This window comes from Actinomyces johnsonii, from assembly GCF_006546835.1.
Lineage (GTDB): Bacteria > Actinomycetota > Actinomycetes > Actinomycetales > Actinomycetaceae > Actinomyces > Actinomyces johnsonii.
In genome coordinates this window covers 115,344-230,686 of record NZ_VICB01000003.1, presented here as the reverse complement: position 1 = coordinate 230,686, position 115,343 = coordinate 115,344, and the positions used below count along the sequence as shown (strand labels likewise).

Genomic DNA, 115,343 nt, shown 5'->3' with positions numbered 1-115,343 from the left:
GCCGATGAAGCCGGCGCCGCGACGGGCCATCTCGTCGACGACGGGCTGGGCGACTTCGCGCACCACCTGCTCGGTCAGGTCGGCCGGCGCCCAGGGTAGGGGCGAGTAGGCGCCCATACCGCCGGTGTTGGGGCCGGCATCGTCGTTGAGGAGCCGCTTGAAGTCCTGAGCGGGCGCCAGGGGGCGGACGGTGGCGCCGTCGCACACGCAGAACAGGGAGGCCTCGGGGCCGTCGAGGTAATCCTCGACGACGACGCGGCCGCCGCCGCGACTCAGGCAGGCGCGGCCGTGGGCCAGGGCGACGGGGCGCTCGTCGGTGACGACGACACCCTTGCCGGCGGCCAGGCCGTCCTCCTTGACGACGTAGGGGCTGCCGAAGCGGTCCAGGGCGGCGTTCAGCTCGGCCTCGGTGGTACACACGGCGGCCTCGGCGGTGGGGACGCCGGCGGCGGCCATAACTTCCTTGGCGAAGGCCTTCGAACCCTCCAGGCGGGCGGCCTCGGCGCTGGGGCCGAAGCAGGGGATCCCGGCGTCGCGCACAGCATCGGCAACACCCGCCACCAGCGGTGCCTCGGGACCGACGACGACGAGGTCAGCCCTCATCTGCGTAGCGAGGGCGACGACCTCGTCGGGCACGCAGGGGTCGATGTTGAGGTTCGTGGCGATGGCCGCCGTCCCGGGGTTGCCGGGGGCGACGACGAGCTCGGTGGTCTGCGGGTCACGGGCGAGGGCACGGGCCAGGGCGTGCTCACGCGCGCCGGAGCCGAGGAGCAGAATCTTCACGGCCTCAGCCTAGATGATGAAGGCCATAACCACGCCCGGAACTGCGTGGGCTGTGCGTCCGGCGGGGCATATATGACCGGCCGAATCCTCCAGCCGCTGCACGGGGCTCGGCGGCAGGTGCTTCCCATGGGGAGAGCGACCCTGACGAATCCGCGATATGGCGCCCTATGCTGGGGTGAGCCGGTCGGCAAGGCAACTGACGGAGGAGAGACGTGAACAGCACCAGGAACCCTGAGGCGGAGCTGGCCGATCGCGTGGCCGCCTTGATGGGCGCCGCCCTGACTGAGGCGGACGTGCACCGGTTCCTGCTCGACGCCGCCGACATCCTGGGAACTGAATCCTTCGCCGTCTACGGCCCGGAGCTTTTCTTCCGCTGGGCACGCGGAGACCGTTATGTCGAGATCACGTCGGGTCCCTCGTCCTCGGATAAAGGCCACTCGCTGTACGTCAAGTCTTTCGACCGCGAACGGGCCATTGATATCGACGAGTATCTGACTTTCGAGAACTGCGAGCTCTGCGAGTTCCCCTATGTGTGGACAGCGGAGCTCGGAAGGACCGGGTTCAACGCCTTTGGACCCGGCACTCATTACGCGGTCACCTGGGAGATGTTCGACCAGACCATCGCAGTCATCCTCCACGCCCTGCCCGACAACCTGGCACTCATACCGCCGCAGTGGCGCCGCCCCCTCACCCTCCGCTGGGACATGGGCGCCACGGGCCTGGGACTCGTCTCCTTCACCGGCACGGCCGAGGGCCTCACGGTCACCGTCGAGTCCACCGGGGAGCAGGTCCTCATCCCCCGCGCGCTTCTGGGAAATCAGGTGAAGATGGGCGACGTCGTCGCCGGCCTCGCCGGAGGTCTGCCCCTGGCGGACATCCGCTTCGCGGGCTCCGAGGGCTTCGGCGACGCTAATCATCAAGAGCTTTATGTCGCTACCCCCAACGGGAACGAGTCCGGTTGGGACAAGGACGTCGTCGAGTCCCTCATCCAGGAGCACAAGGAGAACGACTCCCGACCAGCGATGACCATGGAGGACCTCCGGCAGCTGGCCGCCACCCCCGCCGCCACATCCGCCTCGGCGGACGCCACCGATGAAGACCCCGAGCAGTCTCAGCCGCACTGGACGACTGTGCCGATGAAGATCGGCCTGTCCATCCCCCAGATCCTCTCCGTCGTCGAGCAGGTCATCACGGGTGCCCCTATGGAGGATGTTCTGACGCGGCTTGGCGGACAGCCAGAATCACGGTGGGGTAAGACAGCTCTGAGAGGAAACGGTTGGCTCGCGGAACCGTCCTCGAAGGGTGTCAGCTGGGAGATCGAGGTGATTACCAGGCCGGAGGGGGATGAGGGGAAACTGTTGTGCTTCGATGAGCACCATCTGGCCGACTACGCCTGGCGAATCGCCCAGGCCCTGGAACAGCGCTACGGCTCTCCGTACGGAATGCTCACCGACAACGACGGCTGCTTTTCCCGCTTGTTCCGGGTTGGAAACCATGGCATCGAGGTGGGCACCAGTTTCCCCGCCGTGACGGTCGAGACCGGCTCCTTCGACAAGCTTGCCGAATTCTGGTGATGATGAAGCGGAACCGATACCCCATGCCTATCCAGCGGACACCCCATGGGGAGAGCGACCCTGACGAATGCGCGTGATGGCGCTCTATGGTGGGGTGAGCCGTTCGGCGAAGCAGCAGACGGAGGAGAGACGTGAACAGCACCGCGAACCCTGAGGTGGAGATGGCCGATCGCGTGGCCGCCTTGATGGGCGCCACCCTGACCGAGGCGGACGTGCACCGCTTCCTGCTCGACGCCGCCGACACCCTGGGAACCGAATCCTTCGCCGTCTACGGCCCGGACCTCTTCTTCCGCTGGCGGCTCGGGGAACGGGTCGTCGAGATCAAACCGGACTACGACTCTCGGACTGGCGAGTACTCCTTGCAGGTGCGGTCCTTCGACCGTCGCTCCCCGGTCTACGAGGATGAGTATCTGACCTTTGAGTATGGTGGACTCGACGAGTATCCCTACCTATGGACGGTCGGGCTCGGGAGACTTCCGTGGGGCGAGTGGGGTCCCAGCGAGTCCGTCATCGACACCTGGGACATGTTCGACCAGACCATGGCGGTCATTCTCCGTACTCTGCCCGACAACCTGGCCCTCATGCCGCCGCAGTGGCGCCATCCCCTCACCCTCCGCTGGGACATGGGCGCCGCGGGCCTGGGGCTCGTCTCCTTCACCGGCACGGCCGAGGGACTCACGGTCACCGTCGAGGCCACCGGGGAGGAGGTCCTCATCCCCCGCAATCTCCTCGGCAGCGAGCGAAGCCAGATCAGTATGCGCGACGTTGTCCCCGGCCTCGCCGGAGGTCTGCCCCTGGCGGACATCCGCTTCGCCGGCTCCGAGGGCTTCGACAGTGTCTGTGTCACCTCACCTGGTGGCGACGAGCCCGGTTGGGACAGCAACGACGTCGAGTCCCTCCCCCAGGATCGTGGCGAGGACTCACCCCGGCCGGACATGACGATGGATGACCTCCGTCGGCTTGTCACCATAGCCCCAGCCGTCGAACCCGCTGGGCCCGGGATGGACCAAGAGATCCTGCCGATACGGATCGGCCTGTCCATTCCCGAGGTTCTCCACGTCGTCGGTCAGATCGTCACCGGCGCCGATGGCCATGCCACCTTCAGGCGCCTCGGCGGGCAGCCGAGGGTGCGGTGGGGTGAGCCGGTTCTGAGAGGAGATGACTGGCTCGCGAGACGTTCGCATACCGGTGATGGCTGGATGATCGACGTGGCCATGCGCCCAGAGGACAAGTCTCAGTGCTTTGATAAACGCCAGGTCGCGGATTACGCCTGGCGAATCGCCCAGGCCCTTGAACAGCGCTACAGCTCTCCGTACGGAACGCACACTGACAACAACGGTTACCTCTCCCGACTGTTCCAGGTCGGGGACCACGGGGTCACCGTGAGGGGCGGGCTCAGTGCGGTGATGGTCGAGATCGACACCTTTGAGTCACTCGCCTCGAACGATTGGTGAGGCAATCCCGTGAACCCCGAGGTGGAGGTGGCCGACCGCGTGGCCTCGCTCCTGGGCGCCACCCTGACTGAGGCGGACGTGCACCGCTTCCTGCTCGACGCCGCCGACATCCTGGGAACCGAATCCTTCGCCGTCTACGGCCCGGACCTCTTCTTCCGCTGGCGGGTCGGGGAGCGGGTCGTTGAGATCGAACCGGACTACAATTCCCGGACCGGCGAATTGTCCTTGCGCGTGAACTCCTTCAACCCCGACTACCCCATTGATATCGACGAGTATCGGGATTTCAAGTGGGGCGAGGCCGAGGACTATCCGTACTTATGGACGGTGGAACTTGGAAGGACCCCGTTCAATGACTGGGGCCCCGGAGAGGCCGACATCATCAACTGGGAGATGTTCGAGGAGACCACGGCCAAGACTCTCGGCGGACTTCCCGACAACCTGGCTCTCATGCCGCCGCAGTGGCGCCGCCCCTTCACTCTCCGCTGGGACATGGGCGCCGCGGGCTTGGGGCTCGTCTCCTTCACAGGGACGGTCGATGGCCTCATCGTCACCGTCGAGGCCACCGGGGAGGAGGTCCTCATCCCCCGCAATCTCCTCGGCAGCGAACGAAGCCAGATCAGTATGCGCGACGTCGTCGCCGGCCTGGCCGGTGGGCGTCCCCTCAGTGATATTCGCTTCGCCGGTTCCGAGGGTTTCGGGGACGACGGCGTCATCGCCGCCAGCCCCAGCGGAGACGAGGACGACATAGAAAAGGATGAGATCGAGTTCCTTCTCAAGGATCGGGGAGGCAATGAGCCCGGGCCTGCGATGACGATGGATGAGCTTCGCAGGCTTGCCGCCTCCACCCCCGCACCCAACGGTCTCACTCGACCTGCGGTGGACTGGCAGGTCGTACCGATGCGGATCGGCCTGTCCATCCCCCAGATCCTCTCCGTCGTCGAGCAGGTCCTCGACGGCGCCGCCATCAAGAGCGTCCTCAAACGGCTCGGCGGCCACCCGAGCATCCGGGCGTGTTGCCCCATTCTGCGCGGAGACGGCTGGCTCGCGGAACGTTCGCTCTTCACGCGCATCTGGAGTATCGAGGTGGTGACCGAACCCAAAGGGAAGTCGAGAAGATTCGATGACCGCCACGTGGCCGACTACACCTGGCGAGTCGCCCAGGCCCTGGAGCAGCGCTATGGGTTCCCCTACGGAATACGCACTACTAACGACGGGTTCCTCATGCGCCTGTTCCAGATCGGGGACCACGGAGTCAAGGTGACCAGCGGATTCAGCATGGTTGAGGTGGAAATCGACTCCTTCCAGACACTGCTGGAGGACTCATACGGACGCAACTGAGTCACCCGTGCCTTCCGACCCCAGTGCGCGGAGCGATGCTCCGGTAGACTCAAGCCGGTTCCGGGGTGCGAAGTCCCTGGAGGGCGATGCGTCAGGAGGCCCCGATGGGAGTCGACCAGGCCCCTGGGACGACGGCGGTCGATACAGGAGACGGCACGGCGGCCGGCGTTGTTCCCAACACGGAGATCAACGCGGTGACGATCCGCCGACTCGGGGCCGTCTATCTCCCGTCGACCGCCGGCGGGCCGGCGCCGTCGCACTCCGCCCCTCCGCAAGGCGAGCCCACCGCTCCACCGCCGAGCGCCGATCCGGGCATCGAAACCGCCCTGACCACCCTGCGCGCTCTGGGCTACCGGCTCTCCACCCTGGTACGGGATGCTCTCACTGCGACCCGTGGAAATGTGCCCCCAGTCCCTTGCCCGCCCCACGACTCCAGGAAGCCTGACCCGGAAAGACCCAACCGCAGCTGCCCAACACGCGGTGAGTTGTTACACCCCATGCCATGGGAGTCGAAGACCGTCAGAATGGCACTGACCTCCACATAGCTTACTCACTGGCAATCTCAGCTTCACAAGGTGCATCGAATGTCATCATCTCGTTGATAAAGTCACGCAGCTTTATGGTTTTCCCATCCAAAACCGAGTCTTCAGGAACAATCAGATCAGCGACAGCAAAATAATTCTCAATATCCACCTCCCTCAACGGCCGAATCATTCTTTTAGATAACTTACGCTGTGCAACTGTTACGCCATGAAGAACCAAGATCCACAGTGAAAACTCCCGATGTCCACGCAGCGTCCTCCATACAAGTAGTTCTAGAATGACGTTAACACCAATGGTCGACAAAGAGGCTAGCCACCAATTTTGAATCATCATATAATAACCAAACACCTGAAGAGGCATGCCGATTATACAAAATATACTGACATATAATATCGTAAACCGCCATTCGGTTCGATCTAATTTTAACCCAGGCACTCTAACCCACCACACCGATTGGCACACAGCCGACACGATGGCGAACCACAATGAGGCTTCACCAAACAGAATAAACATCAGCGAAAGCCACTCAAACCTCGCGGGAAGAATTGTGTAGTGAAGGCTAAGCGATAACCAAAGCGACACACAAGGCATCCCCGAGACAAAGACAACGAAAATAAAGGACAACCAGAACCAGCCTTTCTCCCCCACTTCAACCCACTTTACCCGAAGCTTTCGATCGAGGACATTGTATCGCGGAGAGACGCCGTGAAAATATCTCCATTTTGCCACCCTTCGAAGTGTCAGAAGATCCTTTGCATAAGAACTAATGGCGGTACCGTCTCCAATCTTCATTAACGCCGGAAGACTTGCCGAAAATAGGTAGATCGTCATTAAAAATAACGTCGATAGCATATTCATTACACCCTGCTTCCGAAGCAAGGCATCTATCCAGAACAACATGACAGCAACTCCGCAAATATATGCATTCAAAAACAAAATAATCCATGCAGACATCTCTCTGTTCACAGTATCGACAACATCTTGGAGCCACTCACCATGAAGTACCGAACTTTTTGGTCGAGCTCGCGCACTCCATGTCATTCCGGCAATCGTCAGACCCACTGGGACAGCTGCCAAGACAATCGCTATGACGAGTCCACGAAATTCACCATTTTCGCCTCCAAACCCCCAGTATTTCAATCTACCCACTAATGACAAATATGCCTCCCCCTTCCCTCTCGGCTTAATGACAACCCACCACGCGGCGACAACGACCGTCAGGACCACCAGGCACGACAGTAGAAACACACTTTGGATCGCATTCAGCCGGCGCTTCAGTGCAAAGCCTTTCGACTCCAATCCGCGAAGCGATCCCATCCTTGCATTGCGATGAGCCACAATTCACTCCTCTCCTTAATCGACACCACAAGTTGTATCACAGTTCGAAGTCAACAACTTACTTATCGTAAGCGGGAGCGCTTGATCAACTTCAGTAGATGATTGCATTAACCTGACATACAATACGAATCTTCACTGGCAATCCACTTGCACCGCCACATACCCGCAAAGCTTGATCAATTCTGCCAGAAAACCGTTGACGTCGATCGATCACAGAACCGAATAACTCACATTCTTACGTACATCAGCACAATAAAGACTATGAGAATCCGCTATTCTCAGACATCTTCCGGGGCGAACGGGTGCCAGACGGCGATCTGCCAGGAGGCCCCGGTAGGAGTCGATCAGTCCCCTGGAACGACGGCCAATGTTGCCCCCACTGATGAGACCACCGAGGAGCAGTCCATTTCTCGCCGACCACGGCCGGCCAAGGCCGTCGCATCCGCTCCGCCGAGCTCCTGCGCCAGGTCACCCCGGGGCGCACCGAGCAGGACTTCGGCTCCCACCCGTGGGACTACTTCTCCTCCCCCGGAGCGGAGACCCTGCCGTGGCGGGTCGTTGCCATCAAGGCGGACACGGGCACCAAGACAACGCTCATCCCCTCCACCCGTCGCCCCGGCCCCGCCGACGCCGCGGTGGTTCGCACCGTCGAGGAGGCCCTGCGCCAGCGGGCACACCTGAGACGGATCACCGTTGATCAGCGGCTCTACAAGGGCTACACGGTGCCGCTGGGACTACGTTCGGCCTCACCGGGCCTGCGCACGGCGGGGCGTGGAACCCGGCTGCCTCTGCCCGAGGGCGAGACGATCCGCTTCTTCCTGCACTGGCGCGACCTGGCCGTGGGCGTGGGCGAGCACCAGGTGGCGAACCTGGATCACAGCAGCAACCGGGCCCTGACGCATCTGCTCGACCTGCTGGAGGGTCGGCGCATGCCGCTGGCGCACCTGCTGGGGCTCTTGGCCGACGACGTGGTCGAGGACCCCGATAAGGCCCAGCTGGTCTTCGGCGAAGGCAGGATCCTGCCGTGGCAGACCGAGCGGCTCCTAGCGCTGCTGGACCCCGAGAGAGTCACGGCGGACGCGGTCTCCGAAGCGGACGGGGGCGCCGAGGACCGGCAGGCGGGGTAACACTGGGCAGTGTCCAGCCATGAGGGTGCTTCCTTCCGCATTTTCACAGCATCCAGCGCTCTCGCTCTCCGGACACGGCCGGGCGGGGTCATCAGTGACCCCGTCCGGCCGCTGTGTGCGGGTCAGAAGGTGGTGAGCAGGAAGCGCGCCCCGTACGGATCAGCAACCTCCACCATGCGCCCGAACGTGAAGTCGATGGGCTCGACGACGATGGTTCCCCCGAGCTCGCGCACCCGCTGAGCGGCGGCGTCTGCGTCCTTAACCCCGAAGTAGATGCGCCAGCGTGAGGGGGCCTCCTCACCTCCGAAATAGCCTGCCCGGCCCACACCGCTCACAGATCTGCCCCCGACGACGCTCGTGTAGAAGGACTGCTCCTGGTCGTCGATGGTCAGCCGGCGGGTGGGCCACCCGGCGGCCTCCCGGTAGAAGCGCTCGGCCAGTTCCAGGTCGCTGGCCAGGACGTCGAACCACACCGGCATCCCGGCCTGGTAGGGGTAGGGTCCCTCGAAATCCTCATCTTCCAGGAGCCCGATGACGTTACCGTCGGGATCGGAGGCGAGGGCGTAGGCCATGGTCTCAGTGACGCGAGTGGGTTCCACAACGATACTCCCTCCGGTCCTCTCCGCGGCTCCAGCGGCGGTGCGGACGTCGTCGACCATGAAGCTCACCCGCCAGCCTGAACCACCGGGGGCCTGGGCGGCAGATTCGAAGGAGCCGATGAGCCGGCCGCCGTGATGCACCTCGGTGGTCAGCGGTTCGTCCGGCTCACTGCGGGTGATCTCCCAGCCGAGGAGGTCCCGGTAGAACGCGGCCGAGGCGTCGATGTCCGGTGTGTACAGCTCGATCCAGCAGGGAAAGCCGGCAAGGCGCTTGGCAGGCACAGGCAGGGCATTGGCGGTGAGGTCGGTCATCAGTGGCTCCTTACTCCAGCTGCATGTCGAGGGACGTCATAACGCTCCACGACGGTAGACCGGTCGGCGCACCGCTAACGACTCCGATCCTGCTCTCTTGAGCGGTGCCCCTTTCAGGCCGACTCAGACGACCATCAGACCACCATCGCCGCCAGGGCCACAAGGACCGCAGGATCCCAGGGGAGGGCGGCGCGCACCGGCAGGGTGACGGGGCCAGCGACGGGAACCTCGGGGACGCGCAGTCGCGCGACGAGCGGGCTCGCGGGGGCCAGGTGCTCGTAGACGCTGGCACCGTCGGGAAGAACGGTGACGAGGATCCAGGGAGCGTCCGGGACCACGGGCAGCTCCACCTCGTCAATACCACGACGCAGTGTCCCGGTGGCCGGCAGCCCGCTGGGGACGGGGCGGGGAAAGGTGCCGACCCACTGGTAGGGGGCAGGTCCGAGCGCACGACGCATCTTCTCCGGAACTTCCGGGCGTACGCGGATCCTCCCCGCCGCCGGTACCAGGAGGCTTACGGCCGGCAGGGTTTGCTCGGCGATCCGGTCGGCGATGCGACGCAGGGCGCCGGGCGGGGTTCCGACGTCGCGCAGGAAGCGCCGGCTGAAGGTACCCACCGAGGTGTAGCCGACCTCGTGACAGGTCTCGGCCACGCCCATCCGGTGGGCGACGAGGAGGTGCTTGGCCTTGTGCAGTCGCCAGGCAGCCAGGTAGTCCATGGGCGAGGTTCCGACGGCGGCCGTGAAGACCCGGGTGAGGTGGGAGGGGCTGTAGGCGAGGTGCGCCGAGAGGTCTCCGATGGTGACACGATCGCGAAAATGGGTGCGCAGGTACCGAGTGGCTCGCAGCGCCAGGTCGGCGACGGCCTCGTCGATCATCTGACCCATCTGTGCGCCGTCGGCCGCTGGAGCCACGTGGGAGGAGCCTGGCGACATGAACCCATCAGGTGAGTACTCGCGCATGACGCCACGTTACACAGCGGTGACCTCCGAAACGACGAAGAGATAGAACCCCACCCACTCGTGGCGGAGGAGCTGGGACTCTGACATCGAAGATTCCACTGGCTAATACGCCGACACAGGCCACTTCCGCGGGAAGCCTGACTTCCTACACTGTCATCGCAACCGACGCACTCCCCAGGAACGGGTCGATGCCGATTCCCCAGAATCAGTCCCCGTGTCAGCCTCAGTACCAGACGGCGTCCTCGTACGGGTACCCCTCGCTCGCGTTCCGCACGCACCGAGTTGGTCCAGGACATCATGCCCACTCGGCGTCGACGAACGCCCGGCGTTCCGGTTCAAGCGGACTGATCTCGCCGCGGGATCATCAAACCGATGCTCTTTTCGAGTATCTCGCGTTCTTGTTGCATGCCCTCATCCTGCACGGCGATATACCGGCCGCTCTCTCGGGTGACTCCATGGGCGACACCCCAGAGCCAGATCGCCTCGCACCTGGCGACCAGCTGTTCCTGCCTCCGACGAAAGTTCCCCCATGTGACACCGGCACCGTCCAGTGCGATCTGCCTCCCGTTGGCATGCACGACAAAGATCCTGTCCCCGACGACGAACAGGTCGGAGCGGGACTCCGGCCAGGCGCAGGTCCTCCTCCCGGCACGAATTCCTCGGTCATCCACGACTACTCGCTGGAAGCATCCATAGATCTTGTATATGGGGTAGGCCATTAATACGGGAGCAAGAACAAGAAACAGTATCGCGTAGAGTCGATCCGAGTCACTCACCGAGGTTGTTTCATAGAATAGCTGCTGAACGCTAATGAGGATGAACAGTACCCCCAATCCAATAAGGAAGAGTCCACCGTTGCAGAGATGTTCTTTGATTCTGCGCCAGACCGGGGTGCAGAACATAAGACGACTCTTTCTCATCATCTTGTCGGCCCCATGATTCTGACGAGCCTCCACCAGCCGAGGATCCTCGTGAACCGACTCAGAGTCAGAGACGATCCAGCCGTGTCGTCGGACATAATTCAACAAGGCCCGGAGAGCAGCAGAGCCCCTGTTGCTGGAATCATCCAGCGTCATGCCGAGAACACAACCTGGAAGCCTGATGAGATCGTCACGATCACCATTCACGAGTACGATCCGAGTTCGATCGATTCCTCCTTCGGATCCAGGCGCAGTCATATCAAGCGTCGAAAGCGTGAACCTTGAGAGCACTGACGTCCAAGGACGTCGCTCAGTGAACAGAAGACGCCGCATCTCAACACCGGACTCGCTCAGAACAGATCTACGTCGCGTAACATTTATCCCCCAGATCGTCGGAATGCTGAGCATCATAAGAACATACATGTCATCGGAGCGATAGAAGCCGCTCATCAGCGAGCCCAGCAACTGCGCCCCCGTTGACGCCATCCAGGCGACTCCCACGACGGCCGCCGCCATCGCGACGTACCGAACGGGCACTGAGCGCCTCAGTATCAGGCGTCCATCTGAGGTCTCAGTCGCCCACCCCCGCAGCGACTTGTTCCTGGCTGGGCGCCTGCTTCCGGAACCTCCAGAGGTGTTCCCGGCGCCACCAGAACGGCTCGTAAAAGATATCATCACACGTCACCCTCTCCCAGGAAATGCAATCAACCATTGAATGCGGCCGATGATCTCAATCCTGCACGTATCTCAAACACTTCTCTGTCTCGTTGCATGTCTTCGTCCCGAAGGCGGATATATCGGTCATGCTCTTCTGCGACACCATGAGTCACTCCCCAAAGCCATATGGATTCACACTGAGCTATCGCCCTCTCCTGCCGTTTTTTAAAACCACCGGCCCCCAAGCCCGTCGCAGGCAGGGGAACGGGCGAACCATCGCGCCCCGCTAAGAAGACTCGATCACCTGCGACATACAAGTCAGAGCGGGACTCCGGCCACGGAATAACCCGCCCCTTGACTTGAATCCCCGCCCGGCGAACCAACGTCCTCCGAAAGCAGGACACTATTCCCACCAATAGAATCACCGCGGGAATAGCACCAAGGATGAGTAGAGTCACTCCGAGCATTACAAGCCAAACATCGCGAGCGTCATCCCTGAGCACATCCTGCGCTCCCGCGAGGGGGAGCGCAGCCATGAAGAACATGATTACGCCCCAACTGCACATCATTTCCTTCAGCTTCCGCACAGCGGGAGCACAGTAGGTCAACTCCTTTCGATTCGCGATCGCCGTCCTATCTATCTCTCCACGAGCCCGTACCATCTCAGGATCCGCCTGAAGATTACCGAGATCGGAGACCACCCAGCCCTTCTCCTCGGCGAATGACCAAATCCGCTCAATCATGTATTCGCCTTCCACCCAGGATACGCTTCCCGGTAGTCTGATAAGATCGTCCAGCGCCCCATTGATCAACATCAATCGATTTCGGTAGATAAGCATTCCATACGGACAGTACCTACCGATTTCGATAGTGGAGAAGGTTATTTTCGATCGAGTTGCGGGCCAGGGGCGCAACTCCGCGAAGAGCAGTCCCCGCATCTCAATGCCCGATTCGCTAAGAACAGTTCGGCGCCGCAATGTGTTCACCGCCCACGCGAGCGCCCCTACAGTAAGGCAGAGAAGGAAGTGAGTATCTTCCGGCGAAAGAGAATCGCTCAGGCGCATTTTAAGAAGAAACAGCCAGACAGTAGAGATGATTATCACTGCCACTGCAGCCAGTCTCACTAATAGCGACCTACGCAGGATCAGCCTGCAGTCGCCCTCATGAATACACTTGAGAGTAGCCCAACCTCTAAAGGGGTTCTTGAGGCGTACAAAGGAACCGTCTGGGGTATAGCGACCAATACCATCTTCGCCTAGAATGCCGCGGACATTACTTACGTAGAAGTTTTCTCGACGTTCCACTCTCACCACCTCCGCATGGCGCACCGTGGTTCGATGCAGCACCATAGATGCCCCACCCAACCGCCGTATTATTTCCACTATATTCCTTTACGTCACAGGAATCTGCCCGTCACGATGGGCACCACTCACCACCTCGGCGCGACAGAGAGACGGGGGCTCCCACCGGCGAACCGGTGGGAGCCCCCGTCAGAGTCCTTCGCAGGGAAGGCTCTCAGCCGTGATCAGGCATTCTTGGCCTTGGCGATGCGCTCACGGAACTTGGCGAGCTGCTCCTTGATGGCCTCGGGGAGCTTGTCGCCGAACTGCTTGTAGTACTCCTCGGTGTCGTCCATTTCGGCGGACCAGGCCTCGGGGTCGATGTCGTACATCTTGGCCCACTCCTCCTCGCCCAGGTCGAGGCCCTCGAGGTTGAACTCCTCGAACTTGGGGTAGCGGCCGGTGACGCCGTCGATCGCCCCGGCCTCGCCGGAGGCGCGGCGCACGATCCAGTCGAGCACGCGGGAGTTCTCGCCGTAGCCGGGCCAGATGAACTTGCCGTTCTCGTCCTTGCGGAACCAGTTGACCTGGTAGACCTTGGGGAACTTGTCGCCCAGCTGCTCCTGCATCTCCAGCCAGTGCGTCCAGTAGTCGGCCATGTGGTAGCCGCAGAAGGGCAGCATGGCCATCGGGTCGTGGCGCAGGGAGCCGACCTTGGCGTCCAGGGCGGCGGCGGTGACCTCGGAGGCCACGGCCGAGCCGATGAACACGCCGTGGGCGTTCTCGTACTGCTCGGCGACCAGCGGCACGTTGGTGGCGCGGCGACCGCCGAAGAGGATGGCGTCGATGGCCACGCCCTCGGGAGCCTCCCAGTCGGGGCAGATGATCGGGCACTGCGAGGCCGGAGTGGTGAAGCGGCTGTTGGGGTGGGCGGCCTTCTTGCCCTCGGCGGCATCGGCCGGGGTGAAGTCGTTGCCCTGCCAGTCGATGAGGTGCTCCGGCATCGGGGCGTCGATGCCCTCCCACCACACGTCGCCGTCGTCGGTCAGAGCGACGTTGGTGAAGATGGTGTTGGCCTTCATGGTGTCCATGGCCATGGGGTTGGTGTCGTAGGAGGTGCCGGGGGCGACGCCGAAGAAGCCGGCCTCGGGGTTGATGGCGCGCAGGCGGCCGTCGGGGCCGGGGCGCATCCAGGCGATGTCGTCGCCGACGGTCTCGACCTTGTAGCCCGGGATGGTGGGCTGGAGCATGGCAAGGTTGGTCTTGCCGCAGGCGCTCGGGAAGGCGGCGGTGACGTGGTACTGCTTGCCGGTCTTCTCGTTGGTCAGGCGCAGGATGAGCATGTGCTCGGCCATCCAGCCGTCGCGGCGGGCCATGGTCGAGGCGATGCGCAGCGCGTAGCACTTCTTGCCCAGCAGGGCGTTGCCGCCGTAGCCGGAGCCGAAGGACCAGATCTCATTGGTCTCCGGGAAGTGGGTGATGTACTTCTCGTCGTTGCAGGGCCAGGTGGTGTCCTTCTCGTGCTCGGCCAGCGGCGCGCCGACGGAGTGCACGGCCGGGACCCAGGGGCGGCCCTCGGCGATGAGGTCCATGGCGGCCGAGCCCATGCGGGTCATGATCCGCATGTTGACCACCACGTAGGGGGAGTCGGTCAGCTCGATGCCGAGCTGGGAGATGGGGCCGCCCAGGGGACCCATGGAGAAGGGGATGACGTAGAGGGTCCGGCCGCGCATGGCGCCGTCGAACTTCTCGTTGAGGATCTTCTTCATCTCGACCGGGTCGTACCAGTTGTTGGTCGGGCCGGCGTCCTCCTCCTTCTCGGAGCAGATGAAGGTCCTGGACTCCACACGGGCGACGTCGCTGGGCAGGGAGCGCGCGAGGAAGGAGTTGGGGCGCTTGTCGGGGTTGAGGCGGGTGAACACGCCGGACTCGACCATCTCGGTGGTCAGACGGTCCCACTCCTCCTGTGAACCATCCGTGAAGTAGACGTTCTCGGGCTTGGCCAGCTCGGCGATACGCGTGACGAATTCGATGACATTCTCAGGGGCGTTGGCCGGTGCGGCGGCGCGGACGTCCTTCTCAGACACAGTCATGCGAGTCCCTTCCTTGGGTATGTTGATCCGGTGAGCACGCCGTTGCCGACCCGCTCAGTCGAGGGCAATACTCCCCCACCCGGCGCCCGAGGTCACATCGCCGAAGGTCCCAGCCCGGCCTCTCCACCCGGTCACAACGCCATGCGATCGGCCACATTTGGGAGGATGACGGCTTTTACAGCGTTTGAAACGGCATGGTTCCGCCCTCAGTGAAGGTCCAGTACGAACGTGTAGCGTTCCCGCATGCCCGTCGCACCCGCCCCGACGTCCCGTCCCCCGTGCTCCGCCGCACGTCCCCGACTCGGCCCGCTAGTGCGCCCGGTCCTGATCGCCTCCTCATGCCTGGTGCTGAGCGCCTGCACCGCCCACATGGACATGACCATCAGCTCTCGGGGCAGCTACGACGTCGTCCTGGAGATGCGGGATACGACCGGCACCGTCTTCCCCCGGGGCAAGCCCCCCGACTGCTCGACCTACTCCGATCCGACCACCCTGGGGGTACCTGCGGGGACCACGGTCAAGGCCGAACCGATCACCGGCGACGACGGACTCGGCTGCCAGGTGAATATCAGCGGGGTGAAGGTCCCACAGGCCTCGACGGCAGAGCCGAACACCATCGTCGTGCGCGACGGCGACGTCTACAGGGTGACGATCCGCCCCCTTTCCTCCGACCCCTCGCAGGACTCCGGCCAGGCCGGCGGGGCGACGGGGGCGCCACCGGAGCCCTCAGCCGCCCCGTCAGACGACCAGGGCGAGCCCCAGTCGGGCAGCACGTCCTTCAAAGGGATAGTCGATACCAAGGTCTCAATCACCTTCCCCGGTGCGGTAACGCAGTCCGGCGGGGGCAAGGTCTCGGGCACGACGGTCACCTGGGACGACCCCGACACCGTGGCCAAGGGCGTCAGTGCCTCGGGCTACGCCCAGGACTCCCGGGGCGTGTCCTGGTGGAATCGCTCCGGCGTCTGGCTGACCGCGGGCCTGGTCGCGCTCGGCGGGGTCCTGGCGGTGGCTGTCCTGCGACGGCGCGCAGCAGGACGCATGTCGCGCCGACGACGCACGCGAAAGAAGTAACTATTGACAGGCGGGTGCTCCCATGCAGGAACAGCACCGATTTAGACTCGACGCATGAATGATGCCTCTCGCAACGTCCCACGGCCGGTGGCCTGGGCGGCACTAACCGCTCTCGCCCTGATCCTGGCCGGATGCGGAGTCCACTACGACTTCGTCATCCATGACAACGAGACCGCCGACATGACCTACATCATGTGGGACACCTCCAGCTTGCAGCTCATCACCAAAGAGAAGTGCAACGAGAAGGAGCTGGGGAAGTCGAGCCCGCTGCCCGACGGCGTCGAGGCGACTTATACCTACACGTCCCACAACGGTGACCCGGCATGTCAGGTCACCGCCAAGTCAGTCCCGGTCAACAAGCTCAAAACCGACACGTGGACGATCAAGCACAAGGACGGGCGGTACATCTTCGATCTGTCCCCCGGCTCCCTGAGCAAACTCGGCTCGAAGAATCCCCAGCTCTCCTCCCAGGACATCGGGGGCAGCACCAAGGTCTCCGTATCCGTGACCTTTCCCGGCGAGGTGACGAAGTCCAATGGGAGGAATGACGGCAACAAGGTCACCTGGGACAATGCCCTGGAGAGCTCCGAGGGCCTCCATGCCGAAGGCGAGGACGGGAAGTTTCAGCTGCGATGGTGGATGATCGCCGCGGCGGGCGGCGTCGTGCTCCTCATCGTCGCAGGCGTCATGCTCTACCTCTTCAGGGTTCGTCACGCCCAGCAGCGGGACCCCATCCCCCTGTACGGCGAAGCCCCGCAGGACGCCGGAGCCGCCGGCGCCGCTCCCCCAGATGTCTACATCAACGGCCCGTACCAGTCTCCTCTCCCAGGTGCCCAGCAGCCGATGCCGGGGCCAACCCAGCCCTATCCCGTCGCCGATTATCAGGCCGGCTACTCCCCGTACGTCGAGCCGGGCCCGGGCGCCGGTGTCTTCCCACCTCAAAACGCAGGCTATTCAGCCGGACCCGGCATCTACAGTGCCCCGGAGGGCTCCAGCGTCTACAGTGCCCCGGAGGGCCCTAGTGTCTACAGTGCCCCGGAGGGCCCTAGCGTCTACAGTGCCCCGGAGGGCAACGGGTTCTACTCCCCCAGCCCGGGGTACACGCAGGTTCCCCAGCAGCAGGTTCCCCAGCAAGAGGGACAGGGACATGGTCACGCGGACTTCCGGCCGCCGCAGGAGCGCACCGGGGGTGAGAGCGAACAGTACTTCCCGCCCTACCAGGGCGGATAGCCGCTTGAGCTGCCGCGAGCCGGCCCTCGGGCGGTCCGCCCCCCCCCCAGCGACGGTCCAGAACGGGGAACCGTCCCCATCAAATTCTGGTTACAACTAGGCGCAGAAACCGCTACTGTGAGGTCATGACACTTGCCGCCACTCGCCGCATCCCTGCGCCCCTATCTGTGTTGACTGCCCTTGTCGTCCTCACCCTGTCCACCACCCTCGCCCTGGTCGGTGCGCCCGGACACGCTGCCTCTCCGGCTGACGGCTCCTTCTCTCTCGAGATCACGGCGGATGTCGTGATCAAGTCCGATGACACGTATTCCATCAAGATGGTCGTGACAGACTCCACAGGTCTCGACATTTTCAACAAGGAGACCTGCAAAGCCGAGACCTTCGGCGGAGCTGATGTCGGCAAGGTCGACACCAAAGCCGACTTCAAGGAGGAGGGAGACAAGGCTATCTGCACCGTTGAAGGCTCCGGTCCTATCAAGGACAGCGACGGGCAGATCAAGCACGAGGGCAAGGAGTACGTCGTCAAGCTCGGCAACGAGGAGAGCTCCTCCAGCGCGAGCCAGCTGGACGTCACCCAGACCATCACCTTCCCCGGCAAGGTCACCGAGGGCGACGGCGGCAAGGTCGAAGGCAACAAAGTCACCTTCACCGACCTCGACTCCCACACGGTCAGGGGTGGAGACGGCTCGACTCCCGTGTGGGTCTGGATCCTCATCGCCGTGGGCGCGCTCGTGGTGATCGGTGGAGGCGTCGCCGCCTTCTTCATCACCCGCGGCAAGAACAACAAGGGCCAGCCTTCCCCCTACGGCCCAGTGCCTACCCAGGGATACGACCCCAACCCCGCTTTCCAGGCTCAGCCCGGCCAGCCCTACGGCGGCCAGCCCGGACAGCAGCAGGCGGGCTACGGCGCTCCTCAGGCTCAGCCCGGCCAGCCCTACGGCGGCCAGCCCGGACAGCCCTACTGACCCGCCCTCTACTCTTTCTTTCACCGCCAGGTCTTGTGGCCCCGGATTCGCAGGATCCGGGGCCACAATGCAATTTCTTGCGCAGGCGCTCCGGTACAAATTCTCCACTGGCTTCGAGCCTTATCGGTCAGAACCACTGACAGCAGGGACAGATCGACATATTTCCATCCACACAGCTTTAAGGTGGCACATGCGCTATCCAGCCCTCAGGCACATTTCAGCAGTCGGCCTCATTGCCATTCTCTGGCTCATCATCTCCCTTCTCTTGGCGACAGTGGCGCCAGCGAGTGCCGCCGCGCCTTTAGCGAGTTCTGACGAAGAGACAGTCAGTATTGAGATCAGCATCAAGTCGGATGACGATGTGACAACAACCTTCTTGGCGACCGCACCGTCCGATGATGAACAGAGTCTCAAAGAGTTCTGCGTCGAAGAGAACTTTTCAAAGAACAAGGCAAAACCCAAGGTTACCTTCTCCTCCGAGGACGGAACTCCAACCTGCAAAGCGGTCCTCAACACATCGATCTCCGGCAATAACTACGTGAGCCATGATGGAGATGAGTACGTCGTCGACACCAGCAACGCATCCGAGACCGACAAGAAGAAGAACAGTTCGGTGACGCTGTCAGTCATCTTCCCCGGAAAAGTCACAGACGCCGGCGGAGGAACGATCGAGGGAGAGAAGCAGAATAAGGTCTCCTTCAATGATTTTTATGACAACAAGACCCGCGGAAAGGACACCGCCGAGGCCACATCCAGCTCACGATCCGCCTCGTCCACCGGAGTAATGATCATCATCGTTTTCATCATTATTGCGATGGCGGTGGGAGGAGCGATCGCCCTCATCAGCAACTCCAACAAGAAGAACCGGGAGCGGAGGTACCTGGCGGCTCTGGGGCAGCAGTCATTCAATGCCCCGACGGGAGCACCGGCATACCAGTCTCTTGCCCAAGCCCCACAGGCCTCTCCCGTGCCGGGCGCCCCGGCCCACCCGCAGGCCTACCCCCCACAGGCTCCTCAGCAGGCTGGCTTCCCCCCATCGGCGACGCCGGTCGGACAGGCCGGATACCCGGGCGCCCCGTCATACCACCAACAGCCTCCCGGCTCGGCTCCTCCCGGGGCGGGCGGACCCTACCAGTCACCGAACCACTACAACTACGGGAATCACTGACTTTCAGCTCGCGCACCCATGAGCTCCCGCACGCGTTCCAGCCCCCGCTCATCGGCGAGCTCATCACGCAGCTCGGGATGACTCGAGTAGAAATCGATGATCCGCTGCAGCTGGACATAGGTCAGCGGAAGGGTCCCCAAGCGGGCCCGTACCCGCCCCGCCGGTTCGATCTCGATCAGGACCGTTCCGCCCGAGTCGATGCCTACGACCCGCGGCCGGTCCATCCACCAGAACGGCGACTCTCGGCTTGTGCCCGCTGCGGTACGGATACGTTCCGGGTCGAGGATGATTTCAGTGCTGCGGCGAGGTCGTGGCGCCGTCAGCCCGAGGAAACCGGCCGTGACGAGGAGGACCATCGCGATGAGGAGCGACAAGACAATGCCCGCTCGATCGGTACGATCGCCGACCGCCAGGAGCCCCATCGACGCCAGGCTCCCAAGTGCCATGAGCGCCGCTTCCACGCGGAGAGCCAGGGGAACGAACCACGTGCTTCTCAGGCGGATTCCCTCAGGACTCCATGTCCACCGCCGACCGGCAACCGTTCGGCATCGGCGTGCTCCGGCGAGCGCAACGGCGTGGATGAGGAGCACCAGGCAGACAACAGCGCCCAAGAGGAATGCCCCGACCTGCTGGCTGCTGGTGCCGTAGGCCGAGCCCACGAGGACGATGACGGCCCATATCAGGAAGCGCCAGGGGGCACGGCGCACCTTGCGATCCGCCTCCTGGCACGACTGCGGCTCGGAGGAGGTTCGCCCTTCGTCCTGTCGTCCGTCTTCTGCTGGGTCATGCGAGGCCGCCGTCTGCGGGTATGCAGGAGCGGTTCCGTTCCCGACCGGAACAGGCGCGGGCGCGGCTCCACTCGTGGCGGGGGCAAGCAGCTCCATCGTCTCAGGTACCACAGGCCGAGGCCTCGCCGCACCGGGCGGCGCCGTCACGTACGGCGAGCCGCCATACGGGGAGTCCTGGTACGCCACTCCCGCGTACGGTGAGACTGGATACGACGGCGTGGCGGCCGGTCGAGCAGCTCTTTGAGCCGCAGCATCGTCGGACGCCGTCCTCTCAGCGGCCGGGGCTGGTGTGGACATGAGCGCCCGAACCCGTTGCAGGCCCTGGTCGGAGGCGAGTTCCCCTCGCAGATCGGCGTGAGCGGCATAGAACGCGAGGACGGCTTGAAGCTGTACGTGACCGATGGGCAGGACGAAGATGGGAAGAAGCACCGGGCCTCCCGCACCGCCCGTGATCATGACGTGCGGACGCAATCGGTGGACGATGCTCGCCTCAAGATTCGGCTGCGCCGTCCACGGGATGCAGGCACGCTTTCGACCACCTGTCCAGATCCATGCTGCCTCAGGGGTCAGAATGATCTCCGGTGCTCTCCTGCCCTCAGTGGGGACGGTGGCGAGAGTCAGCACCGACCCGAGTAGCACGAAGACCGCCAGTGTAAGCGTCCAGGCGCCGTTGATGTCAGCCGCACCCGAGGAGAGCTGCATCCACATGGCCGCGAGCGCTCCCGCCGACGCCACGACGGCAGGCATGTAGTCGCCCAGGCCGAGGTCGCGAGAGGGCCCGAACTGGATGAATCCAGGCCCCTGACGCCAGTAGTCGGCCGACCGTTGCACCCGGCGGCTCATCGAGAGCCTGCTTGCCCCGTACAGGGCGGCACTCACGGCGCCCACGACGAGCATCGTCCCCAGCGGCGCCTTCGAGGTCGCGAGGCGCGAGACACCAATGGCTAGGGCAATGGCGCTGAGCACCAGCACCAAGTATCCCTCGACGGCCCGTCCGCGGTCGGCACGCTCCCGAAAGCCGCCTCCGCCGACTGCGCCGTCCGACGCCGTCGGGTAACCGCTACTGCTCACGGTCCTCTGGCGATGTCAGCCTATGAGGGAGTGACGCGAGATCGTGGCCTCGCGGCCCGGCCCGACACCGATCGCGGAGATGCGGCAGCGGGCCAGCTCCTCGATGCGCAGCACGTAGTCCTGGGCCGCCTGGGGCAGGTCGGCGAAGCGGCGCACCTTGCTGATGTCCTCACTCCAGCCGGGCAGCTCCTCGTAGACGGGGACGGCGTGGTGGAAGTCGGACTGGGTAAGCGGCATCTCCTGGGTGACGGTGCCGTCGATGTCGTAGGCGACGCACACGGGGATGGTCTCGTGCCCGGTGAGGACGTCGAGCTTGGTCATAACCAGGTCGGTGAGCCCGTTGACGCGGGCCGCGTAGCGGGTGACGACGGCGTCGTGCCAGCCGCAGCGGCGCGGCCGACCGGTGGTGACGCCGTACTCGCGGCCCTCGGAGCGCAGGCGCTCGCCCACGTCGTCGTGCAGCTCGGTGGGGAAGGGGCCCTCCCCCACGCGGGTGGTGTAGGCCTTGACGACGCCGACGACCGAGTCGATCCGGGTGGGGCCCACCCCGGTGCCGGTGCAGGCACCGCCGGCGGTGGGGTTGGAGGAGGTGACGAAGGGGTAGGTGCCGTGGTCGATGTCGAGCATCGTGGCCTGGCCGGCCTCGAACAGGACGGTCTTGCCCTGGTCGAGGGCGCTGTTGAGGACCAGGGAGCAGTCGACGACCATGGGGCGGACCCGCTCGGCGTAGGAGAGCAGCTCGTCGGCGACGGCGTCGGCGTCGATGGCGGCCCGGTTGAAGACCTTCAGGAAGAGGCTGTTCTTCTGGTCCAAGGCGGAGCGGACCTTTTGACGCAGGATCGACTCGTCGAAGAGGTCCTGGACGCGGATGCCCACGCGGTTCATCTTGTCCGCGTAAGTGGGACCGATCCCGCGGCCGGTGGTGCCCAGCTGGCGCGAGCCGAGGAAGCGCTCGGTGGTGCGGTCCAGGATCCGGTTGTAGGAGGGAATGATGTGGGCATTGGCGCTGATGAGGAGGCTGGAGGCATCCTTACCACGGGAGGCGATCTCGGCGATCTCGCTGAAGAGGACCTCCAGATCGACGACGACGCCGTTGCCGATGATGGGGGTCACCCCGGGGGTCAGCACGCCGGCCGGCAGGAGGTGGAAGGCAAATTTCTCCCCGTCGATGACCACCGTGTGGCCGGCGTTGTTCCCGCCGTTGAACTTGACGACGTAGTCGACGTCCTGACCGAGCTGGTCAGTCGCCTTGCCCTTTCCCTCGTCCCCCCACTGGGTCCCGACGACGACAACGGCTGGCATGGCTGCTCCCTGGCTTCGGCGACGGCGTGCCGGCGGGCACGCCACCCTTTAGCCTACCGGAGCCGGGCGTGCCACATCACGCCGCAACCGTCTCCCGGCCGTTCCAGGCGACGCCGGTCAGGATGACTGCTGGGCGCAAGCCGTGAGCTTCACGACCGTGGGGCGCTGAAGCAGCGCGATGAGATAGATCTGGAAGGCCGGGCCGATGAGGACCATGAACCAGATGACTGCGCCTCTCATGGCCGGCAGCGCCCAGAAGACGATCACCGGTGCCGCCGCGATGACCAGCGCGAGCGCCGTGATCCCGAGACGCCCTACGGCCAGCCGCACGGCGTTGGACAGGTGCCGGGTGATCGGCGCGTCGAAGAAGGCCGCCAGCGCCGGCAGCCAGATGAGGATCGCGGCCAGGAGTACTCCCCCGGCCGGCACCAGTCCGGACACCGCGCCGTTCACGGTACCGTGCCGGTCTCCCGAAGAGGAGCCGAAAAGGACCAGGTACTCCCAAACGCCCAGCACCAGCAGCCCGAGCACAGGCAGCCACCAGGCCAGGGACTGACGCAGGTTGAGACGGAAGGAGCGCCACCAGGTGGCGACGACGGCCGGGTCGTCGTCGGCCGCCATCTCACCGGCCACGCGGGCGCAGGCAGTCAGGGAAGCGCCGGCCGTCACCACCGGCAGGCAACCGGCCAGGGTCAGGGCGTTGAGGATGACGACGTCGGCCGCTGCGGACCAGGCCCGGTAGGCCGGGCTGTCGGGGCCGGGGAACAGCGCCACGGGTTCTCCTTCGTGCAGGGCTCGTGCGGTAGCGGGTGGGAGTGATACGGGTGGTTCCCGACGCCCGCGGCGGGGCGTCGGGAACCACCCGAGTCGGGAGTTGTCCTCAAGGCATCAGCCCTTGACCGCTCCGGCGGCCACGCCCTCGATGATGTGCTTCTGCCCGAAGAGGTAGAAGGCCACGATCGGGACGATGGCGAAGACCAGCATGGCCATCTGGGCGCCCATGTCGCGGTTCCCGTTGGAGCCGACGAGCGACTGGATGACGATCGGGATCGTCTTGTAGCGCTCGTCCTGGCCGATGACGAGGTTGGGCAGGAGGAAGTCGTTCCACACCCACATGGCGTTGAGGATCGCCACGGTGACCGCCGTCGGCCTGAGCAGTGGCATGACCACCTTGAAGTAGGTCTGCAGCGGGGAGCAGCCGTCCATGTAGGCGGCCTCCTCGATCTCCATGGGGATCGACTTGATGAAGCCGGCGAACAGGAAGACCGACAGTCCGCCCCCGAAGCCGAGGTAGAGGACGATCATGCCCCAGGGCGTGGCCAGGCCGAGCATGTCGGCCACCTTGACGGTGGGGAACATGACCATCTGGAAGGGAGCGATCATGGAGAAGGCGAAGGCGTAGTAGATCGCCGAGGTCCACCACGTCTTGATGCGGGTGATGTAGTAGGCGGTCATCGCTGTCAGGAAGACGATGACGACGACGGAGCCCACCGTGATGAACAGCGACCATCCCATGGCGCTGGCGAACCCGGACAGGGCCAGGCCGGTGGCGTAGTTGTCCAGGCCGGCGAAAGTCTTGGGGGTCGGCAGGGCAAAGGGGCTGTCGGAGATGTAGAACTTGCCCTTGAAGGAGTTGATGAGGATGAAGGCCAGGGGGATGACCCACACGAGGGCTAGGATCCCCAGCACTCCCACAAGCGCGTTCTGGCCGGGCGTGTGCCGGGCGGTCTTCCGGCCCGCCTTGCGGGCCGGGGCTGCGGATCCGGGGACTTGAGTCTGGACGGCGGTGCTCACGCGTCGACCTCCTTGGAACGAGTGGCGCGCAGCTGGATGAGCGCGATGGCGGCGACGATGAGGAAGAAGATGACGGCCTCGGCCTGGGCGACGCCCTCCTGGCCGATCTTCTTGTACATCGTGTTGACGATGCTGAGTGCGGCCATCTGGGTCTGCTTGGCCGGGGCCCCGTTGGTCAGGGCGAGGTTCTGGTCGTACATCTTGAAGGTGTTGGCCAGAGTGAGGAACAGGCAGATGGTGATCGAGGGCATGATCATCGGCAGTGTCACGTTGCGCAGTGTCTGCCACCGACTGGCGCCGTCGATCTGGGAGGCCTCGATGAGCTCAGGCGGCACGTTCTGCAGACCGGCGATGTAGATGACCATCATGTAGCCCATGAGCTGCCAGTTGACAAGCAAGACCAGGCCGGCCAGGCCCAGTCGCCAGTCATTGACGATGGTCTGCCCCCAGCGCTGAAGGATCGCGTTGAGCATGACCTGCCAGGTGTAGCCCAGGACGATGCCGCCGATGAGGTTGGGCATGAAGAAGACGGCGCGGAAGAAGTTGGTGCCGCGCAGCTTGCGGGTCAGGAAGTAGGCCAGGGCGAAGGCGCCCAGGTTCACTGTGACGATTGAGATGATCGATACGAGAGCGGTGAATCCCAGAGCCGGAAGGAAATGGCTCTTCTCACTGAAGGCCCTGGCGTAGTTGTCAACGCCCACGAACCGCGCATTGGTCAGGGTGCTGAACTTGGTGAAGGAGAGATAGAGCCCCATAAAGAAGGGAACGATGAACGCGATCATGAAGGCCAACAGGGTCGGCCCCGCGAATACTGGGAAGAACTTTTTCAGTGCCTTGGTCATATCTGCCTCGAGGTGCGACCGGTACCCGCCGGGACGGCCAGGTACCAGAGGGCTCCCGCCGGGGCGGCGACACACGAACCGATCGGCTCAGACGCGCCGCCCCGGGCAGGAGGGGGGATGGGGAGATGAGTCGCCGTCGCGCCGTCGTCGACGAACTCGGGCGGGCTGACGGACTAGGGCGACTCGACGGCGTCAGCCCTCCTTGGCCGACTTCTTCTCGGAGGCCCAGTCGGTCACGAAGAAGTCCTTGACCTTCGCCCAGTCCGAGCTGCCGGAGGCGTACTGGGCCAGGTGCTGGCCAAGCTGGTCCTTGAAGTCCTGGCTCGGGAAGGTCGGGAAGACCCACTTGACGGGGGTGAGGTCCTTGTTGGCGATGGCCTCGGCGACTTCCTTGCCCAGCGGGTCGGAGGGGGCCAGCTCGGCGTAGGCCTTGTAGGGCGCGATGTTGCTGAGCTTCTCGGCGGCGAGCTTGGAGCCCTCGGCGTCGGTGAACAGCCAGGTGAGGAAGTCCTTGGTGGCCTTCTGGGCGTCATCGGAGGCCTGGGAGTTGATCGTCAGGTAGTTCTCGGTTCCGATGGCGATGTTGCTCTTGTCCTCGCCGGACACGCCGACGTAGATCGGCAGGAAGTGGACGTCCTCGGCCTTGACCGTGTTGCCGGAGACCTCGGAGATCTGCGACCAGCCCCAGTTCCCGTTCTGGACCATGGCGGCCTTGCCCAGGGCGAAGTCGGCCATGGAGTCGGTGACCGTCTTGGCGCTGGCCTCGGTGGGGGCGATCGTGGAGTTGTTGAGGTAGAGGTCGAAGATCTGTTTGTAGTTGTCCGAGTAGGTCAGTTTAAGCTCGGTGAGGTCGTCGACCTTGGCGTCGCGATACTCGTAGTAGACGGGGTAGTTGGCCAGGTGGGTCTGCCAGCGCCAGTCCTCACCGGGGGACAGGGAGGTCGCAGCGAAGACGCCCTCGATGCCGAGGTCGGCCTTCTTGGCCTGCATGTCCTCGACGACCTCCTTGAGCTTGTCGAAACCCTTGATCTGATCGACGGCGGTGGCCTTGGCGCCCTCCATGGCGAAGTACTTGTTGAGAATGGCGGCGTTGTAGATGATGCCATAGCCCTCGATGGCCAGCGGCACCCCTACGACCTTGCCCTCGTCGCCCTTGAGAGCCAGGGACTCATCCGTCATCTGCTTGGTGAAGTCGGCGTCGGACAGGTCGGAGGCGTACTCCTTCCAGTTCCCGTAGCCCACGGGGCCGTTGAGGTTGAACAGGGTGGGCGGGTTGGACTTGGCGACCTCGGACTTCAAGGTCTGCTCGTAGGTTCCGGAGGCGGCGGTGACGACCTTGACGGCCACGCCGGTCTTCTTCGTGTAGACAGCCGCGATGTCCTTGAAGGCCTGCTCCGACTCGGGCTTGAAGTTGAGGAAGTAGACGCCTCCATCACCGTCGGAGCCGGACGAGCTCTTTGAGCAGGCCGCCAGGGTCGCGGCGACGGCGATCACGGCGGTTCCGCCCAGCATGGAGCGGCGGGAGATGAGTCGCATTGGAGGTCCTCCTTTGGACGCATGGGACAGGTGCGGACGAGGCGTCCGCGAGGTGCGACTGCCGTGTCACCGGCGGTGGGTCCGTCGGCTTCGCGGCGACGACCAATCATGGCACATTTCAGCCCCCATTGCTGCAAGGTTTGCAATCAGTGACCTGGGTCTCCTTCTACGACAATCAACCTTTAGTCTGTTTTCCCTGCTATTCCGGGAGTCTTGCACCCCATTTCGCACACACTCCCATCTCCGCCCTGCTTTGCAAGAATGTAACCGACCGGGTATTTCCCTATCTCGAGGGCTCTTTTCCACCCGCTCGCGCAGACGCGACGTGGCCCCGGCACCTCGATGGTGCCGGGGCCACGACAGCGGACTGCTGCTCAGCCGTTCAACCGCTCGCCCCCTGAACGGGGCGAGGGCTCACTTGCGGGCGGAGCCGACGGAGCCGAGGCGCTCGCAGGCCTCGACGACGCGGGCGGCCATGCCCTCCTCGGCGGCCTTGCCCCAGGCGCGCGGGTCGTACTGCTTCTTGTTGCCGACCTCGCCGTCGATCTTGAGGACGCCCTCGTAGTTGGTGTACATCCAGCCGGCGACCGGGCGGGTGTAGGCGTACTGGGTGTCGGTGTCGACGTTCATCTTGATGACGCCGTTACGCACCGCGGTGGCGATCTCCTCGTCGGTGGAGCCGGAGCCGCCGTGCATAACCAGGTCGAAGGGCGAGTTCTTGTCGCCGACCTTGGAGGACAGGCGGTCGCCGAGGCGCTTGGCCACATCGTCCTGAATCTCGCCGAGGATCTCCGGGCGGAGCTTGACGTGGCCGGGCTTGTAGGAGCCGTGCACGTTACCGAAGGTCAGGGCGGTGATGTAACGGCCGTTCTCGCCCAGGCCGAGGGCCTCGATGGCCTTCCAGGCGTCGTCGGCGGTGGTGTAGAGGTTGGCGTTCTCCTCGCCCTTGATACCGTCCTCCTCGCCGCCCACGGCGCCGATCTCGATCTCGAGGATGACGTTGGCGGCCTTGGAGCGCTTGAGCATGTCGACAGCGATCTCGATGTTGTCGTCGAGGGCCTCGGCGGAGCCGTCCCACATGTGGGAGTTGAACATCGGCAGCTCACCGTTCTTGACCTGCTCGGCCTCGATCTCCATGAGCGGGTGGATCCAGTCGGCCAGGAGCTTCTTGGGGCAGTGGTCGGTGTGCAGACCGATGGTGACGGGGTAGAGGTCGCCCACGGCGCGGGCGTAGGCGGTGAAGGCGATCGAGCCCTTGACGCGGTCGAGGCGCGAGGACCCGGACCAGTAGGCGGCACCACCGTTGGAGATCTGGACGATGCCGTCGGACTCGGCGTCGGCGAAGCCCTTGAGGGCGGCGGACAGAGTCTGGGACGAGGTGACGTTGATCGCGGGGATGGCGTACTTGCCGGCCTTCGCGCGGTCAAGCATGTCGGCGTAGGACTCCGGGGTTGCAATGGCCACTGGGTGCCTCCTGATTTCTGTATGAGTCAGTGGTGCGAGGCCGATTGTTCCACGAATTCGGACCCACGTGAACCGGATCATGGTCCCGGACAGGGCCGGGCCGCTTGGAGGCGGTGCCGGCGCCGGAGCCCCGGCCACCCATGGAAGAGGCTCGCAACTGAGGCTCAGTCCGGGGCGGGGCCCGCGTGCTGGAGGATCCAGGTGTGCATGGCAACGGCAGCTGCGGCAGCCACGTTGATGGAGCGGGTGGAGCCGTACTGGCCGATACGCAGCAGGCGGGAGCAGCCGGCGCTCAGCTCGGAGCTGATGCCCTCGCCCTCGGAGCCGAAGACCATGAGGCAGCGCTCGGGAAGCACGGCGGTCTCCAGGGGCCGCGCCCCAGGGCCGTTGTCGATACCAATGACTTCATAGCCCTCAGCGGCCGCCCAGGAGAGCAACTCGCCGGGCTCGGGGTGGTGGCGCACGTCCAGGTAGCGGTTGGTGACCATGGCGCCGCGCTTGTTCCAGCGGCGTCGGCCGATGATGTGGACTCCGGCGACGTTGAAGGCGTTGGCACTGCGCACGATCGAGCCGATATTGAGGTCCTGGCTGACGTTCTCGATGGCGATGTGCAGCCGGTGGGCGCGGGCGGCCAGGTCGGCGCGGATCGCCGCGATGGTCCAGTAGCGGTAGCGGTCGACGACGTTGCGCCGGTCGCCTCCCGCGAGCAGCTCGCGGTCGTAGCGGGGGTCAGCGGGCCAGGCCTCGGGGCCGCCGGGCCAGGGGCCGACGCCGATCTGGCGGACATCGGCCGGCCGGTCCTCTTCCGGACTCGGTGCGGAAGCCCCGGGGGCCGCCGAGCGTTCAGGGGAAGGTGCCGCAGCCCGAGCGGGCGCCACGGGCCGGTGCTCCCCCTCAGGCAGGTCGACGGGCTGATCCATGCGATCAGAGTCCTCGCCCCGGCGGGCGGATGCCGGCGGGCGCCGTCGGATGCTCACTCCAGGCCGAGGTCGGCCAGGCCAAGCGCCGCGTAGTAGGGCAGGCCGGCGGCCTCGATGCGTTCGCGCGCGCCAGTGGCCCGGTCGACGATGACGGCTACGGCGCGCACATCGGCGCCCGCCTCGCGCAGGGCCTCGACAGCCTCCAGCGGGGAGCCGCCGGTGGTGGAGGTGTCCTCCAAGACCACCACGGAGCGCCCGGCGACGTCGGGGCCCTCGATGCGACGGCGCATGCCGTGGTCCTTGGCGGCCTTGCGCACGACGAAGGCGTCCAGGTCCAGGCCGCGCGAGGCGGCGGCGTGCAGCATGGCGGCGGCCACGGGGTCGGCCCCCATGGTCAGACCGCCGACGGCGTCGATGTCGTCGGTGCCCAGGCCCGCCTCCTCCAGCATGTCGAGCATGACGTGGCCGATGAGGGGGGCGGCCTCGTGATGGAGCGTGGCGCGGCGCATGTCCACGTAGAAATCGGACTCGAGGCCAGAGGCGAGGGTGACCTTGCCTCGGACGACGGACAGCTCGTTGACGAGCTCGGCCAGACGGGCGATGTGGGAATCGTTGGTGCTCACGACTCCGATGGTAGTGGGCACGAGGACTCGCGCGCCGGGTGGACACCCGCTGAGATGAAGAGCCCGCCCTCATCCGCGCTCTGCGGAGGGGCGGGCTCTGGGTGGCTCTCGATGCGAGAAGGTCAGGACAGGGCAGCCACAGCGGCGTCGTAGTCGGGCTCCTGGCCGACCTCAGGGACCTGCTCGGTGTAGATGACCGTGCCGGACTCGTCGAGGACCACGACGGCGCGCGACAGCAGGCCGGCCAGCGGGCCGTCGACCAGGGTGGCGCCGTAGTCGGCACCGAAAGAGGAGCGGAAGGTCGAGCCGGTCACCACGTTGGTGAGGCCCTCGGCGCCGCAGAAGCGGGAGCCGGCGAAGGGCAGGTCGGCGGAGACGCAGACCACGGTCGTGTTGTCCAGCTCGGAGGCGAGCTTGTTGAACTGCCGCACGGAGGCGGCGCACACCCCGGTGTCCACCGAGGGGAAGATGTTGAGGACCACGCGGCGGCCGGCCAGGGACTGACTGGTCACCGGGGCGAGATCGGCGCCCACGAGCTCGAAGGCGGGCGCGGTCGAGCCCACAGCGGGCAGCTCGCCGACGGTGCTGACGGGGTCTCCGTGGAAGGTAATGGAAGCCATGGTGCGATCGTTGCAGGTCGCGGCCCTCCTGACCAGCGGAGGCCCTCAGCCCTGGGCGATTCTCCGGAAAGCTCGCCGACTCTACTGAGCGTCCCGGCCGGAACGCTCAAGGTCACCGGCCATTCGGCGCACGAGCCAGCGGGGTGCCAGTCGCAGTATGGCGTTGGCACTGCGGTAGCGCAGGCTCGGGGTACAGATGACCTGGCCGCGGCGCACCGCAGTGAGTCCGTCACTGACCACGCGCTCGGCGTCCAGCCACAGCAAGTCCTTCCACTGGGTCTCATCGATGCCGGCCGCCGCGTGGAAGCCGGTGTGGACCAGCCCCGGACACAGCGCCGTGGCGGTCACGCCGGTGCCTGCGAGCTCGACGGCCAGCCCCTCGGTGAACCGGAGCACCCAGGCTTTGTGGGCCGAGTAGGTACCTACGACATTGTGCGCAGCAACGGAGGAGACGTTGAGGATGGCGCCGCGTCCGCGCCGCACCATGGCGTCGGCCGCCGCGTGGGAGGCCACCATGACCGCCCGGACCATGACGTCGAGGGCCTGCTCCTCGCGGGCCAGGTCTCCCCCGACGAAGCGCTGCCCCAGTCCGAAGCCGGCGTTGTTGACCAGGAGCCCTACGGGTTTGCTTGGCTCGCGCAGACGCTCGGCGACGAGCTCGAGCTCATCGCGCTCGGACAGGTCGGCCTGCAGGACCTCCACCTGGACGCCGGCGAACTGCCGCATCTCCTCAGCCACCTGCCGCAGGCGCTCGGGGGTGCGCGCAACGAGGACGAGGTCATGACGCGCCTGAGCCAGCTGCCAGGCGAACTCAAGGCCGAGGCCGCTCGTGGCCCCGGTGACAAGCGCTGTTCCCATGACGGCAGATTAAGGATGCTTACTGAGTGATCAATGGGAACCCGCCCTGCCGCCGGTTACCCTGCTGCCATGCGTCTGGCCACCTGGAACGTCAACTCCATCCGCACCCGCGTCGACCGCGTCCTGGCCTTCCTGGAGCGCGAGAACATCGACGCCCTGGCGATGCAGGAGATCAAGTGCCGCCCCGACCAGTTCCCGGTCGAGCCCTTCGAGGCTGCCGGCTATGAGTTGGCCATCCACGGCCTCAACCAGTGGAACGGGGTGGCGATCGCCTCGCGCGTGGGACTCGATGACATCGATACCTCCTTCCCGGGCCAGCCCGGCTGGGCGGCCAAGCCCGGGAGCGAACCGGTCGTCGAGGCCCGGGCACTCGGGGCGACGGTGGGTGCGGCGTCGGATGCGACGCCGGTGCGGCTGTGGAGCCTGTACGTGCCCAACGGCCGCGAACTCACCCACCCGCACTACACCTACAAGCTCGACTGGCTGCGGATCCTGCGCGAGGACGTCGCCTCCTGGCTGGAGGCCGAACCCGACCTGCCGCTGGCGCTCGTGGGCGATTGGAACGTAGCGCCGAGGGACGAGGACGTGTGGGACATGAGCGTCTTCGAGGGGGCCACCCACGTCTCGGCGCCGGAGCGGGAGGCCTTCGCCGCCTTCGCCGAGGCGGGCATGCACGAGGTCACTCGTGAGCGGGTCGCCAACTACACCTACTGGGACTATCAGAAGCTGCGCTTTCCGAGGAACGAGGGCATGCGCATCGACTTCGTCTACGCCTCGCCGGCCCTGGCGAGCCGGGTCACCGGCGCGGCTATCGACCGCGATGAGCGCAAGGGCAAGGGCGCCTCCGACCACGTCCCCGTCATCGTCGAGGTCGAGGGCGCCGACGGGCACCGCTGACGGCGCGGTCTCATCGGCGAGGCCTCAGCAATCCTCCTATGGATGTGGACGTCTCGCGAAGAACGGCGCATGCATCGTCGTATCACTCAACGCGGAGAGCCGCGTAGGGCCCGACCGCATAAGACTGAAGCCCCGCAGAGGCCGTACGACCTGCCGACGAAACCTCGAGGACAACCCAAAGAAACGGAGGAACACTCTACTGCGCCCGCATTCGTGAACAACAGCAACGACGAACGGGGGTCTGAAAACATATTCCCTCAATCGGTCAAAATAGGATCGCCCCACTTCGTCGCAGTATTCAGTTTCCAGAATCATCGAGACCCGTCTACTGATATCGCTATTCTGGCGTCATGAGTTCTTCGAAACCATCTCCCGCGCGTCGAATCGCCATCGCCCTTCTTCCCATCACCGCCCTGTCCCTGACCGCCTGCGGCAGCCTGCCGTTCTCCTCCTCATCCCCCTCCTCCTCGGCTCCGGCGACGACTGCAGCCGCCTCCCCGTCGGCCACTCCCAGCGCCACCGCATCAGCGTCGGCATCGGCGTCGGCCTCCGCCACGGCCAGCGCCACCGATACGGCCTCCGCCACCGCTTCAGGCGACCCCTCGGCCTCGGCGAGCTCCGGAACGAACGGCCTCACCCCGGAGAACACCAAGGGACGAGAGCTCAGGCTCTCGGACTTTCAGCAGCCGTCGTCGGCGAGCAGCTGGAACGAGAAGCAGTACGACGTCGCCTCATCCACCGGCGTCATGGGGATCGGCACCGACCTCGACTGGCAGCACAATGGCGAGATCGAGCTGCGCCTGGCCAATAAATTCCAGAAGGTCACGTTCAACGCCGGTCAGGCCAATGACTCCAAGAGCTCCGACCTCACCGTCAAGGTCCAGATCTTCGCCGACGGCAAGGAGATCGACACGGTCAATGTTCCCTTCAACGACGCGCACGCCTTCGACGTCGATGTCGCGAACGTCAACGCCCTGAAGATCACTCTCACGCCCCTGGACCGGATGCAGCTCATGCCGTCCATGGGTCTGCACACCACCGGCGTCATCTTCAACGTCAAGGCCGAGTGATGCACAGGCGGCCGTAACCGGCGCGCCTTCCCTACATGACCTACACGGCCTACATGGCCAGGATCTGGTCGCCCAGCACGGGCCACATCCTGCGGTGAACCGTCCCGAAAGGCTCGGCTCCCAGGAAAACGGCCTGGCGCTCGGCGACCGGATCCACCCATATGAAGGAGCCGGACTGGCCGAAGTGTCCGAAGGTCGACGGACTGTTATCCGCTCCGGTCCAGTGCGGGGATTTGGCTCCGCGCACCTCCACCCCCAGGCCGAAGGGGTTGGGGGCCTGGCGCCCGTAGCCCGGCAGGACGCCGTCGAGACTGGGCAGGACCGGTGCGCAGGCTCGCTCCGCGAGTGCGGGCGAGACGAGCCTCGGCGCGGCCAGTTCGCGGGCGAACAGCGATAGGTCGCGGGCGCAGCCCTCCCCGGAGTGAGCGGGCGAGCCCGGGATGAGGACACTGGCCATTCCCAGGGGCTCGAGCACCGTGGTCTCCACCCAGGTCTCCAGGGGCGTACCGGTGGCCTCCTGGAGCCTGTCCCCCAGGATCTCGATACCGCGGTTGGAGTAGATGCGGCGCGTGCCCGGGGCGGCCAGGCGCTCGTCGGAGTCGGGTGCGATCCCCGAGGAGTGGGACAACAGGTGGGCAATGGTCGCCCCGTCGGGAGCGGGGGCGCCTGCGGGGGCGTCCAGGTTCAGCAGGCCCCGGTCGACGGCGACCAGCGCGGACCAGGCCACGATCGGCTTGGTGACCGAGGCGAAGGGGAAGACCTCGTCGACGTCCCCGGCCTCGATAAGCACTCCGCCGTCGGCCGCGGGGGCGCCGGTGACCACGAGCGCGGTCGGGAAGGGAAAGGCGGAAAGGGCCGGCAGGGTGACGGCATCCGCCTGAGAGGTGTCCGGGGTCGTCATCACTCCTCCTTGCCGGGATCGTGCCTCAACGCGGGAGGTCGCACCCCGCGCGCTCGTACCCTACGCCCCCAGGACTGCCCGCTACGCTGTCTTGTTGGCGGTACCGGGCGGCCTAGGGCAGGGCACCCGGGGCTCACGGACACCCCGGCGCCATAAGTCTGCGAATCGCACCCGCTCGCGAGAGGATCGGGGACGATGCCCTTCTACCACCGCCCTCCCGCCGACCGCGGCCCGCTGCGCCCCCGTTCCCCCGTCGCTCCCGGCCAGGCGGCGCCCGCTCCCACCCCCGCCGAGCGGGCCGAGGCCGCCGGCGTCGGCTACGCCGTGGTCGATCTAGAGACCACGGGCCTGTCCCCCACGACCGACTCGATCCTGGAGATCGCGCTCGTGCTCACCGACGCCGCCGGGCAGGTCGAGCGCAGCTGGTCCACCCTCATCGATCCCGGTGCGGGGGTGGACGTCGGCCCCACCCACATTCACGGCCTCGTCGCCGAGGAGCTCATCGGGGCGCCCGGCCTCGACGACGTCGCCGACCTGCTCGTGGCCGACCTGGCTGGGCGGGCGGTCGTGGCCCACAACGCCCGCTTCGACGTCGGCTTCCTCACCCAGGCTCTGGGGAAGCGGGGGCTGCTGGACCGCGGCGCGCGGGTGCCGCGGGTGTGCACGATGGAATGGGCGCGCTATTTCATGACGACGCCGTCGCGTCGACTGACCACCTGCTGCGAGGTGGCGGGGGTGGAGATCGGCCGTCACCACAACGCGCTGGACGACGCCCTAGCCGCAGCCGGACTCCTGCGCCACTACCTGTCGGTGGGGGCGCAGCGGGGCGAGGAGCCGGTGGCCTGGGTGCGGGCCCTGATCGAGGCCCGGCGCTTCACCGGCTGGCACTGGGACGCCCGGCGGGCGCAGACCGGCGCTGAGCGGCTGACGGCCCGTACCACACCCGGCACCGAGCGGGCCCGGCCCGAACCCGAGTCTTCGGGGTCACGTCAGTAGGCGCCCGGACTGCGAATGATGGTTGAGCTATAGGTCTTGTTCCAATCCTGCAGCCCGGGACGAGCCGTCGTGCCACGCTGGCCCGCTCGGAACAAGGACCAGCAGACCAGGCGTGGTCGCGCTGCGCCAGCCCTGATCGGGGACGTACTTTTCCCACGAGGACTGCGTTTTCCTGCAGACAACTGGAGTACGGCCTCAGTCGTCTGCGGGAGAAGTACGTTCCGGACGGAAAACGCAGTTCCCAATCCGCTTGGTCGGCCCCCCCCACGACGACGTCCATTCCACGGGCCGTGCGGCGCCCGCACCGCTTCCTGGCGAGACCTCTCAGGCCTCCTGGGCTTCCTCGCCCAGGGAGACGAGGAAGCCGTCGTCGTCCACGGCCACCCCGGAGACGGCGGAGACCAGGACGGTGGCGAGTTCCTCGACCAGGTCCCGGGCCGTCTGACGCTCGCGGCGCCGGGAGCGGGAGACCACCTCGGAATAGGCGTCGGCCTGATCCTTGGGGATCCAGCGCAGGTCGTAGGACAGGACCGCCCCGCGCGCCCACGGCTCGCCGCGCACGGCCAGCGGCAGCCCGTCGGTGGCTCCGGCGCGCACCTCGATGCGTCCCCAGCCCTCGTGCTCGGGATCGACCGGTGTCACGACCGCGTAGCCGTCACGCAGTTCCTCGATGACGTTGCCGGTGGCGGCGGCGACGATCTCCTGGCGCATCATGTCCTGGCGAACCTTCTCCGATCCACGCCAGGCCTTCTCGAAGACCTCCGGGCCGATGCGCTCGACGAGCTGCTCCAGCTGCTCCGGATCGATGGCGTCCAGTCCGACGGCGCCCCTGGGCTGGACAGCCTCCAGGGCGGTGGTGAGATCGGGGGCCACGGGCCGCAGGACGGCCACCAGGTCCTCCGGGCCGAGCCATACCGGTGCGTAGACCGTCAAGGAGGCGGAGACCTCGGGGCTGGGCTCGAACAGGACCGGGGCCTCCCCGTCCCCTCCGGGGATGAGCCGCAGCGCACCGGCCAGGCGCCGGGCGATGGCGCGCAGGCGCGTGAGGGCCACCAGTTCCGCTCCCGTGGGCTGCCCCTTAGGGAAGGCGTCCGAGAGCGGGTCCAGGCCGGCCAGCTCCGGCGGCAGGGCGCCGGCACGGATGCGGGGGCAGTCCAGGATCATCAGCTGCGTGGTCCACTCCGGTGCCCCGATGAGGCCCCGCATCTCGGCGTCGACCTGCCAGGGCCCCAGTAGGGATGCCCCCGGGAAGAGTTGCAGGCTGGAGACCCCCACCCAGCCGGCCTGGAGGTCCTGGGACAGGGCCAGGGCCTCGACCTCATCGGGGGCGACGTCGTCGGCCAGGAGCAGGACGTGGTTGGTGTCCAGCAAGCCGACCGGAAGCATGGAGGAGGCCGTGAAGGTGCCGGTGTCGGCGGGCAGTGAGACGGCGAGGTCGGTCGAGTCGCTCATACGTGCTTCTCCTGGGGGGCGGGGCCGGTGCCGTCGGCGGGGATCGTCGGGGCATCGGGGATACGGGTGCGGTGGAAGGACTGGTGGGAGCGTGAGGCCGTCGGTCCGCGCTGCCCCTGGTAGCGCGAGCCGGTGGCGCCCGAGCCGTAGGGGGCCTGGGCGGGGCTGGACAGGCGGAAGAAGCACAGCTGCCCCACCTTCATACCCGGCCAGAGCTTGATGGGCATGGTGGCCGTGTTGGACAGCTCCAAGGTGACGTGCCCGGTGAAGCCGGGGTCGATGAATCCGGCGGTGGAGTGGGTCAGCAGTCCCAGGCGCCCCAGGCTCGACTTGCCCTCCAGACGGGCTGCGACGTCGTCGGGCAGGGTGATGCGCTCGTAGGAGGCGCCCAGGACGAACTCGCCGGGGTGCAGGACGAAGGGATCGTCGGCCCCGACGTCGATCAGGTGAGTGAGTCCCTCCTGATCGGCGGCCGGATCGATGACCGGGTAGCGGTGGTTGTCGAAGAGCCGGAACCAGCGGTCCAGGCGCACGTCGATCGAGGCCGGCTGAATCATCTCGGGGTCGTAGGGGTCCAGGACAACCCGGCCCGCGTCGAGCTCGGTGCGGATATCGCGGTCTGAGAGCAGCACGGGCCCGATTGTGCCAGGTTAGCAGGGCGAAAGAGCAACTGGCGGAGAGTCACATGCCCTCGAGCCGTCCAGGCACCGAGCGGCGGCGGGCCGGATCCGAGTGGGCAGACGGGTCGTCGCCGGCCTTCAGCCGCTCAGCGGTACGCCGGTGGCGTCGACGCCCCACGGCGGATCGCCCGGGCGGGCCGTCAGGATGAGAATCCCTTCGATGAAGGCCCAGATCGCAATCGGAACAGCCAGAAATCCGCAGCTGAGGAACGAGCCCAGGAGTTGAATAAGCCCCTTGTTCGTGTATCCGAGATAGAAGTTGTGGATCCCGAAAGTTCCGAGGAACAGCGCCAGGATGCCGGCGGCCACCTTGGACTTGCCCGGGTAGGCCGGCGGGCCGTACCCGGGGTAGGGACCGTATCCGGGCGGCGCACCGTACCCGGGGTACCCGGGCCCGTAAGCCGGTTGAGGGCCGTAGCCATCCTGCGGGCCGTTTCCCGGCTGGGCGCCGTTGTCGAACCAGCCGGCGTTCGGCGGGTACTGACCGCCTGGATATTCACCGCCCGGGTACTCCCCCGCGGAGGAGCCCGCGGGCAGCGCCGGCATATCCGGCTGGGATCCCGTGGGATCGTAGGGATTGGTCGGATAGGACATGGACTCACCACAAACGTCGATACGGGTGGGGAACACCTGCGAGTGTAACGGGGGGAGACATCGCCGACCCAGTGCGGGAAGCACCCTTGAGATCGATTTGCGCACATGGCCGGGGTCTGGGTTAGACTTCCGCACGCACCTAGGACGCACGTCCTCAGATGCCACGCGGGTGTAGTTCAATGGTAGAACTTCAGCTTCCCAAGCTGACAGCGCGGGTTCGATTCCCGTCACCCGCTCCATCTGCACGTCACTCTGGACACAGAGATTCGTGGCTTAGCCTGACTGGGAGGTGTCCGGAGTGACGTTCTTACTGTTCCAGGCTGACCGCGGTGGAGATGACATCAGTGCGGGCTCCTCGGGACGAGGGATTGATTAAGCACCACTCATCGTCACAACGGGGCCCGCCCCACCCCAGCGATACGCCATCCTTGTCAAACCGACCCAGACACCCTTACCCACCGATTCGCCACCCCTGGACGGCTTAGCGGCCCGTCTCTATACTTTTTGTGTGACAGATCACGAATATTCTGTATGCGTGGAGTGGACAGGCAACCTGGGTACGGGCACGTCTGGATACCGCACCTACTCGCGCAACCATGATGTCCGGGGAACCACCGCCGACCTGCCGGTGATCCACGGATCGGCAGATCCTGCGTTCCGAGGGGACGCTTACAGGTGGAACCCGGAACAGCTTCTACTCACCTCACTCTCGCAGTGCCATATGCTGTGGTACCTCCACCTCGCAGCAGACGCGGGCGTCACCGTCACCGCCTACTCAGACACCCCTACCGGCATCATGGTCGAGCATCCAGGCGGAACTGGGGAATTCACTTCAGCAACCCTTCGCCCCACAGTGACCATTGCTCCCGGCAATGATCCTGAGCGTGCAGCCGCACTGCACGACCGAGCCGCCGAGTACTGCTTCATCGCCCGATCAGTGAACTTCCCAGTCCACCACGAAGCCGTCATCACGACTGAGCAATAGGAGGCGAGGGCTTCCGGGCAGGCTAGGGCCTGTCACGTAAGGTACGGCGCTTGCGAGTTCTTACCGCTACCCCTCGAGCATGAGAACGACGACCTGCTCGACGGATGCGCCACCGACGAGTTCGTCAATGACGGTTGCGTCGTGAATACGCATGACTATCCGGTGCCCGACCGCACCGACTTGGTGCAGAGCGAAGGTGAGGGGGCGCGGACGGTGGCATGAAGGATGTCTCGGTGAGGTCCCTCGCTCCTCCACTCTTTGCCTGTCCCCTCAGGGCGGCCCCGACGTTGTCCGCCGGCGCCGCCCCGCGGCATCAGGACTCAGGACAAGATGGCCTGCAGGTTCACCTGGGCACCGCCCAGGATGCTTGCGGGGTCGCCCGCGGCCAGCCCCGGCAGCTCGTTATCGAAGTTGGCGATGATGTCGGAGACCCCGGACATGGACGGCACGGCCTGGGAGTACTCGACGCCGGCCAGGAAGGCGGCCTGGTCGGCGTGCTTGCCCTTCCAGGTCTCACCGGCTGACCGGCCTGCAGGCACCGTGCCCGCAGCGCTGGCCAGGGCCACCTGCCGCTCGGCGCCGGTGAGGTACTCCACGAGCTTGATGGCGTCGGCCTTGTGCTTGGAGGCCTCGACCACGCCGTAGAAGGTGGGGAACTGCAGGGTCCCCTTGCCGCCGCTGCCGGCCGGCAGCTCGACAACCGTGTAGGAGACGCCCGAGTAGGCATCGGCCAGGGTCTTCACCATGGTCTCCGACTCCACCACCATGGCGGCCTGCCCTTGGCCGAAGGCGTCCGCGGCCGAGCCGGCGGGCAGGTCTGAGCCCCAGGCGGCCGAGCCGGAGGACAGGAGGTTCTTGACCTCGGTCAACCCCGCGACCGACCCCTCGGAGGAGGCGGTCGCCTGCGTGCCGTCGGCGCTGGTCAATCCCCCACCGCCCTGGATCATGAAGGCGCCCGCGCGCTCGTAGGAGGCGTCCAGGGTCAGGCCGACGACGCCTCCGGAGGTGAGCGCGGCGGCCACCTGGTCGAGCTGCTCCCAGGTGGTCGGATAGTTCGACTCGCTCAGCCCTGCCGCCTGCCACAGCGAGGTGTTGATGAACAGGGCGAGCGTGGAGACGTCCCTGGGCGCCGCGTTGAGCTTGTCCTGCCTGGTGGCACTCGTCAGCAGGGCGGGGTGGGCGTCCTTCACGGCGGGCGAGTCCTTGTCCCAGGTGTGTAGGGAGCCGGCGTAGCTGGACAGCTGCGCCGGGTTGAGGACGACGACGTCGACGGTCGGGCTGGAGCTGATTCCACGGGCGAGCTCCTGGGAGATGTCAGAGACGGTCTTGACATCCACCTCCACCTTGGTCTCCTTGGTGAACGCCTCCACCGCCTTGACCAGTTCCTCCGAGGCGGCCTCGCCGGCGTCGGAGACGATGAGCGCCATCTTCCCCTCCTCCGTGGCCTCATCCTGGGACTTCGACGAGCAGGCGGCCAGCGTGGCCGAGGCGGCCAGCCCTAGGGCGGTCAGGCCAAGCGTCCGGCGGGTCAGCATCATGTGTTCTCCTTGGGGGAATCCCGGAGCGTCCGGGAGCGGGATGGGCCCTGGTCGCCGGCTCCGCGCGGGAGCGCGCAGCGTGCGACGTCGGGTGGGGGACGGCGGGACGGGCCACCGCGGCTCGTCGTCACCAGGACGAAGAGTAGGCTACGTCGCCCGACCTTCCCGACCGTGGGACCGGCCCCATCTCACAGCAGATCGCGTACGACCAGAACGACGGCGCCAGTGGCCGCCGCATCGACCAGGAACCACGTCACCAGCCACAGCGCCGCGGGCGTGCCGGTCAACCTGGCCAGGGTGCGGTGATCCTGCTCCGGCTCACGCGAGACGGCGACGTCGCGCAGGGAGTCCCAGGCCCCGACGATGAGAGCCAGGCCGACCCCGGAGGCGACACCGGCTCGCCAGACCCCGCCCCACCACCACAGCGCCCCGGTCAGCAACCCGACCAGTAGCACCAGGCCTGCCGTACGAATCGAGCGGGACATCACCAGCAGGACCGCCAGAATCACCAGGCCCATCACGAGCACCGCGCTAGCCCAGCCGTGAAGCGCCAGAAGCACGACGGCGGCGCCCAGGGCCGCGGGGGCCGGGTAGCCAGCCCAGGTCGTCAGAACCCGGCCGGGCCCGTCTGGCTTGCCGGCGGTGACGGCGTGCCCGGATAAGTCCCGACTCACGACGAAACCAAGGAAGCGCCGTCCCACCATGAGACCGACGGCGGCGTGCCCGGCCTCATGGACGATCGTCACCAGAGTGCGGCCCCAGCGGCGGGCGGGGGCCCAGACCAGGACGATGGCGAGGATCGCCAGCGCCGGCCACAGCACGCCGGGTTCCAGACCGACGCCGTCGAAGGGACGCGTCAGCAGGTCGTTCCAGAAATCGGTCCAGCTCAGGTTCACGGGCGAAAGTCTGCCAGGCCCACCCGCGCCCGCGGCAGCGCTCGGCGCACGCTGTCAGCCAACCGCGGTGTGATGAAGCGAACCGGGGTGACCGGCCCCGTCCAGCGGCTCGGTGGCATGGGGACGGGCAATGGGCGGGACGGCGTGGGCCGGCCTGCGGGCCCCCACCGCCCGCAGCACGAAGGCGTCCAGGCTCTCCAGGTAGGCCCGGCGCCTTTCCGGGTCGGTGGGAGTCGGGCGCCCACCCATGACAGTGGCATGGATGAGAGGGATGACCTGCTCAGGCTCCTGGGCGGGAATAAGCCCCTGGTCCATGGCGTCGGTGAGGATCGAAGAGAGCATCTGGGCCAGCAGCGCGCCGTGGGCCCGCAGGCGGCCGGCGGTCCCGCGCGAGACGGAGTCGGCCAGCGGCCCCGACGTCGGGAAGTGGAAGTGGCGGGCGATAAGGGCCTGCTGACGCACATAGATGCGCAAGCGGTCGATCGGGTCCTGCGTCCCGGCCAGCGCCCGGGAGAGCTCCTCGGCGTAACGTCCGGCCTCATGCTCCATGAAGGCCAGGAGGAGGTCCTCCTTGTCCGCGAAGTGGTTGTAGACGGCCGTGCGTCCCACGCCCGCGTGGTTGGCCACGTCGGACAAGGTGATCTTGTCGAAGCTGCGCCGGCTCATGAGCTCGGAGAGCGCTTGGAACAGGGCGTTCCGCGTGCGCTCGCGGTGCTCGGCCAGTGAGGAACCCAGAATCTTCGGCATGAGGTCACCCTAACCTACGAGATGACGCGAATGATAGAAGTGTCAGGAAAACGGGGCGTTGGCGGCGGCGCCCGACCGCCTCAGCGCCCCAGTACCGTCACAAGCGCCTCGATGATCGGCAAGTCGGCGGGCAGCCACGGCAGCTGACACACCTGATTGGGCGGATCCAGGCTCACCCACTCCAGCCTCTCGTGAGCGGCACCCGCCCGACCCCGGTCCCCGACCCGGGTCGGCTCGGCCAGCCACACACGCATCCTGAAGCCGTGCATGACGGGCCAGGCCGGGGCGTCATCACCCGCTCCGCCGCGCGGCGGGGCGGGGACAGCCAGATCCCCCGGAGGGACGAGCTCAGCGCCCAGGCGCGCGCTCAGACCGATCTCCTCGTCCAGCTCGCGGACCAGGGCCTCGGTAGGCCGTTCTGCGGGCTCGACCTTGCCCCCGGGAAGCTCGAACTGTCCCGCGTGCTCGGGCGGGTAGGAGCGGGCCGCGCACAGCAGCGCCGTCGGACGCTCCAGGCGGTCCAGGACCGCGGCCGCCACCACGAGTCGGGAGGGACGCCCCTCATCGAAGCCGCTCACCAGGGCTTGCCCCCTGAATCGCCGCCGCCGGGTTTCTCGGTGGCACCCGAGCCGCCGTTGTTGCGGTCGCGCAGGCGCTTGGCCCGGTCATCGACCGGGGTCGGAGTCGGCCGGGCGCTCGGGGTGCTGGAGGAGGTCTCGCCCGGCGAGCTCGATGCCGACGCCGACGGGTCGGAGCTGGGGGTGGTACTGGGTTCCGAGCTGGGGGTGGAGCTCGGATCGGAGCTGGGGGTCGAGCTCGGGTCGCTGGAGGAGCTGGCCGACGGGTCGGAGCTGGGGGTGGTACTGGGGTCCGAGCTGGGCGTCGCCGACGGATTCGGGCTCTGGGAGGGATCTTGTTCGGGCGGGGGCGGAACCTCGCAGGTATCGGCGGCCTTCTTAGCGGCCTCGACATGCTCAGTCACCGAGGTGGAGTTGCCGCTCTCCTGGGCCTTGGCGGCCAGTGAGATGTGCGCGACGTACAGGTTGGTGCGAACCATGCACTCCGGGGAGCCGGTCTGCTTCGCCTTCGTCTGGGGGTCGGTCCGCGCAGCCGGCGCCTTGCTCAAGGCCCGGTTGAGGGTGGTGACCGCGGAGGTCGGATCATCCGCGGCAAGTTGGCCGGTCCCCAGGTTGAAGTCGACGCGCCACTGCTCCAGCCAGGGATTGATCTTGGCCACCAGGCGGTAGCGGGACAGTGCCGTGTCGTAGTGCCCGGCGGCCACCGCGCGGTTGCCGGACAGCGAGATGAGGAAGATCGACCCGAGCCACAGGGAGATGATGGTGGCCAGCACCGCCGGTACCCCGCCGATCTTGAGGAGTCGACGGCGTCGGCTCAGGCGGGCCTCACGCCGTCGGGGATCCTCGGGGCCGGAGGGGTCCTGGGCGGATGGGGTCGAGTCCGGCTCCTGGAGGTAGGGGGACGCCTGGTCCGCAGCGGCATCGGTGGTCCCTGGCATGTTGTCGGAGCCGGGCGGGGGGCCGCCCTGCTCTTGACCGAAGCCCTCGCCAGGGGGGTTTCCCGTCGTCATCATCTTCCCCTTCCCACGAGGAGCCGCAGGCGACGGTCGGTTCGAATGAGGTCGATGATCTCCCACAGCAGCAGGCCGAAGGCGATGATTCCCAAGGGCCAGGTCAGGTACACCCGGGCGTTCGTCTTGGCCCGTCCGTCGGAGGTGACGGCCTCGATGTCCAAGTTGGTGAACTTGCTCGTCGGGTCGTCGCCCGACCCGCCGGTGCGGTGGTAGTAGGGCAGTCCCATGGCCGAGGCCACGCTCTGGAGCTCATCGGCATCGATCTTTGACACCGCCGGCTGTCCGCCCTCGCCGTCGGCGATGTAGTCGGACTGGGTGTGTTCGCCGGTGGAGGCCGAGCCGTCGTAGCTGCGCATCTTTCCGCCCTCGGTGGTTCCGTAGCCCAGCACCGCGCCTCCGTCGACGAGTCCGGACAGGGACTGCCAGGAGATGCCCGCGTTCTCGGCCTCCTGGGCGCCGCGGCCGTCATCGGTGGCTTCACCGTCGGAGAAGATGTAGACGAGGCGGATGTTTTTGGACTCGGACTGGTGGGACTGGGTCAGGGCCAGGCCCAGCACCGGCAGCGCCACCTCCAGTGAGGAGCCGGTGGCATGGCCGGTGACCTCCTGCTTGAGCGAGCCGATCCAGGAGTCGACGGCGTTGGTGTCGTGGGTCAGTGGCAGCTCCGTGGCCGCGGTGTTGTCCAGGGCGATGATGGAGAAGCGCGAGTCCGGGAAGGCCTCCCGGATGGCGCGCATGTCCGAGCGCACCCCGTCCAGCCTGGTGGAGGCGGCCTGATCGACGCCGTCGGGCCCCTTGCCCTGGTAGTCCTCTGCGGCCATGGATCCGGTGCGGTCCACCACCATGTAGATCTCCACGTTGGAAACGCTGATCGCCTCGCTGCCGCGGATCGCAGGTCCCGCCATCGCCAGCGCCACGACGACGACGATGGCCAGGCGCCGCCACCATGCCCTGCGGGCGGCCGGCTCGGCGGCGTCTCGGATGAGGCGGCGGCGGGAGACGACCAGCAGGGCCGCCAGGGCCGCCGTCACGAGCAGGACGAGGGGCCACCAGGTGACCGGGATGAATGCGAAGTCTCCAATGACGGGTACTGGCCTCATGCTCGCCTCCAGGTGGTCAGCCCCAGATAGCCCAGGAGCACAAGGGAGAGGGCGATGACGAACGTCTGGGGGACGTCCGTGCGGCGGGTCTGCTTCCGGCCCCCGAGCGCGTTGACCTCGGTCTTCTCCAGCTCCTTGACGATATTTCCCCCGGTACCGGAGTCCTCGACGTCGTAGAAGCGGCCATTGCCCTGCTCCTCGGAGACGGTCTTAAGCTCCTCGCGGGACTCCTCGGGGCTCTGGTCGAGCTGGTACTGGTAGGACTGATCGTCATCGGCGCCGTAGATGGAGAACAGGCGGATTTTGCGCTCCGCCAGGAGATCGACGGCGTCGGGGAGCGAGTAGATCTGCTCCTTGTCGGGGTCGATGACCTGGTTGTCGGTGGCGAAGATGATGGAGCGGGAGCGCTCCAAGCCCTGGTTGTCGAAGGCCTGCGCACAGGAGGCGAGTCCGTCGCCGGCCAGGGAAGAGCCGTTGATGCTCTTGTTCTGGGTCCCGCCGAAGGCCGCGTCGTACCGGAGGGCCTGCTTGTAGGTCGCGTTCTGCGGGTCGATGTCCAGGACCTCACCCAGCTCGTCCATCTGCTGGCGCAGCAGCTCGTAGTCGTCCGTGAGCGGGACGATGGTCTGCGCCGCCGAGTTCCAGGCCACGAGTCCCACGCGTTCACCGTCGAAGTCCTCCAGGATGTCGGAGAAGGTCTTCAGGACGGAGGAGTCGATCCTCACCATCGACGTCGACACGTCCAGGCACAGGACGATGTCGCGGTTGGCCAGGGCGTCGGAGCGCTCGGTGACGCGCACGGGGCGCCCGGCGATGGCCGAGGCGCTCAGCAGGCACGTGGCCAGCAGAACCGCCAGGCCGGCGTGCAACCAGCGCTGGGCCCGAATGCGGGAGCGCACCGCGGGCAGCTGGAACAGGCTCGCCGAGTTGGCCAGGCGCCGCGGAAGCTCCACGGCCCGCTGCCCCTCCCGGCGTCTCCAGGGCAGCTGCAGGCGCTTGCGGGGATGGGGACCGGACCGCCCGTCGGAACGGCGGTCGACGACGAAGACCGCGATGACCGCCGCCACGGCGATGACGACAAGAATGATGAACAACCAGGGCATCACCATTGTGTGACCACCTCCCGCGCAAGGTTCAGGGCCTCCTCCGCGGCGGACTCCGGCTCACGGTCGAAGGAGGGCTGCTCCCACACGGCGAGCAGCTCGCCGACGTGCCCCAGGGGGTTGGTGTCCAGGGGACGGCCCGCCTGGCGCACGCTGCGCCGGCGCTCCTCCACCGAGCGAGGGCCGGCGGTATCGGCCATGTCCAGGATCTCCGAGACCGTGGCAGTGGTGATCTCCTCACCGCTGCGAGCCTCGGCGAAACCGCGCAGCAGCGCCGCCAGCTCCAGGTGCAGCTCGCGCAGGTCCAGCTCGCCGCCTTCCCAGCGCTGGGCGATCTCTGTGAGGCGATCGCCCCACTGGCGGCGTTCACGAGGCGCCATCGGGATGTCTCCGACCTCTCGGGAGGTGTCCCTGCGAGTCACCAGGAAGGTGCGCAGCAGCCAGGCGCTCACCAGGAGGATCCCGATGATCATCACGATGACCATCCATATCGGCATGAGAACCGGGGGCCATATCTGCACGGGTCACCGCCTCCCTCTGGCCACGGCTGCGCGCTCGCGCTGGAGGAGCTCGGCGATGGAGTCGATGAGGGTCTCCTCGGAGGAGACGATGCCGTATTCCAGGTGCCGGGCGTCGAGCACCTGCTCGACGCCCGCGCGCCACTGCTCGCGCACCACGGCGGCCTGAGCCGCCAGGTACTTATCGGTGCGCAGGAAGGCGGGGATCTCGAAGGGCAGGTCGATATCCCGCCCGCGACCGCCCTCCGGACGCAGCGGGTCGTCGTCCTCGATCTGCACGATGATCACCTCGTGCTGGATCGACAGGCGCCGCAGCCAGGTAGCGGCGTCGGGACCGGGATGGGCGGTGTCGGTGATGAGGACGACCAGGCTGCGACGACGGTGCCAGGTGCTCACCCTCTCCATGAGGCGCGGCAGACTGGAGGAGGGTGCTCCGGGCGCCAGCTCGAACACGCCGTCCGGCGCCCCGGCCACGGGCACGTCAAGGTCCTCGAAGGTGCGGGCCAGCAAGGTCAGCAGGGTCTCGACGTGCTTGGCCCCCGAGCGCGCCGGGCGCGAGATCGTCCGGCCGGCGTCCCCGGCCACGAGCGCCACCGAGTCGCCGCGCATCCGGGCCAGGTAGGCGAAGACCTCGGCGACCCCCAGAGCAAGGTCGCGCTTGTCCTCCCCCGAGGGAGCCATCGCAGCCATGGTCCGGCCCGTGTCCACGGCCAGGACCAGCGGCATCATGGACTCGCGCTGGTAGCGTTTGATAACCGGCTGGCCCAGGCGGGCCGAGGACTTCCAGTCGATGTCGGAGATGTCGTCCCCGGGCCGGTAGAAGGACATGTCGTCGAAGTCCTGCCCACGCCCGACGAAAACCGACTTGTGGCGCCCGTCGAGCAGCCCCGTGGCCCGCCGCAGGGTCGGCAGGCTCAGGGCCGCGCGCAGACGCTCGATCCGCGCGCCGCGCCGCCCGCCTCCGGGCTCGGACTCGGGCGCTGCGGGAGCGTCAGGTGCCTCCATACTCATCGCTCAGCGGGTCCCCACCGGGATCAGGGCGTGGGGACGGCGGCGAAGATGGCGTCGATGATCGCCTCGGGGGCGATGCCGTCGGCCAGGGCGTCATAGGTGAGCACCAGTCGGTGGCGCAGCACCCCGTGGCGCAGAAGACGGACGTCGTCGGGGATGACGTAAGTGCGCCCCTCTTGGAGGGCGACGGCCTGGGCCACCTTCATCAGCGCGATACCGCCGCGCGGGGAGGCGCCCACGCGCACCTGCCGGTCCAGGCCGGGCACGGGCCGGGGCCCTCCTCCGCGGGAGGTGTTGATCAGGGCGACGATGTACTGCTTGATGACGGGGTCGACGTAGACCCGCTCGGCGGCCCGCTGGAGCCACTCGACGTCGTCGGTGGAGATGGGGCGCCCGGTTACGGGCTGGTCGAAGGTGCCGTTCGAGATCCGGTCCAGGACGTCGGCCTCCTCCGAGGGCCGCGGGTAGGTGAGCACCTCCTTCATGAGGAAGCGGTCCATCTGAGCCTCGGGAAGGACGTAGGTCCCCTCCTCCTCGATGGGGTTCTGGGTGGCCAGGACCATGAAGGGGTGCGGCAGCGGGTAGACGACGCCGCCAATGGAGGTCTGGCGCTCCTGCATGGCCTCGAGCATGGCCGACTGGGTCTTGGCACTGGAGCGGTTGATCTCGTCGAGCAGGACGATATTGGCGTGGACCGGCCCCAGCTGAGTGGTCATCTCGCCGGTGGAGGAGTTGAGGATCTGGGTGCCCACGATGTCGTTGGGCATGAGGTCGGGCGTGCACTGGATGCGGCGGAAGGAGCCGGAGACGGCGGAGGCAAGAGTCTGGGCGGCGGTCGTCTTGGCCAGCCCGGGCACGGACTCCAGCAGGATGTGACCGCTGGACATCAGCGAGGTGACCAGGGCCGTGCGCAGCTGCTCCTGGCCGACGACGCGCTGGGAGAAGATGTCGGCCACCGATTTCAGCAGCGCACCGGCGCGCTCGACGTCGGCGTCCCCGGCGCCCCGGCGGCTGGAGGCGACGCGGGCCTCTCGGCGCAGCGCCTCGCGCGAGGGCAGCGGCCCGGTACCGGGACCCTCCTCCGCCGGAGCCGCGGGCCCGGAGGGGTAGCCGGGAACCGTCACCCTCGCCGACGAGGGAGCCGACGAGGATGCGAGCGCCCCGGAGGCCAGCGGGTCGGCCTGGGGCGGGAAAGAAGGCGGCTGCTGGACCATGGCCGGGCCTCCCTGCCCCGGGGAGGGCATGGCGGGCTGACCGGAGGGCTGCCCGGTCGACTGACCACCGCCCCAACTACCCGGCTGACTGCCGGGCTGGGCGCGGTGCTCGGGCTGCATGCTCATGGTTCTCCTTGCTCGGGTCCTGCGTGATCCCTCACGCAGCGTGCTCGCGATCGGAAAGGTCGAAAGACGGAAAGGCGGAAACGCGATGTGTCGGCAGGCTATACGAGCCGACGGAGTCTGGGGCACCCGGGAGGGGGAAGTACTCCCCACCGGCGCGCAGCAGCCTCATCTTTCGCCGCCATCACGTGGGTTCAGAGGAAATGTGAGACGAATCGTCGTCGGGCCGGCGTCCTCCGGCTCACAGACGGCCGAGGTTCACCTGGTTCCCGGTCAGGCTCAGCCGGAGCCCGTCGTCAGTGACGATCGCACTGGTGGGGTGCAGACCCTGCGGCAAGGATCCGGCTGGAACCGTGATCTGCGGGGAGTCCAGTCCGACGTAGCCGAGCAGACTGCTCTCCGCTGTGTCGACATCCACCCCAGTCTCGTCCCCTCCTATCCGGGTGGAGGTGATGGTCAGCACCAGGCTGCCGTCGGCCCCCACCGACGGTACGATCTCCGCCTCGCCGTCGATGCCAAGCAGGGAGGCCGAGGCCTGGATGGCTCCCGGATCCTGGGCGCTCGTCCCCGTCCGCTTGGCCTGAAGGGTCATGCCCTGCATCTTCGGGTGCGATTTGGCGGCGAGTGCGGCCACCTGCCGCCAGCTGACGGTGCCGGATACCGTCACCGTATCTGTCGGGTAGGGCGAGCGCAGGCTGATGCGGCTGAGGTCGACGTCGACGTCACTGAGCGTGATCGTGGCGCCACCCTGGCCCTTGGGAGTGATCTCCAGGCTCTCGGAGTCCACCGCCAGGCTGTCCAGCGAACCACCGGCGAGCTGGCGCAGGACGATCCCCGTGGTGGCGATTCTCGCGTCCGAGCTGAGCCCCGGCAGGGCGGAACGCACCGCGGCGTCGATCTGACTGCGCACGAGGTACTCCGCGCCGACGGCCCCGGCCGTCAGGACGACAACGAGCACCAGGAGCGCCACCCCCCAGCGCCGGGCGCGACGGCGTCGGGCATGACGGCGCTGATCGCCTTCCGATGCGTCGGGCTCCTCGGATTCTTCCGCCAGAACCTCGTCGAAGAACGCGCTCTTGGAGGCGGGTTCACTGTCCTGCGCCTCTTCCTCCTCCCTCGGTTCCATCTCCTCGGGAGGATCGGCGTCGTCCTGGTCATGCATCACGCTCCGCGCCACGTCATCGCCTCGATGCCGTGGGCGAGCTCTGGGCCACCGGAGCGGTGGTCGCCGAGCGCTCGGCCGTCTCATCGACGGCCGCCCGGTTGGCGGCCTGCTCCTCATCGAGCATGTAGAGGTCCTCGGCTGTGACCATGAGAGTGGATACGGCATGCTCCACCAGCGCGGTGCGCCGGTTGGAGGCGGCCCCGGCAACGCGTCCGCCGCGCAGCCCGCGCACACCCACCCTGTCGAGCTTCTCGCAGACGTTGTCGAGCTTGCGGTTGAACTTGGTCAACGGCCACCCCAGGCGCGCCGCGGCCGCCGCGGAGGAGGGGATCTCGGCGGCCCCGGTCCCGGCCCGCTTGAGCACCGGCTCGGACAGCGCCAGGACGAGCAGCAGCTGGGAGCGGGTCATCGGGGTTACCCCGATAGTGGTCTGTCCCGTGGACTGGCGCACGCCGTCAATCCCGGAGAAGTGGTCCTCCCCGGAGGTGATGAGGTTGATCTCATAGGTGGTCGGGCCGGCGGAGAAGGTGAGGATGACTCGGGGGAAGACCAGGGGGATGCGGGCTCCAGGAGCCAGGCGCGACTGGACCAGCCCCTCGCCGTCGGTCAGCGTGGCCGACAACCGGCTCCCCTCGTTGGCGATCCACCACAGCTTCTCGGAATAGGCGAAGACCAGGAAGCGGCGATGGAGGTAGGGGTTGTCATCGATGTCCAGGTCGCCCCCTCGACCGATGACGAAGGTGTCGGTGGAGGCCACCCGATGGATTTCGCCGGAGAAGTCCAAGACGAGCTCGTCAGGCTGGTCCGGATTGACCTCCGGCATCTCCGTCCAGGTCAGGTCGCTCATGAAATCTCCTTCCACAGGTCCGGCCTCGTGCCGGAGTGGTCAGCAGCGCAACGACGGGGCTGCTATTGCATCAATTCTTTATGAGTCGTTGTAGGCGCCCGGGATAAGTCTTGCCGACAACCCGATTCCGCACCGGCGAAGCATTGTCGAGCAGAATGTGACCTCAACCACTTTGGGGTCTCAGCCATGCCGGCGGATCAATGCGAAGTGTCACGCCGTCGCCGATATCCATCAGGTCCCCCATGAAGACCGGCGTCGGCACGCCCGAGCCCAGCAGGACGGGCGTCGCGCCGGGCCGCGCCAGCACCGTGCCGTTGGACGAACCGAGATCCTGAACCAGGATGCTCCATCCCGAGGTCGTGAGCATGAGATGGGAGCGCGAGACCATGTGCTGCGGACTGGGCACCGCCACCAGAGCCACGATGTGCGGGTCATCCCCGCCCGGCACCTGAGGAGCACGTCCGATCACGACGTCACCGGCCACCTCAACGGCGGCGCCGGTCGACAGGGTCAGCGTGGCCAGCGCCGGTCGTCGCACATAGGAGAACACTCCCGTCAGGGGCTGCGAGCAGGTCAGGCACTCGCGGATCTCGGGCGGGTTGGCGTGACCCCGGGGGCAGATCGAGGCCCGTACGGGGGGCGCCGCGATGAGAGCGGCCTCCGAGGCGGAGACGACCTCGGTGTTGGGCAGCGCTTCCAGGGGCTGGGGAGCGCGAACCGGCTGGGGCTGCTTGCTCTTGGAGTTGTCCGACGCCGTGGGGGTATCCGCCGTCGGCTGCTCGCCCGAGCCGGCCGAGGGAGCCGTCGGGGCCCGGTGGGCGCCCCGACGACGACGGCGCCCCGAACCGGGTTCGGGCTCGGGATAGTCGGGGAATGTGCCAACGTCGCCGGTGTCGGCCCCATCGGCACCGTCGTGCCCCCGGCTCTCGCCAAGGGGGTCAGAGGCGTCGTCGGGATCCTCCCAGACACCCGTCTCCAAAAGCTCGGGAGAGGAATCTCCGGGGTTCGGCGCTGCCGGCTGCGCGGCGGAGTCCTCGTCGCCGACCGCGGCGCTCGTTCCCGCGTCGAGCCCGACCGCGGCGCCCGCACCATCAGCGACGGTTGCGGCATCATCGTTATCCGGACCGGGGACTCTCTCGGGTTCCGGGTGCGTCGGGGCCGCGTCTCGCGGCAGCTCCGTGACCAGGGAGACAGGCTTGAGCAGTGTGGTCTCGTCGCTGGGCTCCGCCGGAGCGCCACCGCCCGGACTCCTGTCCGCGCCGCGAGCGCCGTCGTCGAGATCGCCGAAGGCCGCGGTCCGCAGCCCGGACGACCGCGTAGCCGTGGTCGTCGCACTCGACGCCGTCGGCCCCACCGTGGGCAGGTAGGTGCCCCCCAGGGCCTCGAGGACCCGGAGCCCCGCCTCGACGGAAACAGTGCGGGACTCGACCCCGGCGGCAGGACTGATGACGGCGACCCCATCAACGCCGTCGGCCCGCAGGGACCCGTCCGCCAGGCGCGTCAGCCCCGCAGGCAGCGGAACGCGCTCGCCCGGCCGGGGAATCGGGGAGATCGGGGAAGCGGTCACTGCGCCTCCTGAACGGCGGCGACACCGGGGACGGCTGCGTGAGCGGGGGTCGGAACCTCGATGGAGTCGACGACGACGGCCGTGGTGTTGTCGTGACCGCCACCCTCCAGTGAGGCCGCGACCAGGAGCTCGGCCGTGCGCTGCGCCGTGTAGCCGGCGGCCAGCACGGTGGCGATGGCCTCGTCGTCGAGCTCGTCGCTCAGACCGTCGGAGCACACGAGCAGGCGGTCTCCGGCGGCGACCGGGACGCTGTAGAGATCGGGGACGGCGGAGTCGGCGATCCCCCCTCCCAGCGCGCGGGTGACGACATTGCGGCGGGGGTCGCGCCGTGCCTGCTCGGGGGTGATCTCGCCGGTCTCGACCAGGATCTGAACCCGGGAGTGGTCCCGGGTGACCTGGGAGAGCATGTCGTCGCGCAGCAGGTAGACCCGGGCGTCACCGATGTTGAAGATGACCCAGGTCGGCCGCGTCACCCCATGCTCGTCCTGCATCCAGGCCAAGACGACGCCGGCGATCGTCGCGCCGGGCAGGTAGGCGGCATGGGATGGGATGGCGACAATCGCCTCCTGGGCGGCCATCACCGCGCGGACCACCGTCTCCACATCGGTGACGGTGGTTCCGGCCAGCGAGTAGAGGGAGTCGAGGGCGACCTGCGTGGCCATCCGGCCGGCGGCGTGCCCGCCCATTCCATCGACGACGACGAAGGCCGGGGCGATGGCGAGGTAGCCGTCCTCGTTGATCGTACGCAGGCGCCCCACGTCGGTGGCCGCGCCGACGACGACCCCGGAAGCCCCGACGCCGTCGGCGCCACGGATCGCCAGGGCTTCGGCATCGGCACGAACGTGCTCGGTCATCGTCTCCCTCTCCCCTGCGTTTGCTTGCACCCCCCTAGTAAACCCCAGCACACTGTCCTGAACCACCGCACCACGGCGAAGATTCCACCATACGGGAGCCGGGAGCACTCCGAAGGCGAACGGCTCCAGCATCCGGAGCCCTCCCGGGCGGCGCCCTCCACCACCCGTTGCCGCCCGCGACGAGGGACCACCGGTCGACGCCGGAGCGCCGCGACCGTGACCCGTCAGGCAGTCGGCACCACGAGGTCCTCGGGTAGTCTTTCCGAGTGGCCGGATCCCCGGTCCGTGCGCCACCAGGGCAGTACCGCGTTCCCTGACTCGGTATCGCGGGGTGGTCCCGGTACCCGTCCCGCGACGGACCCGGGTACCGATCACAACCTGGACCGACGCAGTTTTCCCGACCCTCGAAGGACCCAGCATGTCTCAGGCCAAGGACGAGCTTGTCGCGCGCGCGCAGGATCCCAACGCGGAGCTGGAGACTCTCCACCAGCTGGCGCAGAACTACCCCGGTCTACGCCCCTACATCGCCGCCAATCCGCGGACCTACCCCGCCCTCCTGGAATGGCTGGGCACTCTGGGTGACCCCGCGGTCGACGCCGCCCTGGCCTCTCGCAGCAGTAGGCCCCAGTCGGCTCAGTCCCCACAGGCCTCACCGCAGCTGGCGGTCGTCTCGCCTCCCGGCTCCCGGCCCGGTTCGCCGTCGGCCAGGTCCTCTGAGGCCCCGACTCAGGTGACTCTGCCCCGTTCGCTCCAGCCCGGCAGTGCAGCTTCTGAAGGCTCCGCGGCCTCAGCGGCCTCCGCAACCAGTTCCAGAAGCGCCGCGAGTGCATCCAGCGCCTTCAGCACAGCCGGTGCCAACACCCAGGTCGACAGTTTCCTGTCCACGGGCGACCCGGCCGTGGCCAACCCGACGTTCCAGCCCACGCAGGCGATCCCCTCGCAGTCACCGGCACGCCCGGCCCAGCCCGCTCTTCAACAGACCTTCCAGCAGTCCGCCAACGTCTCCCAGCCTCGAAGCACGGCCAGTCCCGCGGCAACGCAGGCCACTTCCGCATCCGATGACAGCGCCAGCGTCTTCGGCGTCGGCACCGACGACGACTCCTCGGCACCGTCCTCCTTCCTGACCTCCAACCGCGTCCTGCTGATCCTGGCTATCATCGTGATGACTATCCTGATTTTCCTGGTGAGCTGGTACTCCTACGGAGGCAGCGGCAGCAACTCGGCCACGGGCTCGGACCCCCTGCCCACGACCCTGAGCGGCCAGAACGCGGACCGGGCCAGTGCCACGCCGAGCAGCACGTCGGCCTCGCCCAAGGCATCGGCCACCCCGAGCGCCTCGGCCACGCCCACGCTCAAGGCTCCCGCGCCCGCCAACGCGCGGAGCGACATGCCCGCCTTCAGCGCCCCCAGCGGCAACATCACTTGCACCCTGGGGAACAACGACGTCACCTGCGTCATTAAGAACCACGAGGAGACCACCTCCTGTCCCGCCTCACGGCCATTGACGGTCAAAATCGCCGCCGACGGGCAGTCCACCCAGTCCTGCGGCTCGGCCTTCACCCCCAGCGACCAAACCCTCGATTACACCGAGTCCGCCAAGAACGACAGCTTCGCCTGCACCTCCACCGATTCGGGCATGCAGTGCTGGAGCCAGGTCAGCGGAGAGGGCTTCACCGTCAATCGCAGCGGGGTGGAGTCCACCAGCCACAGCCGCTGAGCGATCCCGCCTCGAGCTGGTTCTCCACTGGCTCGGGCACCGCCCCGAACTCTCCCAGCAGCACGCAATTTCTCGCATGGCCACCTCCTACAACACGATTCTCACGCGCCCCGGCGCCCGGTCCTTCTCGACCGCGGGCCTCATCGCCCGGTTCCCCATGTCGATGGTGGGGATCTCCACAATCCTGGCCGTCGAGGGACTCTACGGCTCCTACACGGCTGCAGGACTGGTCAGCGCCGCGAACTTCGTGGCGCTGGCCATCGGCGCGCCGATCCTGGCCAGGTGCGTCGACCGATACGGCCAGTCACGAGTCATGCTGCCCGCGACCATCGTGTCGGCGACGAGCCTGATCGCGCTGGCGGCCGGGGCCCACGCCCACGCCCACCTGGGGATCCTGGCCGTACTGGCCGCCCTGGCGGGCGGGCTGGCCGGCTCCATGGGCTCGCTGGTGCGAGCACGCTGGACGGCGCTGCTCAATCGTCCCGAGGACATCCACACGGCCTTCTCCCTGGAGGCGGCGCTGGACGAGGTGGCCTTCATCCTCGGTCCGGTACTGGCCACCGCCCTGTGCACGACGTCGATCATCCCGGTGACCTCGGGCTGGATCGCCTGCCTGGTGATGCAGCTGTTCGGCGGGCTGTGGTTCCTCAGCCAACGCGCCACCGAGCCCGCACCCCACCCCCGCTGGCCGCAGCGCGCCGGTGAGGAAGCCGAGGGCACTGGGGGCGCAGCCGAGGGCGCGGCTCACGACTCCGCGGGGCTCCGACCGGTCCTGCGCTACGGCGCCGTCGGGGCCGTCGTCGTCGTCTTCCTGATCTCGGGGGCCATGTTTGGGGCCAACGACGTCGCCGCGGTCGCTTTCGCCACCGAGGTCGGGCACAAGTCGGCCTCCGGCCTGGTGCTGGCGGTCTGGGGCGTGGGGTCCTTCATCGCGGCCCTCCTCTACGGCTCGCGCGCGTGGGGGTGGCCGCTGTGGAAGCAGTTCATGGTCGGGCTGGTGGGACTGGCCATGGGCGCCTCGACCTTCTCCCTGGCGCCGAATCTCGTGGTGCTGTCGGCGCTGGCCCTTATGACGGGGCTGGCCATCGCCCCAACCTTGACCAGCGGCAACAACATCATCCAGGTGACAGTCGCCCCCTCCCAGCTCACCGAGGGCCTGGCATGGGTGAGCACCGCGCTCAACGTCGGGGTCTCGGTCGGGTCCCTGCTGGCGGGGCAGGCCGCGGACGCCGGGGGCTCGCGCGCCGTGTACCTCGCGGTGGCGGGCTTCGCCTGGACCGCCGTCGTGGCCGGGATCGCGGGCCTTCCCGCCCTCAAGCGCGCACGGACCAACCGCGGCCTGACCTCCTAGTGACATTCAGCCGATCCATCTTCGATTCCCGGTGGGCTATGTGCCTCTTCTACACTCAGCACGATGTCCATAGCAGGGAACCCACAAAACGAGTCTCCTTCCGCGACGCCCGGTACCGGCGCGGACAACCGTGAGGACCGCGCGCCGGCCTCCCCGTCCTCACGCCTGGTCGCTGCCGCGCGCGCTGTCGTGTCGGCCCCGTCGGTCTCCATCCTCGGATGGCTGGCACTACTGCTACCCGCTCACCACTCCTTGGTGGACGATGGTGGGCGGCTGGTCTTCAAGCTGGACTCCTTCGTCTACTACGAGGCGGTCCGTCAGTGGCTCGACGGCGGTGACCTCTACTCCTGGTACGCCAACCCGCCCCAGCACCTATGGCCCTTCACCTACACACCGCTGGCAGCCTGGCTCATCGCTCCCCTGACCCGGATGTCGTACCAATCGGCCACCGTGCTGCTGGTCGTGGCCACTCCGTTGTGCGCCGCCGTGACGGCGTACGCGGCCCTCAGGCGCCTGGGGACCGGGAGCCGGACGGCACACGGCCTGGCGCCGTGGCTCGCGCTGATCGCGGTGGTGGCGCTGGAGCCCTTCCCCAAGACCATGGAGTACGCGCAGGTCAACGCCATCCTCATGGCGCTGGTCGCCGTCGACCTGCTCGCCGTGCCCGGCCGCTCACGGTGGCGCGGAGTCCTCAGCGGCCTGGCCGCAGCGATCAAGCTGACGCCGGCGGTCGCGATCCTGGTGCTCCTGGCGCGCCGCGAGTGGCGGGCGGCCGCCACCATGGCCGGCAGCGCCGTCGGGCTGACGGCCCTGGCCGCCCTGGCCGCCCCCGCCGAGTCCTGGGAGTTCTTCACCTCGGCCATGTGGGATCCGGGGCGCGCCGGTTTCGCCGACTACTCGGGCAACCAGAACCTCAAGGGCGCGATCGCCCGGGGGCTGCCGGAGTCGGCCTGGAACCCGACTTGGGCGGCCTGCTCCCTGCTGGCGGTGGCCGCAGCCTGGTTCCTGTGCCGTCGCCTGGGCCGGTTGCAGGTCACCTCCGACTCCGACGACGAGGCCGGTCTGGTCCTGACTCTCCAGGTCGGCGTCGTCATGGTGCTGGGCCTGCTCGTCTCCCCCATCTCCTGGTCGCACCACTGGGTGTGGTGCCTGCCTGCGCTCATGTCGGTGGGGGTGGCGACCTGGCGCTGGCGCTCGACCGCGCTCGGTCTGGCCTCCATCGCCGGGGTCCTTGTCTTCGTTCTGTCGATGCAGTGGTGGTTCCCCGAGCAGAACCACGTCGAGCAGAACTGGCCGTTCTGGGCCAAGGTCGTCGGCTCGAGCTACACCTGGTGGGCGCTGGGCTGCGGGGGCGCCCTGTGGTGGGCCTCCGGCCGGCGGTCTCGCGCCGCTGAGGGCCGGGACCGGTAGCCCGCGGGCATCTTCACCCTCATGGCAAGGGCGTCTTCCCGATCGCGGCCCTCGCCGACTCTCATCGCCCTCCTCCACTTCGACACCCGGATTCGGCCCGTCAACTAGGATCGGGGAGTGCCCCTCTCCGACATCGCCCGCGCCGTCGAGGACCAGTTCCACCGCGATTCCATCCCCGTCCTCAAGCGCCAGGGCTGGCGCCCCCGCGTCATCCCCTATGACGGCTACGGCACCAGCACGCCGGCCGAGTCGGCACCTTCGAGTCTTGCGGATCCCTCATCGGAGCGACGCCGCTGGCAGGCCCCACCCCGGCCCAAGATCGACGGCCGCCCGGATGCCGCCCCCGTTTCCCGGGCGGCCCGCCCCAAGATCTCTCCCCCGATCTCCATGGCTCGGGTCCTGGCCCGTATGGTGATGCGCCCCCAGGACGCCCCGGCCGAGGGCCCTCTGTTCCGCTCCCTGCCTGCCTCCCTACCGGCCAGTCCCGCCCAGGCCCGCGACTTCGCCCTGACCAGTCTGCTCGATGCCCAGCGCGGCTGGCGCCTGTTCATCGAGGTACCGGCGGCCTTCCTGCCGGTGACCGTTCACGTGGGCCGGGCCAGCGTGCGTACCAGGGCCGACCGCAGTGGCTACATCGACGTCGTCGTGCGCGATCACGGGCTGGAGCCGGGCTGGCACGAGGCGAGGATCGCGGCGGCCGGGGCCGAGGCGGTCGCCGCCAAGGTCCTCATCATCCCTGAGGGGCCGCGCCTGGGCATTATCTCCGACATCGACGACACCGCCATGATCACGCACGTGCCCCGGGTGCTCGTGGCCGCCTGGAACCAGCTCATCAAGTACTCCTCGGCGCGGGAGCCCGTCCCCGGCATGGCCGAGCTCTACTCGCGTATCCAGGCCGCGCACCCGGGAACCCCGATGATGTACCTGTCCACCGGCGCATGGAACGTGGTACCGACGCTGCGCTCCTTCCTCTCCCGCCATGGCTTCCCCTCGGGGCCCGCACTCATGACCGACTGGGGCCCGACCAACACCGGCTGGTTCCGCTCGGGGATCGAGCACAAGCGCACCGAGCTGCGCCGACTCATGATCGATCTGCCCCAGATCACCTGGATCCTCTTCGGCGACGATGGCCAGCACGACCCGCACATCTACGGCGAGGCCGCCCGCCACCACGCCGACCGCATCGCCGCCGTCGCCATCCGCCGTCTGACCGCCACCCAGCAGGTGCTCGCCGGCGGGCTGACCGCGCACCCCATGGGCATCGAGCCCGAGGCACGTACCCTGGCCGAGGCCGACGTCCCCGTCGTCGTCGGAGCCGACGGATACGAGCTGGCCCGGCTCCTGCCCCGCGAGCTGTTGGAGACCTCGCCGCACCGCTGACGCCCCTTCCAACAGCTGACGACAACAGCTGACGATCCCCGAACGTCTCACGGCCGTGCCTTACGGGCCGCTTCCTGCTCCGGGAGCTCAAACCGGCGCCGTAGGGCACGAACGCGAGCCCCTCAGCGGTGCGGCATGTCTCACGTCGCCCGCTCACCGGCCATCGATCCCCGGCAGCACGCGGCTCAGCCAGCGCCATCATTCCTTCACAGGGATGCCACAGGTTTGCCCTACGAGGCCGACAGGTCACCGCAGTTACCTGGTTCCACCAGGGGGCGGACGCCCCCGTTCCCATCCCCGCTTCAACAGGAGGAAACACATGTCCCCCTTCTTCTCCAAAGACTTCTCCAAGAACTCCTCGACCGTTCCGGCAAACGTCCGCACGATCACCCCGGCCTCCTCGACCGCCGCCTCGCTCCGGCGTCACGCGATCCTGGCCGACCTGAACGTGCTACAGGTGGCAACCCTCATGGGGACCGCCCTGCTAGTGGCACTCGGCGTCGCCCTGGGCGGGCGCTCCTACATCACGACCGTCTCACCCGATGGCCTGATCAGCTCCCAGCCGGGCGCCTACGGCTCCAACGGTGCGAACCCCGCTGAAACCGTTGACGACTCCTCGCCGGCGGCCATGTGATTCTCAGCGCCCCCGCAGGAGCGATCCCTCGGAGCCCGGTGAGGGGCGACCGCAGCGCCGGGCATCGCGCCGCACGTGACGCTGTGGGCGATCAGGCCGCCGATGGGGAGTCCTCACGGAGGCCGGGCCGGTTCGCGGCCGGTATGGTGATGAGGCATCAACCAGCGCTTCCCTCAAGCTCAGGAGACAGATATGGCCGGCAAGATCCCCTTCATCCTCGGACTCGGCGCGGGATACGTGCTCGGGACCCGCGCGGGGCGTGCCCAGTACGAGCGCATCAAGTCCGCCGCCTCGAGGGTCGCCGAGCAGCCCTTCGTGCGCACCCGGGTCGACGCCGCCTCCAGCCACGTCAAGCAGGCCGTACGGTCCCAGGGCGAGGCCGTCACCGAGAAGGTCGCCGACGCCGTCAAGGAGCGGCTCTTCGGGACGCCATCGGCCAAGAGCGCTGGCCAGTCCCAGCCCGTCGACGCTGGCGAGGCCAGCCTGCGTCCGGTCAACGAGGCCGGTTAGGCCTCTGACGTCCCCTACCCCTGCTCGGGCTGCTCCGACGGCGTACTGCCGTCTGTCGCCCGTCCCCCGCGACCGCGCCAGGCGGGGGCCTTGAGCGGCCCCATCATGAGCGCCCGGCGCCAGCCGACCAGCGCCCCCGGTCCAGTCCGCCGCCCGGCCCGACGCCGCTCCCGATCGGAGATGACCGGCAGCTGCCAGGAGCGCCAGTAGGCGAGTACGCACAGGCCGGCCCCGACGGCGGTGGACACCAGCATGGCGTGCGCGTCGGCCACCCCCATCCGCACGGCCAGGACCTGGGTGCCGGCGGCGATGAGCGCCGGGATCGCGTAGAGCTTGTTGCCGCCGAAGACCGCCGGGGTCTCCCCCACGGCGACATCGCGGATCATGGATCCCCCGATCGCCGTGAGGCAGCCCAGCAGGAGCGCTGGCATGACACCGAGCCCGTGGGTGAGGGCCTTCGATGCGCCGGTCGCCGCCCAGCAGCCCAGGATGACGGCGTCGGCCACCACGAGCAGGCGCCGGGTAGGACGCGAGGTCAGGGGCACGAACCAGGCGACCGTGGCACCCAGGCAGGCGGTATAGAGGTAGTAGGGGTCAGTCAGGGCGAAGGGCGGACCCGCCTGGATCATGACGTCGCGCAGGATGCCGCCGGCCGTGGCGGTGAGCATGGCCAGGACAACGAAGCCCACCAGATCGAAGTTCTTGCGCCGCGCGATGAGCCCGCCCAGGATTCCGTTGAGCAGCACGCCGCACAGGTCGAGGATCCGGAAGGTGTCGGTGAGGGAGGCCGGCATGTGCAGCGCGAGGGAGGAGACGTCCAGCACCCCGATCCTCCCGCCTTTCGCTGATGTCGTGGTTCCTGCTTCCTGCGTTGCGTCGTCCCGGTGTTGTCCGGGCGGCGCCCGTCGCCACCTTAACCCACAGCGGTCCGCGAGCTCCGGCGCCGGCTATTCGCGCATTGCGGCGATGCGAAATCTCGGCTGGTCAGGGCGCAGCGGCCCGCGCCATGATCGAGGGGTGTCCTCACGATACGCACCCCCCAAGGACCTCAGTTCCTACGCGTGGCTCTCCATCGGCGCCGCCCTGGGCACCATCGCGCTCAAGGGTGCCGCGGCCTGGGTGACCGGCTCGGTGGGCCTGCTCTCCGATGCCGCCGAGTCGATGGTCAACCTGGTGGCCGCGGTCGTAGCGCTCATCGTGCTGAAGATCGCGGTCAAGCCCGCCGACGCCGATCACCAGTTCGGCCATTCCAAGGCCGAGTACTTCTCGGCCGTCGTCGAGGGCGTCATGATCTTCGTGGCGGCCGCCTTCATCATCATCTCCGCCATCGGCCGCCTCATCGACCCGCAGATGCCCGAGCAGCTGGGGCTGGGGCTGGCGGTCTCGGTGGTGGCCTCGCTCCTCAATGGCGCGGTGGCCTGGATGCTTTACCGGGCCGGGCGCCGCGAGCGCTCCGTGACCCTGGTGGCCGACGCCAAGCACCTGGCCACCGACGTCGTCACCTCCGCGGCGGTCCTGGTCGGGGTGGCGCTGGTAGCGGTCTTCGACTCGGCCGTGCTCGACGCCGTCGTCGCCCTGGGCGCCGGGCTCAACATCATGTGGACCGGCTTCACGCTCATCCGCGACTCGGTGGGCGGGCTGATGGACATCGCCCCGTCCACCGAGGTACTCCAGACCGTCGAGCGGGTCCTGGCGCGCCATCGCCAAGCGGGCATGATCGATTTTCACGCCGTGCGGGTGCGCGAGGCCGGGAACCGGCGATTCATGGAGCTGCACGTGCTGGTTCCCGCGGCCTGGAGCGTCAAGAAGGGGCACGACTTCACCGAGCAGGTCATCGACGAGCTGGTCGACGCCGACGCCAGCCTGCGCATCTCGGCGCACCTGGAGCCGATCGAGGATCCCAAATCCTACGAGGACCTCGAGGACATCTGACATCTACCCGGTTTTCATCAACGTCAGGACATGTCAGACTCGGCCCCATGAACGCAATGAGGCTCACTAGCTCAGCACCGTCGCTGCGCCAGCACACGATCACCGCTCCCGCACCCGCCTGGCGCCACCCGGACCACATCGTCCTGGAGACCTGCGTGGAAGACATCGAGGGCGTGCGGATCTCCGCTCGGGCCGGGGCCGACCGCGCCGAGCTATGCGACAACCTCACGGCCGCCGGCACCACGCCCTCGATCGGGACCATCGAGGCGGCCATCTTCGCCGCCGCCGAGCAGGTCGAGCAGCGCCGGGCACAGGCCGGCCCCTACTGGGCGGATAAGGCCGACGCCGCCGCCCCCTTCGGCCTGAGGGTGATCATCCGCCCCCGTGGCGGTTCCTTCGTCTACGACGCTGATGAGGGCCGGGCCATGATCGCCGATGTGCGACGCATCGCCTCCCTGGCCCTGGAGATGGCCGAGTTCACCCGCCCCCAGGCCACGGGCGGTGGGCGCGGCCAGCTGCCGCCGGCCGTGGACCTGGGCTTCGTCGTCGGCGCCCTGACCGAGGACGGCACGATCGACCGCGGCCTGGTGCGCCTGCTGGTCGACATGGCCAATGGCGCTCCGGTCACGTTCCACAGAGCCTTCGACCAGTGCCGCGACACCGTCGAGGCCTACGGGGATCTGGAGGGGCTCGGCGTGCGCTACGTCCTGACCAGTGGCGCGGCGCAGACTGCGGCCGACGGCGCCTCCGTGATCGCCGGGCTGGTGGCCAGCGGCGGGCCGACCGTCGTCGCGGCCGGGGCCGTACGCCCCCATGGCCTGGTCGACCTGGTGGAGTCCACGGGCGTGCGCGAGGTCCACATGCGTTGCCCGCGCGAGGGCATGACCCCCGATGAGCCCCAGCGCACCGACGAGGCCCTGGTGCGACGCGCCGTCGAGGCGGTTCGCACGGTTCCGCTGCCTGAATAGCGCCAGGGCAACGCCGAGAGGCCCAGTCGGCAGCCGTGCCTCTCGGCGAGTGCTCCCCGTCCCCCGCACTGAGCGAAGGGGACAGCCCCGCACGATCCAGTGCGGGCCCCAGTGTCCGTCCTCGCCCCCTCTCCGATCGCCCGCTTTCCACAGCCCGTCATCCACCATCGTAAAATCCTCACAGTTCGTGGATACCCACAGTCCCCGGTGCGGATGGCGGCCCAGACGCCACCTTCACGCTGGAAGCGCAATCGGGACAACTCCCCCCATGAGCCCCATGACCGTCCCTATTTTCTGTCTTAGGTTGACCCCATGAGCGACGTCCGTATCGGCACCCCTCGCGGGATCACTCTGGCCGGCACCCTTCTCCTGCCCGCCGGGGCCGCTCCGATCGATCTGGAGGTTTCCACGACGCCCGACGACGCCCAGCCCCCGGAGGCGAGGGCCGAGGGCGTGGTCCTGCTGGCGCACGACTTCCTCACCGACCGCCACGGCCAGAACGGCCGCCTGGACCGGATCGGCGCCCGCTACCGCGAGGCGGGCCTGGCCACGCTCAGCCTGGACTTCTCCGGCCTGGGAGAGTCCGACGACGACGTCATCACCCTGGCAGGAGAGGCCGAGGACCTGCGCGCAGCCTCCAGCTGGTTGGCCGGCCTGGGCTTCACCCGGCAGATGATTCACGCCAACGGTTTCGGGGCGACGGCCGCGCTCCTGGCCCGGCCCGAGCAGGTGCGCACGGCCGTGCTCGTGGGTGCCATCGTGGGCCCGCAGTCGATCCTGTGGGAGGAGGTCTTCTCCCCTGAGCAGCTCGATGAACTGGCCCAGCACGGGTTGACGCGACTGGTGGACGACAACCCCAACTCGCGTGAGTGGAACGTCCTGTCCAAGGAGACACTGGCGGACTTCTCCATGCAGGAGCCGGAGCGCACACTGGCGGATCTGCCCTGGCCGGTGCTCATGGTGCACGGGGTGCTGTCCAACGAGCTGCCGGATACCGCTGAGGCCACGGCCGAGGGCTTCCCGCTGCTGCCTGACTCCAGTCAGATGGTGCAGGTCCACGCCAAGAACCTGGAGCAGGCCCAGGAGGAGGTCGCCCGCCTGAGCCTGGAGTGGGCCCGCCGTCGTCTGCGCTGAGCGGCCGGAGGACCGGCGGCGGCGCGCCGTCCTGCGCTGTCAGCGGCCCGGGGAGGCGCCGGCGCGCGTATAGGGGACAATAGGGAACCTATGGAACAGGGCGAGGACCGGAACCGGGGTCACAACGGCGATCAGGCCGATCGGCACAGCGGCCGGCAGGGCCATGAGCCAAGTACCGGACAGAGCGATATACGGCCCCGTGGGGGCGACACTGGCAGCACCGACGGCGCACAGGGCGGCGATACGCGGGGCGAACAGGACAGGCGCGCCCCGCACGGCCGCAGTCGCCAGAGCCGGCGCGCCGGTAAGGGCACTGGCCGACGCCGGAGCGCCTGGAAGGGCTACTCCCCCGAGCAGCTCGCCGCCCGCGCCGCCGCCGTCCCGGCAATCGTCTACCCCGAGGAGTTGCCGGTCTCGGCCCGCCGCGAGGAGATCGCCGCCGCCATCGGCGAGCACCAGGTCGTCATCGTCGCCGGCGAGACCGGTAGCGGCAAGACCACCCAGCTGCCCAAGATCTGCCTGGAGCTGGGCCGGGGCGTGACCGGGATGATCGGCCACACCCAGCCGCGGCGCATCGCCGCGCGCAGCGTGGCCGAGCGCATCGCCTCCGAGCTGGGCACCCCGATCGGGCCGGGCGGTGTCGTCGGCTACCAGGTGCGCTTCACCGAGGAGGTCGGCGAGAACACCCTGGTCAAGCTCATGACCGACGGCATCCTCCTGGCGGAGATCCAGTCCGACCCCCAGTTGCGCCGCTACGACACGATCATCGTGGACGAGGCTCACGAGCGCAGCCTCAACATCGACTTCATCCTGGGCTACCTGGCGCGCCTGCTGCCCCGGCGCCCGGACCTCAAGGTCATCATCACCTCGGCCACCATTGACTCTGAGCGCTTCGCCGAGCACTTCGGCCGCGAGATCACCGGCGACCGAGGACAGCCCTTCACCGTTCCCGCCCCGATCATCGAGGTCTCCGGGCGCACCTATCCCGTCGAGATCCGCTACCGTCCGCTGGCTCCCGACGACGCCAAGCCCGACTCCGACGACGCCGACGGCTCACCGGCCAGCGGGTCGGCCACCCCCCGGCCCGGTCCGGCGGCGCCCGGTGAGCTGAGTGAGGCCGAGCTGGAGGCCCTGACCTCCCCCGACCCGGCGGTGCGCGCTGCGGCGCGGGCCCGCCGGGAGGCCGTCCGTTCCGGGGCGGGCGCCACCGCGCTCAGCCCGCGTAACCAGGGCGCTCGCTGCAAGGGTCGGGGGCGGACCGGCTCCGCAGCCAATGAGTCCGGCGAGCCCAAGGACCAGGTGACCGGGATCCTCGACGCCGTCGACGAGCTGCTGGACGAGCCCGGCGGCGACATCCTCATCTTCCTGGCCGGTGAGCGCGACATCCGCGACACCGAGGCAGCCCTCATCGACCATCTGGGGGCGCGCTACACACCCGACGGCCGCTCGCGCACGCCGGGGGCTATCGAGGTCGTCCCCCTGTACTCTCGCCTGAGCGCTGCTGAGCAGCACCGGGTCTTCGAGGCCCACCGGGTGCGCCGCATCGTCCTGGCCACGAACGTGGCCGAGACCTCCCTGACGGTTCCGGGGATCCGCTACGTCATCGACCCGGGCCTGGCGCGCATCTCCCGCTACTCCAACCGCACCAAGGTCCAGCGCCTGCCGATCGAGCCGGTCAGCCGGGCCAGTGCCAACCAGCGGGCGGGCCGCTGCGGACGCGTGGCCGACGGCATCGCCATCCGCCTCTACTCGCAGGCCGACTTCGAGGCGCGCCCGGAGTACACCGAGCCGGAGATCCTGCGTACCTCACTGGCCAGCGTCATCCTGCAGATGGCGGCCCTGGGGCTGGGGGCGGTGGAAGACTTCCCCTTCCTGGACGCCCCCGACTCCCGCCAGGTCCGCTCCGGGCTGCAGCTGCTCACGGAGATCGGCGCGATCGAACCGGCTGGGGCCGCTTCCGCCCGGTCCGACGACGCCCCCGGGCGGGGTCGGAGGGGCCCGCACCTGACCGGGATCGGTCGGCGACTGGCGCGCCTGCCGATCGACCCGCGCCTGGGGCGCATGCTCCTGGAGGCCGGAGAGCTGGGCTGCGTCGGGGAGGTCATGGTCATCGTGGCGGCCTTGTCCATCCAGGATGTGCGCGAGCGCCCGGTGGACAAGCAGGAGGCCTCCGATGCCCTGCACCGACGCTTCGCCGACCTGACCAGTGACTTCCTGACCTATCTCAACCTGTGGCGCTACCTGCGCACGCAGAGCCGCGAGCTGTCGGGATCGGCGTTCCGGCGCATGTGCCGCGCCGAGTTCCTGCACTACCTGCGGGTGCGCGAGTGGCAGGACGTCCACGCCCAGCTGCGCCAGCTTGCCCGTCCGCTCGGCCTGGATGCCGCCCCGGTGGAGCTGCCGACGGCCCGCTCGATCCGGGCGGCCACCGAGGCCCTGGAGCCGGGTAGCCACGCCGCCCAGATCGCCAACGGGGGCGTGGCGGCCGCCGTCGTGGCCCTGGGACGCAGTGCGGACACGCCCGACGCCGACGCGATCCACCGCTCGCTGCTGGTGGGCCTGCTGTCCAATGTGGGCAACTGGGATGAGCGTCGTCGGGAGTACGCCGGCGCGCGCGGGACCCGCTTCACGATCTGGCCGGGCTCGGGGCTACGCCGCAAGACCTACGACTGGGTGATGACCGCTGAGCTGGTGGAGACCTCCCGGCTCTTCGCCCGCACGGTGGCCAAGGTGGACTCCCGGTGGATCGAGCAGGTGGCGGATCGGGCGGACCTGACCCGCCGCGTCTTCGGTGAGCCCTACTGGTCGACCCGCCAGGGGGCGGCGATGGTCCACGAGAAGGTGCTGCTCTACGGGATGACCCTGGTGGCGGACCGGCCGGTGACGCTGGCGAGCGTGGGGACGGACTCGGCCCGCCAGGTGGCCCGGGAGATGTTCATCCGCTCGGGCCTGGTGGAGGGCGGCTGGCACGCCCGGCACGGCTTCGTGGAGCGCAACCGGGAGCTGATCGAGGAACTTCAGGACGTGGAGCGGCGTCGGCGTGAGCACGGCCTGTTGGCCGACGACACGGCCCTGTTCGACTTCTATGACGACCGCATCCCCGAGGAGGTGACCTCCGCGGCGGCCTTCGACGCCTGGTGGAAGGAGCAGCGGCGCACCACCCCGGACCTGCTGGACTTCACCCGCGAGCTGCTGCTGCCCGGAGGGGGCGACGCCAGCGGCTTCCCGGACACGTGGGTGCAGGGCGACCTGACCCTGGGCCTGGACTACGTCTTCGAGCCGGGCCGCCCCGAGGACGGGGTCAGCGTCCAGGTTCCGGTGGAGGTGCTGGGGCGCCTGACCCCGGATGGTTTCGACTGGCTGGTGCCGGGCATGCGCGCCGAGCTGTGCGTGGCCACGATCAGGGCACTGCCCAAGCGGGTGCGCCGCCAGCTGGTGCCGGCCCCAGACGTGGGTGCCCAGGTGCGGGCCCAGATCGAGCAGGAGTTCCCGACGCCGCCCGGCGCGAGCTGCCCGGAGGTGCCCTTCGAGGAGGCCTTCAGTCGGGTGGTGTCCCGCCTCAAAGGGGTGGAGATCACAGAGGCCGACTGGGCCGAGGCCGCCCAGCGGCTCCCGGACCACCTGGCGATGGGCTTCGCGGCCCTGGACGGCCGGGGCAGGGTCATCGATCGCGGCCGGGACCTGGTCTCGCTCCAGCAGCGGCTGTCGGGCAGGACGGAGGCAGCCGTGCGCTCGGTGGTGCGCGGCGCGCTGGCGCAGGCGATGGCCGAGGCGCAGGAGCGCCAGGGCTCGCGGGGCGCGGACGGCAGACCCGACCGCAAGGGGCGCAAGAAGAAGGCCGGGCAGGTTGCTGTCGCCCAGCGCCCCGACGGCGCTGCCGGGACCACGGGGACCGCCGGGGCCGGCGCCGGTTTGGCGGAGCGTAAGGGGCTGACCGACTGGCCCAGTGGCGTGCCGGGCCTCGGCGACCCGGACGGTTCGACGATCCCGGCCTCGGTGGAGTCGGCGGGACGGGCCGGCCTGGTGGTGCGCGGCTATCCGGCGCTGGTGGTGGCCTCGGCCAGGAGCGCGGATTTGAGGATCCTGCCCGACGCCGTCGCCCAGCTGGGCGCCCACGGCGCCGGGGTCACGGCGCTGGCGCTGGCCCGCACCGCACTGCCGACGGCCCGGGTGACGAGCCGGTGGAGCGCGCAGGAGTCGCTGATCCTGGCGGCCAGTCCCTATCGGAGTACTGAGGCGCTGGTGGAGGACATGCAGGTTGCCGGGGCGCGAATCGTGGCCGGGCGCTGGGCAGCGTCAGCCTCCGGCAGTCCGCTGGCCGAGGTGCGCACGCGGGAGGTCTTCGCCTCCCTGGTCGGCGTCATGCGCGACGAGCTCGAGGACGAGGTCTACCGGGTGGCCCGGCAGGCCGCCGCGGCACTCAGGGCAGCCCGGGAGGTGGACCGCGTGGTGAGCGAGCACACCTCGCTAACCCTGCTGGGCACACTCCAGGAGGTGCGCGAGCACGCGGCGGCCCTGATCCGCGATGGCTTCATCACTGTCACTCCGCCCGAGTATCTGGCGCATCTGGAACGCTACCTGAGGGCGCTGGTGATGCGGGTGGAGAAGGCGGCCTCGGCGCCGTCGGCCGCCTCCCAGGACGCGGCTTTGGCCTTCCAGGTCTCTCAGGCCCAGGAGGTGGTGGACAAGGCCCGCGCCAAGGCGGCCTCGCTGCCGGCCGATCCGCAGCGCGAGGCCCTGCTGGAGGAGGCCCGTTGGATGGTCGAGGAGCTGAGGGTCAGCCTGTTCGCCCAGACGCTGGGCACGAGCCGCAAGGTGAGCCTCCAGCGCATCACCAAGCTCTGCGCCCAGATCGCCTGACGCCTCAGCGCGCTCACCTCACGAACGCCCCGCCCCTCTCGGACACGCCATGGGCCCCGAGTTCTGAGCCCACTCATGAGCCCACAGGGACAGTCCACGAGGTCTATGGTGCGTCCGCCCAGGTACCGAGCCATGACGACTCATCATCCCCACAGATGACGCCTCCTCCCCCAGAGGGAGTACCTCCACGCTGCGGATATTCGCCCACCGGGACGATCACGCCGGGTTCCGGCCCTCCTAGCCTGATGTCATTCAGGAAGAACGACCACCATGAGGATTCCCGAGGACCACCCCACCATGACCACCGCAGCCGCAGCGCCCACCACGGGCCTCACCCGTTTCGAGGCCGCCCAGAAGGCCATCCCGACTACCGCTCACCAGCAGCCGGGCACCGCGCATCAGCGCGCCCTGGAGGCCTCCATCTGGCCGGCCCGGCCGCGTGTGGCCGGCAGACAGTCCGTCGCCGGCGCGGTTCGCGCCGAGTGGCTCAAGCTCCGCACGCTGGTCTCCACATGGATCACCTCGGCCATCACGATCGCCATCATGGTCCTGTTCGGTGCGGGCCTGGCCGTCGGCTACGCCGGTTCTCCAGAGCGGGCCGACGTCGCCAAGGACATGATCTCCTCGGGCTCCACCCTGGGCATGATCGTCGTAGCCGTCCTGGGAGCGCTGGTCGTCACCGGCGAGTACGCCTCGGGCCAGATCCGCTCCTCGGTGGTGGCCGTCCCCCACCGCGGCCGCCTCTTCGCGGCGAAGGCCCTCGTGGTGGCGGCTTTCTCCTTCATCTTGGGAGTCACCTCCGTGCTCCTGTCCTACGCGGTTTCCTACCCGTTCATGAAGGGGCATGCCGGAGCACTCACCAACACCCATTATCTGGGACTCTTCTGGGGAACCGGTCTGTCTTTCACGGTCATCGCACTCATGGCCATGGGGCTGGGCTACCTCACCCGCTCGACGGCGGGAGCCATCACCGTGGTGGTCTCACTTCTGTTCGTCGTCACCATTCCGCTCCAGCTCTTGGCCGGCCGCTGGCAGTGGGCGGTCAAAGTCCTGGGCCTGCTGCCCAACACCGTGGCCGACGCTGTCGCCGATCCCTTCAGCCTGTCCCACCACTGGGGCCAGGCCGGGACCGCCACCTTCCTCCAGCACTGGCAGGCGATCGCCGTCTTCGCAGCCTGGGCCCTCGTCCCGATGATGATCGCCGGAGTCCTCTTCACCCGCCGAGACGTCTGAGCCCACCGGCCCACGCGCCCCATAAGACCCTTTCTCCGGTTCCACACAGTCGGCCCCCGCACCATCCCGGTGCGGGGGCCGACGACGTCGATACTTGTTGATCTGCTCGGGTCAGCGCTGGGATTGGTCATCCCGGTACTTGCGCATCCAGGAGTACCTGGTCCGGTACAGACGGATACCAGTTCCAAGCGCCACGCACATCCAGAACAGAATCGACCCAATGAACCATGAGGGCATAGCAAACCTCCAAATCACGTAGCAGCACCCGTCCTATCCTCAAGAGAAACAGCTGATTGTCGGCTTCTGTTCGATCTGCCCGGCTCAACGCTGGGACTGGTCGTCCCGGTGCTTGCGCATCCAGGAGCTCCTGGTCCGGTACAGACGGACCCCCACCCCCACCAGAACTCCACTCCAACCAACTGCTAGCGCCAACACCCACTGAGGAATACCCATTGCAACACCTCTTCACCTTGACGGGCTCATCTGATTCAGAACGAAACAGCCGACATCTCAATCTTGTACATCATCACCTCGATGCCGATACTCACTTTTCTGTCGAGTGCGGTAATAGCGAATCACCCCCCCCAGCCAGCATACACAGCCAGAAAATAGTCACCCCAATAAACCAAGACAACATAACGACATTCCAAACTCAGAGCAAAATTCAGATTCTTTAACGAAAGAGACCCGGTATGGGCTTGCACACAATTAGCACCAAACCTGCACCGCGATCTCAGCATCAAAGACCCGCATCAAACGCAGATCCGCCGAGGCCAAGAAGTGTGATCGGTCCAATACACGAGCGCAACCCCAGTAAGCCCTTCAGCAGCACCAATACCATTGAGCACCACACCAGCAGGAATACCGACGATCGCCCCATCCGCAGCACCTCCAGCGACACCGGTTACCGCACCAACAGCCATCAGATACCAGCCATAGGCAACAACGGCTGCCTGGGGATACTGACACACGCGGAAGCGGGCTACTCAACAGGGCCAGGCTTTCTCGCGACCAGTCGATCATAGGCCTCAACCACTTTCCGGTAGTCTTCAGGTGAAGCTTTCGCCTTATACTCGGTTTGAAAATCCGCCACCTTCGCCTGCTCAGGACTTTACGCAACCGATTGAGGTGCAGCTACAGCCTGCCCTGCTGAGCCGAACAACATTCCGATCACCATAACAAAGGCCAACATTGGAGAACCTATCCGCCTCAGCGCTCGCGTCACACCTATCGAGATCTCTCCTTCGAATTCGTCGAACCCAAGTAGAATACTTGAGTATTCTCATCCTCGTCATTCACCACAATTTATCGATCGGATAAATGACACCTCCATCATACCGCTCCACACAAACACTCCACATCAGATAATGTGCCAAACATCGGCAGTTCCTACACTTGCCTCTGACAGTCGTTTTCACACAGATCTTTCCAGCAAATCCGACCTTATGACGCACACGAACCAAACAGCCACACATTGTGTGTTTTCTACAAACCTGAAGTGCGCCTGGGAGAAATGCTCGCCCCCTGACCGGCCCTACAGCACGGCGGACATGAGGCGGCAGACGTTGTCCACGTAGCGGTTGTACCAGGGCTCGGTGGCCCACACCTCCGGGGTCAGCTCGGTGCAGATAGCCCGGTAGTCGACGTCGTTGACACGCAGCAGGTCGTCAAGGTCCCCGCCGAAGGCCAGCAGCATGACCTCGTAGTTGAGGGCGAAGGAACGGAAATCCATGTTGGAGGACCCGATGACTCCGACCTCGTCGTCGACCGTCATGTACTTCGAGTGCAGGACTGTCGGCGACGGGTAAAGGTAGATCCGCACCCCGGCGGCCAAAAGCGCTGAGTAGTAAGAGCGCTGGGCGTGGCTGACGATGAACTGGTCGGACTCCTTGCCCACGAACAGCTCGACCTCCACCCCCCGGTAGGCAGCCGACGTCATCGCGGACAGGAGCGCCTCGTCGGGGATGAAGTAGGGGCTGGTAATGGACACGCGCCGCTTGGCCCCATTGATGAGCGCCAAGAACATCCGCAGGTTCGGCTCGGTGGGGTATCCGGGACCGGAGGGGACGAGCTGCATGGCGTTGACGACTGCGTCGGGCCGCCCCGGCCGGGGAGCCGGCGTCCCTATCGGGATCCCCGGCAGACCCGCCATCTCCGGCAGCATTTCCACGGGCGTTCCCAGGGCAAGATCGAAGGCCTCGAGCTGCTCGCCGGCCTCGAAGTACCAGTCCATGGCGAAGACGGCCTGGGCCTCCAGGACGATCTCGCCGGTGACCTCCACGGACAGGTCCTCCCAGCGGCGCCCGGCCCGCACGTTGCGCCGGGTCCGGTAGGTGGGGTCGATGACGTTGTGGCTGCCGATGAAGGCCTTCTCACCGTCGATGACCAGGATCTTGCGGTGGTTGCGCAGGTCCGGGCGGCGCCAGCGCCGCTTGAGCGGCAGCAGGGGCATCATGAGCCGCCAGCGGATGCCAGCGTCGGTCATGCGCTGGCAGAACTGCTTCCAGCCGGGATACTTGCGGCTGCCCAGATGGTCCAGCAGGAGGCGCACCGTAACCCCTCGGGCCACCGCGCGCTCCAGGGACGCGAAGAAGACGTCGGTGACCTCGTCCCAGCTCATGATGTAGAACTCGACGTGGACGTGGTCGGTGGCGGCGTCAACAGCGCGGGCCATGGCCTCGTAGGTGGCGGCGGGCTCGGCGTGAACGGCCACCACCTCCCCGCTGACGCAGGGCAGCCCGGTGAGCCTGCGGTTCATGCGCAGCGCTCCGGCCAGGTAGGTCGAGGGCCGCGCCCCCTTGGGCAGGTCAGGCATGGCGCGGGTGTAGTCGAGGGTGATCTCATTGACGGTGTGCTGCTGGCGGCGGCGGGTGCCGTGAACCCACGGGCTGCCGATGAGCAGGTAGAGCGGGAGTCCCACAAGGGGCAGCAGGAAGATGAGCAGAAGCCACGCGGTCGACGACGACGGACGGCGGTTCTCCGGAACCGTGCCCAGCGCGGCGATCTTGATGAGGTACTCGATGACGACCCAGGTGGTTGCCAGTACCGGCGGCAGCGTCATGTTCGCATCATGTCATGCCACGGGAGCAGTCCCTGGAAAGAAGCCTGGGCGCGGACCGGATGGTCCTGCGCCCAGGCACTGCGAAGGCCCGCCCCGGTTAAAATACCGGGCCGGGCCCTTCGCAACGAGGTCGCTCACCGGTTCCCATTCGGCAGCGGGTCCTCCTTCACCGAAACGTCCGAGCACATTCCCTTGGCTGTGGCCCAGACTCGATGGTGGCCGGTCTGCAGTACTCCCCAGTACCTCGCGGTCGCCACCGTTCAGTGGTGACTCTGACTCTGCCGACGCAGTCTGAGAGAAGCCTGGAAATAACGCATCTAAATGGTGACGCTTGGTGACGATATGGTTACGACCTCCTGAGTGCACCGGCACCACACCCCAGGATCGTTGAAATGACGGCGTTTCAGAGACTAGCCCGGGAGCGGCTAGCCCGACGTCGGACTCCCGAAGAGCGCCTTGAAGTAGCCGTAGAAGTTCCAGTTGCCCCAAGAGGTGCACTGGTCGCCTCCGCTACCGGCGGCCTCATTGGGCTGGAAGGGCGTGTAATTGTACAGACCGGCCGTCGCCTGGTTCGCCACCGTGACCTCACCACTGCCACACTGCGTGTCGGGCGAGTAGGCGATCCGGGTGGGACGCTGAGCCACCACGTCATAGGTCTCCGGACTGATGCGGTAGCGCTGGAACTGGGAGGCCGCCCCGTAGAGCTGGGGGAAGAAACCGGCCCACTGAGGATCGCAGGTTCCATGATCGGGGCAGGCGTAGCCGGCCGCGGCCTCGTAGTCGCGGGCACTCAGGGTTCGGCCCGAGGCGGTGAGCAGCCCCTGCTCCTTGTGGATGAGCACCAGGAGGACCTGGGGGTTGATGTCGCACGCCTGCGAGACCTCCCAGACGACATCGGCCGCGCTAAGACCCGAGGCAGCCTTGATGCCGCCGGGGCAGAACGTGGTGGCCTCGCGCTCCTGCATGGAGAAGGTGGCCGTGGCCAGGCACTCGGTGCCATCACTGCCCGGCAGGCAGCCGGAGTTGACCCGCGTCAGGAAGGCGGCGATCTCCTCGCGCGTCATCGCACCAGAGTCGTAGAAGACCTCATCGTCGATGATACGGGTGGCGTCGAACCCGCTCGCGTCGGGCACCAGCGGTGCCGGCGCAGAACTCGTCGCCACATGAGAGACCCGTCGCCCCAGCCCCATGAGTCCGCTGAGCGAGGAGCCGACTGCGCGAACCCCGATCAGGCCCACCAGGAGTGTGACGAGGAAAGCTCCGAGAACCACGCCCACCGGACTGCGCAGGAAGGCCATGACCGGGCGTTCCCCGCTTCGTCTTCCGCGCTTAATGCTGTCGCGCAGACGGCCCGGTCGATCACCGCCCCGGCGACTGTGCCCGCGTCCGAAATGAGGGCCCTGACCACCGCTCCGAGCCCGCTCACTGCCGCGTTGCGCCGTCGGGCCCGCGCGGCGCGGAGTGCGGGCGGACTGAGACGAGCCGGAACCGCTCGCACTTCGGCGGTCCCGCGAACGCTGGCTGGAAGGATGCTGGGACATCGGGATCATCGTGTCACACAACGGCAGGACTCACCGCGCTCCCGATGTCAGGACTTCCCGGAATAACTGACCACCGCGCACTGCCGGCGGGATGCGCCCGGTATCACCGGCGCCACCATCGAGGAGGCGGAGCCGCCAGTGCATAGTGTGGGGCCGTGAATCTTCCCGACGTCCTGAGCCTGGCGCACACCCTCATGGAGGAGGCCGGCGTCGGCGACTGGGAGCTGAGCCTCGACCGAGCGCGCCGCCGGGCGGGCCAGACTGACCATACGAGACGCAGACTCACACTCAGCCGCCACCTCATGAGCCTGTACGACGAACCCCAGGTCCGCGAGACGATCCTGCACGAGATCGCCCACGCCCGCGTAGGCCCCCATCACGGGCACGACGCCGTCTGGGCCGCCGAGGCGACCCGTTTGGGAGCCACCGGACGACGGCTCGTGGACGCCCGGGCTCCGAGGCTGCGGGGGCGATGGGTGGGCAGGTGTCCGGAGGGCCACGAGGTCGATCGGATGCGTCGCCCGTCCTCGCCCGTTTCCTGTTCGCGCTGCGCTGCTCGATTCAGCCTGGAGCACCTGCTGTCCTGGAGCCTCGACGGCGCGCCCGTCCCCCACGAGGAGATCGGCGAGCGCTACAGCCGCCTTCTGAGACTGGCTCGGAGCCAACCGTAAGAAGCGCCCACAGAACATTCCGGGACAGTATGGTCGTGACCACCGGCATCACCGATCAACAACCCGAGGAGGACCAGCCCATGATCGTCACCACCACTCCCACCGTCGAGGGAACCCCCGTCACGCAGTACCTGCGAGTCGTCTGCGGGGAAACCATCGCGGGAGTCAACTTCATCAAAGACATGGCCGCAGGGTTCCGCAACTTAGTGGGCGGTCGTTCCCAGACCTACGAGGGAGAGCTCATCCAAGCTCGGGAGACGGCCCTGGCGGAGATGGTTCAGCGCGCCCAGGAGCTCGGGGCCGAGGGCGTCGTCGGCGTCGACATCGACTACGAGACACTGGGTTCGGACAACGGCATGCTCATGGTGACGGCATCAGGCACCGCCGTCCGCTTCTCCCCCATCTCCTGAGCGATGATGAGCGTCCGCCTTCCCTAAGAGAATCCTTAACTCACCGAATCGACCCGACCGAGAATTTCCCAGATTTTTCCCAGGTTTCTGCCCCTCGTCCTCACAGAATGATGGCGTTACATAGTGTCAACCGCTGGACAGGGACGGTCTCGAGGGTTGGGGAGCCCGATGACGGACTGCATCCCTGAGATGACACCGGGTCATAGGGAGCCCGGCGTGATCGTTTCGGCGAAGGAGGAACCGCCTCCCCGGGTGCATGGGACCCCGGGTTGCAGGTGGAACCTTGCGAGGCTTGGGCCCGCAGCTCGGAAGTCCGAGCTGCGGGCCGAGTCCTTTCTTGGCGGCCCCGGTCCTCAGATATGAGCGACCGGCATGATGACTGACGCCGATAACCCCGGTACGTGAGCATCACCACCGGATCCGCACGCCTCAGCCGCTCCGCAGCACGCGCACCGCCGGCTCGCACGCCGGGAACGTCACAACGTCACCGACGTAGGGCACAACCCAGCCGACTCTTGCTCACGTGGCTCACTTTGCGAGAACCGCCCCTCGCCTTGCAACACGAAGAAGTGACTTGCACGGTTGCCTTGGACGTTCGTCCAATACAACCGTACAAGCACGTCGTTCATCAAGCTTTGATGACATTGAGGAGGTTACGTGCCCGATAGGACCTCGACTCGCCAGGAGTTGATTGCCGCCGCGCAGCAGCTCGTCGTTGACGGCGGCTGGGAGGTGGTGACGACTCGCCGAGTCGCCGAGCGCGCCGGAGTCAGCCCCGGCCTCGTCCACTACCACGTGGGCAGCATCGAGGGGCTGCGTCGCGCCGCCGCATGCGAGGGCGCGCGCAGCCTCCTTGAGGGTCCCTTCCGGGAGGCGCTGGAGGCGCCGAACCTCCGAGAGGGGCTGCTGGCCTTTCTCCTCCGCCTTGACCTGAAACCCGACTACCCGGGGGTGGTCCTGCTCAACGAGGCACTGGTCGCAGCCACGCATGACGCCGAGCTGCGCAGTGACCTGGCCACGATGTTCTCCACCTTTCGTGCCCGCCTCGCCGAGCGGCTCGCCGCTCAGAAGGGCGCGCACGCAGAGGAAGCGGAGGCCAGGGCACTCGTTCTGGTCGCTGCCGTTGACGGGTTTCTGCTGCAAAGAGCGCTCGACCCCAACCTCGGTGCGGAACAGCTCATCCGGGGAATAGAACCCTTCCTGGAACCGCAGTAAGCCACTGATGCTGCTGGTGACCGTACCTGCACCAGCAGTTGAGACGGCGCGCGTCACAGGCTTGCCGAACGACGACTACATCTCAGGAGTGCCATGATTCAAATTCAAAACCCAGCAACATCGCCCCGTTGAAAGAGGTCGTCACAGGGCCGTACAAGCGCTTCGGATGGTGGTCTCTGGTCCGAGAGACGCTACGTAGCCCCAGCCTCAGCTACGCGTTCTACCTCAACAACAACACGGTGAGCATCCCCGATCACGACATCGCCCAGCGCGAGCACGCGCAGTTCGTCTCCGTATTGCGCGAGGCCGAGTTGACGAACTGTCAGCAGTTCACATATCGGTCACGGCGTATGAGGGGTGAGGCCCACTGGAAGCATCGGTTCCTGTGGGCCACCCACGCCGGCGGACCGCATCGGCCCTGAAGGAGCCACGTGCCGAGTCCCGCGCATTCGCGAGGCTGCTCGCGGCGCACCGCGATACATGATCTCTTATTACTCCTGTTGTCACGCGTGCCGCCTCTCCCCCTACCTCGCAATGTCAGAGAGTTCGTAGACGTCTTTGATGGAGACGCGTCAGAGTAGGAGCATGACTGACTCAGCACGGCCCAATTTCTCGCGCCGCTCCACCGCCCGCGTGACCACGGACCGTCCGGCCCGGTACGGCAAGCAGTTGGCCGGCCACATGGGCCGCAAGATCACCACCATGTGGGACGAGGACGCCGAGACCGGCTCTCTGACCTTCGACCGCGAGGGGACGATGACCGGCGTCGTGACACTCTCGTGCCACGACGGCGCCCTCCAGCTCGATCTGACCGCCGACGACGAGCACCTCGAGCGGCTCGAACACGTCGTCGGCATCCATCTGGCCCGTTTCGGCGCCAAGGAGGGCCTCACCGTGAGTTGGCTCCGTCAGGACGGCACGCCGGGAACCACCCAGGGGCCGCTCACGCCGGAGGACCTCGAGCGCATGCGCGTCCAGCGAGAGGCCCGCAAGTCCTCATCCTGATCGGAGTTCCCGATTCCTTCCCCGCAAGGCCCTCGCAACGCCGCCTCCCCGAGCCGTCTACGCAGCGGTTTCCTCGTCGGAGACCGGATCTCCCACGCGCAGCATGAGGAGCAGCCCGGTCGCCAGCACGGTGACGATCCCGAGGATCCCCCAGTAGTTCGCACCCTGGCCGACGACGCGCGTGCCCAGGTAGATGAAGATGCCGTACATCATGGGCGCCATGAAGGAGACTGCCCGCCCGGTCGTCGCGTAGAGGCCGAAGATCTCCCCTTCCTGCCCCTCAGGGATGAGGCGGGCCAGGAAGGAGCGGGCGGCTGACTGGGCGGGCCCCACGCAGGCCGACAGGAGCAGGCCCAGCACCCAGAAGGCGACTGTGCCTGCGGTGTGCAGGAAGAACACCAGCAGTCCGGTCACCACCAGGATGATGAGGCTGGCCATGATGACGTTGCGGGGGCCGAAGCGGTCGTCAAGCCGTCCGGCGCCGATCGTGGCGATGCCGGCCACGATGTTGGCGACGATGGCGAAGATGATGACATCCCCCGATGAGAAGCCGAAGGTGTTCTGGGCGATGATGCCGCCGTATGTGAAGACCCCGGCCAGCCCGTCCCTGAAGACGGCGGCGGCCAGCAGGAACCACAGCAGCCGCGGCTGGAAGTTATGCAGCTGGAGCAAGGTGCGCCATAGCAGCTTGTAGGAGGTCAGGAACGACTCCTTGCGCTCGACGTTGTGGGAGGCGGCGTCCTCGGGCTCGGTCTCCATGCCGGCCCGGTCCCGCCCCGGTTCGGCCGACGTCATTCCCTCACTCGCCTCTCCACTGCCGGCGGCTCCGGAGTGCTCCGGCCTGCGGGAGCGGTTGATGAGGACGGGAAGCGCGGACAGACCGAACCAGACCGCCGACACGAGCATGGCCACGCGCACCCCCATTGCGGTCCCAGTGGGGAAGGAGATCAGGGGGCTGGGGCCCACTAGCGCGACGTAGAGGATGAGCAGCAGGACGATACCGCCGAGGTATCCCATCCCCCAGCCCAGACCGCTGACGGCGCCGATCCGGTCCTTGGAGGCCAGATGGTTGAGGATGGCGTTGTAGTTGACCGAGGCAAGCTCGAAGAAGATATTTCCGACCCCCAGCAGGACGATGCCGAGCCACAGGTAGCCGGGCTCCGGCCGCACCAGGAACAGGGCCGCCGAGACCCCGACCACCACTGCGGTGTAGCCCCCGAGCCAGAAAACGGTCCGCCCGGCCCGATCCGAGCGCTGCCCGGTCACCGGCGCCAGCAGGGCGATGAACAGACCGGCGATTGCCAGACCGATCGACAGTGCCGACTCGTTGTCAGCCTTCGCCCCAAAGGAGTCACTAACCAGGTAAACGGTAAAGACGAAGGTGGTGATGACGGCGTTGAAGGCCGCCGACCCCCAGTCCCACAGACCCCAAGCGATCACGGGCCAGGACAGGAGCCGAGTGCTGGAGCCGGCCTGCGTCGGAGCAGGCATCACGGTCGTGCTCATGGGACAGACGATAGAACTATCCACGCCCGAGACGATACCGGAAGGGAAACAGACCTAATCGTCAGTTCTCCCCATCCCGGGGAACCCGAGTACTCGCGCTCGGTGTTCTGCCGGGCCGCTGCTCAAGGAGCAGCTCGGCCAGGGCCAGGTCCATCGGGGTCGTCACCTTCATGGAGCGCTCGTCCCCGGCGACGACGACGACGCGCCCGCCGCAGGCCTCGACCAGGCCGGCATCATCGGAGGCGGCGAGCGATTCGTCCGCCGCCCGCTCGGCTCCGGCGCGATGGGCCGCGACGAGAGCGCCCGTCTCGAAACCCTGCGGGGTCTGGACGGCCCGGAGCCGGACGCGCCGGGGTGTGGCGACGACGGGTTCGGGCTCACCCGCCTCGCGGGGCTCGACCTCCTTAACGGTGTCGGTCACGGGCAGCGCCGGGACCACGGCCTCGTGTCCGGCGCGCACAGCGGCGACCACCCGATGCGTCACTTCAGGCGGCGTCAGTGCCCGGGCCGCATCATGGACGACGACGACGTCCGCCCGCGGCACCGCAACCAGGGCCGCGGCAAGTCCCAGGGCCACCGAGGCCTGCCTGGAATGCGATGACCCGGCAACGACTTCGATCCCGACTGCCCGCTCCACCGTCCGACCGGGACTGCCGTCCCGCGATCCTTCCGGAGACTTCTCCAGCGGGCCATCAAGGAGATCGTCGAGTTCCGCGCGGAAGCGCTCGACATCGTCGGCGGGGGCGGTGATGACGAGATGGTCGATGGCCCCGGAGGCGATGAGCCCGGCCGCCGCTCGTCGCAGGAGGCTGATGCCGCCCACCGGGACGAGTGCCTTGGGGACGTCGGCTCCCAGGCGGGAGCCGGAACCCGCAGCGGTGAGAACGGCGACCGCCCCGCCCGGAGCGGACTCGGGCGGGGCGGAAGGCTGAGATGAAGGAGTGGTGCTCACGAGCAGGACGCTACCGCGTGCGCCACCGTCCGAGGACGGTTCTCCAAGTGGTTCAGGAGGCGAGGACCTCATCCAGGCGGGACTCGGCCTCCTCCTCGGGGGTCTTCTGGGCCAGGGCCAGCTCGGAGACAAGGATCTGACGCGCCTTGGCGAGCATGCGCTTCTCGCCTGCGGACAGGCCCCGGTCCGTGTCACGGCGGGAGAGATCCCGCACGACCTCAGCGACCTTGATGACATCTCCGGAGGCGATTTTCTCCTGATTGGCCTTGAAACGACGCGACCAGTTGGTGGGCTCCTCGGTTAAGGGCGCGCGCAGCACCTCGAAAACCTTTTCTAACCCGGTCTCATCAACCACGTCTCGTACACCGATGAGCTCAACGCTTTCGGCGGGGACCAAGATGGTCAGGTCCCCCTGGGCCACCTCGAGCTGCAGATACGTCTTCTCCTCACCGCGTACCTTGCGCTGCCGGATGTCAATGATCCGAGCGGCCCCGTGGTGCGGGTAGACGACAGTCTCACCGACTTCATAGGTCATAAGGATGACTCTCCAGACTGGTTTGTGGACCTCTAGTTTATCAGGTCATTCCGCGAAAAGATCGGGGAGGTATCTCACAGGGATCACGGCGAGCACGACTCGGGATCGGGATGGGAATGCCACGTCATCGCAAAGGGGGTTCAGCGATCCGAACCGCTGTCGAGGCGATAGCCGAGGCCCCTGACCGTGGTGATGAGAACCGGTTTGGAGGCGTCCGCCTCAATCCTGCCCCGTAGCCGTTTGACGTGGACATCCAGGGTTTTGGTATCGCCCTCGTAATCGGGTCCCCAGAGGCGCTCGATGATCTGGCTACGGGTGAGAACACGATCGGGATGCCGGAGGAACAGCTCTAAGAGCTCGAACTCCCGCAGCGGCATGGCGACTGCCTCGCCGTCGACCCTGACCTCGTGCCTCTCCACATCCATCCGCACCCGTCCGGCCGCCAGAACCTGCTCGGGTTCCTGGGGCGCCGCCCGGCTGCGGCGCAGAACGGCCTTGAGGCGCGCCAGAAGCTCTCGGTAGGAGTAGGGCTTGGTGACGTAGTCGTCGGCGCCGATCTCCAGGCCGACGATCTTGTCCAGTTCGGTGTCCTTGGCGCTGAGCATGATGACCGGAACGGTGGAGGAGCGCCGGATACGAGTGCACACCTCGGTCCCGTCCAGGCGCGGCAGCATGAGGTCCAGCAGGACCAGGTCGATGGGACCGACGCCGCCGGGGCGCCGGGAGGCCTCGAAGATCTCGATGGCGCGCTGGCCGTCCTCGGCCTCGACCACCTCGAAGCCGTCGCGCCGCAGGCCGAGGGCCAGTGGGTCGCGGAAGTTCTCCTCATCCTCGACCAGGAGGATGCGGGTTGGGCCGACCGACGATGCCGGCGACGCAGTGGCATGTCCCGAGGCCTTCCCCGCGGCCTGCCCTGTGACCGGCACCGCGGCCGACACCGTGGCCGACACCGTGGAGGGCTCGGCCGGGCTCATGACGCACTCCTCGCGGACTGACCGGCTGCGTCATCCGTGGGGACGCCCTCGGCCGGCTCGCTGTCGACCGGTTCCCCCTCGGGCAGGCGCGGCAGCACGAGGGTGAAGGTCGAACCGCGGCCCGGGACGGACCACAGCTCGACGGTGCCGCCATGGTCGGCGGCCACATGCTTGACGATGCTCAGGCCCAAGCCGGTGCCGCCGGTGGCGCGAGATCGCCCTTTGTCGACGCGGTAGAAGCGCTCGAAGACGCGCTCCTGCTCCTCCTTGGGGATGCCGATGCCCTGATCGACCACGGCAATGCGCACGATCTCGGGGTCCTCCGCATCCAGCGAGACGCCCACCGCAACCCGGGTGCGGAGCTCGGAATAGCGGATGGCGTTGTCCAGCAGGTTGCGAACGGCCGTGGTGATCAGGGCGGCGTCGCCACGGACCCGCAGCCCCTTGGTGCCTCCGGCCACGAGGGTGATCTGCCGGCCGTCGGCCTCGACGCGGACCCGGTCCACGGCCTCGGCGACGACGTCGTCGATGTCGACGACCTCGGGCTCGGCCAGGGCATCGCCCTCCTGGAGACGGGTGAGCTCGATGATCTCCTGGACCAGGACGCCCAGACGGCGGGCCTCCTTGCGCATGCGCCCGGAGTAGTCGCGCACGAAGTCGGGGTCGTCGGCACCGGCCTCAACGGTCTCGGCCAGCAGCTGGATCGCACCGACCGGGGTCTTGAGCTCGTGGGAGACGTTGGCCACGAAATCGCGGCGCATGGCCTCCACCCGGCGGGCGGCGGTGCGGTCCTCGATGAGGATGAGGACGCGTCCCTGACCGATGCCGGCCACGCGCACCTGGAGGTGGAACTGACCCGCCCCCGGTACTCTCCCCCGGGCCACGGTGACAGCGGCGTCCTGGGCCCGACCCGAGGCCCGTACCCGGTTCACCATCGCCGCCACGGTCGGCTCGACGACGGCGTCGTCGCGCACGATGTTGAAGGTGTAGGCCGATGCCGAGGCGCGCAGGACCTCGTCGTCGTCATCGAGGACGACGACCGTCGAGCGCAGCGCGGCCAGGACGGGGACGGCCGTGTCAGTCCCGGCCAGTCCTGCCAGATCGGCGGCGCTCGTGGCGGCCCTGCGCTCGCGCCGGGACAGGACGATGCCGATCGCCGCCCCCAGGCACACAAGACCCACGGCGGCGGCGATGAGGAGAACGGTGACGGTCGGGCCCACCTTTCCAGGGTAGTTGAGACCCGACGGCGCTTCCCGGCCGGGCCGGCCCCTGGGCGCGCCGCTTGCGGCGGCGTCGCGGGGCTGCTGTGCTTGGGGCCAACATCCTTGACCGCGCCCTCGGCAGGACCGTCGAGCCGCGCCGTCGAGCCGCATCATCGATTGCCGCGGGCCATCGGTAACCGCCCGGAACAGGAGCAGCCTCATGCGCGCCATCTTCAATCAGGAGCTCAAACAGCTGGGCTCCGACCTCGAGTCCATGGCCAACCAGGTCGCCACCGCGATCGAGCGGGCGGCGGAGTCCCTGCGTGAGGGCGACATCGTCATCGCCGAGCAGGTGATCGACGCCGACGAGCGCATCAACGACCTTCAGCGCGACATCGACGACCTGTGCGTCATGCTGCTGGCCCGCCAGCAGCCGGTGGCAGGAGACCTGCGCAATGTCCTGTCCGCGCTGCGCATGGCCCAGACCCTTGAGCGCCAGGGCGACCTGGCCCGCCACGTGGCGGCGATCGCTCGAGGCCGCTACCCCGAGCCGCCGCTGCCCGAACCGGTCCTGGGACTTATCCTTCAGATGGCGGACCTGGCGGTGCGCGCAGGCAAGGACGTCGCCCGCCTCATCTCGACGCGGGACCTGGAACTGGCCGCCGTCATCCAGTCCAACGACGCCGAGCTCGACGCCCTGCACCGGCGCTCCTTCCAGATGATTCTGGATCCGGCCCACGACCTGAGCCGCCAACAGGTCATCGACGCCGTCCTCATGGGCCGGTTCCTGGAGCGCTTCGGAGACCACTCAACATCGGTGGCCAGCCGCGTGGCCTACCTCGTCTCGGGGGCCTCCATGCCGGAGACGCATGACGCAGAGGACGCCGACGCGCTCCACTGAGCACCCGGGCCCAGCCGGAACCGCCTCGGAGCTGGGAGCGACACCAATCAGACGGGCGGCGTCGAACCTTGTTTCAGATTCGACGCCGCCCGCGTCATTCACAGGGACAGGAAGCCGATGGCCTCACTTACCCTGGTTGGCCACCGCTGCGATCTTGGCCTCGGCCTCGGGGTCGAGGTAGCGGCCGCCCTTCTTGATCGGCTTGAGAGTCTCCTCGTCGAGCTCGTAGACCAGCGGGATGCCGGTGGGGATGTTGACGCCGGCGATGTCGTCGTCGGAGATGTCGTCCAGGTGCTTGACGATGGCGCGCAGCGAGTTGCCGTGAGCGGCGATCATGACGGTCTTGCCGGTCTTGATCTCGGGGACGATGGTGCCCTCCCAGTAGGGCAGCAGACGCTCGAGAACGTCCTTGAGGCACTCGGTGGCGGGGATGGGCTCACCGGCGTAGCGGGGGTCGGTGTCCTGGGAGAACTCGGAGCCCGGCTCGATGGCCGGCGGCGGCACGTCGTAGGAGCGGCGCCACTGCATGAACTGCTCCTCCCCGTACTCGTCGCGGATCTCCTTCTTGTTCTTGCCCTGCAGGGCGCCGTAGTGGCGTTCGTTGAGGCGCCAGTCGCGCTCCACCGGGATCCAGTGGCGGTCAGCGGCGTCCAGGGACAGGTTGGCGGTCATAATGGCGCGGCGCAGCATCGAGGTGAAGAGCTTCTCGGGGAGGACGCCCGCCTCCTTGAGGAGCTCACCGCCGTGGACCGCCTCGGCGCGGCCCTTGTCTGACAGCGGGACGTCGACCCAGCCGGTGAAGAGGTTCTTCGCGTTCCATTCGCTCTCGCCGTGGCGGAGCAGTACGAGGGTGTAAGCCATGGTCCTATCCTGCCAGGCTCACAGGCACGGCGCGAGGTCCTGGAAGTCCTAGGGACAGCCGGGAGCGGTGGTGTCGGCTGTGCGGGCGAGGCGTCGAAGCCGGAGCCGCATGCGCTGCCGGTACCTCGGTCACGCTCCCCAGGCCGCCACCGCCGGCGCCCAGGTTCCATGCAGTACTCACGAGCATCGCGCAGACGCCTCCACACCACCACCCAATGGCACGATCTCTATGCAGCATCTTGTGCACAACGCTCACATGAAGACCATATTCACGTATTGAAAACACAATGGTCTTGGTTATGCGCTCAAGCGCATAACCAAGACCATTGTGCGAGGTGGCAATAAGCTCGAGGTTGACTCGACGCAGGGTGCCGGCTCACATGAGCCCACCGACCCCGGGCGCCCTCAGTTGTTAGGGTGAACCTCGTAGTAGGCCTTGCGCACCTCGGCGGAGACGCGACCACGGTCAGAAACCTCCCGGCCCTGCTCACGGGCCCACTCACGAATCTTCTGAGTGTCGGAAGGACCGCTGGAACGACGACGGCCAGAACTGCGACGGCCGCCAGTACGACGCGCCTTTCCAACCCATTCCTCCAGGGACTCACGAAGAGCAGCTGCGTGCTCATCGTTCAGGTCGATCTCGTAAGTCACGCCATCAAGGGCGAAAGTGACGGTCTGGTTGGCCTCCGACCCGTCGACATCGTCGACGAGGATGACCTGAGTCTTCTGTGCCATGATTCCTCATTCTGATCGGGATGCGGGCCCAAGATGTATCCCGCTGCGGACAACGTTAGATTAAACAATAGTTGCCTTCAATGCAACATGACTTTTTCGCCACCCGCATTACCGATCACCCCGGCACCCTTATCTCACAGCGGGCCACCATCGGCATACCCCACCCACGAGGCCCGCACACGGGGAAGAAAACTGTGAAATCACTGATGTCAACCTTTGGAGATCTCCACGAGGCGCTGTCGAGCAAACCGCTCTCAACCAGCTCCAGCCTCCAGACCGCTTCGAGGTATCCGATGATCATCTGAACCAGGACCTCATCTCTCCCAGAAGGATCCCAGTTATGAGGACAGGATTCTCCCAGCCAGAAGAGATTGTCCGCCGCCACCCGGAGCCTCCCTTCGGCCCGCAAGCGACCCCCTACCAAACCGGTAAAATCCTGCAACCTCCGCTGCGTGCCGCCGCTGAACAGCAAGGATTTCAGCGACGCGGCCGTTCCGGAAAGCAGCATCCCAGAGTTCCCGCGCCAGAGAAGGCATATGTGTGTCGGAACGCACATGCGAGACAGGGCGACGAGCAACACGAAAGCCCCGGGAGACACACTCCCGGGGCCGATCGAGCCGCCTGTGGGAATCGAACCCACGACCTATTCATTACGAGTGAATCGCTCTGCCGACTGAGCTAAGGCGGCGCACTGGCGTAAGCAGCAGAGTTGAAGATACCGTTCCGGCGACCACCACCGCAATCCAGCACAACGCCACCAGCCGTGTTCCTCGACACAGTTCGCAGCCTCCCGGGTGTCATCGCAACTGCGGGTACTCCCCGCCCTCCTGTCAGCCCCAGCGCTGGAGCATTACCGGATCAGTGCGCATCCTGGACGATTCGGCATAGCACCGCCCGTCTCTGCAGCCCGGGCCTCGCTATTCTCCGCACGTCATTCAACCAGCTCCATAAGGGGCTCCAAGATCAGTCTTCGTCCTGCTCCTCCCCCACTCCTGCGCCACCCCAACCGGATTCATCGCAGTTCTCCGTCGCCCCTTCCTCCAAGACGATCCCATCCCAGGACCACGGCGGAACCGGCTATAACAAGTCACTGAAGAACCGCAACCTCCAGCTGATCGCCGTTGACGATTCCGAACGTTAGTCTGGGAGACGGAGTTCTGGTTCGCGCTCATCCGGGTCACCACCATCGCGCCCTTCATGGCGGTCGTCATCGCGGCCATTGTTCCCGGGCTTCACGCCGGCACGGTCTCCAACGGAGATGCGATCAGCGCCAGAGCTCATAACATCCTCGGAGACGGCGGATTCTTCCACGGGGATTCCCAATCGTCTTCATCCTCTTCATCCGCTTCATCCTCACCGTCGGTGAGGTCTTCACCTTCGGTGGCACGCAGATGGCGGGAGTCTGCGCCCCTATGCCAGCGGCATCATTCAGGCAGCGGTTCTTAACCCCGCACTGTTCTGGATCAATGCCGGCCCGTCCATCACCGGGCGCGCCTTCAAGATCATCATGAATCTCATCGGGATCGGTATTGTCATCGCCCCCCACCCCCAGACCTCCCCGGACGGGCGATGGACCACTGTTCGCCATCGTCGTCATGATGGTGGCAGGCTGGAGCGCGGTGCGGGGACAAATCCGGGGGAGATCCCCCTCGAGAAGGTCCTCGCCGACGAGGTGGACGGATCCGCGTCCGCCTCACCGCACAACGGTGTCACATCCACATCCGACGGCGCCTCACCGGCAGGAGTCCTACCCATGCGCGTCCACATCACCTATACCGGAGGCACCATCGGCATGGTGGACTCCTCCCATGGCCTGGCTCCCGGGGCCGATCTGGAGGGGTGGCTCGCCGTCCTGCTGGCGGGCACGCCCCTGGCGCACACGGTGTCGGTGACCTCATTGGAGCCACTCATCGACTCCTCGAATGCCACCCCGTTGTCATGGCAGGCGATCGTGGACGACCTGCGCAGCCACGCCGCCGCCGATCCACAGACCGCCTTCGTGGTCCTGCACGGGACCGACACGATGGCCTACACGAGCGCCGCCCTGTCCTACGCGCTGACGGACCTGACCACGCCCGTCGTCGTCACCGGATCCCAGCTCCCGCTCGGGATCCTGGGCTCCGACGCCGCAGCGAACGTCACCGGCGCGCTCAGGGCCGCCACCTCCGGCCACGTCGGCGGGGTCTCGTTGTTCTTCGGTCACCGGCTCCTGGCCGGCAATCGGGCGACGAAGTCCTCCTCGTGGGCCTTCACCGGCTTCGAGTCCCCCAACACCGCCCCGCTGGCCACCGTCGGCGCCCCATGGCAGTGGGCCGCGGCAGCGCCGACGGGGACGGGCTGGAAGAACACCGCGCCCTACGCGCGCCACGACGTCGTCGTGATCGACCTGGCCCCGGGCATCACCGCGGCGCGCCTGGAGGCACTACTGACGCCCCCGCCCGAGGCCGTGGTCCTGCGGGCCTTCGGGGTGGGCAACATCCCCTCTCGGGAGCCGGGGCTGACCGACGTCGTCGAGCGAGTGATCGCCACCGGGACTGCCGTCATCGTCACCTCCCAGTGCCACGAGTCCGAGGTGCTCCTGGGACGCTACGAGTCCGGAGACGCGCTGGCCCGCAGCGGCGCCGTCGGAAGCCGCGATATGACCCTGGAGGCCACCTACGCCAAGGTGCAGTTCCTGCTCTCACAGGGGCTGCGCGGAGTCGAGTTGGCCCAGTGGATGGGGCGCTCCATCGCCGGCGAGCTGCGCGAGTAGCGCCCCATCACCCCATCAGCAGGTCAGTCCCTTCTCGGGCATCGTCCCGTTGAGCAGGTAGGTATCCACGGCGTTCTTGACGCAGTCGTTGGAGCGTCCGTAGGCGGTGTGGCCGTTGCCCTTCCAGGTGAGGAGCTGGCCGGTCTCGAGCTGCTGGGCCAGTGCCTCGGACCAGGCGTAGGGGGTCGCCGGGTCGCCGGTGGTGCCCACCACCAGAATCGGCGCGGCGCCAGAGGCCGTGATCTTCTCGCGCTTGCGGCTCGACTCGTGGCCCCAACCCTGGCAGTAGGCGTCGGGGTAGAGCAGCTGAGCGCTGAAGGTGGGGGAGGCCTCTTTGACGGCGGCGGCGTTCTGCTCCCAGGAGGTGTTGTCTCCCTGGACCGGGAAGTCCAGGCAGTTGACCGCCATGAGGGCCTCGGCACTGTTGCCGGAGTAGCTGCCGTCGTTCTGCCGGGAGGCGATGGCGTCGGCGATCGTCAGCAGCATGCTTCCGTCCGGGTTGCCCGCGTTGCCCATCGCCTGCGTCAGAGCCAGGTTGAGGGTCGGCCACAGGCTGGTCTGATACATCGACCCCAAGACTCCGTAAAGGGCCAGATCGTAGGTCAGCGGCCGATTGTCATCGGAGGTCGGGATCGGCGCCGTCTTGGTGGACTCCAGGAACTCCCGGATTTGGGAGACGCCGGAGTCGACGTCCCCGCTCAGGGGGCAGCCCAACTTGGCGCTCTGGCAGTTCTCCACGTAGGCCCGCAGCGAGGCCTCGAAGCCCTTAGCCTGACCCAGGCTCATATCCTCGGCGCTCAGGGTGGGGTCGACGGCGCCGTCGAGGACCAGGCGACCGGTGTTGGTCGGGAAGAGCTCGGCGTAGGTTGCTCCCAGGTAGGTGCCGTAGGAGAAGCCCAGGTAGGTGAGCACCTGCTGCCCGTCGACCGCGCGCAGGATGTCGAGGTCCCGAGCAGCGCTGATGGTATCGATATGGTCCAGAAGCCCTGGCGTACTGGTCTTCGACTCGCAGGCCGAGTTCATCTGCTGAGCCCGCTCCACGGTGGCGGAGGCCGACGGCGTCGCCGGGTCATTCGCACCGGCTCGCTCGGCGTCGAGCTCGGCATCGGTCAGGCAGTCGATCGCCGTCGAGGCACCCACGCCGCGGGGGTCGAAGCCGACGACGTCGTAGGAGCCGACCAGGTTCTTGGAGAAGTAGGAGCCGGCACTCTCAACCAGCTCAATGCCCGAACCTCCCGGCCCGCCCGGGTTGATGAACAAGGACCCGACCGAGTCCCCGCTCGCGGCCCGCTTCTTCATCGCGATCTCGATCGTCTCGCCACCGGGGTTGTTGTAGTCCAGCGGCACCTTGACCTTGGCGCACGTGAAGTCGGTCTTCTCCCCTGACTTCGCCTCGCCCATGCCCTTCTTGGCGCAGGCGTACCAGGAAACCTTCTGGTTGTAGAAGTTCTCCAGCCCGGCTGGGATCGTGGCCGAGGCCGATGCCGTGGCCGGCGAGGCGGTGATCTCCGGATCGTCCTGGCAGGCAGTCAGACCGGTGCACACCATGAGCGCGGCGATCACCGCGACGAAGCGTTTGGTGCGAGGCCGGGGAGAAGTCTCAGTAGTCACGGGGTGCACCCTATGACGCTCAGCCATCGGACTCCTCCTCCTTGAGACGGAATGGGCAGAAGTCCCCATCACATCGCCCCAACACCGTGAGGGCCGGCATCACTCGTCGCCTTTGCAGGTCGTACCCGGTTCGGGCATCGTCCCGTTGATGAGGTAACCATCGACCGCACGCTGGATACAGGCACCGGATCGTCCGTAGGCGGTGTGACCGTTGCCCTCCCAGGTGAGGAGCCGGCCGCTCTCGAGCTGCTGGGCCATGGCCTGAGACCAGGCGTAGGGGGTCGCCGGATCGCCGGTGGTGCCCACCACCAGGATGGGTGCTGCCCCCTTGGCGTGGATGGGTGCGGGCTTGCGGGTCCCGTTATGTCCCCAGGCCTGGCAGCGCACATCCTGGTTGCTCAAGGAGGCCCCGAAGGTCGGGGAGTCCTGGATGTTCTGGCGGTACTCCTTCTCCCAACTGGCCATGTTGCCCTGGACGGGGATGTCGAGGCAGTTGACGGCGTAGAACATCGGTGCACTGGTACCGGTCGTCGCCGGCCCGTAGAGCGTCTGGAAGTAGGAACCGTCCTGTTGGGTGATGGCCTGGTCGAGCGCGTAGGTCAGGAAGCTCCAGTACTCCGAGGAGTACATGAGGCGACGGACGACGACGCGGATCTTGCTGCCGTCCACGGTGGCGTTCGGGTCGGAGGTCTTCAGCGGCGTCTGGTCGGCCGCGGTGATGAGGTCGCGGATCTGCTGGACCCCGGAGTCGGTGTCACCGGTGAGCGGGCAGTTCTGGCCCGCCTGGCCGGCCTGGCACTGCTCAACGTAGGTGCGCAGCGATCTCTCGAAGCCCTTGGCCTGGCCGGAGCCTCGATCTCCCAGGGAGAGGCTGGGATCGACGGCGCCGTCGAGGACCATGCGGCCGGTGTTGGACGGGAAGAGCTCGGCGTAGTGGGCGCCCAGATAGGTGCCGTAGGAGAAACCGGCGTAGTCGAGTTTCTCGTTACCGGACAGGGCCCGCAGAACATCGAGGTCGCGGGCCACCGAGATCGTGTCCACATGGTCCAGGAGCCCGGCCGGTTTGGTGCTGGCGGCGCACTGGGCCTCTTCCTGCTTGAAGTCCTTGGTGATCTCGTCGACCAGTGTCTGGAAGCTGATGTTGCCCACGGCCGCGCCGTCGGCGGCGGGGTCCTGGGCGTCATGGAAGGGGGTGGGATCGGCACCGGCGGCGTCGGCTGCGATGGAGCCGGGGAGCGGATCGTCGACTCCCATCGCCCCCTGAGCGGCTTCGCCGGGCAGTGCTCCGCCGACGACGTCGCAGGTGATCGGGGTGGAGGATCCGACGCCGCGGGGGTCGAAGCCGATGATGTCGTAGGCCTGGTTGAGAGCCGGGGAGAACTGCCTCTCGCTGTTCTCCGCCAGCCCCACCCCGGATTCGCCCGGGCCGCCTGGGTTGATGAACAGGCTGCCCCGATGGATCGAACCGGTAGCCACGTGCTTCTTCATGGCGATCTCAATGGTCTGACCATCGGGCTGAGAGTAATCCAACGGCACCTTCACCTTGGCGCACTTGAAAGCCGTCGCCTCCGCAGACTTCTCCATCCCACCGGTGGCACCGCAGTCGTACCACTCCACCGTCTGACCGTAGAAAGACTCCAACCCCTTGGGAACCGCAGCCTTCACAGCCACAGCCGGAGCCGCCGGCACTGCGACAGCAGGAACCGCACCGGCCCCCACCCCCAAACACACACCGGACACAGCAGCCAGCACCCCAGCAGCCAGTCGACGACGCCCGGGCATGATGCGGTTCTGGGCACGACGGTGTTTCACATATATTTTCATAATCGTATATTACAAAATGACAACACCGCGTGGGCGCAGTTTGTTACTGCCGCCGAAGAAGCCCCCGGTCGTACCGGCCCGCGGATCGGCTACGTCTCATCCCGACAGACCCGTCCCGGCGATGGAAGCTCGCCGGTGAGCAGGTAGGTATCCACTAGTTGTGTGCACGCGGCCGCGCGACCGTAAGCAACATGCCCGTTGCCCTCCCGGGTGAGCAGTCGACCGGTATCGAGCTGATCGGCCAGGGATCTGGCCCATTCATATGGCGTCGCCGGGTCGCCGGTGGAGCCCACCACCAGGATGGGTGCCGCCCCCTTGGCGTGGATGGGCGCGGGTTCACGGGTCCCGTTGTGCCCCCATGCCTGGCAGCCAAGATCAACAATCGCCGTCATCCCACCGAAAGTGGGGGCATCATGTTTGATCTCCTGATGCCGCGCCGACCAAATGGCCATGTCGCCGTCGACCGGGTAGTCCAGACAGGTGATGGCCTGGCGGACGGCGGCGGTGTTGACGACGTCGGCCACGGTCTGCTCCGTTATCTGTCGGAAGAGTGAACCGCTGTGCCGGTTGATGGCCTCATCCAAGGACGAGGTGAGGCTGCCCCAGGTCTGTTCGTCGCCGTACAGGCTGTACATGACCGCGGCTCGGATCTCGGTTCCAGTCACCGGGCGGTTCGGCTCGGAGGACGGCAGGGGCGACTGATTGGCGGAAGCAATGAGATCCCTGACCTGCTGCGACCCGGCCTCGGTACCACCGGTCAGCGGGCACCCCTGACCCGCCTGACACCAGCCGACATAGGTTTGCAGTGCGCGTTCCAGCCCCTTGGTCGCCCCTGCTTGCCGTTCATACAGGGAAATGCTGGGATCGAGGGCGCCATCGAGGACCATGCGGCCGGTGTTGGACGGGAAGAGCTCGGCGTAGTGGGCGCCCAGGTAGGTGCCGTAGGAGATACCTAGGTAGTCGAGTTTCTCGTTGCCGGACAGGGCCCGCAGAACGTCGAGATCCCGGGCCACCGAGATCGTGTCCACGTGGTCCAGGAGCCCAGCCGGCTTGGTGTTGGCGGCGCAATCCGCCTCCATCTGGCTGAAGCTCGTCGTGATCTGGGGCGCCAGCTCCTCGAATGCGGCATCACTCGGCGCCTGGTCGGCGCCACCAGCAGGATCTGCGCCATTGGCCGTGGCGCAAGTGATCGGGGTGGAGGATCCGACGCCGCGGGGGTCGAAGCCGATGATGTCGTAGGAGCCCTGCACACCGGCGAAGCTCGTCTCCGCAGCGGCCTCGACGTACTGGACCCCGGACCCACCCGGGCCACCTGGGTTGATGAACAGGCTGCCCCGATGGATCGAACCGGTGGCCACATGCTTCTTCATGGCGATCTCAATGGTCTGACCATCGGGCTGAGAGTAATCCAACGGCACCTTCACCTTGGCGCACTTGAAGGCCGTCGCCTCCGCAGACTTCTCCATCCCACCGGTGGCACCGCAGTCGTACCACTCCACCGTCTGACCGTAGAAAGACTCCAACCCCTTGGGAACCGCAGCCTTCACAACCACAGCCGGAGCCGCCGGCACCGCGACAGCAGGAACCGCACCGGCCCCCACCCCCAAACACACACCGGACACAGCAGCCAGCACCCCAGCAGCCAGTCGACGACGCAACGTCGCGACAGATCTTCGCCGACATCCTCTCAAGACGATCGCCGGTGTACTTCTCCCTTTTCCCGCATGACGCTTCGACCGTATTTTCATGTGAGTTATTTTACCGACAAGTAGTATCCTCCGGAAGGTTGGCGTCTCACAGACCGTTACCGGCCCTTGAGCGCCATCGTGGTTGGGGACATCCGAGCTCGGATGTCCCCAACCACGATGATCGGTGGTGTCACATAACAGGCGATCGGCGACGAGTCAGTAAAGAGTCACTGAAGAGTTACTGACTCCTCATCGATTCATTCCTTGCCGCGGCAGGTCAGGTCCTTCTTGGGCATGGTGCCGGTGAGCAGGTAGGTGTCGACCGCCTTGGTGATGCAGGGTCCGTGACCGGCATTGGCGTAGGCCGTGTGCCCGTTGCCCTCCCAGGTGAGGAGCTGGCCCGATTCCAGCTGGCCTGCAAGGGCCTTGGCCCACTCGTAGGGGGTGGCGGGGTCTCCAGTCGTCCCGATGACGAGGATCGGTGCAGCACCCTTGGCATGGAGTGCTTTGGGGGGCTGGGTACCGGTGTGGCCCCACGACTGGCAGGCCAGGTCAGAGATGACCGCCATCTGCCCGAAGTGTGGAGCCACCTGTTCCATCTCCTGGTCTCGTGCCGCCCAGGAGGTCATATCGCCCTCGACCCGGTAGTCCAGACAGTTGATGGCAAGACGCGTGAGAGTGCTGTTCGAGCCCGCTGACTGGATCCGATCGAGTATTGACCGGATCATCGAGCCGTCATGGTGCACGATGGCCTGGGTGAGGGCCTGGTTTAGGACGGGCCAATCCTGTTCCGAGAAGTACATGTACTGGATGACGACGCCTTTGATGTCGGTTCCGGTCACCGAGCGGTTCGGGTCGGAGGTCGGCAGGGGTGACTGGTCGGCGGAGGAGAAGAGGTCGGAGATCTGTTGAACCCCGGCATCAGTCCCGCCCGATAGCGGGCAGTCTGCAGCGCCCTGGCACCACTCGACGTAGGTTCGCAGTGAATGCTCAAAGCCTATGGCTTGTCCACGGCTGCTCTCATAGAGCGTGAGGCTGGGGTCCATGGCGCCGTCGAGGACCATGCGGCCGGTGTTGGACGGGAAGAGCTCGGCGTAGTGGGCGCCCAGGTAGGTGCCGTAGGAGAAACCGGCGTAGTCGAGCTTCTCATTGCCGGACAGGGCCCGCAGAATATCGAGGTCACGGACCGCCGATACGGTGTCCACGTGATCGAGGAGCCCGGCCGGTTTGGTGTTGGCGGCGCACTGGGCCTCTGCCTGCTTATACTCGTCAGCAATGCGAGGGGCCGCATCTTCAAAGCTGGTACCCGATGCTGCTGCGTCCACCTCGGGAGACTTCTCCTTGTAATCGTTATTCGCTCCGCCATCCACCGGCGACGGAGGAGTGTCGGCCTGTGGCGCCCCAACCCCGGCAGCCGGAGCCGCAGCCGCGTCGTTCGCAGCGGCGCAGGTAATGAGGGTCGAGGATCCGACGCCGCGGGGGTCGAAACCGATGATGTCGTAGGAGCCCTGCACACCGGCGAAGCTCGTCTCCGCAGCGGCCTCGACGTACTGGACCCCGGACCCACCCGGGCCGCCCGGGTTGATGAACAGGCTGCCCCGATGGATCGAACCGGTGGCCACATGCTTCTTCATGGCAATCTCAATGGTCTGACCATCGGGCTGGGAGTAATCCAACGGCACCTTCACCTTGGCGCACTTGAAGGCCGTCGCCTCCGCAGACTTCTCCATCCCACCGGTGGCACCGCAGTCGTACCACTCCACCGTCTGACCGTAGAAAGACTCCAACCCCTTGGGAACCGCAGCCTTCACAGCCACAGCCGGAGCCGCCGGCACCGCGACAGCAGGAACCGCACCGGCCCCCACCCCCAAACACACACCGGACACAGCAGCCAGCACCCCAGCAGCCAGTCGACGACGCCCGGCACCCCGAGCGCCTTCGGCTCGCCCGGTCCTGTTCATCACCGCAGAATTGACATCATTTCGACGATTCCGCTGTCTTATTCTCATTTCCATAGGCGGCATCATATGAACCAACCGACAGGTGCACGATCCGCCTCAGGGATGAGACGGGCCGTTGTCCTCTCCCTCGCCGAGCCTATTGCCCTCGGGGTTGTCAGGACTTACCAGGCCCCAGGACGCGGCCCAGATCCATATCCGATCGAGCTCGACTTCCATGAGCTGGTGCGCCCTGGCCTCGGTGGCCGCCCGGGTGATCATCCCTCCCAGTTCCACCACGTCGCCGTTGCTGCGCACCTTCGCGTAGACACTGGGAGCCCCGCTGCTGACATGGCGGCGAATAGAGTGGGCGTACCGGCCGACGACGAAGTCGCTTCGGGAGTCGGGCCAGGCGATGTCGTAGGAACGCAGCGCCGTCCGACTGTGGATGCCGGAGCGGTCGAAGACCGTCCGCGGCCGCAGAGTCAGGTACCCCATGAGGAAGCAGAGTGCCGACGCAATCGCGCAGATGAACACCTCCCGGTAGAGCCCGTACCTCATGATCGCCAACCCGATGACCAGCCCCAGGAAGCCGAAGACAATGAGCCCCCAGGCGATGACCTGCTCCTGCGGGCTCGACCGGCGGACGATCGGCTGAAACCGCGGGGTGGCAGGATTGCCGTCCCCGAAGTGCGTTGCCGTCATACAACGCCCCTTTCACATCTCATGGCGACTGCCTTGGCGTCGACGCGGCCTGGGGCCGCAGCTGGACCATGAGGGCCTCGACGGCCAGCAGAGGGGCGGCGTTGGAGCGCAGGCGGCCACGGCACTCCTCAATGGCACTGATACGGGCCAGGGACTGCTCGGGGCTCGTCGTGCGGGCGGCCTGGTCGACGGCCTCGGCCAGGTCGAGGTTGACGCGCTCGACGCCGCTGCCCATCTGGGTGGTAAGCACGTCGCGGTAAAAGGACAGCAGGTCGATCATGGCCCGGTCCAGGACGTCGGTGCGGGCGCGCTTGGCGCGGCGCTTCTGGTCCTCCTCGAGCTGGCGGATCTGGGCGCGCAGGGCAGCGGGGATCTTCCCATCGCTCTCCAGACCGAGTGCGCGGGTCAGCTCAGCCTTCTCGCGGGCGTCGCGCTCGGCGGTGGCCTCCTTGGCCTCGGACTCGGCGGCCTCCACCAGGGAGGCGGCGGCCAGGACGGCGTCGCCAACGCTGCGCAGCGAGACCGGGGCGAGCAGGAGACGTCGGCGCCGCTCCCAGGCGTCGGCGTCGGTGGCCAGGTGCCGAGCGAGCCCGATGTGCGACTGGCTGGCCCGAGCCGCTCGAGCGGCCAGCTCGGGGTCCGCGCCATCGCGGCGCACGAGAAGCTCGGCGACGGCATCGGCCGGCGGAATCCGCAGCGTCACCGGGCGGCAGCGCGAGCGGATGGTGGGCAGGACGTCGTCGGCGCTGGGGGTGCACAGCAGCCAGACGGTCTGGGGCGGCGGCTCCTCGATGGATTTGAGCAGGACGTTGGTAGTGCGCTCGGCCATGCGATCGGCGTCCTCGACGAGGATGACGCGCCAGCGACCGGTCCAGGGTCGGCGCTGGGCCTCACCGATGAGGGTCTTGACCTCGTCCATCGTGATGATGAGCTTCTCGGTGGTCAGGCGCACGACATCGGGGTGGGAGCCGGCCATGACGTCGCGGCAGGGCTTGCACTGTCCGCAGCCGGGCACGGGGCCGGTGCACTGCAGGGCGGCTGCGAAGGCGCGGGCAGCATTCGAGCGGCCCGATCCGGGTGGGCCGGTCACGAGCCAGGCGTGGCTCATCGCGAACCCCGCCGGGCAGTCCGCTCCCCCGCTCACCGCGTTGTCCGGGGGTGCGGAGGCAGTTCCGGGGATACTCGCCTCACGCTGCCCGGCCATCTCCCGGGCCGCCAGGGCCGCGGCGTTGAAGGCGGCCACCGCGTTCTCCTGGCCGACGATGTCATCCCACACGCTCATGACCGCGCCTCCGGTCGGTTCGCCGGCTGCCCGGCGCCGCGGCGGGCGGCGGCCTCGACGAAGGCCTCCAGGCCGACGAGGACCCCCTGGTGGGCGCCGCCGCGCTCGTGCCTCACGCCGTGGCGGCGCACGGCCGTGGCGGCGGCCTCGATGACGTCGTCGGCCACCTGGTCGACGGGACGGTCGGCGTCGATGACGACGAAGCGCTCCGGCTCGGCTGCGGCCAGGGTGAGGAACTGCTGGCGCAGGGCGGTGCGGAAGGCGTCTCCCTCCTGCTCGAGGCGGTCCTTGGTGCCGCGGCCGTTGGCGCGCCGCTCGGCCAGGTCGGGGTCGCCGTCGAGCAGAATGGTCAGGTCCGGCAGGAGGCTCTCGGTGGCCCATAGGGACAGGTTGCGGACCTCGTCGGGGCCCAGTGCGCGGGCCGCCCCCTGGTAGGCGACCGAGGAGTCGAGGTAACGGTCGGCCAGGACGACGGCTCCGCGCTCGAGAGCGGGCCTCACCCGGGTGGCGATGTGGTGGGCGCGGTCGGCGGCGTACAGGAGCGCCTCGGCGCGCGGGGCGACGTGCCCGCCGTGAAGGAGGAGGCGCCGGATCTCGAGGCCGAGGTCCGTGCCGCCCGGCTCACGGGTGAGGATGTGGTCGACGCCGGCAGCGGCCAGGAGGTCGGCGAGGATGCGGATCTGCGTCGTCTTGCCGACGCCGTCGCCTCCTTCGAAGGAGATGAATAGACCGGGGTGGGCCGTGGCGGGGGGCGGCTGAGTCACCCGACCAGCGTAGCGGCCGTGCGGCCCGCCGGGCTCAAGAGCCAGGCGGGCCACCGGATGAAGCGGGCGTAGTCAGTCTCAGTCAGATCTCCCGAGCGGTCTCGGTCAGCTGCTCTTAGCGCCCTGCTGGCGGGTCTCAGTGTTGTGGCCGAAGTCCTCCACTTTCGGAGTGTTGCCGGCCCAGACCACCTCCACGTTGGTTCCCTTGATGACGACGCGGTCAACGTCCTTGACGTAGACGGTGACATTGCCGCCGGAAATAGTCAGCAGGCCGACGTAGTCGACGAAGACCCTCGCGTTGCTCGCGGAGACACTGAGACTCTCCACGTCCCCCTCGATGCGGACATCGTCATTCCCCTTGTCCAAGAGCATGGTCGGTGTTGCCGAGATGGTCCGGTCCACGCTCTCGAGGTCGCTCAGCCACTCACTGTCGGTGATGGTCGCCTGGGCGCCGGGGCGATCACCGGTCGCGGGCTGGGCGCCGGTTCCGGGGACGCTGGCGCCGGCCGAGGCAGCCGGCGTGGACTGCTCCTGGGTACTCGGGGCGGGCGCCTGCGTTTGGGGGGCTTGGGAGCCCTCCGTCGCTGTCGGGGGCTGGGACGTTGCCGCGGGCTTCTCGGGTGAGGAGGGCTCCTGAGCGGCCGTGGTGGCGGCACCCTGGTCGGCGCCGCCGATGGAGACGGAGCAGGCGCTGACACCGGCCAGTGACAGGGTCATGAGGATGACGGCGGCTGTACGGCGGGGGTTGAGGGGACGAGTGGTCGGGGACATGGTTCTCTCCGGTGTTGAGTGGTGGGGGCTGGTGGGCAGTGGCTCGGCACGGCCGGATTGTCAGAGGGCTCAGAAGGTCGGCACGAAGATCTCGACGCGACGGTTGAGGCGGCGCCCTGCCGGGTTGTCGGAGCCGTCGGAGTTCTCGTTGGGGGCCACGGGCCGGGTCTCCCCGTACCCGACGGACTCGATCGTGGCGGTGACACCGTTGGAAGTGAGTGCGTCGGTCACCGCTTTGGCCCGTTGCTCGGAGAGGGTCTGGTTGGAGGCGTCGTCGGAGATGGAGTCGGTGTGCCCCTGAACCTGGACCTTGGGAGCCTTGGAATCCTTGAGCACGGTGGCCAGGTTGCTCAAGGTGGTCGAGGCCTCGGAGCGCAGGCCGGATGAGCCGAAGTCGAACAGGACGCTGTCCTCCAGGGTGATGACCGTCCCGCAGGACTGCACCGGCTTGGCGGCGTCGATGGAGGGGAAGGTGCCGACCTTGCCGGCCTTGGGGACAGGCTTGGCCGAGACCGTGGCGCCGTCGACGGTGGCGCTGCCCGTGCCGTCGTTGACGATGGAGACCTTGTCATCGCTGTAGGTTCCCGACCCGTCACCATTGTTGACGATGGAGATCTTGCCGTGGCTGTAGGTTCCCGAGCCATCGCCATTGATGACAATGGACTCCCCCGTGGCGGAGTCGGTGTAGGTTCCCGACCCGTCACCGTTGACGACGACGGAGAGGTGGTCATCACTGTAGGTTCCCGACCCGTCACCGTTGACGACGATGGAGACTTTGCCATCGCTATAGGTTCCCGACCCGTCACCATTATTGACGATGGAGACTTTGCCATCGCTGTAAGTTCCCGACCCATCACCATTGTTGGTAACCGAGGTCGCTCCTGAGCTCGTACTCATGGAACCGTCGCCACCGAGGACCGTGGAGCCGGAGACGAGCGAGCCGCTCGCGTCGCAGCGGGCGGGCCTGACGGTGACGCCGGGCTGGGAGGTGATGGTGCGGGTGAGGTCCGGGGTGAAGGCGCCGGTGGACTGGGTGAGCAGGCTGAGATCGGGCAGCTCGAACATAGGGATCGGGGGGATCTGGCCGGGCTCGTAACCGGCCACCGCTTTGCCCGTGGCTGCGGCCGTTCCCGTCGCCCGGGCGGAGGAAGTGCCCTTGGCGCTTCCCGCGGCGCTGCCGGAGTCCGAGCTCGTCTGAGCCTCCTGGCTCTGGGGCTGCGACGAGGAGTCCCCTCCGATGGTCAGGGAGCAACCGCTCAGCGCGAGAGCGGTGACGAGGGCGAGGGAGGGCAGGGAGATGAGTGCTTTGGTCATGAACAGAACGTTACCGGCGCGTTGTCGCCGCCCGGTCCCCGCCCTGTCGCAGTCCTGCGACAGGGCCTCGCCCAGTCGGCCGGGCCTTGCGCATCCTCTTCCGCAGCCGCCGAGCGGGCGGAGGCTCTCAAGCCGCACTCTTCGGTCCGGCCACGGGCAGGCTCAGCCACACCCGGGTCCCCACGCCCTCGCGGGAGGCCATGCGCACACTGCCGCCGTGGCGGCGCACGATCGTCGCCACGAGCGCCAATCCGAGTCCCGAGCCCGGCAGTCCCCGAGCATTGCCGGCGCGCGCCAGCTCGCTCCACACCGCCGGCAGGTCGGCCTGCGGCACCCCGATCCCGGTGTCGGCCACCTCGATAGTGATGGTGCCGGACTCCTCCCGGCCGCGCACCTCCACAGTCCCGCCCGGGCCGGTGTACTTCGAGGCGTTCGAGATGACGTTGTAGATGGCCGAGTACAGCAGGTCGCCGTCGCCGCACACATGCGACAGCGGCCACGGCACCTGAGGCAGATCCAGGCGAATCCGGGGCGCCCCCTCACGGGCGGCGCCCTCCTCGCTGACCGCTTGGGCGGCGTCTTGGACCGTCTCGGCGATATCGACGTCCTCCAATGACAATGCGGCCGTCTCCAAGTCGGCCAGCTTGCGCAGATCCGTCACCAGGCGGCCCATCCTGCGGGCCTGAGCGTCGACGACATCAACTCGGGTCTGCCACTCCCGGGGGTGGGCCTGCGGCAGGTCGGCGACGGCGGCGCGCACCGCCGTCAGCGGGTTCTTCAGCTCGTGGTCCAACCGGCGCAGGAACTGCTGGTGACGAGCCCAGGCCTCCCGCTGGGCCTCGCGGCGGGCCCTCTCGACCGCCCGCTTCTCTCGGCGTCGTCCCACGGCGATGAGCAGCGCCAGCAGTACCAGCACGGCGCCGGCCTCCGCTACGACGAGCGGCACGGTCGTCATGATGAACAGGGGAGCCAGACCGTAGACGGCGTAGGCGAGTGCCGCCGCGCCGATGATGACGAGGATCGCGAGCGCCCACCCGATCCACGCCCTGCCGGAGGAGCTCTCCGTCCCGGAGGCCGGATCGACCGGGGCCGCCTCGGGGGTGGGACCGGAGGGCGGCTCCACGACTCGGCCGGCCCCCATCGTCAAGCGCCCTATCGTTGACTGGGTGATCGTAGGCGGAGCGGCCGGTGGCTGGACGGCCGTCGGTTGGGCCGTCGGCGGAGAAACCGGCGGCCGCTGGGCAGGGGGATGCGGCGCGTCCACCAGGGGCCGGCCGATCTCAACGGTCCGGGGTCCACCGAGGTCCACTGTCGGCGGTAGGTACTTGGTGCGGCCGTCCTGAGGGGGAGCCTGAGGCGGAACCGACGGCGGCATGCCGGGCGCCGGCGGCCCTGATGGCGCCTGGCTCATGCCCGGACCCCGGCCCGGAAGCGGTAGCCGACGGAGGGGACCGTCTCGATGTAGACGGGGTTGGCGGCGGCATCGCCCAGAGCCTGGCGAATCTCGCGGATGCGGTGGTCGACGGCGCGCGTGGAGGTGGCGAAGTCGATGCCCCACAAGGAAGCCAGCAGGTCATCACGCGTATGGAGCTCACCTGGGTGGCTCATGAGGTAGTCCAGGAGCACGGTGGCCTTCGGGGTGAGAGCCACCTCGCGCCCGGCCAGGGTGACCCGCCGCGAGGTCCGTTCCAGGACCAGGTCGCCCGCCACCAGTCTCGGGGCCGAGGTCAGCGGCTGGGCCATCCCCCGGGTACGGCGCAGAACGGCACGGATCCGGGAGGCCAGCTCAGCGGGATCGAAGGGCTTGGACAGGTAGTCGTCGGCACCGTCATCGAGGGCCGAGACCCGCTCGTAGGAGGCGTTGACCTGGGTGAGCAGGATGATGGGGGTCCAGGCCCCGCCGGCCCTCACCCGCCGCACCAGCTCACGACCATCCATCCTGGGCATGAGGACGTCGGTGACGATGATGTCCACCTGGTAGGAGGCCAGGAGGTCCAACGCCTCCATCCCGTCCGAGGCGAGCAGGACCCGGTGCCCGCTGCGCTCCAGGTAGGGGCCCAGCGAACGGCGGATGGGGGCCTCGTCGTCGACGAGCAGGACGGTGGCGGACGGGGCCGGAGCAGCGGGCTGGGTCACGGCAGGCTCACTGGGAGAGCTTCCCGGTGGTGTTGTTGGCGCCGGTGTCCTGGATCGTCGGGTCGTCGCCCAGCCAGTGGACGGTGACGTCCGAGCCCATGATGTTGAGGTGGTCGATGTCGCGGGCGTAGACGGTGACGTTGGAGCCCTGGACGGTGAGGGTGTCGACATCCTCAGCGGCGATCTTGACGTCGGAGCCCTGGACCGTGAGCGTGTCGAGGTCGCCGACCAGGTTGAGCGTCGTTCCGGATCCCTGGACGGCGTAGGAGCCGGAGACCTCCGTACGCTGCCCCTTGCTCTGAATGTCCTTCCAGGTGGCGTCCGTGATGGGGGCGTCGTCGCCGTCCTTGTCATCGTCCTTGTCATTGTCCTTGCCGTCGGAGCCGGCCGAGGAGTTCGCAGACCCGCTCGAAGAGGACTGGGAGTCCGTCTTCGCCGAGCCCTGGGAGTCGGCGCCCTTGGTTTCACTCTGCTCGTTCTGCCCGGCCTGGGTCGCGGCCGACGAGGCGGAGTCGCCCGAGCCGGAGCCGTTGATGGACAGCGAACAGGCCCCCAGGCTCAGGGACAGGGCCAGGGCGGCGGTACCGGCAAGAACGATCTTGGGCAGACGCATAACGGGTTCCTCTCAGGAATCACATGGGGAGTTTTACGCGAAATACAATACCGGCCAGTTGTCCCCTCCCCGTCGCCGATCTGTCGCAGAACTGCGACCGGTGCCGCGATGATGCTCACGGAACAAAAACACCGCCGCACGGCCGCCCGTACTCGCGCCGAGGATCTCTCCCCTTCCCCGCCGAGCCGGCGGGGAAGGGATGGACCGTCCGTCCGAAGGCGCGGCCGCCGTCCGGCTACGACTCCTTCGAGGCGGCCGTCTTGCGCGTCGTAGTCTTGGTCGCGGTCTTCGCCGCCGTCTTCTTGGTGGCGGTCTTCTTCGCCGCCGTCTTCTTGGTCGTGGTCTTCTTGGTCGTGGTCTTCTTGGTCGTGGTCTTCTTGGCTGCGGTCTTACGGGTGGTGCGCTTCTTGGTGGGTCCCTTGGCGCGCTTCTCCGCGAGCAGCTCGAAGGCTCGCTCGGGCGTGACGGTGGCCGGGTCGTCGCCGCGGCGCAGGGTCACATTGATCTCGCCGTCGGTGAAGTAGGGGCCGAAGCGGCCGTCCTTGATGACCACCGGCTTGCCGGTGGCCGGATCCTCGCCGAGCTCTCGCAGCGGCCCTCGGGCGGCGGACTGCCCCCGGCGCCGTTTGGGCTGGGCGAAGAGCTCCAGGGCCTGCTCCAAGGTGACAGTGAAGATCTGCTCCTCGGTCTCCAAAGAGCGCGAGTCCGTGTCCTTCTTGAGGTAGGGGCCGTAGCGGCCGTTCTGGGCGGTGATGTCCGCGCCCGACTCCGGGTCCTGCCCAACGACGCGCGGCAGGCTCAGCAGGTCCAGTGCCTGTTCCAGGGTCACGGTGGACAGGTCCATGGAGCGCAGGAGGCTGGCCGTACGGGGCTTGGGCCCGGCGGTCTTCTTCGTCGTCTTCTTAGTCTTGGCAGGCTTCGCGGTCACCTTGACCGTTTCCCCGTCCATGCCGGCCGCGGCGGCCTGGACGGCCTCAGTCGTTTCCTCGGGCTCGGGCAGGACCTCGGTGACGTAGGGGCCGTAGCGGCCGTCCTTGGCGATGATGACGTGACCGCTGACCGGGTCGACGCCCAGCTCACGGCCGTCGTCGGCGGCGCGCGCGAAGAGCTCGCGGGCCTTGTCCACAGTCAGCTCATCGGGGGCGACATCGGCCGGGACGTTGGCGCGCTTGCCCTCGCCATCCTCCAGGTAGGGGCCGTAACGCCCTACCCGCAGGGTGATGCCCTCGCCGATCTCGATGGAGTTGACGGCGCGGGCGTCGATCTCGCCGAGGTTGTCCACCAGCCCCTTGAGCCCCTGGGCGCGCAGCTCGGCGGCGGAGGCAGCGGCCGCATCGAGCTCGCCACTGGACGCTGCCTGGGCGATTTCCTGGGCGACGGCGTCGGAGGCGCCCTGCCCGTTGTAGAAGCGCCGCAGCCAGGCCACGCGATCCTCCTCGCCGGCGGCGATCCGATCCAGATCACGTTCCATGGAGGCGGTGAAGTCGTAGTCGACGAGCTCGGTGAAGTTCTCCTCCAACAGACGAGTGACGGCGAAGGCGAGCCAGGTCGGCACCAGGGCCTGGCCACGGTGGTCGACATAGCCGCGGTCGGAGATCGTGGACATGGTGGCCGCATAGGTCGAGGGGCGGCCGATCTCGCGTTCCTCGAGGGCCTTGACCAGGGAGGCCTCGGTGTAGCGCGGTGGAGGCGTCGTCTCGTGGCCCGAGGCCTCGGCAGTCAGGGCGGCCAGCTCCTGACCGGTGATCATCGCGGGCAGGCGCACGTCCTTGGCATCCTTCGCACCCGCACCGGAGTCGTCCTGGTAGCGCTCGGCGTCGCGGCCTTCCTCGTAGGCGGCCAGGAAGCCGCGGAAAGTGATGACGGTCCCCGATGCCGTCAGGCCCGCAGTGGAGAAGGTGGGGCCGGAATCGCGCGACTCGCCGGCCGCAGGGGTCAGGGGCACCTCGACGGTCACGGTGGCGGTCGAGCCGACGGCGTCGGCCATCTGGGAGGCCACGGTCCGCTTCCAGATGAGCTCGTAGAGGCGGAACTGCGCCCCGGTCAGCTCGCCGGAGACCTGGGCCGGGGTGCGGAAGTGATCGCCGGCGGGACGGATCGCCTCGTGGGCCTCCTGGGCGCCCTTGGCCTTCGAGGCGTAGACGCGGGGGCGCTCGGGGACGTATTCGGTCCCGTAGAGCTCGGCTACCTGGGAGCGGGCCGCGGCCACGGCCTGGCCGGACAGGACCGTGGAGTCGGTGCGCATGTAGGTGATGAAGCCGTTCTCGTAGAGGCCCTGCGCCACGCGCATGGTCTCGCGCGGGTTCATGCGCAGCTTGCGGGAGGCCTCCTGCTGGAGGGTGGAGGTGGTGAAGGGCGCGGCCGGGCGGCGCCGGTAGGGCTTGTCCTCGACGCCGGCCACCCGAGGCTCGCCCCGACCGACGGCCTCGGCGACGGCGGCGGCCCCCACCTGGTGGAGGTGGACGGCAGAGGCCTTGACAGCGGCCGGGCGCAGCTCGCCGGCGTCGTTGAAATCGCGGCCGGTGGCCACGCGCCGCCCATCAAGGGTGACCAGCCGGGCGGTGAAGGAGGCGTCCTGGCGGGCGGTGAGGTCCACCGGGGACAGGACGGTGGAGAAGGTGGCCTCCACCCCCCAGTAGGAGGCCGGGCGGAAGGCCATGCGCTCGCGCTCGCGCTCGACGACGAGACGGGTGGCCACCGACTGGACGCGCCCGGCGGACAGGCCCGCGCGGACCTTGCGCCACAGCACCGGGCTGACCTCGTAGCCCACGAGGCGGTCCAGGATGCGGCGGGTCTCCTGGGCGTCGACGAGGTGGATGTCCAGGTCACGCGTGTTGTCCAGGGCCCGGGTGACGGCCTCTCGGGTGATCTCGGTGAAGACCATGCGGCGCACGGGCACCTTGGGCTTGAGGACCTGCTGGAGGTGCCAGGCGATGGCCTCGCCCTCGCGGTCGTCGTCGGTGGCCAGGTAGAGCTCGTCGGCGCCCTTGAGGGCCTTCTTGAGCTGGGCGACCGTCTTCTTCTTGTCAGGGTTGACGACGTAGTAGGGGGTGAAGTCGTCCTCGATGTCGACCGCGAACTTCCCGTAGGGCCCCTTCTTCATGGTGGCGGGCAGTTCGGAGGGCTGCGGCAGGTCGCGGATGTGCCCCACGGAGGCCTCGACGTCGAACTCCGGACCGAGGTAGCCGGCGATGGAGCGCACCTTGTTGGGGGACTCCACGATGACGAGCTTGGTGGACACGTAAAGCCTTCCTCACGGACGGTGCGCGGCTGGCCGCGCCTGGCGGGTGTGCGGGTGGTTCCGACGTCGGCCGGACCGGACGATCCGGGCGCTCTCGGCTCCCGACGAGGGTGTGCGGGCAGGGAGACGGCTCACGCCGGCCCTCAGCCGACTGTAACGCACCACCCACCTTTTCCCACCGGGCAGTGTACGGAAAACGACTTTCGTCTCAGAGATCGTCTCCGGGCACGGGCGGCGACCACCCGGCGGCTGCTCGGGGCGCGGGGACCTTCAGACGAGCTCGGTCAGGGCGCTGCGCACGGCGGCCAGGCGCTGGGCCACGGTGTTCTCGTCGTAGGGCAGATGCAGGCCGCGGCACTCGGCGGCCAGCTCGGCCAGTGAGCGGACCTCCGGGAAGCCCCGTGAGGTCAATTGGGCGACCTCGTCGACGATCGGCGAGCCCGACGATCCGGCACCCCCGCCGCGCAGGTCCACCCACTGGCCCAGGCGCCGGGCCGCACGGTCCAGGCTGGAGGTCACCGTGTGGAGGGCGTCGTTGAGCTGGGCGACCTGGGTGCTTACGGCCCGCAGCACGGGGCCCAGTCCGCGGAAGCCGGACTCGAGCGCCTCGCACAGGTCGGTCAGGGAGTGCACGGCGTCCACCTCACTGCCATCGAGGATGGACTGGGCGAAGCGTCCCACCATGAGGGTGAGCAGACGCATGAGGGCAACGGAGAAGCGCAGTTCGGTGACCGACTGGTGCAGAATCCGCAGACGCGAGGGCAGACCGGTCAGCTCAGCACCGGCGGCACCGGTGAGCTCAGAGATGCGCTCGGCGAGCATCTGCGCCTTGGTCTGAGTGCCGTTGCCGGTGTCATGGGAAACCAGCTGGCCGATACGCCCCACCCGCGTCTCCACGGCCCGGGCGGAGCCGTGGGTGGCCTCCATGGTAGTGATGAGGCGCAGGTACTCGTCGAGCTCGAAGACCAGGGCGTTGGTGTCCTTCTCCATGGCGGCCACCGTGTTAAGGATGCGGGCCACCGCACCCAGACTCTCGGGGGCGGCCGCCGGGACGCGCACCCCGGAATCGACCAGGGAGGCCACCTCGCGCGGCAGGGTTGCCAACGTCATATCGTGCAGGGAGGAGAATCCCAGAGTCGTCAGCTCCGCGGCCAACTCGCGACCGCCAAACTCCCCGAGCTGGTGGCGCGAGGCGCCCCGGGCCTGAAGGTCGCGCTCCTTGGCGCGCACACGCCGATAGGCCTCCTCGACCTTGCCCCGGGTCACTGCGTCCATCGGCTTGATCCGCACCGACAAGTAGCCCTGGCGCAGCGGCACGATCGTGGCGAAGACCCGATAGTCCAGACCATCCACCGCACGGTTGGTGATATAGCCGCAGGCGGGACGCTGGGACTGCAGATCGTCCCAGATCAGGCGGAAGAGACCGGCCGGCATATCCAGGTGCCGAATGATGCTGTGGGGAGCCCCAATGAGCCGCTCACGCGAATAGCGCGACAGCGTATCGAACGTTCTATTGGTGTTCTGGATAACACCTTTCAGATCCGTGGTGGAAAAGAAGATGTCCTGCGGATCGAACAAACGCTCGTACCCAACCTGCGATTCCATGGGTGCTCTCCTTCATGGTAGATGGTTCGCGGGAGCACCTCGTCGAGGACCATTTCCTTAGCCCCTCGCACAGTGCCAGAAAAACCCTAATGACACGCACGGGCCCGCGGAAGACTGTTTATGACATTGTCACCAGTAAGTTGGGGCTTATCTTGTAGATTCCCACTAACTACTCCCCCAGGCGACTCAACGTCTCGCGAACCGTTGTCACCCGTTCGCGGATAACAGGCTCGTCCAAAGTCACCACAACGCCCCGGGCCTTGGCGGCCAGCTCGGCCAGGGAGCCCGTCTCCGGGAAGCCCTGCTCTCCCACGGCAACAGCCTCGCGCAGGGCCGCCTCGGCGTCGACGCCATCGACCAGAGCCCGAACCCCCTCATCCTGCAGGGCGCGGATCCAGCGTTGGAAGGGCCGTTTGACACGATCGAGGTTACTGACCACGCTGCGCAGGTCGCCCTCCAAGCGCTCGGCCAGGTTCGCGGCCTCCTGGCAGGAGGGCACGAGGGACTCCAGGTCGGAGAGCATCGCCTCAGCGAGGTCGCCGATGGCGTCGGTGGACTCACCCTCCTCCCCATCCAGAACGGCTGCAGCGAAGATGCCCGCCATCAGGGTGTGCAGGCGCATCATGGAACTGCGGAAACGCACCTCCGAGGCCGCCTCGTAAAGGGACACCAGGGAGGAGTTGAGCTGGCGAAGCACCTCGACAGCCTGGGCACCGCGCTCCTTGACGCGCTCGGAGACGGTGGGAACGGAGGACTCGTCGTCGGGGCTGGTCACCTCCCCCATGAGGGAGCCCACACGATTGGCCCGGTCGATGACCGAGCGCACCCCGCCGGCCCAAGCTCCCAGCCCGTTGATGAGTTCCTGATACTCGCCCAGCTGATAGATGAGCTCATCGGTGTCCCGCTCGATCGCGGCGACGGCCTGAAGGACGGCGGACATGGGGTTGTCCGATTCCGCGCGCGGAGGCACCCTCACCCCCTCGACCACCAGCAGGGCCAGCTCGCGCGGGAGCGCGGCACGGGCGAAGTTGTGCAGGTCGCGGTACTGGAGGCCAGCCAGTTCCTCGGCCAACAGTGACGCCCCGTGCTCGGCGACCTCCCGACGCCCGTGCCCCTCCTCGGCGTAGGCGCGCTCGGCCGCCCGCACCCGGGAGTAGATCTCCTTGACGGGTGTGAACATGGCGTGGTTGGTCGGGCGCACGCGCACGGAGAGGTAGCCGTCCGCCAGCGGAGCGATCGTCGCGAAGACCCAGTAGTCCAAGCCGTCCTTGGCCCGGTTGAGCACATAGACGCAGGAGGAGCGCCCCTGCTCCAGCTCATCCCACATAAGTTTGAAGGCACCGGCGGGCATGTCATCGTGGCGAATGATGTTGTGCGGAGAGCCGATGAGCTCCTCAGCGCTGTAACGGGACAGCGAATCGAACACCCGATTCGTCCTGCGAATGACACCTTTGGTATCCGTCGTCGAGAAGAACAGGTCCTCGGCACCGAAGCGGCGCTCGTTGCCATCGACGTATTCCATGACTCTCCTGCTGTGATAGGGGAAATCGTCCGCCACCGATAAATCGGCCGCGACACGCTGGATGAGGGAGACGGCTGAGATACCACTGAGCCGCTCTTTATGCGACTACGCTACAAAGTAACGTTCTGGTGCATACGGATGTGGGGATCAACAACCGAGACGCACGACCGCATAAGCATGTCACAGCGTTCGTCCCTCCGGGCAACCGTTGGGTCTCAGATCGGTAACACAGTCGAGACACAGGTTGCGCTGTGGTCGAGCACAGCGCCTTCCTGTTGAATAGGCGACGTGACTAACGCCCCCACCGAAAACCTCACCCGTGCTGACGGCTCCCCCCTACGCGTCCTGGTCGTCGACGACGAGCAGATGCTCGCCGACCTGCTCGCCTCCGCCCTGCGCTACGAGGGCTGGGAGGTCACGACCGCCGGGACCGGGATCGCCGCGGTGCGATCGGCTCAGGAGATCGACCCCGACGTCATCGTTCTGGACATCATGCTGCCCGACTTCGACGGTCTGGAGGTCATGCGCCGGGTGCGCGGCCACAGCCCGAACGTGCCGGTCCTGTTCCTGACGGCCAAGGACGCCGTCGAGGACCGGGTGGCCGGTCTGACCGCCGGCGGCGACGACTACGTCACCAAGCCCTTCTCCCTGGAGGAGGTCGTGGCCCGCCTGCGCGCCCTGCTGCGCCGTTCGGGGGCCAGCGAGGAGAAGCCAGCCTCCCTGCTGGAGGTCGGCGACCTGCGCATGGACGAGGACTCCCACGAGGTCTGGCGCGGCCAGGACGAGATCCAGCTGACCGCCACCGAGTTCGAGCTGCTGCGCTACCTCATGCGCAACCCCCGCCGGGTCCTGTCCAAGCCGCAGATCCTGGACCGGGTGTGGAACTACGACTTCGGCGGGCAGGCCAACATCGTCGAGCTCTACATCTCCTACCTGCGCCGCAAGATCGACAAGGGCCGCGAGCCCATGATCCACACGATGCGCGGCGTCGGCTACGTCCTCAAGCCGGCCGCCGGCGCCGACGACCGCGCCTGACGGCCCAGCGATGTCCACACAGCCGTCCACGCATTCAGGATCGGCAGGCGAGCGGACCGATCGGCGAGCCGGTCGCCGCTCGTGGTGGTCCGGTTCCCCCCTCAGACGCCCCCGCAGCCTGCGCACCCGCCTGGTGGTCGGGGTGCTCGGCCTCGTCCTGGTCATGGCGGCGGTCGTGAGCACATTCTCCACGGTGAGCCTGCGCCACACCCTCATGGCCCGCACCGACAGCCAGCTGTCGGCGGCCGCCCAGCGCGCCGCCGACAAACGCCATGATCTGACCGAGGCCAAGAAGACACGGGGTCAGAGCTCCCAGGAGGGACAGGGCAACCAGGACAGCCAGGACAGCGGGGATCCGAAACCCGATGGGGCCGACGACGCAGGGGGAAGCGGCGACCATGACAAGCAGGGGGTTCCCCCAGGGCTCGACGCCGCAGGGCAATCCACCGGCACCCTGACCCTCATCGCCCCGGCGGCATCGGGCTCCGATAGCGAGGCGGCCGCCTACATCGACAAGAACGGCCACTACGCCTCTATCTCCAAGGAGGACTGCCGGCTTCTAATGTCCGAGGCCACCAGCGACCATCCCGTCACCGTCGACCTGCACCACCTGGGCAGCTACCGAGTCCTGGCCACCCGGGACGAGATCTCGGGGAACACCGTCATCACCGGCCTCTCTCTGGAGGGGGACGAGGCGCTCATCCGCTCCCAGCTGCTCATCGAACTGGCGGTGGCGCTGGTGGGGGCCCTCGTGGTGGCCCTGGCTGGACGGGCCATGGTGCGTTCCTCGCTCGCCCCGCTGGAGCGGGTGGCCCGCACGGCGCACCGCGTGGCCTCCCAGCCGCTGGAGCGCGGCGAGGTGAGTATCGAGGACCGTGTGGAGAAGGCGGATCTGGCCTCCTCGGCCGAGGTCGGGCAGGTCGGCGGCGCTCTCAACACGCTGCTCGGGCACGTGGAGTCCGCCCTGGCCGCGCGGCAGCGCTCCGAGACCCAGGTGCGCCAGTTCGTGGCCGATGCCTCCCACGAGCTGCGCACGCCGCTGGCCTCGATCCGCGGCTACACCGAGCTCATCCGCCGTGAGGGTGCCGACGCTGACCTGCCGGAGGAGGCCACCTACGCCCTGGAGCGCGTGCACTCCGAGTCGGTGCGGATGACGGTGCTCGTGGAGGACCTGCTGCTGCTGGCCCGTCTGGACGCCGGGCGCGAGCTGCGCCGCGAGGAGGTGGACCTGGTCGGTCTGCTGGTGGACACCGTGGCCGATGCCCGCGCGGCGGGCCCGGAGCACGACTGGCAGCTGGATCTGGCCGTCCTTGAGCCCCCGGCCGGCGCCACGCCGCAGGAGGCCGAGGACTTCCTGCCCGAGCCGCCGTTGGTCATCGGCGACGAGGCGCGACTGCGTCAGGTCATCGTCAACCTCCTGGCCAACGCCAGGGTCCACACCCCCGCCGGCAGCCACGTCACCACAACGCTCACGCGCGAAGGGGATGCCCTCATGGTGCGCATCCACGACGACGGCCCGGGAATCGCGCCGGATGTGCGCGACCGGCTCTTCGAACGATTCGCCCGCGGGGACTCCTCGCGCGAACGGCGCACGGGATCGACGGGACTGGGCATGTCGATCGCACAGGCGATCGTCCAGTCCCACGGCGGCAGCATCGACGTCGACTCCTCCACCGCGCCCGAGGATCACGGGACCACCTTCACCGTCAGGCTCCCGGCCGCCGTCGTCGAGGAGTGAGGCCGCCCGGCGGCGTCAGTCGCGGCCGCGGAGCTCGTGTTTGTTCCGGGTACGGCCCCAGTCGGTCAGCGACACGAGTGCGGACAGCGCCAGGCAGGTGACGCCGACGACGGCCACCGACCCGGTGGCGTAGGCGCCGAAGAACTGCCAGCGCGAGCGCGAGCCGTCCAGGTGCCACCACACCCAGGAGCCCAGGCCGAGAGCCCCCAGCGTGCACACGACGCCGGCCGAGGCCAGCAGGACGTTGCCGACGAGTTGGTTCCACAGGCGCGGGCCGGCGGCGGTCGCCGGGATCGTCCCGGCACTCGTCAGCCCGAGCACTTCACCGGAGTCCTCCTCCCCCTCCCCGCTCTCCGAGCGCAGGGATCGGGGAGCGCGCCAGGCGCCGCTCGCCACCGCGAGCGAGCCCCAGGCCACGGGCACGAGGATCCCGGCCAGGACGTCGGAGGGGCGGTGCCAATGGCACACGAGAGTGGAGTAGCCCATGGCGATGGTGAGCAGCGCCCCGACCCAGGCCGACAGAGCCCTCCAACGACGCCCGGACAGCAAGATGAGGGCGACCGCGGCGGAGGCCGCCATGGTCGTGTGCCCCGAGGGCAGGGTGTTGGCGTTGTCCCAGCGCTCGGTGATGTCGAAGTCGGGCCGCCACAGAATCTGGTACTTCAGGACCTGAGTGGTCAGGTTGCCCCCTGCCACGGCGACAACGGCCCACACGGCCCGGCGGTGGCTGCGCCGCAGCAGGCCGATCACCAGGATCGTCACCACGAGAACGACGGCCGCCGGCATCGAGACCATGGACAGCAGGGCGCGGGCGTGCACGCTCACGTAGTGCGAGCCGATCTCCGAGCCCTCCAGAGCCATGGCGTCGAGCATCTGGCCGGTGTGGGTGAACACGAACAGGCGCCACAGGCCGATGGTCGCGCCCAGGCAGGACAGGGCCAGCAGGCTTCCGCGCAGACGCAGATGTCCCGGGGAGCGGGAGGTCTGCGATTGGGAGGAGGCCACTGGCAGATCGTAGGTTCTTGAGCGCACCGACCAATAGGGAGACAGACGTGATTCCCGTGCGGGACTGCTCACGGCACGCGCGGTTCCAGGTCGTTGAACGGATCCGTCTCGGGTTCGCCAGGAGCGTCGGTCACTGCCCCGTAGGGGGATTCCAGTCGTGGTGCTTCAACCGGATTCTGCTGATCGTGGGGTTCGCCTACGGGTTCGGGGGCCTGCTCAACGGGCTCGGCGACGACCTCGGGCGCGGTCGTCTCATCCGTGAACTGTCCATCGGAGGAGCCTGCAGCGGCGGCACCGGACGGCGGGACGGCGTCCTCGAGGGGGTCTCCGGCCCGGCGATCGGCTCTCTTGGCACCCTCGGAGCCATCGGGATCTGCGCCGCGTGTTATTCCCTCCGGCCCCTTGGCGGCATCCTGCTTCCGCCGACGGCGCAGCCACCATAGGCGCCCCAGGATTCCGGCGACGACCGTCAGGATGATGACGACGGCCACGATGATGACCTTCATCCAGGTCTGCATGGGGGCGGGCAGGGCCTCGGCCTCCTCGGCGGCGGCGGCCGTGGGGTCCATGGGGACGCGCTCGCCGGTGACCAGGAGGCGGTGGGAGTTGACGCCGTAGGGCGTGCAGGTGATGAGCGTGACCAGGTCGCGTCCGGGTACCTTGCGCAGGGAGTCGGTCTCCTCGGGCTTGACGACGGTGATGTCGACGACCTCGTACTTGAGGGTCTGTCCCAGAGAGGAGACGTAGAAGGGATCGCCCTTCTTGACCTGGTTGAGGTTGTCGAACATCGTCGCGGTGGACAGGCCGGTGTGACCGGTGAGGACCGCGTGGGTGGAGGGGCCGCCGATCGGCAGGCTGGTGCCGAACAGGTGCCCGACTCCCTCCGCCAGGGTCCGGGTGTCGGTGCCGTGGTAGACGGGCAGGCTCACGTGGATGGAGGGGATGACAATGCGCGCCATGACCGGGTCGATATCCATCTCGTGGAGATAGGCCTGGTATTGGGGGGTATCGGGGCGCTGCGACTCGAGCCAGGGATCGAGGATCGGTGCGCTCTCCAGGTTGTTGTTGTAGGTCTCGGCGGAGGCGCGCTCCGCGGCGACGGTGTCCGGGCCGGCGGCCTCGACTGAGGCGGTGTACATGTCAGCCAGGCGCTGCTGCTCGTCGTTGTTGTGCTGAGTGGCCATCACCGGGTAGAGGAGGACGGCCACGCCGACCAGGACCAGGACCAGGGGGAGCCAGGTCAGGAAGCGCTCGCGCAGGACCTTGCGGCGCGTCGCCTTCCCCGGGTCGGTGTCCGGGGCACTCGGGGCAGGCTGCGGGGCTACGGCCTCGGGATCCGTCTCGGGCCGTTCCGTACGGGACTGGGAGATGCGGTCGCGAAGTGATGGGAGTAGCGCTGTCACGGGGAACCGTGCCTTCCTTCGTCGGGTTGTCGCGGAGCTCGTTGCGAGTGGCGGGCCGGGATCGGTTAGGGGTTATCGATTGGGAGGGAGGATCCCTGCGACGCCCCTGTGGGGGAGACGGGGTCTCCCGCCTCCCCCACAGGGAGCGTCCGGCAGGATGGCGGCCAGCAGATGCGCGCCGCCTCAGTGACTGCCAGGAGCTGTCAGTGCTTGGCGGAGTTGCGGCGCTTGTTGGCGTAGGCGATCGCCGCGCCACCGGCCACCAGCAGAGCGCCGGCGATGGTGAGGAAGATGACGCCGTTGGCACCGGTGAGCGGCAGGCGGAAGCCGGCGTTCTTCGGCACGTCGGTGACGGTCACCGCGGTCGGCACCTTCCCCTCCGCGTCAGCGGCCAGAACCCGGAAGGGGATCGGGTCGGCCTGGAGGGTGTAGCCCTCAGGCGCCTTGGTCTCGACGAGGCAGTAGTAGTCGTCGTCGGTCAGCGCGTCCTTCTTCACGCCGTCAACGTAGTCGTTGGCGCGCAACGAGCTGATGGCGACCGTGCCCTGGCCGGCGGTAGTGAAGGTGTTCTCGCCACCGATGGTCAGCGGGTCGACGGTCTGGGTCGCCGGGTTGGAG

The 115,343-nt window shown here is 67.4% G+C and carries 97 protein-coding genes and 2 tRNA genes (2 of these 99 cut by a window edge); 33 read left to right on the top strand and 66 right to left on the bottom strand.

All coding sequences use genetic code 11. The features are described from left to right. On the bottom strand, positions 1-783 hold the 5' portion of the coding sequence (gene purD, locus FK256_RS01700) for a phosphoribosylamine--glycine ligase (protein ID WP_141423456.1). 498 nt of this gene lie to the left of the window's left edge; the window shows 783 of its 1,281 coding nt (coding positions 1-783); it begins with the start codon at positions 781-783; its stop codon lies beyond the left edge, outside the window. Between the two features lie 212 nt (positions 784-995). On the opposite strand from purD, the gene FK256_RS01695 reads away from it, so the two are divergent. From FK256_RS01695 to FK256_RS01685, 3 genes are all read left to right on the top strand, one after another. Continuing rightward, positions 996-2,357, top strand: a complete 1,362-nt coding sequence (locus tag FK256_RS01695; protein ID WP_141423455.1) for a hypothetical protein — start codon at positions 996-998, stop codon at positions 2,355-2,357. A 131-nt stretch (positions 2,358-2,488) separates the two neighbouring features. Next, positions 2,489-3,811, top strand: coding sequence for a hypothetical protein (locus tag FK256_RS01690; protein WP_141423454.1), 1,323 nt, complete (start codon positions 2,489-2,491; stop codon positions 3,809-3,811). 9 nt (positions 3,812-3,820) lie between these two features. Next, positions 3,821-5,149 (top strand): hypothetical protein, encoded by a 1,329-nt coding sequence (locus FK256_RS01685; protein ID WP_141423453.1) that lies wholly within the window; start codon positions 3,821-3,823, stop codon positions 5,147-5,149. A 546-nt stretch (positions 5,150-5,695) separates the two neighbouring features. Here the strand turns inward: FK256_RS01685 and FK256_RS01680 are convergent. Next, entirely contained in the window at positions 5,696-7,030 is a 1,335-nt protein-coding gene (locus FK256_RS01680; RefSeq protein ID WP_141423452.1) for a hypothetical protein, read from the bottom strand. A gap of 635 nt (positions 7,031-7,665) precedes the next feature. On the opposite strand from FK256_RS01680, the gene FK256_RS01675 reads away from it, so the two are divergent. Next, complete coding sequence (locus FK256_RS01675) at positions 7,666-8,157, top strand: hypothetical protein (protein WP_141423451.1); 492 nt, start codon at positions 7,666-7,668, stop codon at positions 8,155-8,157. 122 nt (positions 8,158-8,279) lie between these two features. On the opposite strand, the gene FK256_RS01670 is transcribed toward FK256_RS01675, so the two are convergent. The 5 genes from FK256_RS01670 to FK256_RS01650 all read right to left on the bottom strand — a co-directional run bounded on the left by FK256_RS01670 (position 8,280) and on the right by FK256_RS01650 (position 14,980). Next, positions 8,280-9,068 (bottom strand): VOC family protein, encoded by a 789-nt coding sequence (locus FK256_RS01670; protein WP_141423450.1) that lies wholly within the window; start codon positions 9,066-9,068, stop codon positions 8,280-8,282. A 134-nt stretch (positions 9,069-9,202) separates the two neighbouring features. Beyond that, the gene (locus tag FK256_RS01665; RefSeq protein ID WP_141423449.1) at positions 9,203-10,030 is read right to left on the bottom strand and encodes a helix-turn-helix domain-containing protein; all 828 of its coding nucleotides are present in this window, start codon (positions 10,028-10,030) and stop codon (positions 9,203-9,205) included. Positions 10,031-10,365: 335 nt separating this feature from the next. Continuing rightward, positions 10,366-11,487: a hypothetical protein gene (locus tag FK256_RS01660; protein ID WP_244936098.1), complete on the bottom strand. Its 1,122-nt coding sequence runs from the start codon at positions 11,485-11,487 to the stop codon at positions 10,366-10,368. A 167-nt stretch (positions 11,488-11,654) separates the two neighbouring features. Next, entirely contained in the window at positions 11,655-12,716 is a 1,062-nt protein-coding gene (locus FK256_RS01655; protein WP_244936097.1) for a hypothetical protein, read from the bottom strand. Positions 12,717-13,132: 416 nt separating this feature from the next. Next, complete coding sequence (locus FK256_RS01650; protein ID WP_021606828.1) at positions 13,133-14,980, bottom strand: phosphoenolpyruvate carboxykinase (GTP); 1,848 nt, start codon at positions 14,978-14,980, stop codon at positions 13,133-13,135. Between the two features lie 243 nt (positions 14,981-15,223). Between FK256_RS01650 and FK256_RS01645 the strand changes: the two genes are divergently transcribed. The 4 genes from FK256_RS01645 to FK256_RS01630 all read left to right on the top strand — a co-directional run bounded on the left by FK256_RS01645 (position 15,224) and on the right by FK256_RS01630 (position 19,414). Then, positions 15,224-16,051, top strand: a complete 828-nt coding sequence (locus FK256_RS01645) for an LppM family (lipo)protein (protein ID WP_141423446.1) — start codon at positions 15,224-15,226, stop codon at positions 16,049-16,051. A 54-nt stretch (positions 16,052-16,105) separates the two neighbouring features. After that, on the top strand, positions 16,106-17,281 hold the full coding sequence (locus tag FK256_RS01640; RefSeq protein WP_141423445.1) for an LppM family (lipo)protein: 1,176 nt from the start codon (positions 16,106-16,108) through the stop codon (positions 17,279-17,281). A gap of 125 nt (positions 17,282-17,406) precedes the next feature. Further along, positions 17,407-18,246, top strand: coding sequence for an LppM family (lipo)protein (locus FK256_RS01635; RefSeq protein WP_141423444.1), 840 nt, complete (start codon positions 17,407-17,409; stop codon positions 18,244-18,246). 190 nt (positions 18,247-18,436) lie between these two features. Beyond that, positions 18,437-19,414, top strand: coding sequence for a hypothetical protein (locus FK256_RS01630; protein WP_141423443.1), 978 nt, complete (start codon positions 18,437-18,439; stop codon positions 19,412-19,414). Here FK256_RS01630 and FK256_RS01625 read toward each other — a convergent pair. The 11 genes from FK256_RS01625 to FK256_RS01575 form a co-directional block, all read right to left on the bottom strand. Then, positions 19,408-21,273, bottom strand: coding sequence for a hypothetical protein (locus FK256_RS01625; RefSeq protein WP_141423442.1), 1,866 nt, complete (start codon positions 21,271-21,273; stop codon positions 19,408-19,410). The two genes, FK256_RS01630 and FK256_RS01625, sit on opposite strands and share 7 nt — an antisense overlap. A 15-nt stretch (positions 21,274-21,288) precedes the next feature. Next, entirely contained in the window at positions 21,289-22,575 is a 1,287-nt protein-coding gene (locus tag FK256_RS01620; protein WP_141423441.1) for an adenylosuccinate synthase, read from the bottom strand. Positions 22,576-22,692: 117 nt separating this feature from the next. After that, entirely contained in the window at positions 22,693-23,349 is a 657-nt protein-coding gene (locus FK256_RS01615; protein ID WP_021606819.1) for a MusI family membrane protein, read from the bottom strand. Between the two features lie 114 nt (positions 23,350-23,463). Beyond that, positions 23,464-24,369: a carbohydrate ABC transporter permease gene (locus FK256_RS01610; protein WP_141423440.1), complete on the bottom strand. Its 906-nt coding sequence runs from the start codon at positions 24,367-24,369 to the stop codon at positions 23,464-23,466. Further along, entirely contained in the window at positions 24,366-25,211 is an 846-nt protein-coding gene (locus FK256_RS01605) for a carbohydrate ABC transporter permease (protein WP_141423439.1), read from the bottom strand. The genes FK256_RS01610 and FK256_RS01605 overlap by 4 nt, the downstream gene beginning before the upstream one ends. Positions 25,212-25,403: 192 nt before the next feature. After that, entirely contained in the window at positions 25,404-26,747 is a 1,344-nt protein-coding gene (locus tag FK256_RS01600) for an ABC transporter substrate-binding protein (RefSeq protein WP_141423438.1), read from the bottom strand. Positions 26,748-27,161: 414 nt separating this feature from the next. Beyond that, positions 27,162-28,211, bottom strand: coding sequence for a class II fructose-bisphosphate aldolase (gene fbaA / locus FK256_RS01595; protein ID WP_021606816.1), 1,050 nt, complete (start codon positions 28,209-28,211; stop codon positions 27,162-27,164). A 164-nt stretch (positions 28,212-28,375) separates the two neighbouring features. Beyond that, positions 28,376-29,131, bottom strand: coding sequence for a TrmH family RNA methyltransferase (locus FK256_RS01590; protein WP_141423437.1), 756 nt, complete (start codon positions 29,129-29,131; stop codon positions 28,376-28,378). Positions 29,132-29,184: 53 nt separating this feature from the next. Continuing rightward, positions 29,185-29,754, bottom strand: coding sequence for an orotate phosphoribosyltransferase (gene pyrE / locus FK256_RS01585; RefSeq protein ID WP_009234390.1), 570 nt, complete (start codon positions 29,752-29,754; stop codon positions 29,185-29,187). A gap of 122 nt (positions 29,755-29,876) precedes the next feature. After that, positions 29,877-30,374, bottom strand: a complete 498-nt coding sequence (tpx, locus tag FK256_RS01580) for a thiol peroxidase (protein WP_021606810.1) — start codon at positions 30,372-30,374, stop codon at positions 29,877-29,879. An 81-nt stretch (positions 30,375-30,455) separates the two neighbouring features. Further along, positions 30,456-31,232, bottom strand: coding sequence for an SDR family NAD(P)-dependent oxidoreductase (locus FK256_RS01575; RefSeq protein WP_021606809.1), 777 nt, complete (start codon positions 31,230-31,232; stop codon positions 30,456-30,458). Between the two features lie 69 nt (positions 31,233-31,301). Here FK256_RS01575 and FK256_RS01570 point away from each other — a divergent pair, with 69 nt between their 5' ends. Together FK256_RS01570 and FK256_RS01565 are read left to right on the top strand one after the other, a co-directional pair. Further along, the gene (locus FK256_RS01570; RefSeq protein ID WP_141423624.1) at positions 31,302-32,129 is read left to right on the top strand and encodes an exodeoxyribonuclease III; all 828 of its coding nucleotides are present in this window, start codon (positions 31,302-31,304) and stop codon (positions 32,127-32,129) included. Between the two features lie 350 nt (positions 32,130-32,479). Continuing rightward, positions 32,480-33,199, top strand: a complete 720-nt coding sequence (locus FK256_RS01565) for an NPCBM/NEW2 domain-containing protein (protein WP_009234399.1) — start codon at positions 32,480-32,482, stop codon at positions 33,197-33,199. A 49-nt stretch (positions 33,200-33,248) separates the two neighbouring features. On the opposite strand, the gene FK256_RS01560 is transcribed toward FK256_RS01565, so the two are convergent. Next, positions 33,249-34,100, bottom strand: a complete 852-nt coding sequence (locus FK256_RS01560) for a serine hydrolase domain-containing protein (RefSeq protein ID WP_141423436.1) — start codon at positions 34,098-34,100, stop codon at positions 33,249-33,251. 195 nt (positions 34,101-34,295) lie between these two features. Here FK256_RS01560 and FK256_RS01555 point away from each other — a divergent pair, with 195 nt between their 5' ends. Further along, complete coding sequence (locus FK256_RS01555) at positions 34,296-35,096, top strand: 3'-5' exonuclease (RefSeq protein ID WP_141423435.1); 801 nt, start codon at positions 34,296-34,298, stop codon at positions 35,094-35,096. 324 nt (positions 35,097-35,420) lie between these two features. On the opposite strand, the gene FK256_RS01545 is transcribed toward FK256_RS01555, so the two are convergent. The 3 genes from FK256_RS01545 to FK256_RS01535 all read right to left on the bottom strand — a co-directional run bounded on the left by FK256_RS01545 (position 35,421) and on the right by FK256_RS01535 (position 37,822). Continuing rightward, a complete protein-coding gene (locus FK256_RS01545; RefSeq protein ID WP_021608216.1) occupies positions 35,421-36,548 on the bottom strand; it encodes a hypothetical protein in 1,128 nt (375 codons plus the stop codon). After that, on the bottom strand, positions 36,545-37,180 hold the full coding sequence (dcd, locus tag FK256_RS01540; protein WP_021606802.1) for a dCTP deaminase: 636 nt from the start codon (positions 37,178-37,180) through the stop codon (positions 36,545-36,547). Before dcd ends, FK256_RS01545 begins: the two co-directional genes overlap by 4 nt. A 126-nt stretch (positions 37,181-37,306) precedes the next feature. Beyond that, positions 37,307-37,822 (bottom strand): TM2 domain-containing protein, encoded by a 516-nt coding sequence (locus FK256_RS01535; protein ID WP_141423433.1) that lies wholly within the window; start codon positions 37,820-37,822, stop codon positions 37,307-37,309. A gap of 165 nt (positions 37,823-37,987) precedes the next feature. Between FK256_RS01535 and FK256_RS01530 the strand changes: the two genes are divergently transcribed. Next, a tRNA-Gly gene (locus FK256_RS01530) sits at positions 37,988-38,061 on the top strand. Between the two features lie 296 nt (positions 38,062-38,357). Then, positions 38,358-38,807 carry an OsmC family protein gene (locus tag FK256_RS01525; protein ID WP_141423432.1) on the top strand — a complete coding sequence of 150 codons (450 nt, stop codon included), beginning with the start codon at positions 38,358-38,360 and terminating at the stop codon, positions 38,805-38,807. A gap of 320 nt (positions 38,808-39,127) precedes the next feature. Here the strand turns inward: FK256_RS01525 and FK256_RS01520 are convergent, their stop codons facing one another. The 14 genes from FK256_RS01520 to FK256_RS01455 form a co-directional block, all read right to left on the bottom strand. Beyond that, positions 39,128-40,345: a sugar ABC transporter substrate-binding protein gene (locus tag FK256_RS01520; RefSeq protein WP_141423431.1), complete on the bottom strand. Its 1,218-nt coding sequence runs from the start codon at positions 40,343-40,345 to the stop codon at positions 39,128-39,130. A gap of 188 nt (positions 40,346-40,533) precedes the next feature. After that, on the bottom strand, positions 40,534-41,241 hold the full coding sequence (locus FK256_RS01515; RefSeq protein WP_141423430.1) for a M50 family metallopeptidase: 708 nt from the start codon (positions 41,239-41,241) through the stop codon (positions 40,534-40,536). 54 nt (positions 41,242-41,295) lie between these two features. Next, entirely contained in the window at positions 41,296-41,988 is a 693-nt protein-coding gene (locus tag FK256_RS01510; RefSeq protein WP_141423429.1) for a TetR/AcrR family transcriptional regulator, read from the bottom strand. Between the two features lie 80 nt (positions 41,989-42,068). Next, on the bottom strand, positions 42,069-42,566 hold the full coding sequence (locus tag FK256_RS01505; protein WP_141423428.1) for an NUDIX domain-containing protein: 498 nt from the start codon (positions 42,564-42,566) through the stop codon (positions 42,069-42,071). Further along, on the bottom strand, positions 42,563-43,576 hold the full coding sequence (locus tag FK256_RS01500) for a hypothetical protein (protein WP_244936096.1): 1,014 nt from the start codon (positions 43,574-43,576) through the stop codon (positions 42,563-42,565). The genes FK256_RS01505 and FK256_RS01500 overlap by 4 nt, the downstream gene beginning before the upstream one ends. After that, the gene (locus FK256_RS01495; protein ID WP_021606795.1) at positions 43,576-44,679 is read right to left on the bottom strand and encodes a vWA domain-containing protein; all 1,104 of its coding nucleotides are present in this window, start codon (positions 44,677-44,679) and stop codon (positions 43,576-43,578) included. The genes FK256_RS01500 and FK256_RS01495 overlap by 1 nt, the downstream gene beginning before the upstream one ends. Further along, a complete protein-coding gene (locus FK256_RS01490) occupies positions 44,676-45,788 on the bottom strand; it encodes a VWA domain-containing protein (protein WP_021606794.1) in 1,113 nt (370 codons plus the stop codon). The genes FK256_RS01495 and FK256_RS01490 overlap by 4 nt, the downstream gene beginning before the upstream one ends. Then, positions 45,782-46,303: a hypothetical protein gene (locus FK256_RS01485; RefSeq protein WP_009234413.1), complete on the bottom strand. Its 522-nt coding sequence runs from the start codon at positions 46,301-46,303 to the stop codon at positions 45,782-45,784. The genes FK256_RS01490 and FK256_RS01485 overlap by 7 nt, the downstream gene beginning before the upstream one ends. Positions 46,304-46,306: 3 nt before the next feature. Then, positions 46,307-47,311, bottom strand: a complete 1,005-nt coding sequence (locus FK256_RS01480; RefSeq protein ID WP_141423426.1) for a DUF58 domain-containing protein — start codon at positions 47,309-47,311, stop codon at positions 46,307-46,309. A gap of 23 nt (positions 47,312-47,334) precedes the next feature. Beyond that, positions 47,335-48,651, bottom strand: a complete 1,317-nt coding sequence (locus tag FK256_RS01475; RefSeq protein WP_141423425.1) for an AAA family ATPase — start codon at positions 48,649-48,651, stop codon at positions 47,335-47,337. Positions 48,652-48,889: 238 nt separating this feature from the next. Beyond that, complete coding sequence (locus FK256_RS01470; RefSeq protein ID WP_244936109.1) at positions 48,890-49,810, bottom strand: LmeA family phospholipid-binding protein; 921 nt, start codon at positions 49,808-49,810, stop codon at positions 48,890-48,892. Positions 49,811-49,826: 16 nt separating this feature from the next. Next, positions 49,827-50,660: a hypothetical protein gene (locus tag FK256_RS01465; protein ID WP_021606595.1), complete on the bottom strand. Its 834-nt coding sequence runs from the start codon at positions 50,658-50,660 to the stop codon at positions 49,827-49,829. A 163-nt stretch (positions 50,661-50,823) separates the two neighbouring features. After that, the gene (locus tag FK256_RS01460) at positions 50,824-52,227 is read right to left on the bottom strand and encodes an FHA domain-containing protein (protein ID WP_141423423.1); all 1,404 of its coding nucleotides are present in this window, start codon (positions 52,225-52,227) and stop codon (positions 50,824-50,826) included. After that, entirely contained in the window at positions 52,224-53,081 is an 858-nt protein-coding gene (locus tag FK256_RS01455; protein WP_141423422.1) for a PP2C family protein-serine/threonine phosphatase, read from the bottom strand. The genes FK256_RS01460 and FK256_RS01455 overlap by 4 nt, the downstream gene beginning before the upstream one ends. A gap of 418 nt (positions 53,082-53,499) precedes the next feature. Here FK256_RS01455 and FK256_RS01450 point away from each other — a divergent pair, with 418 nt between their 5' ends. The 6 genes from FK256_RS01450 to FK256_RS01425 all read left to right on the top strand — a co-directional run bounded on the left by FK256_RS01450 (position 53,500) and on the right by FK256_RS01425 (position 60,083). Then, entirely contained in the window at positions 53,500-54,798 is a 1,299-nt protein-coding gene (locus tag FK256_RS01450) for a variant leucine-rich repeat-containing protein (protein WP_141423421.1), read from the top strand. Between the two features lie 76 nt (positions 54,799-54,874). Beyond that, positions 54,875-56,149 (top strand): MFS transporter, encoded by a 1,275-nt coding sequence (locus tag FK256_RS01445; RefSeq protein ID WP_141423420.1) that lies wholly within the window; start codon positions 54,875-54,877, stop codon positions 56,147-56,149. A 63-nt stretch (positions 56,150-56,212) separates the two neighbouring features. Then, the gene (locus FK256_RS01440; RefSeq protein ID WP_141423419.1) at positions 56,213-57,559 is read left to right on the top strand and encodes a glycosyltransferase 87 family protein; all 1,347 of its coding nucleotides are present in this window, start codon (positions 56,213-56,215) and stop codon (positions 57,557-57,559) included. 117 nt (positions 57,560-57,676) lie between these two features. Beyond that, positions 57,677-58,939, top strand: a complete 1,263-nt coding sequence (locus tag FK256_RS01435) for an App1 family protein phosphatidate phosphatase (RefSeq protein WP_141423418.1) — start codon at positions 57,677-57,679, stop codon at positions 58,937-58,939. Positions 58,940-59,258: 319 nt separating this feature from the next. After that, positions 59,259-59,573, top strand: a complete 315-nt coding sequence (locus FK256_RS01430; protein ID WP_141423417.1) for a hypothetical protein — start codon at positions 59,259-59,261, stop codon at positions 59,571-59,573. Between the two features lie 192 nt (positions 59,574-59,765). Then, positions 59,766-60,083 (top strand): hypothetical protein, encoded by a 318-nt coding sequence (locus FK256_RS01425; RefSeq protein ID WP_021606603.1) that lies wholly within the window; start codon positions 59,766-59,768, stop codon positions 60,081-60,083. 14 nt (positions 60,084-60,097) lie between these two features. Here FK256_RS01425 and FK256_RS01420 read toward each other — a convergent pair whose 3' ends face one another. Then, positions 60,098-60,877 (bottom strand): trimeric intracellular cation channel family protein, encoded by a 780-nt coding sequence (locus FK256_RS01420; RefSeq protein ID WP_141423623.1) that lies wholly within the window; start codon positions 60,875-60,877, stop codon positions 60,098-60,100. A 223-nt stretch (positions 60,878-61,100) separates the two neighbouring features. On the opposite strand from FK256_RS01420, the gene FK256_RS01415 reads away from it, so the two are divergent. From FK256_RS01415 to FK256_RS01395, 5 genes are all read left to right on the top strand, one after another. Beyond that, on the top strand, positions 61,101-62,015 hold the full coding sequence (locus FK256_RS01415) for a cation diffusion facilitator family transporter (protein WP_021606605.1): 915 nt from the start codon (positions 61,101-61,103) through the stop codon (positions 62,013-62,015). Positions 62,016-62,071: 56 nt separating this feature from the next. After that, entirely contained in the window at positions 62,072-62,983 is a 912-nt protein-coding gene (locus tag FK256_RS01410) for a copper homeostasis protein CutC (RefSeq protein ID WP_196800823.1), read from the top strand. A 312-nt stretch (positions 62,984-63,295) separates the two neighbouring features. Then, on the top strand, positions 63,296-64,117 hold the full coding sequence (locus FK256_RS01405; protein ID WP_141423416.1) for an alpha/beta hydrolase family protein: 822 nt from the start codon (positions 63,296-63,298) through the stop codon (positions 64,115-64,117). Positions 64,118-64,207: 90 nt separating this feature from the next. Further along, positions 64,208-68,977 carry a DUF3418 domain-containing protein gene (locus FK256_RS01400; RefSeq protein WP_141423415.1) on the top strand — a complete coding sequence of 1,590 codons (4,770 nt, stop codon included), beginning with the start codon at positions 64,208-64,210 and terminating at the stop codon, positions 68,975-68,977. A 270-nt stretch (positions 68,978-69,247) separates the two neighbouring features. After that, positions 69,248-70,210 (top strand): ABC transporter permease, encoded by a 963-nt coding sequence (locus FK256_RS01395; protein WP_425321566.1) that lies wholly within the window; start codon positions 69,248-69,250, stop codon positions 70,208-70,210. A gap of 1,534 nt (positions 70,211-71,744) precedes the next feature. On the opposite strand, the gene FK256_RS01390 is transcribed toward FK256_RS01395, so the two are convergent. Both FK256_RS01390 and FK256_RS01380 read right to left on the bottom strand, forming a co-directional pair. Next, positions 71,745-73,271, bottom strand: a complete 1,527-nt coding sequence (locus FK256_RS01390) for a phospholipase D-like domain-containing protein (protein WP_009234434.1) — start codon at positions 73,269-73,271, stop codon at positions 71,745-71,747. Between the two features lie 425 nt (positions 73,272-73,696). Further along, entirely contained in the window at positions 73,697-74,569 is an 873-nt protein-coding gene (locus FK256_RS01380; protein WP_141423414.1) for a hemagglutinin, read from the bottom strand. A 398-nt stretch (positions 74,570-74,967) separates the two neighbouring features. Between FK256_RS01380 and FK256_RS01375 the strand changes: the two genes are divergently transcribed. The 5 genes from FK256_RS01375 to FK256_RS01355 all read left to right on the top strand — a co-directional run bounded on the left by FK256_RS01375 (position 74,968) and on the right by FK256_RS01355 (position 78,113). Further along, complete coding sequence (locus FK256_RS01375) at positions 74,968-75,483, top strand: SprT-like domain-containing protein (protein ID WP_021606988.1); 516 nt, start codon at positions 74,968-74,970, stop codon at positions 75,481-75,483. Positions 75,484-75,563: 80 nt separating this feature from the next. Then, positions 75,564-75,893, top strand: a complete 330-nt coding sequence (locus FK256_RS01370) for a heavy metal-binding domain-containing protein (protein WP_009234437.1) — start codon at positions 75,564-75,566, stop codon at positions 75,891-75,893. Positions 75,894-76,550: 657 nt separating this feature from the next. After that, complete coding sequence (locus FK256_RS01365; RefSeq protein ID WP_141423413.1) at positions 76,551-77,108, top strand: TetR/AcrR family transcriptional regulator; 558 nt, start codon at positions 76,551-76,553, stop codon at positions 77,106-77,108. Positions 77,109-77,236: 128 nt separating this feature from the next. Further along, positions 77,237-77,530 carry a hypothetical protein gene (locus FK256_RS01360; protein ID WP_141423412.1) on the top strand — a complete coding sequence of 98 codons (294 nt, stop codon included), beginning with the start codon at positions 77,237-77,239 and terminating at the stop codon, positions 77,528-77,530. 163 nt (positions 77,531-77,693) lie between these two features. Further along, positions 77,694-78,113, top strand: coding sequence for a DUF2218 domain-containing protein (locus FK256_RS01355; RefSeq protein WP_141423411.1), 420 nt, complete (start codon positions 77,694-77,696; stop codon positions 78,111-78,113). A 57-nt stretch (positions 78,114-78,170) separates the two neighbouring features. On the opposite strand, the gene FK256_RS01350 is transcribed toward FK256_RS01355, so the two are convergent. The 5 genes from FK256_RS01350 to FK256_RS01330 form a co-directional block, all read right to left on the bottom strand. After that, on the bottom strand, positions 78,171-79,619 hold the full coding sequence (locus FK256_RS01350; protein WP_170197884.1) for an MFS transporter: 1,449 nt from the start codon (positions 79,617-79,619) through the stop codon (positions 78,171-78,173). Positions 79,620-79,680: 61 nt separating this feature from the next. After that, positions 79,681-80,571 (bottom strand): IspD/TarI family cytidylyltransferase, encoded by an 891-nt coding sequence (locus FK256_RS01345; RefSeq protein ID WP_141423410.1) that lies wholly within the window; start codon positions 80,569-80,571, stop codon positions 79,681-79,683. Between the two features lie 52 nt (positions 80,572-80,623). After that, positions 80,624-81,106: a CarD family transcriptional regulator gene (locus tag FK256_RS01340; protein WP_003779424.1), complete on the bottom strand. Its 483-nt coding sequence runs from the start codon at positions 81,104-81,106 to the stop codon at positions 80,624-80,626. 140 nt (positions 81,107-81,246) lie between these two features. Beyond that, positions 81,247-82,080 (bottom strand): response regulator transcription factor, encoded by an 834-nt coding sequence (locus FK256_RS01335; protein ID WP_244936095.1) that lies wholly within the window; start codon positions 82,078-82,080, stop codon positions 81,247-81,249. Continuing rightward, positions 82,077-83,300, bottom strand: coding sequence for a sensor histidine kinase (locus FK256_RS01330; protein WP_141423409.1), 1,224 nt, complete (start codon positions 83,298-83,300; stop codon positions 82,077-82,079). Before FK256_RS01330 ends, FK256_RS01335 begins: the two co-directional genes overlap by 4 nt. 202 nt (positions 83,301-83,502) lie before the next feature. On the opposite strand from FK256_RS01330, the gene phoU reads away from it, so the two are divergent. Further along, entirely contained in the window at positions 83,503-84,183 is a 681-nt protein-coding gene (gene phoU, locus FK256_RS01325; RefSeq protein WP_021606997.1) for a phosphate signaling complex protein PhoU, read from the top strand. Between the two features lie 123 nt (positions 84,184-84,306). Here the strand turns inward: phoU and FK256_RS01320 are convergent, their stop codons facing one another. The 4 genes from FK256_RS01320 to FK256_RS01305 all read right to left on the bottom strand — a co-directional run bounded on the left by FK256_RS01320 (position 84,307) and on the right by FK256_RS01305 (position 86,467). After that, on the bottom strand, positions 84,307-85,044 hold the full coding sequence (locus FK256_RS01320) for a phosphoglyceromutase (RefSeq protein ID WP_141423408.1): 738 nt from the start codon (positions 85,042-85,044) through the stop codon (positions 84,307-84,309). A gap of 405 nt (positions 85,045-85,449) precedes the next feature. Continuing rightward, entirely contained in the window at positions 85,450-85,779 is a 330-nt protein-coding gene (locus tag FK256_RS01315) for a histone-like nucleoid-structuring protein Lsr2 (protein WP_009234447.1), read from the bottom strand. A 115-nt stretch (positions 85,780-85,894) separates the two neighbouring features. Continuing rightward, positions 85,895-86,287 (bottom strand): hypothetical protein, encoded by a 393-nt coding sequence (locus FK256_RS01310; protein WP_141423407.1) that lies wholly within the window; start codon positions 86,285-86,287, stop codon positions 85,895-85,897. A 107-nt stretch (positions 86,288-86,394) separates the two neighbouring features. Continuing rightward, positions 86,395-86,467 (bottom strand) — tRNA-Thr (locus FK256_RS01305). A 1,065-nt stretch (positions 86,468-87,532) separates the two neighbouring features. Here FK256_RS01305 and FK256_RS01295 point away from each other — a divergent pair. Continuing rightward, the gene (locus tag FK256_RS01295) at positions 87,533-88,531 is read left to right on the top strand and encodes an asparaginase (protein WP_141423619.1); all 999 of its coding nucleotides are present in this window, start codon (positions 87,533-87,535) and stop codon (positions 88,529-88,531) included. A gap of 15 nt (positions 88,532-88,546) precedes the next feature. Here the strand turns inward: FK256_RS01295 and FK256_RS01290 are convergent, their stop codons facing one another. The 15 genes from FK256_RS01290 to FK256_RS01220 form a co-directional block, all read right to left on the bottom strand. Beyond that, positions 88,547-90,169 (bottom strand): alpha/beta hydrolase, encoded by a 1,623-nt coding sequence (locus tag FK256_RS01290; RefSeq protein ID WP_021607003.1) that lies wholly within the window; start codon positions 90,167-90,169, stop codon positions 88,547-88,549. Between the two features lie 72 nt (positions 90,170-90,241). Then, positions 90,242-91,966 (bottom strand): alpha/beta hydrolase, encoded by a 1,725-nt coding sequence (locus FK256_RS01285; protein WP_141423406.1) that lies wholly within the window; start codon positions 91,964-91,966, stop codon positions 90,242-90,244. An 89-nt stretch (positions 91,967-92,055) separates the two neighbouring features. Continuing rightward, positions 92,056-93,714: an alpha/beta hydrolase gene (locus FK256_RS01280; protein WP_170197883.1), complete on the bottom strand. Its 1,659-nt coding sequence runs from the start codon at positions 93,712-93,714 to the stop codon at positions 92,056-92,058. A gap of 197 nt (positions 93,715-93,911) precedes the next feature. Then, a complete protein-coding gene (locus FK256_RS01275) occupies positions 93,912-95,615 on the bottom strand; it encodes an alpha/beta hydrolase (protein ID WP_244936094.1) in 1,704 nt (567 codons plus the stop codon). 96 nt (positions 95,616-95,711) lie between these two features. Continuing rightward, positions 95,712-96,296, bottom strand: coding sequence for a DUF2273 domain-containing protein (locus FK256_RS01270; RefSeq protein ID WP_021606505.1), 585 nt, complete (start codon positions 96,294-96,296; stop codon positions 95,712-95,714). Positions 96,297-96,315: 19 nt separating this feature from the next. After that, the gene (locus FK256_RS01265) at positions 96,316-97,578 is read right to left on the bottom strand and encodes a DNA polymerase III subunit delta' (protein WP_141423403.1); all 1,263 of its coding nucleotides are present in this window, start codon (positions 97,576-97,578) and stop codon (positions 96,316-96,318) included. Next, complete coding sequence (gene tmk, locus FK256_RS01260; RefSeq protein WP_141423402.1) at positions 97,575-98,342, bottom strand: dTMP kinase; 768 nt, start codon at positions 98,340-98,342, stop codon at positions 97,575-97,577. Before tmk ends, FK256_RS01265 begins: the two co-directional genes overlap by 4 nt. A 105-nt stretch (positions 98,343-98,447) precedes the next feature. Then, a complete protein-coding gene (locus tag FK256_RS01255) occupies positions 98,448-99,113 on the bottom strand; it encodes a DUF3060 domain-containing protein (RefSeq protein ID WP_039894015.1) in 666 nt (221 codons plus the stop codon). A 69-nt stretch (positions 99,114-99,182) separates the two neighbouring features. Continuing rightward, positions 99,183-100,427 (bottom strand): OmpA family protein, encoded by a 1,245-nt coding sequence (locus tag FK256_RS01250; RefSeq protein ID WP_141423401.1) that lies wholly within the window; start codon positions 100,425-100,427, stop codon positions 99,183-99,185. 127 nt (positions 100,428-100,554) lie between these two features. After that, positions 100,555-101,568: a sensor histidine kinase gene (locus tag FK256_RS01245; protein WP_141423618.1), complete on the bottom strand. Its 1,014-nt coding sequence runs from the start codon at positions 101,566-101,568 to the stop codon at positions 100,555-100,557. Between the two features lie 266 nt (positions 101,569-101,834). Further along, a complete protein-coding gene (locus FK256_RS01240; RefSeq protein WP_009234459.1) occupies positions 101,835-102,563 on the bottom strand; it encodes a response regulator transcription factor in 729 nt (242 codons plus the stop codon). A 7-nt stretch (positions 102,564-102,570) separates the two neighbouring features. Continuing rightward, the gene (locus FK256_RS01235; protein ID WP_021606438.1) at positions 102,571-103,176 is read right to left on the bottom strand and encodes a DUF3060 domain-containing protein; all 606 of its coding nucleotides are present in this window, start codon (positions 103,174-103,176) and stop codon (positions 102,571-102,573) included. Between the two features lie 235 nt (positions 103,177-103,411). Next, complete coding sequence (gene topA, locus FK256_RS01230) at positions 103,412-106,417, bottom strand: type I DNA topoisomerase (RefSeq protein WP_141423400.1); 3,006 nt, start codon at positions 106,415-106,417, stop codon at positions 103,412-103,414. Between the two features lie 270 nt (positions 106,418-106,687). After that, positions 106,688-108,022, bottom strand: a complete 1,335-nt coding sequence (locus tag FK256_RS01225) for a PAS domain-containing protein (protein ID WP_141423399.1) — start codon at positions 108,020-108,022, stop codon at positions 106,688-106,690. A 169-nt stretch (positions 108,023-108,191) separates the two neighbouring features. Next, positions 108,192-109,544, bottom strand: a complete 1,353-nt coding sequence (locus FK256_RS01220; protein WP_021606435.1) for a PAS domain S-box protein — start codon at positions 109,542-109,544, stop codon at positions 108,192-108,194. A gap of 288 nt (positions 109,545-109,832) precedes the next feature. Here FK256_RS01220 and FK256_RS01215 point away from each other — a divergent pair, with 288 nt between their 5' ends. Next, entirely contained in the window at positions 109,833-110,579 is a 747-nt protein-coding gene (locus FK256_RS01215; protein ID WP_009234464.1) for a response regulator transcription factor, read from the top strand. 10 nt (positions 110,580-110,589) lie between these two features. Next, on the top strand, positions 110,590-112,317 hold the full coding sequence (locus FK256_RS01210; RefSeq protein ID WP_244936093.1) for a sensor histidine kinase: 1,728 nt from the start codon (positions 110,590-110,592) through the stop codon (positions 112,315-112,317). Positions 112,318-112,332: 15 nt separating this feature from the next. Here the strand turns inward: FK256_RS01210 and FK256_RS01205 are convergent, their stop codons facing one another. From FK256_RS01205 to FK256_RS01195, 3 genes are all read right to left on the bottom strand, one after another. Further along, positions 112,333-113,322: a phosphatase PAP2 family protein gene (locus FK256_RS01205; RefSeq protein ID WP_141423398.1), complete on the bottom strand. Its 990-nt coding sequence runs from the start codon at positions 113,320-113,322 to the stop codon at positions 112,333-112,335. A 68-nt stretch (positions 113,323-113,390) separates the two neighbouring features. Then, positions 113,391-114,725 carry a class C sortase gene (locus FK256_RS01200; protein ID WP_141423397.1) on the bottom strand — a complete coding sequence of 445 codons (1,335 nt, stop codon included), beginning with the start codon at positions 114,723-114,725 and terminating at the stop codon, positions 113,391-113,393. Positions 114,726-114,928: 203 nt separating this feature from the next. Next, positions 114,929-115,343 carry the final stretch of a SpaH/EbpB family LPXTG-anchored major pilin gene (locus tag FK256_RS01195; protein ID WP_141423396.1) on the bottom strand. Its footprint extends 1,193 nt past the window's final position, so 415 of the gene's 1,608 nt are visible here — the last part of the coding sequence; the start codon falls outside the window, past its right edge; the stop codon is at positions 114,929-114,931.

What these genes read in the sequence shown, in the direction of transcription:
- FK256_RS01670 (WP_141423450.1), bottom strand. Translation starts at nt 9,068, where the DNA reads ATGACCGACCTCACCGCCAATGCCCTGCCTGTGCCTGCCAAGCGCCTT.
- FK256_RS01665 (WP_141423449.1), bottom strand. Translation starts at nt 10,030, where the DNA reads ATGCGCGAGTACTCACCTGATGGGTTCATGTCGCCAGGCTCCTCCCAC.
- FK256_RS01650 (WP_021606828.1), bottom strand. Translation starts at nt 14,980, where the DNA reads ATGACTGTGTCTGAGAAGGACGTCCGCGCCGCCGCACCGGCCAACGCC.
- FK256_RS01645 (WP_141423446.1), top strand. Translation starts at nt 15,224, where the DNA reads ATGCCCGTCGCACCCGCCCCGACGTCCCGTCCCCCGTGCTCCGCCGCA.
- FK256_RS01640 (WP_141423445.1), top strand. Translation starts at nt 16,106, where the DNA reads ATGAATGATGCCTCTCGCAACGTCCCACGGCCGGTGGCCTGGGCGGCA.
- FK256_RS01635 (WP_141423444.1), top strand. Translation starts at nt 17,407, where the DNA reads ATGACACTTGCCGCCACTCGCCGCATCCCTGCGCCCCTATCTGTGTTG.
- FK256_RS01630 (WP_141423443.1), top strand. Translation starts at nt 18,437, where the DNA reads ATGCGCTATCCAGCCCTCAGGCACATTTCAGCAGTCGGCCTCATTGCC.
- FK256_RS01620 (WP_141423441.1), bottom strand. Translation starts at nt 22,575, where the DNA reads ATGCCAGCCGTTGTCGTCGTCGGGACCCAGTGGGGGGACGAGGGAAAG.
- FK256_RS01605 (WP_141423439.1), bottom strand. Translation starts at nt 25,211, where the DNA reads ATGACCAAGGCACTGAAAAAGTTCTTCCCAGTATTCGCGGGGCCGACC.
- FK256_RS01600 (WP_141423438.1), bottom strand. Translation starts at nt 26,747, where the DNA reads ATGCGACTCATCTCCCGCCGCTCCATGCTGGGCGGAACCGCCGTGATC.
- FK256_RS01590 (WP_141423437.1), bottom strand. Translation starts at nt 29,131, where the DNA reads ATGGATCAGCCCGTCGACCTGCCTGAGGGGGAGCACCGGCCCGTGGCG.
- tpx (WP_021606810.1), bottom strand. Translation starts at nt 30,374, where the DNA reads ATGGCTTCCATTACCTTCCACGGAGACCCCGTCAGCACCGTCGGCGAG.
- FK256_RS01575 (WP_021606809.1), bottom strand. Translation starts at nt 31,232, where the DNA reads ATGGGAACAGCGCTTGTCACCGGGGCCACGAGCGGCCTCGGCCTTGAG.
- FK256_RS01570 (WP_141423624.1), top strand. Translation starts at nt 31,302, where the DNA reads ATGCGTCTGGCCACCTGGAACGTCAACTCCATCCGCACCCGCGTCGAC.
- FK256_RS01565 (WP_009234399.1), top strand. Translation starts at nt 32,480, where the DNA reads ATGAGTTCTTCGAAACCATCTCCCGCGCGTCGAATCGCCATCGCCCTT.
- FK256_RS01560 (WP_141423436.1), bottom strand. Translation starts at nt 34,100, where the DNA reads ATGACGACCCCGGACACCTCTCAGGCGGATGCCGTCACCCTGCCGGCC.
- FK256_RS01555 (WP_141423435.1), top strand. Translation starts at nt 34,296, where the DNA reads ATGCCCTTCTACCACCGCCCTCCCGCCGACCGCGGCCCGCTGCGCCCC.
- FK256_RS01545 (WP_021608216.1), bottom strand. Translation starts at nt 36,548, where the DNA reads ATGAGCGACTCGACCGACCTCGCCGTCTCACTGCCCGCCGACACCGGC.
- FK256_RS01535 (WP_141423433.1), bottom strand. Translation starts at nt 37,822, where the DNA reads ATGTCCTATCCGACCAATCCCTACGATCCCACGGGATCCCAGCCGGAT.
- FK256_RS01520 (WP_141423431.1), bottom strand. Translation starts at nt 40,345, where the DNA reads ATGATGCTGACCCGCCGGACGCTTGGCCTGACCGCCCTAGGGCTGGCC.
- FK256_RS01510 (WP_141423429.1), bottom strand. Translation starts at nt 41,988, where the DNA reads ATGCCGAAGATTCTGGGTTCCTCACTGGCCGAGCACCGCGAGCGCACG.
- FK256_RS01500 (WP_244936096.1), bottom strand. Translation starts at nt 43,576, where the DNA reads ATGACGACGGGAAACCCCCCTGGCGAGGGCTTCGGTCAAGAGCAGGGC.
- FK256_RS01495 (WP_021606795.1), bottom strand. Translation starts at nt 44,679, where the DNA reads ATGAGGCCAGTACCCGTCATTGGAGACTTCGCATTCATCCCGGTCACC.
- FK256_RS01490 (WP_021606794.1), bottom strand. Translation starts at nt 45,788, where the DNA reads ATGGTGATGCCCTGGTTGTTCATCATTCTTGTCGTCATCGCCGTGGCG.
- FK256_RS01480 (WP_141423426.1), bottom strand. Translation starts at nt 47,311, where the DNA reads ATGAGTATGGAGGCACCTGACGCTCCCGCAGCGCCCGAGTCCGAGCCC.
- FK256_RS01475 (WP_141423425.1), bottom strand. Translation starts at nt 48,651, where the DNA reads ATGAGCATGCAGCCCGAGCACCGCGCCCAGCCCGGCAGTCAGCCGGGT.
- FK256_RS01470 (WP_244936109.1), bottom strand. Translation starts at nt 49,810, where the DNA reads ATGCATGACCAGGACGACGCCGATCCTCCCGAGGAGATGGAACCGAGG.
- FK256_RS01465 (WP_021606595.1), bottom strand. Translation starts at nt 50,660, where the DNA reads ATGAGCGACCTGACCTGGACGGAGATGCCGGAGGTCAATCCGGACCAG.
- FK256_RS01455 (WP_141423422.1), bottom strand. Translation starts at nt 53,081, where the DNA reads ATGACCGAGCACGTTCGTGCCGATGCCGAAGCCCTGGCGATCCGTGGC.
- FK256_RS01450 (WP_141423421.1), top strand. Translation starts at nt 53,500, where the DNA reads ATGTCTCAGGCCAAGGACGAGCTTGTCGCGCGCGCGCAGGATCCCAAC.
- FK256_RS01445 (WP_141423420.1), top strand. Translation starts at nt 54,875, where the DNA reads ATGGCCACCTCCTACAACACGATTCTCACGCGCCCCGGCGCCCGGTCC.
- FK256_RS01440 (WP_141423419.1), top strand. Translation starts at nt 56,213, where the DNA reads ATGTCCATAGCAGGGAACCCACAAAACGAGTCTCCTTCCGCGACGCCC.
- FK256_RS01430 (WP_141423417.1), top strand. Translation starts at nt 59,259, where the DNA reads ATGTCCCCCTTCTTCTCCAAAGACTTCTCCAAGAACTCCTCGACCGTT.
- FK256_RS01425 (WP_021606603.1), top strand. Translation starts at nt 59,766, where the DNA reads ATGGCCGGCAAGATCCCCTTCATCCTCGGACTCGGCGCGGGATACGTG.
- FK256_RS01420 (WP_141423623.1), bottom strand. Translation starts at nt 60,877, where the DNA reads ATGCCGGCCTCCCTCACCGACACCTTCCGGATCCTCGACCTGTGCGGC.
- FK256_RS01410 (WP_196800823.1), top strand. Translation starts at nt 62,072, where the DNA reads ATGAGGCTCACTAGCTCAGCACCGTCGCTGCGCCAGCACACGATCACC.
- FK256_RS01405 (WP_141423416.1), top strand. Translation starts at nt 63,296, where the DNA reads ATGAGCGACGTCCGTATCGGCACCCCTCGCGGGATCACTCTGGCCGGC.
- FK256_RS01400 (WP_141423415.1), top strand. Translation starts at nt 64,208, where the DNA reads ATGGAACAGGGCGAGGACCGGAACCGGGGTCACAACGGCGATCAGGCC.
- FK256_RS01395 (WP_425321566.1), top strand. Translation starts at nt 69,248, where the DNA reads ATGAGGATTCCCGAGGACCACCCCACCATGACCACCGCAGCCGCAGCG.
- FK256_RS01390 (WP_009234434.1), bottom strand. Translation starts at nt 73,271, where the DNA reads ATGACGCTGCCGCCGGTACTGGCAACCACCTGGGTCGTCATCGAGTAC.
- FK256_RS01380 (WP_141423414.1), bottom strand. Translation starts at nt 74,569, where the DNA reads ATGGCCTTCCTGCGCAGTCCGGTGGGCGTGGTTCTCGGAGCTTTCCTC.
- FK256_RS01370 (WP_009234437.1), top strand. Translation starts at nt 75,564, where the DNA reads ATGATCGTCACCACCACTCCCACCGTCGAGGGAACCCCCGTCACGCAG.
- FK256_RS01355 (WP_141423411.1), top strand. Translation starts at nt 77,694, where the DNA reads ATGACTGACTCAGCACGGCCCAATTTCTCGCGCCGCTCCACCGCCCGC.
- FK256_RS01350 (WP_170197884.1), bottom strand. Translation starts at nt 79,619, where the DNA reads ATGAGCACGACCGTGATGCCTGCTCCGACGCAGGCCGGCTCCAGCACT.
- FK256_RS01340 (WP_003779424.1), bottom strand. Translation starts at nt 81,106, where the DNA reads ATGACCTATGAAGTCGGTGAGACTGTCGTCTACCCGCACCACGGGGCC.
- FK256_RS01335 (WP_244936095.1), bottom strand. Translation starts at nt 82,080, where the DNA reads ATGAGCCCGGCCGAGCCCTCCACGGTGTCGGCCACGGTGTCGGCCGCG.
- phoU (WP_021606997.1), top strand. Translation starts at nt 83,503, where the DNA reads ATGCGCGCCATCTTCAATCAGGAGCTCAAACAGCTGGGCTCCGACCTC.
- FK256_RS01320 (WP_141423408.1), bottom strand. Translation starts at nt 85,044, where the DNA reads ATGGCTTACACCCTCGTACTGCTCCGCCACGGCGAGAGCGAATGGAAC.
- FK256_RS01315 (WP_009234447.1), bottom strand. Translation starts at nt 85,779, where the DNA reads ATGGCACAGAAGACTCAGGTCATCCTCGTCGACGATGTCGACGGGTCG.
- FK256_RS01310 (WP_141423407.1), bottom strand. Translation starts at nt 86,287, where the DNA reads ATGCTGCTTTCCGGAACGGCCGCGTCGCTGAAATCCTTGCTGTTCAGC.
- FK256_RS01295 (WP_141423619.1), top strand. Translation starts at nt 87,533, where the DNA reads ATGCGCGTCCACATCACCTATACCGGAGGCACCATCGGCATGGTGGAC.
- FK256_RS01290 (WP_021607003.1), bottom strand. Translation starts at nt 90,169, where the DNA reads ATGGCTGAGCGTCATAGGGTGCACCCCGTGACTACTGAGACTTCTCCC.
- FK256_RS01285 (WP_141423406.1), bottom strand. Translation starts at nt 91,966, where the DNA reads ATGAAAATATATGTGAAACACCGTCGTGCCCAGAACCGCATCATGCCC.
- FK256_RS01280 (WP_170197883.1), bottom strand. Translation starts at nt 93,714, where the DNA reads ATGAAAATACGGTCGAAGCGTCATGCGGGAAAAGGGAGAAGTACACCG.
- FK256_RS01275 (WP_244936094.1), bottom strand. Translation starts at nt 95,615, where the DNA reads ATGAACAGGACCGGGCGAGCCGAAGGCGCTCGGGGTGCCGGGCGTCGT.
- FK256_RS01270 (WP_021606505.1), bottom strand. Translation starts at nt 96,296, where the DNA reads ATGACGGCAACGCACTTCGGGGACGGCAATCCTGCCACCCCGCGGTTT.
- FK256_RS01265 (WP_141423403.1), bottom strand. Translation starts at nt 97,578, where the DNA reads ATGAGCGTGTGGGATGACATCGTCGGCCAGGAGAACGCGGTGGCCGCC.
- FK256_RS01255 (WP_039894015.1), bottom strand. Translation starts at nt 99,113, where the DNA reads ATGTCCCCGACCACTCGTCCCCTCAACCCCCGCCGTACAGCCGCCGTC.
- FK256_RS01250 (WP_141423401.1), bottom strand. Translation starts at nt 100,427, where the DNA reads ATGACCAAAGCACTCATCTCCCTGCCCTCCCTCGCCCTCGTCACCGCT.
- FK256_RS01245 (WP_141423618.1), bottom strand. Translation starts at nt 101,568, where the DNA reads ATGGGGGCCGGCCGAGTCGTGGAGCCGCCCTCCGGTCCCACCCCCGAG.
- FK256_RS01235 (WP_021606438.1), bottom strand. Translation starts at nt 103,176, where the DNA reads ATGCGTCTGCCCAAGATCGTTCTTGCCGGTACCGCCGCCCTGGCCCTG.
- FK256_RS01225 (WP_141423399.1), bottom strand. Translation starts at nt 108,022, where the DNA reads ATGGAATCGCAGGTTGGGTACGAGCGTTTGTTCGATCCGCAGGACATC.
- FK256_RS01220 (WP_021606435.1), bottom strand. Translation starts at nt 109,544, where the DNA reads ATGGAATACGTCGATGGCAACGAGCGCCGCTTCGGTGCCGAGGACCTG.
- FK256_RS01210 (WP_244936093.1), top strand. Translation starts at nt 110,590, where the DNA reads ATGTCCACACAGCCGTCCACGCATTCAGGATCGGCAGGCGAGCGGACC.